The sequence below is a fragment of the Neolewinella litorea genome, from assembly GCF_004803465.1.
Classification (GTDB): domain Bacteria; phylum Bacteroidota; class Bacteroidia; order Chitinophagales; family Saprospiraceae; genus Neolewinella; species Neolewinella litorea.
In genome coordinates this window covers 1-115,343 of record NZ_SRSF01000002.1, presented here as the reverse complement: position 1 = coordinate 115,343, position 115,343 = coordinate 1, and the positions used below count along the sequence as shown (strand labels likewise).

General features: G+C 59.6%; 94 protein-coding genes, 1 tRNA gene and 1 other RNA gene (1 of these 96 running past the window's edge). 66 read left to right on the top strand and 30 right to left on the bottom strand.

The features are described 5' to 3' along the window. The 4 genes from E4021_RS06210 to E4021_RS06195 all read left to right on the top strand — a co-directional run. Positions 1–1,026, top strand: the 3' portion of a protein-coding gene (locus tag E4021_RS06210) for a RagB/SusD family nutrient uptake outer membrane protein (protein ID WP_211096979.1). The gene continues 663 nt to the left of window position 1, outside the view; the window shows 1,026 of its 1,689 coding nt (coding positions 664–1,689); the start codon falls outside the window, past its left edge; it ends in the stop codon at positions 1,024–1,026. 555 nt (positions 1,027–1,581) lie between these two features. Further along, positions 1,582–3,093, top strand: a complete 1,512-nt coding sequence (locus E4021_RS06205) for a DUF1593 domain-containing protein (protein WP_136457479.1) — start codon at positions 1,582–1,584, stop codon at positions 3,091–3,093. A gap of 142 nt (positions 3,094–3,235) precedes the next feature. Continuing rightward, positions 3,236–5,632, top strand: coding sequence for a TonB-dependent receptor (locus tag E4021_RS06200; protein ID WP_246050239.1), 2,397 nt, complete (start codon positions 3,236–3,238; stop codon positions 5,630–5,632). Positions 5,633–5,706: 74 nt separating this feature from the next. Beyond that, positions 5,707–8,325 carry an alpha-L-rhamnosidase-related protein gene (locus tag E4021_RS06195; RefSeq protein ID WP_211096978.1) on the top strand — a complete coding sequence of 873 codons (2,619 nt, stop codon included), beginning with the start codon at positions 5,707–5,709 and terminating at the stop codon, positions 8,323–8,325. A gap of 65 nt (positions 8,326–8,390) precedes the next feature. Here E4021_RS06195 and E4021_RS06190 read toward each other — a convergent pair whose 3' ends face one another. Together E4021_RS06190 and E4021_RS06185 are read right to left on the bottom strand one after the other, a co-directional pair. Continuing rightward, positions 8,391–9,140, bottom strand: coding sequence for a LytR/AlgR family response regulator transcription factor (locus E4021_RS06190; RefSeq protein WP_136457473.1), 750 nt, complete (start codon positions 9,138–9,140; stop codon positions 8,391–8,393). Then, on the bottom strand, positions 9,137–10,177 hold the full coding sequence (locus E4021_RS06185; protein ID WP_136457471.1) for a sensor histidine kinase: 1,041 nt from the start codon (positions 10,175–10,177) through the stop codon (positions 9,137–9,139). The genes E4021_RS06190 and E4021_RS06185 overlap by 4 nt, the downstream gene beginning before the upstream one ends. Before the next feature lie 309 nt (positions 10,178–10,486). On the opposite strand from E4021_RS06185, the gene E4021_RS06180 reads away from it, so the two are divergent. Further along, positions 10,487–11,668, top strand: coding sequence for an outer membrane beta-barrel protein (locus tag E4021_RS06180; RefSeq protein ID WP_168797483.1), 1,182 nt, complete (start codon positions 10,487–10,489; stop codon positions 11,666–11,668). 3 nt (positions 11,669–11,671) lie between these two features. On the opposite strand, the gene dnaE is transcribed toward E4021_RS06180, so the two are convergent. Both dnaE and E4021_RS06170 read right to left on the bottom strand, forming a co-directional pair. Next, positions 11,672–15,217, bottom strand: a complete 3,546-nt coding sequence (gene dnaE / locus E4021_RS06175; RefSeq protein WP_136457467.1) for a DNA polymerase III subunit alpha — start codon at positions 15,215–15,217, stop codon at positions 11,672–11,674. Between the two features lie 350 nt (positions 15,218–15,567). Continuing rightward, entirely contained in the window at positions 15,568–15,837 is a 270-nt protein-coding gene (locus E4021_RS06170; protein WP_136457465.1) for a hypothetical protein, read from the bottom strand. Positions 15,838–16,171: 334 nt separating this feature from the next. Here E4021_RS06170 and E4021_RS06165 point away from each other — a divergent pair, with 334 nt between their 5' ends. The 5 genes from E4021_RS06165 (at position 16,172) to E4021_RS06145 (ending at position 20,539) form a co-directional block, all read left to right on the top strand. Continuing rightward, complete coding sequence (locus E4021_RS06165; RefSeq protein WP_136457463.1) at positions 16,172–17,038, top strand: fumarylacetoacetate hydrolase family protein; 867 nt, start codon at positions 16,172–16,174, stop codon at positions 17,036–17,038. Then, positions 17,039–17,431 (top strand): RidA family protein, encoded by a 393-nt coding sequence (locus tag E4021_RS06160; RefSeq protein WP_136457461.1) that lies wholly within the window; start codon positions 17,039–17,041, stop codon positions 17,429–17,431. Further along, positions 17,428–18,543, top strand: coding sequence for an alanine racemase (locus tag E4021_RS06155; protein ID WP_136457459.1), 1,116 nt, complete (start codon positions 17,428–17,430; stop codon positions 18,541–18,543). The genes E4021_RS06160 and E4021_RS06155 overlap by 4 nt, the downstream gene beginning before the upstream one ends. Before the next feature lie 89 nt (positions 18,544–18,632). After that, on the top strand, positions 18,633–19,754 hold the full coding sequence (locus E4021_RS06150) for a dipeptidase (protein WP_136457457.1): 1,122 nt from the start codon (positions 18,633–18,635) through the stop codon (positions 19,752–19,754). 65 nt (positions 19,755–19,819) lie between these two features. Then, positions 19,820–20,539 (top strand): RluA family pseudouridine synthase, encoded by a 720-nt coding sequence (locus E4021_RS06145; RefSeq protein WP_136457455.1) that lies wholly within the window; start codon positions 19,820–19,822, stop codon positions 20,537–20,539. A 131-nt stretch (positions 20,540–20,670) separates the two neighbouring features. On the opposite strand, the gene E4021_RS06140 is transcribed toward E4021_RS06145, so the two are convergent. Beyond that, on the bottom strand, positions 20,671–21,027 hold the full coding sequence (locus E4021_RS06140; RefSeq protein ID WP_136457453.1) for an MmcQ/YjbR family DNA-binding protein: 357 nt from the start codon (positions 21,025–21,027) through the stop codon (positions 20,671–20,673). A 165-nt stretch (positions 21,028–21,192) separates the two neighbouring features. Here E4021_RS06140 and E4021_RS06135 point away from each other — a divergent pair, with 165 nt between their 5' ends. From E4021_RS06135 to E4021_RS06125, 3 genes are all read left to right on the top strand, one after another. Continuing rightward, on the top strand, positions 21,193–23,598 hold the full coding sequence (locus E4021_RS06135; RefSeq protein WP_246050238.1) for a TonB-dependent receptor: 2,406 nt from the start codon (positions 21,193–21,195) through the stop codon (positions 23,596–23,598). Positions 23,599–23,898: 300 nt separating this feature from the next. After that, positions 23,899–24,390 (top strand): 5-(carboxyamino)imidazole ribonucleotide mutase, encoded by a 492-nt coding sequence (gene purE, locus E4021_RS06130; RefSeq protein WP_136457449.1) that lies wholly within the window; start codon positions 23,899–23,901, stop codon positions 24,388–24,390. Between the two features lie 71 nt (positions 24,391–24,461). After that, positions 24,462–26,126 (top strand): glutamine--tRNA ligase/YqeY domain fusion protein, encoded by a 1,665-nt coding sequence (locus tag E4021_RS06125; protein ID WP_136457447.1) that lies wholly within the window; start codon positions 24,462–24,464, stop codon positions 26,124–26,126. Between the two features lie 2 nt (positions 26,127–26,128). Here the strand turns inward: E4021_RS06125 and E4021_RS06120 are convergent, their stop codons facing one another. Next, on the bottom strand, positions 26,129–26,527 hold the full coding sequence (locus tag E4021_RS06120; protein WP_136457445.1) for a translation initiation factor: 399 nt from the start codon (positions 26,525–26,527) through the stop codon (positions 26,129–26,131). Positions 26,528–26,529: 2 nt separating this feature from the next. Continuing rightward, on the bottom strand, positions 26,530–26,952 hold the full coding sequence (locus tag E4021_RS06115) for a DUF983 domain-containing protein (protein WP_136457443.1): 423 nt from the start codon (positions 26,950–26,952) through the stop codon (positions 26,530–26,532). 213 nt (positions 26,953–27,165) lie between these two features. On the opposite strand from E4021_RS06115, the gene E4021_RS06110 reads away from it, so the two are divergent. The 3 genes from E4021_RS06110 to E4021_RS06100 all read left to right on the top strand — a co-directional run bounded on the left by E4021_RS06110 (position 27,166) and on the right by E4021_RS06100 (position 31,378). Continuing rightward, positions 27,166–28,032 carry a sigma-70 family RNA polymerase sigma factor gene (locus E4021_RS06110; RefSeq protein ID WP_136457441.1) on the top strand — a complete coding sequence of 289 codons (867 nt, stop codon included), beginning with the start codon at positions 27,166–27,168 and terminating at the stop codon, positions 28,030–28,032. A gap of 57 nt (positions 28,033–28,089) precedes the next feature. Next, positions 28,090–28,896 (top strand): UDP-2,3-diacylglucosamine diphosphatase, encoded by an 807-nt coding sequence (locus E4021_RS06105; protein WP_136457439.1) that lies wholly within the window; start codon positions 28,090–28,092, stop codon positions 28,894–28,896. A 109-nt stretch (positions 28,897–29,005) separates the two neighbouring features. Continuing rightward, entirely contained in the window at positions 29,006–31,378 is a 2,373-nt protein-coding gene (locus E4021_RS06100) for an alpha-ketoacid dehydrogenase subunit alpha/beta (RefSeq protein WP_246050237.1), read from the top strand. Here the strand turns inward: E4021_RS06100 and E4021_RS06095 are convergent. Beyond that, entirely contained in the window at positions 31,372–32,430 is a 1,059-nt protein-coding gene (locus E4021_RS06095; RefSeq protein WP_136457437.1) for an App1 family protein, read from the bottom strand. The genes E4021_RS06100 and E4021_RS06095 overlap by 7 nt on opposite strands. A gap of 287 nt (positions 32,431–32,717) precedes the next feature. Between E4021_RS06095 and E4021_RS06090 the strand changes: the two genes are divergently transcribed. The 3 genes from E4021_RS06090 (at position 32,718) to E4021_RS06080 (ending at position 35,338) form a co-directional block, all read left to right on the top strand. Next, positions 32,718–32,975, top strand: coding sequence for a hypothetical protein (locus E4021_RS06090; RefSeq protein ID WP_136457435.1), 258 nt, complete (start codon positions 32,718–32,720; stop codon positions 32,973–32,975). Positions 32,976–33,103: 128 nt separating this feature from the next. After that, a complete protein-coding gene (locus E4021_RS06085) occupies positions 33,104–34,282 on the top strand; it encodes a PAS domain-containing sensor histidine kinase (RefSeq protein ID WP_136457433.1) in 1,179 nt (392 codons plus the stop codon). 6 nt (positions 34,283–34,288) lie between these two features. Continuing rightward, a complete protein-coding gene (locus tag E4021_RS06080) occupies positions 34,289–35,338 on the top strand; it encodes a response regulator (protein WP_136457431.1) in 1,050 nt (349 codons plus the stop codon). A 21-nt stretch (positions 35,339–35,359) separates the two neighbouring features. Here the strand turns inward: E4021_RS06080 and E4021_RS06075 are convergent, their stop codons facing one another. After that, complete coding sequence (locus E4021_RS06075; protein ID WP_168797482.1) at positions 35,360–36,277, bottom strand: universal stress protein; 918 nt, start codon at positions 36,275–36,277, stop codon at positions 35,360–35,362. A gap of 145 nt (positions 36,278–36,422) precedes the next feature. On the opposite strand from E4021_RS06075, the gene E4021_RS06070 reads away from it, so the two are divergent. Next, positions 36,423–37,340, top strand: a complete 918-nt coding sequence (locus tag E4021_RS06070; protein WP_136457427.1) for a universal stress protein — start codon at positions 36,423–36,425, stop codon at positions 37,338–37,340. Between the two features lie 29 nt (positions 37,341–37,369). Here E4021_RS06070 and E4021_RS18545 read toward each other — a convergent pair whose 3' ends face one another. From E4021_RS18545 to E4021_RS06030, 8 genes are all read right to left on the bottom strand, one after another. Continuing rightward, positions 37,370–37,537, bottom strand: coding sequence for a carboxymuconolactone decarboxylase family protein (locus E4021_RS18545; RefSeq protein ID WP_246050236.1), 168 nt, complete (start codon positions 37,535–37,537; stop codon positions 37,370–37,372). 160 nt (positions 37,538–37,697) lie between these two features. Beyond that, positions 37,698–38,567 (bottom strand): universal stress protein, encoded by an 870-nt coding sequence (locus E4021_RS06060; RefSeq protein ID WP_136457425.1) that lies wholly within the window; start codon positions 38,565–38,567, stop codon positions 37,698–37,700. A 343-nt stretch (positions 38,568–38,910) separates the two neighbouring features. Beyond that, positions 38,911–39,330 carry a hypothetical protein gene (locus E4021_RS06055; RefSeq protein WP_136457423.1) on the bottom strand — a complete coding sequence of 140 codons (420 nt, stop codon included), beginning with the start codon at positions 39,328–39,330 and terminating at the stop codon, positions 38,911–38,913. Continuing rightward, positions 39,327–40,151, bottom strand: coding sequence for a universal stress protein (locus E4021_RS06050; RefSeq protein ID WP_136457421.1), 825 nt, complete (start codon positions 40,149–40,151; stop codon positions 39,327–39,329). The genes E4021_RS06055 and E4021_RS06050 overlap by 4 nt, the downstream gene beginning before the upstream one ends. A gap of 133 nt (positions 40,152–40,284) precedes the next feature. Continuing rightward, positions 40,285–40,917, bottom strand: coding sequence for a GTP cyclohydrolase II (gene ribA, locus E4021_RS06045; RefSeq protein ID WP_246050235.1), 633 nt, complete (start codon positions 40,915–40,917; stop codon positions 40,285–40,287). 137 nt (positions 40,918–41,054) lie between these two features. Further along, a complete protein-coding gene (locus tag E4021_RS06040; RefSeq protein WP_136457417.1) occupies positions 41,055–43,457 on the bottom strand; it encodes a zinc-dependent metalloprotease in 2,403 nt (800 codons plus the stop codon). A 257-nt stretch (positions 43,458–43,714) separates the two neighbouring features. Continuing rightward, positions 43,715–44,350, bottom strand: coding sequence for a peroxiredoxin (locus tag E4021_RS06035; RefSeq protein ID WP_136457415.1), 636 nt, complete (start codon positions 44,348–44,350; stop codon positions 43,715–43,717). 65 nt (positions 44,351–44,415) lie between these two features. Further along, positions 44,416–45,486 carry a phosphotriesterase family protein gene (locus E4021_RS06030; protein WP_168797480.1) on the bottom strand — a complete coding sequence of 357 codons (1,071 nt, stop codon included), beginning with the start codon at positions 45,484–45,486 and terminating at the stop codon, positions 44,416–44,418. Between the two features lie 145 nt (positions 45,487–45,631). Between E4021_RS06030 and E4021_RS06025 the strand changes: the two genes are divergently transcribed. After that, a complete protein-coding gene (locus tag E4021_RS06025) occupies positions 45,632–46,432 on the top strand; it encodes a class I SAM-dependent methyltransferase (protein ID WP_136457411.1) in 801 nt (266 codons plus the stop codon). A gap of 41 nt (positions 46,433–46,473) precedes the next feature. Here E4021_RS06025 and E4021_RS06020 read toward each other — a convergent pair. After that, a tRNA-Ala gene (locus E4021_RS06020) sits at positions 46,474–46,547 on the bottom strand. 196 nt (positions 46,548–46,743) lie between these two features. On the opposite strand from E4021_RS06020, the gene E4021_RS06015 reads away from it, so the two are divergent. From E4021_RS06015 to E4021_RS06005, 3 genes are all read left to right on the top strand, one after another. After that, entirely contained in the window at positions 46,744–47,205 is a 462-nt protein-coding gene (locus tag E4021_RS06015) for a DUF1573 domain-containing protein (protein ID WP_136457409.1), read from the top strand. A gap of 88 nt (positions 47,206–47,293) precedes the next feature. Continuing rightward, complete coding sequence (locus E4021_RS06010; RefSeq protein ID WP_136457407.1) at positions 47,294–47,881, top strand: hypothetical protein; 588 nt, start codon at positions 47,294–47,296, stop codon at positions 47,879–47,881. Further along, on the top strand, positions 47,875–48,621 hold the full coding sequence (locus E4021_RS06005) for a LytTR family DNA-binding domain-containing protein (RefSeq protein ID WP_136457405.1): 747 nt from the start codon (positions 47,875–47,877) through the stop codon (positions 48,619–48,621). The genes E4021_RS06010 and E4021_RS06005 overlap by 7 nt, the downstream gene beginning before the upstream one ends. Here the strand turns inward: E4021_RS06005 and E4021_RS06000 are convergent. Continuing rightward, the gene (locus E4021_RS06000) at positions 48,600–48,977 is read right to left on the bottom strand and encodes a transmembrane 220 family protein (protein ID WP_136457403.1); all 378 of its coding nucleotides are present in this window, start codon (positions 48,975–48,977) and stop codon (positions 48,600–48,602) included. The two genes, E4021_RS06005 and E4021_RS06000, sit on opposite strands and share 22 nt — an antisense overlap. A gap of 27 nt (positions 48,978–49,004) precedes the next feature. Between E4021_RS06000 and E4021_RS05995 the strand changes: the two genes are divergently transcribed. Further along, positions 49,005–49,916: an aldo/keto reductase gene (locus E4021_RS05995; RefSeq protein ID WP_136457401.1), complete on the top strand. Its 912-nt coding sequence runs from the start codon at positions 49,005–49,007 to the stop codon at positions 49,914–49,916. 422 nt (positions 49,917–50,338) lie between these two features. Here the strand turns inward: E4021_RS05995 and E4021_RS05990 are convergent, their stop codons facing one another. Beyond that, on the bottom strand, positions 50,339–51,565 hold the full coding sequence (locus E4021_RS05990; protein ID WP_136457399.1) for a metallophosphoesterase: 1,227 nt from the start codon (positions 51,563–51,565) through the stop codon (positions 50,339–50,341). Between the two features lie 93 nt (positions 51,566–51,658). On the opposite strand from E4021_RS05990, the gene E4021_RS05985 reads away from it, so the two are divergent. Then, positions 51,659–52,411: a head GIN domain-containing protein gene (locus tag E4021_RS05985; RefSeq protein WP_168797479.1), complete on the top strand. Its 753-nt coding sequence runs from the start codon at positions 51,659–51,661 to the stop codon at positions 52,409–52,411. A gap of 3 nt (positions 52,412–52,414) precedes the next feature. On the opposite strand, the gene priA is transcribed toward E4021_RS05985, so the two are convergent. Continuing rightward, positions 52,415–54,889, bottom strand: a complete 2,475-nt coding sequence (priA, locus tag E4021_RS05980) for a replication restart helicase PriA (RefSeq protein WP_136457395.1) — start codon at positions 54,887–54,889, stop codon at positions 52,415–52,417. Positions 54,890–55,099: 210 nt separating this feature from the next. On the opposite strand from priA, the gene E4021_RS05975 reads away from it, so the two are divergent. From E4021_RS05975 to E4021_RS05925, 11 genes are all read left to right on the top strand, one after another. Then, complete coding sequence (locus tag E4021_RS05975; protein WP_136457393.1) at positions 55,100–56,209, top strand: DUF4407 domain-containing protein; 1,110 nt, start codon at positions 55,100–55,102, stop codon at positions 56,207–56,209. A 21-nt stretch (positions 56,210–56,230) separates the two neighbouring features. Further along, positions 56,231–56,725, top strand: a complete 495-nt coding sequence (locus E4021_RS05970; protein ID WP_136457391.1) for a dihydrofolate reductase — start codon at positions 56,231–56,233, stop codon at positions 56,723–56,725. Between the two features lie 74 nt (positions 56,726–56,799). Further along, positions 56,800–58,143 carry a DUF2851 family protein gene (locus E4021_RS05965; RefSeq protein ID WP_136457389.1) on the top strand — a complete coding sequence of 448 codons (1,344 nt, stop codon included), beginning with the start codon at positions 56,800–56,802 and terminating at the stop codon, positions 58,141–58,143. A gap of 72 nt (positions 58,144–58,215) precedes the next feature. Further along, a complete protein-coding gene (gene mutS, locus E4021_RS05960) occupies positions 58,216–60,840 on the top strand; it encodes a DNA mismatch repair protein MutS (RefSeq protein WP_136458271.1) in 2,625 nt (874 codons plus the stop codon). A gap of 36 nt (positions 60,841–60,876) precedes the next feature. Beyond that, positions 60,877–62,322 carry a dihydrolipoyl dehydrogenase family protein gene (locus E4021_RS05955; RefSeq protein ID WP_136457387.1) on the top strand — a complete coding sequence of 482 codons (1,446 nt, stop codon included), beginning with the start codon at positions 60,877–60,879 and terminating at the stop codon, positions 62,320–62,322. 4 nt (positions 62,323–62,326) lie between these two features. Beyond that, entirely contained in the window at positions 62,327–64,096 is a 1,770-nt protein-coding gene (treZ, locus tag E4021_RS05950) for a malto-oligosyltrehalose trehalohydrolase (RefSeq protein ID WP_136457385.1), read from the top strand. 5 nt (positions 64,097–64,101) lie between these two features. Further along, positions 64,102–66,378, top strand: a complete 2,277-nt coding sequence (gene treY / locus E4021_RS05945; RefSeq protein WP_136457383.1) for a malto-oligosyltrehalose synthase — start codon at positions 64,102–64,104, stop codon at positions 66,376–66,378. Between the two features lie 154 nt (positions 66,379–66,532). Further along, positions 66,533–67,165, top strand: coding sequence for a porin family protein (locus E4021_RS05940; RefSeq protein ID WP_136457381.1), 633 nt, complete (start codon positions 66,533–66,535; stop codon positions 67,163–67,165). An 81-nt stretch (positions 67,166–67,246) separates the two neighbouring features. Next, positions 67,247–67,804, top strand: coding sequence for an RNA polymerase sigma factor (locus E4021_RS05935; RefSeq protein ID WP_246050233.1), 558 nt, complete (start codon positions 67,247–67,249; stop codon positions 67,802–67,804). After that, positions 67,801–68,403: a hypothetical protein gene (locus tag E4021_RS05930; protein WP_136457377.1), complete on the top strand. Its 603-nt coding sequence runs from the start codon at positions 67,801–67,803 to the stop codon at positions 68,401–68,403. The genes E4021_RS05935 and E4021_RS05930 overlap by 4 nt, the downstream gene beginning before the upstream one ends. Before the next feature lie 6 nt (positions 68,404–68,409). After that, the gene (locus tag E4021_RS05925; protein WP_136457375.1) at positions 68,410–69,306 is read left to right on the top strand and encodes a DUF4097 family beta strand repeat-containing protein; all 897 of its coding nucleotides are present in this window, start codon (positions 68,410–68,412) and stop codon (positions 69,304–69,306) included. Between the two features lie 21 nt (positions 69,307–69,327). On the opposite strand, the gene E4021_RS05920 is transcribed toward E4021_RS05925, so the two are convergent. Further along, positions 69,328–70,077, bottom strand: coding sequence for a DUF697 domain-containing protein (locus E4021_RS05920; protein WP_136457373.1), 750 nt, complete (start codon positions 70,075–70,077; stop codon positions 69,328–69,330). Between the two features lie 133 nt (positions 70,078–70,210). Between E4021_RS05920 and E4021_RS05915 the strand changes: the two genes are divergently transcribed. Next, a complete protein-coding gene (locus E4021_RS05915) occupies positions 70,211–70,504 on the top strand; it encodes a hypothetical protein (protein WP_136457371.1) in 294 nt (97 codons plus the stop codon). Here the strand turns inward: E4021_RS05915 and surE are convergent. Then, entirely contained in the window at positions 70,501–71,349 is an 849-nt protein-coding gene (surE, locus tag E4021_RS05910) for a 5'/3'-nucleotidase SurE (RefSeq protein WP_136457369.1), read from the bottom strand. The genes E4021_RS05915 and surE overlap by 4 nt on opposite strands. Positions 71,350–71,423: 74 nt before the next feature. On the opposite strand from surE, the gene E4021_RS05905 reads away from it, so the two are divergent. Further along, positions 71,424–73,262 (top strand): tetratricopeptide repeat protein, encoded by a 1,839-nt coding sequence (locus tag E4021_RS05905; protein WP_136457367.1) that lies wholly within the window; start codon positions 71,424–71,426, stop codon positions 73,260–73,262. Here E4021_RS05905 and E4021_RS05900 read toward each other — a convergent pair. Both E4021_RS05900 and E4021_RS05895 read right to left on the bottom strand, forming a co-directional pair. Next, positions 73,251–74,138 carry a DMT family transporter gene (locus E4021_RS05900; RefSeq protein ID WP_136457365.1) on the bottom strand — a complete coding sequence of 296 codons (888 nt, stop codon included), beginning with the start codon at positions 74,136–74,138 and terminating at the stop codon, positions 73,251–73,253. The two genes, E4021_RS05905 and E4021_RS05900, sit on opposite strands and share 12 nt — an antisense overlap. Before the next feature lie 27 nt (positions 74,139–74,165). After that, positions 74,166–74,687, bottom strand: a complete 522-nt coding sequence (locus E4021_RS05895; protein ID WP_136457363.1) for a helix-turn-helix domain-containing protein — start codon at positions 74,685–74,687, stop codon at positions 74,166–74,168. 206 nt (positions 74,688–74,893) lie between these two features. On the opposite strand from E4021_RS05895, the gene E4021_RS05890 reads away from it, so the two are divergent. The 10 genes from E4021_RS05890 to rdgB all read left to right on the top strand — a co-directional run bounded on the left by E4021_RS05890 (position 74,894) and on the right by rdgB (position 87,619). After that, a complete protein-coding gene (locus E4021_RS05890; RefSeq protein WP_099107418.1) occupies positions 74,894–75,433 on the top strand; it encodes an RNA polymerase sigma factor in 540 nt (179 codons plus the stop codon). 310 nt (positions 75,434–75,743) lie between these two features. Further along, the gene (locus tag E4021_RS05885; RefSeq protein ID WP_136457361.1) at positions 75,744–77,012 is read left to right on the top strand and encodes an NYN domain-containing protein; all 1,269 of its coding nucleotides are present in this window, start codon (positions 75,744–75,746) and stop codon (positions 77,010–77,012) included. A gap of 132 nt (positions 77,013–77,144) precedes the next feature. After that, positions 77,145–77,888: a pyridoxine 5'-phosphate synthase gene (locus tag E4021_RS05880; protein WP_136457359.1), complete on the top strand. Its 744-nt coding sequence runs from the start codon at positions 77,145–77,147 to the stop codon at positions 77,886–77,888. Between the two features lie 303 nt (positions 77,889–78,191). After that, a complete protein-coding gene (locus E4021_RS05875) occupies positions 78,192–81,359 on the top strand; it encodes a SusC/RagA family TonB-linked outer membrane protein (protein WP_136457357.1) in 3,168 nt (1,055 codons plus the stop codon). A 35-nt stretch (positions 81,360–81,394) separates the two neighbouring features. Further along, positions 81,395–83,110 carry a SusD/RagB family nutrient-binding outer membrane lipoprotein gene (locus tag E4021_RS05870; protein WP_136457355.1) on the top strand — a complete coding sequence of 572 codons (1,716 nt, stop codon included), beginning with the start codon at positions 81,395–81,397 and terminating at the stop codon, positions 83,108–83,110. A gap of 71 nt (positions 83,111–83,181) precedes the next feature. Beyond that, positions 83,182–84,168 carry a hypothetical protein gene (locus E4021_RS05865; protein ID WP_136457353.1) on the top strand — a complete coding sequence of 329 codons (987 nt, stop codon included), beginning with the start codon at positions 83,182–83,184 and terminating at the stop codon, positions 84,166–84,168. A 174-nt stretch (positions 84,169–84,342) separates the two neighbouring features. Continuing rightward, complete coding sequence (locus tag E4021_RS05860) at positions 84,343–86,061, top strand: GMC oxidoreductase (RefSeq protein ID WP_136457351.1); 1,719 nt, start codon at positions 84,343–84,345, stop codon at positions 86,059–86,061. Then, positions 86,061–86,789 (top strand): gluconate 2-dehydrogenase subunit 3 family protein, encoded by a 729-nt coding sequence (locus E4021_RS05855; RefSeq protein ID WP_136457349.1) that lies wholly within the window; start codon positions 86,061–86,063, stop codon positions 86,787–86,789. Before E4021_RS05860 ends, E4021_RS05855 begins: the two co-directional genes overlap by 1 nt. Before the next feature lie 67 nt (positions 86,790–86,856). Beyond that, positions 86,857–86,953, top strand: an RNA gene (gene ffs, locus E4021_RS05850) — signal recognition particle sRNA small type. Between the two features lie 57 nt (positions 86,954–87,010). Further along, entirely contained in the window at positions 87,011–87,619 is a 609-nt protein-coding gene (rdgB, locus tag E4021_RS05845; protein ID WP_136457347.1) for an RdgB/HAM1 family non-canonical purine NTP pyrophosphatase, read from the top strand. On the opposite strand, the gene E4021_RS05840 is transcribed toward rdgB, so the two are convergent. Continuing rightward, entirely contained in the window at positions 87,582–89,225 is a 1,644-nt protein-coding gene (locus E4021_RS05840) for an amidase (protein ID WP_136457345.1), read from the bottom strand. The genes rdgB and E4021_RS05840 overlap by 38 nt on opposite strands. 835 nt (positions 89,226–90,060) lie before the next feature. Here E4021_RS05840 and E4021_RS05835 point away from each other — a divergent pair. Beyond that, complete coding sequence (locus E4021_RS05835; RefSeq protein ID WP_136457343.1) at positions 90,061–90,738, top strand: transposase; 678 nt, start codon at positions 90,061–90,063, stop codon at positions 90,736–90,738. A 529-nt stretch (positions 90,739–91,267) separates the two neighbouring features. On the opposite strand, the gene E4021_RS05830 is transcribed toward E4021_RS05835, so the two are convergent. Further along, on the bottom strand, positions 91,268–91,681 hold the full coding sequence (locus E4021_RS05830; RefSeq protein ID WP_136457341.1) for a hypothetical protein: 414 nt from the start codon (positions 91,679–91,681) through the stop codon (positions 91,268–91,270). A 37-nt stretch (positions 91,682–91,718) separates the two neighbouring features. Between E4021_RS05830 and E4021_RS05825 the strand changes: the two genes are divergently transcribed. Further along, complete coding sequence (locus E4021_RS05825) at positions 91,719–93,110, top strand: M28 family metallopeptidase (RefSeq protein ID WP_136457339.1); 1,392 nt, start codon at positions 91,719–91,721, stop codon at positions 93,108–93,110. Positions 93,111–93,261: 151 nt separating this feature from the next. On the opposite strand, the gene dinB is transcribed toward E4021_RS05825, so the two are convergent. Continuing rightward, on the bottom strand, positions 93,262–94,395 hold the full coding sequence (dinB, locus tag E4021_RS05820) for a DNA polymerase IV (protein WP_136457337.1): 1,134 nt from the start codon (positions 94,393–94,395) through the stop codon (positions 93,262–93,264). Positions 94,396–94,446: 51 nt separating this feature from the next. Beyond that, positions 94,447–97,587: a DNA polymerase III subunit alpha gene (locus E4021_RS05815; RefSeq protein WP_136457335.1), complete on the bottom strand. Its 3,141-nt coding sequence runs from the start codon at positions 97,585–97,587 to the stop codon at positions 94,447–94,449. Positions 97,588–98,021: 434 nt separating this feature from the next. Between E4021_RS05815 and E4021_RS05810 the strand changes: the two genes are divergently transcribed. The 6 genes from E4021_RS05810 (at position 98,022) to E4021_RS05785 (ending at position 103,479) form a co-directional block, all read left to right on the top strand. Further along, the gene (locus E4021_RS05810; protein WP_136457333.1) at positions 98,022–99,044 is read left to right on the top strand and encodes a hypothetical protein; all 1,023 of its coding nucleotides are present in this window, start codon (positions 98,022–98,024) and stop codon (positions 99,042–99,044) included. A 318-nt stretch (positions 99,045–99,362) separates the two neighbouring features. Beyond that, entirely contained in the window at positions 99,363–99,581 is a 219-nt protein-coding gene (locus E4021_RS05805) for a hypothetical protein (RefSeq protein ID WP_136457331.1), read from the top strand. Then, positions 99,568–99,765: a hypothetical protein gene (locus tag E4021_RS05800; protein ID WP_136457329.1), complete on the top strand. Its 198-nt coding sequence runs from the start codon at positions 99,568–99,570 to the stop codon at positions 99,763–99,765. The genes E4021_RS05805 and E4021_RS05800 overlap by 14 nt, the downstream gene beginning before the upstream one ends. A 350-nt stretch (positions 99,766–100,115) precedes the next feature. Next, positions 100,116–101,807, top strand: a complete 1,692-nt coding sequence (locus tag E4021_RS05795) for a GMC oxidoreductase (RefSeq protein ID WP_136457327.1) — start codon at positions 100,116–100,118, stop codon at positions 101,805–101,807. A 15-nt stretch (positions 101,808–101,822) separates the two neighbouring features. Next, positions 101,823–102,902 (top strand): Gfo/Idh/MocA family protein, encoded by a 1,080-nt coding sequence (locus tag E4021_RS05790; RefSeq protein ID WP_136457325.1) that lies wholly within the window; start codon positions 101,823–101,825, stop codon positions 102,900–102,902. A 28-nt stretch (positions 102,903–102,930) separates the two neighbouring features. Next, the gene (locus tag E4021_RS05785; RefSeq protein WP_136457323.1) at positions 102,931–103,479 is read left to right on the top strand and encodes a gluconate 2-dehydrogenase subunit 3 family protein; all 549 of its coding nucleotides are present in this window, start codon (positions 102,931–102,933) and stop codon (positions 103,477–103,479) included. Between the two features lie 801 nt (positions 103,480–104,280). On the opposite strand, the gene E4021_RS05780 is transcribed toward E4021_RS05785, so the two are convergent. Next, on the bottom strand, positions 104,281–105,321 hold the full coding sequence (locus E4021_RS05780; RefSeq protein ID WP_136457321.1) for a TlpA disulfide reductase family protein: 1,041 nt from the start codon (positions 105,319–105,321) through the stop codon (positions 104,281–104,283). A gap of 474 nt (positions 105,322–105,795) precedes the next feature. Between E4021_RS05780 and E4021_RS05775 the strand changes: the two genes are divergently transcribed. The 9 genes from E4021_RS05775 to E4021_RS05735 all read left to right on the top strand — a co-directional run bounded on the left by E4021_RS05775 (position 105,796) and on the right by E4021_RS05735 (position 115,114). Continuing rightward, complete coding sequence (locus tag E4021_RS05775) at positions 105,796–106,068, top strand: DDE-type integrase/transposase/recombinase (protein ID WP_136457319.1); 273 nt, start codon at positions 105,796–105,798, stop codon at positions 106,066–106,068. Between the two features lie 161 nt (positions 106,069–106,229). Next, positions 106,230–106,424, top strand: a complete 195-nt coding sequence (locus tag E4021_RS18670) for a hypothetical protein (RefSeq protein ID WP_136457317.1) — start codon at positions 106,230–106,232, stop codon at positions 106,422–106,424. A 67-nt stretch (positions 106,425–106,491) separates the two neighbouring features. Continuing rightward, entirely contained in the window at positions 106,492–107,301 is an 810-nt protein-coding gene (cas6, locus tag E4021_RS05765; protein WP_136457315.1) for a CRISPR-associated endoribonuclease Cas6, read from the top strand. A gap of 6 nt (positions 107,302–107,307) precedes the next feature. Continuing rightward, the gene (locus E4021_RS05760) at positions 107,308–108,249 is read left to right on the top strand and encodes a helix-turn-helix transcriptional regulator (protein ID WP_136457313.1); all 942 of its coding nucleotides are present in this window, start codon (positions 107,308–107,310) and stop codon (positions 108,247–108,249) included. A gap of 43 nt (positions 108,250–108,292) precedes the next feature. Continuing rightward, complete coding sequence (locus E4021_RS05755) at positions 108,293–110,281, top strand: hypothetical protein (RefSeq protein WP_136457311.1); 1,989 nt, start codon at positions 108,293–108,295, stop codon at positions 110,279–110,281. A gap of 21 nt (positions 110,282–110,302) precedes the next feature. Further along, positions 110,303–111,226, top strand: a complete 924-nt coding sequence (locus tag E4021_RS05750) for a type I CRISPR-associated protein Cas7 (protein WP_136457309.1) — start codon at positions 110,303–110,305, stop codon at positions 111,224–111,226. 2 nt (positions 111,227–111,228) lie between these two features. Then, positions 111,229–112,023: a CRISPR-associated protein Cas5 gene (cas5, locus tag E4021_RS05745; RefSeq protein ID WP_136457307.1), complete on the top strand. Its 795-nt coding sequence runs from the start codon at positions 111,229–111,231 to the stop codon at positions 112,021–112,023. Between the two features lies 1 nt (position 112,024). Next, positions 112,025–114,841: a CRISPR-associated helicase Cas3' gene (gene cas3, locus E4021_RS05740; protein ID WP_136457305.1), complete on the top strand. Its 2,817-nt coding sequence runs from the start codon at positions 112,025–112,027 to the stop codon at positions 114,839–114,841. A 96-nt stretch (positions 114,842–114,937) separates the two neighbouring features. Beyond that, positions 114,938–115,114 carry a Dna2/Cas4 domain-containing protein gene (locus tag E4021_RS05735; RefSeq protein ID WP_136457303.1) on the top strand — a complete coding sequence of 59 codons (177 nt, stop codon included), beginning with the start codon at positions 114,938–114,940 and terminating at the stop codon, positions 115,112–115,114. Positions 115,115–115,343: the final 229 nt, after the last annotated feature.

Below are 115,343 nucleotides of genomic sequence, written 5' to 3'. Positions count from 1 at the left end.
ACCCGCGCCTACACCGGATTTTCCGAAAGCGGCGACGCGGCCCGGGCCGAAAGCCTCATGACCAGCGTAATCGAGAACTACGATTTCGAGCTGCTGGATGACTTCGCCGACCTCTGGGACATCAACAACGAGCAGAACTCCGAAGTCATCTTTACCGTCCAGAACTCCAAGTCGCAAGTCGACGAGGGCATCGACGGAAACGGCCACCGGGGTCACCTCTACTTCCTGATGGAGTACGACAACCTGCCCGGTATGACGCGCGACATCACTAACGGCCGTCCCTGGAAGCGCTTCCGCCCCACGGATTACACCCTGAACCTCTGGGACCGGTCGGTGGACACCCGCTACGATAAGTCGTTCAAGCACGTATGGTACGCCAACAACGAGTCCACCATCCCCACCTGGAGCGCCGAGGAGGCCGCCGCCGGCTACGGTACGGAAGGCCAGCCCAAATTCGGTTTGGGCGATACGGCCGTGTACATCCCCGGTCCGCAGATGAACGACGAATGGCCTCAGTCGCGGCAGGCCCGCACGCCCTATCTGGTCTACACCGACGATGAATACACCGAGCGCAAGTTCCCTTCCCTGAACAAGTGGATCGACCCAACGCGGCCCAACCGGCAGCACACCCAGGGACAGCGTGATTTCATCCTGATGCGCCTGGCCGATGCCTACCTGATCCGCGCGGAAGCCCGCCTGATGCAGGGAGATACGGAGGGGGCGGCCGAAGACATCAACGTGATACGCGTACGCTCCGCCGCCGAAGGCATGGAAGAGGATATCAAAATCGACGCCAGCCAGGTGAACCTGGACTTCCTGCTCGACGAGCGCGCCCGCGAATTGGTGGGCGAAGGACACCGCTGGTTCGACCTGACTCGCACGGGCACCCTGATAGAGCGCGTCCGGCGGTACAATCCGGAAGGAGGACCCAACATTGAGTCCCACCACATCCTGCGGCCGATACCGCAGGATCAGATCGACCGCACATTAGGCGGCTACCCTCAGAACCCTGGGTACAATGTCTAAAACTAGTGGGCGGCCTTTCATCGGAAAGGCCGCCCATTTTTTCTTTTAATTGGGAAATACCGTAAAAAAGGGCTGATTAAGCAAATTAAATGGTGTTCCAACCAAACAATTGTAACTACATAAAACTTAGAGGAAGCAACTAACCGACGCAGGCGGCCCCCAAAAATGCAGTCTGCGCATCGACCGTACGATACTACCCGTACCGCGGGACCACGGACCTCCAGCACATACTATTCTAACCCCAAGCAGCCATTGCAAGAAATTGGCCTATTGTGTTGTTGTGTGCATTTTGTTAGTGAGTGTCAAAGTGAGTCTAGAGAGAGCAAGACAGAGCGAAAGGCTTCCGTCTTGCTCTCCTTTTTTGGGGTATCCCGGAAAAATCGGGGAACAGGCTTGTGGTTAGTGAAGGCGCCAGGAATTCGCACTGGTGATTCGCCGCAGGCATGGCGGAGTCCTGCCGGGCAACGGTTGCGCGGGGGCATTTGCCTATCTTTCTGCTTTGTGCCATGATGGCGCGGCCGCGGGTGCCGTATTCTCTCTCCAATCCTCTCTTCCATGGTTCGCACCCTACTGCCCTTTCTCCTGCTTGTCCTGCCGGTAGCGCAGCCAGCCTATCTGCAGGCCCAGTCTGATAAAGCCCGTACCGTGGTCACGACCGACGGCGAGATCGATGACGTTGATTCGTTCGTCCGCCTGTTGCTATACGCGAATGAACTGGACCTGGAAGGTCTGGTCTACAGCAGCTCTATGTGGCACTACAAGGGGGACGGGAAGGGTACGACCATGGTGTCGGAAATGGACATGACCCGTCGACTGTACGGCGAGCGTGCCGACCTCCGCTGGCCGGGAGAAGAGTGGATGCAGGAACTGATCGGCGCCTACGGTGAGGTGTACAATAACCTGACGCAGCACGCCGAAGGGTACCCACATCCGGATTCCCTGTTGCAACTCGTCAAAGTCGGCAACATCACCTTCGAGGGGGAAATGGAGTTGGATACCGAAGGTTCCGACTTCATTCGCGACCTTCTGCTGGACGAGACCGATCCGCGACCCATTTACCTGCAGGTATGGGGCGGCACGAATACCATCGCGCGTGCCCTGAAGTCGATCGAGGAACGCTACGGAGACACGCCGGAGTGGCCAGAGATCTACCGAAAAGTGGGGGAGAAGGCGATCATCTACACGGTCATGGACCAGGACGTCACCTACCGCAACTACATCAGCAAGCAGTGGCCCAACGTATCCGTGCTCTACAACGCCTGGCAATTCTGGGTACTGGCCTACAACTGGAAAAAGTCGGTGCCGAAGCAACTGCAGTACTGGCTGGGTGGAGCATTTATGGGGGAACACGTCATCCGGAATCACGGGCCGCTGACTGCCAGGTACTACAGCTACGGAGACGGCCAGCAACAGCCTGGCGACCCGGAACACATTCACGGCGATCCCACCCGCCTGGATAGTGCCCAGTGGGGCAGTTTTATTCCCTACGACTTCATCAGCGAGGGAGATTCCCCGGCCTTTCTGCACCTCCTTGACGTGGGCCTGGACAACCGGGAGCACCCCGAATGGGGCGGCTGGGGCGGCCGCCTGGTTCCCTCCGATACGATACCCGGAAGGTGGGAAGACGGCGCAGCTGCCGCGGATTACAACCCCTACACCCAGGCCCCGGATACGGCCTACGCCCAGACCCGGTGGTTACCTGCCCTGCAGCGCGACTTCGCCGCGCGGGCCGACTGGTGCGTTGAATCTTACGAAGTTGCTAACCATCCGCCGCAAGTAGGGCTGGAGGGTGCCGACCGTCGCGTAGTGAAGCCGCGGGAAAAGGTCGTCCTGCAGGCCGTGGCAACCGATCCGGACGGCGACGAACTCAACTACCACTGGTGGCAGTACGGAGAGGTGGATACCTACCGAGGTGAGGCGATGATCATACTGGATGGTCCTAAAGCCACCATTACCGTACCAAACGACATTAAACCCGGCCAGACGCTGCATTTTATTCTGTCGGTCACCGACGGTGGGGCGCCCTCCCTGACACGCTACGCCCGGATTGTATTGACGGCAGAGTAAGCCGCCTGGTCGAGGGACTTCAGTAACCCATTAATCCGGTAAGTGGGCCGAACGGTCTAGGCGTCACCGGAAGGCATCGAGACAAGTGCCGTAAGGGTAGAAAGCGTGCAAATATGTGCGGGAAAGGTCCCAATTTGGAACAATGAACGACCCTGCATCTCTCCTACCCGCCATGCCTTCCTCGCATGTCCGACCGACTATCCTGGCCCTTTTGCTGTTGCTCGGCACCTGCGTGCGCGCCCAGGAAATTGAACTGACGGGACGGGTGGTCGAGAGCGGCGGGGAAATGCCCGTGGAATTTGCTACCGTGAAGGCGGTGGACCCCGCTACCGCCGACATGGTCACGGGCACCACCACCGACCCTGCCGGAAGGTTCACCCTGAGCGTACCCCGCGCCGGACTTACTCTGGAGGTGACCTTCCTTGGCTTTGCGCCCACGCGCATCCTTGACGTGACGACGGCCGAGGTGGGCACTATTGTACTGCGACCCGACGGTGAAACCTTGGCCGAAGTCACCGTGACGGGGGAGCGGTCGACTACCGAATTCCGGCTCGATAAGCGGGTCTTCAACGTAGGAAAAGACCTCAGCAGCAGCGGAGCCAGTGCCCTTGAAGTGCTCAACAACGTACCTTCGGTCACGGTAAGCATAGAAGGGCGGATCAACCTGCGCGGGAGCGGTGGCGTCCAGATCCTGATCGACGGTAAACCCTCCGTGCTCACCAGCGACAACGGCAACGCCCTGGGCACCATCACCGCCGACATGATCGAGAGCGTGGAGGTGATCACCAATCCCTCGGCCAAGTACCAGGCGGAAGGCACGGCGGGCATCATCAACATCGTACTCAAGAAAGAAGAGCAGCGCGGCCTCAACGGGTCGGTCACCGTCAATACGGGCCTGCCGAACAACCACAGCGTGGGCCTGAGCGTAAACCGGCGCACGGAGAAGTTCAACCTCTTCGGGCAGGCCGGGGTAGGGTACCGCACCTTCCCGGAAATCAGCCGGGCGGTCAACCGCGACCTGGCCACCGGTACGGAGGTGCGGAGCGAGGGAGAGTCCGACAAGAACGAGCAGTTCTATAACCTGATCCTCGGCACCGACTACCACATCAACGACCGCAACGTCCTCTCCCTGACGGGGCACTTCGCGTATGAGCTGGAGACCGAGAACGCTGTGACCGACTTCCGAGTCAGCGATCCCGACGGCATGCTCACCGACGCCTGGCGTAGGACCGAGGCTACGGAGGCCGTCAATCCGAAATGGCAGTACGAACTGAACTACAAGCGGGAATTCGATGCCGAAGACAAGGACCACTTGCTGATCGCCAGTGCCCTGGGCAACAGTTTCACGAAGGACCAGTCGTCGGATTTCACGACCAATACAATCGAGGGACAGGCGCTATTTGGTGACCAGCGGACCGCTACCGACTTCGGAGAAACGGAATACACCTTCAAACTCGACTACACCCGGCCGGTGAGCGAGACCGTTACGCTGGAAACCGGAATGCAGTACGAGTTCAACGACGTGGGCAATGACTTTTCGGTCAGCAACCGGGTCGACGACGACTACCTGTTGGTGCCGGAGCTGACCAATCGCTTCGAGTACAAACAGGGCGTGCTGGGCGCCTACGCCACGAGTGCCTACGAAGGGGAACGCTGGGGGGTAAAAGCCGGTCTGCGCGTCGAAAAGACCGACCTCAGTACCCTGCTGGTCACTACCGGCACCGACACCGAGCAGCGCTACCACAACTTATTTCCCACGCTGCACACCTCCTACAAGCTCAGTGAGATAGCCTCCGTGCAGGCCGGCTACTCCCGGCGGATCTTCCGACCGCGGCTGTGGGACCTGAACCCCTTCTTCAACATCCGCGACAACTTCAACGTGCGGGCCGGCAACCCCTACCTCCAGCCGGAGTTCACCGATTCCTACGAACTGACGGCCATCCTGGTAGCGGGGGAACTCAGCCTGAACGCCGGCGTGTACCACCGTTACACCACCGACGTGGTGGAACGGGTTTCCTTCGTCGAGGAAAACGTCAACATCATCCGACCGGTCAACCTGGGCAGCAGCCGCACGAACGGCGCGGAACTGAACGCCAAGTTTCGGCCCGTGGACTGGATGACCCTGAGTGGTGACCTGAACTACAACCATTTCGACCGGACGGCCGCACTGGAGGGCGTGAGCTACGACTTTTCCACCGACCAGCTGAATGGGCGGGCGGTAACCAAGATCCAGCTGCCGCTGGACGTCGAGATCGAGGTGGCCGGTAACCTCCGCTCCGGCTACCGTACCGTGCAGGGCCAGGTGTCGGGTTACGGATTTGTCGACGCTGGGCTGCGGAAGAAAGCCGCCAAGGGCCGTCTGGTGCTTAACGTCAGCGTGCGGGACGCCTTCGCCACGCGGATCGACGAGCAGGAGGCCCGGCAGCCCGATTTCTACCTCTACAATTACCGTAGGCAGGGCCGCTTCGTGATCGTGGGTCTGAGCTACGGCTTCGGGAAGGGGGAGGCCATGGAGTTTGCCGGACAAAAGCAATTCTGACGGCGTGAACCCTGGCGGCCCTGGAGGTTTCCTTAGGCATCCGGCAACCACCGGTTCCCATGAAAGCCCCCGGCATGCGCTCCAGAAAAACCTCCGACGTTCTCTATTCCCACTCCGCTTATACCCTGTACGCCGATCGGGTAGTGCAGGGCGACAACCTGGCCCGCGCCCTGTCGCCCACCCACCTGACCTCGAATTACCGTAGCCCCGCCAGCGCCACCTACTCCCGGCTGGTATACTTCAACGTAAGCATTAACGAAAAGGACAATGAAATGCCGGCGGGCGTTCACCACTGGGTAGTGGTGGGGGAGGGGCAGCACGAATCACCGGTGGTCACCTTCGGCGAGCCGCCGCTTGAGCCGGCCCCCGTGCCGGCGACCTATCTGCCGGTTAATGTCCCGTTCACCTTTCGCGTAGACGTATCCCCGGTGCTCCGTCAATTCCGGGAGCGGGGATACTACGAAGCTTATGATGGCCACCGGATCGCCGCCGAGGATTTTAAGGGCTTCTACCTGGCCGGGGGGTCCGAGCCGCTGACCTGGGACTTCGTCAGTCTGGCGGAGCACGGGCTGCAGTTAATGCCCTCGGACGATCCGGGCATTTATCAGCTGACCGTAGTGCTTAATCCCTACCAGCCCGTGAGGGCCGAGGACCGCGACTGGCACCAGCGCGCCCAACTGAGCGACCGTCCGACCTACCGCTCCGACCAGCCCATTGTGGATGCCTTGTTCAACCTGGCCCGGGAGGAGGCCCGGGCGAATATCGAGCCGGACGGCACCCTCCGCACCGGGGCCGAGTGGGGTGGCGTATGGACGCGCGACATCAGTTACAGCATCCTGCTGGCCTTCGGCTACCTGGAGCCCAAGGTGGCCAAGACCAGTCTGCGCAAGAAAGTGCGCCGCGGCCGAATCGTGCAGGATACCGGATCGGGCGGCGCCTGGCCCGTTTCATCCGACCGCACCACCTGGGTGCTGGCAGCCTGGGAAATCTACCGGGTCACGGGCGAGGACGAATGGCTGCGCGAGATATTTCCGATCGTACGCGATACCCTCGAAGACGACCGAAAAACGCTCCACGATCCCGCTACTGGCCTCTACCGGGGTGAGTCTTCCTTCCTCGACTGGCGGGAGCAGACCTACCCAAAGTGGATGACCAACGCCGACATCTATGCTTCCCTCAACCTCGGCACGAACTGCGTTCATTACCAGGCCCACCGTATCCTGGCCCAGATGGCGCGCCTGTTGGACGAGCCGGCGCAGGTTTACGCCGACTGGGCGGATGAGATCCACCGGGGCATCAATGAGCACCTCTGGGTGCCCGAGCGGGGCTACTACGGACAGTATCTGTACGGGCGGGGCGATCTGTTGCTTTCGCCCCGCTTCGAAGCGCTGGGGGAAGCCCTGTGCGTCCTTTTCGGTGTAGCACCCCCCGAGCGGGCCGCATCAGTGGTGGAACACGCACCGCTCACTTACTACGGCGTGCCCTGCATCTTTCCCCAGATCCCTGGCATACCGCCCTACCACAACAACGGCATCTGGCCTTTCGTACAGGCTTTCTGGAACCTTGCGGCGGCCCGTACGGGTCACGAAGCCGCGCTGAACCACGGACTCGCCGCGATTTACCGACCGGCGGCGCTGTTCTTGTCCAACTACGAGAACATGGTGGCCGATACCGGTGATTTCCGGGGCACGGAAATCAATTCCCGGCGCATGCTCTGGAGCATTGCCGGTAACCTCGCGATGGTCTACCGGGTCTTTTTCGGCCTGCAGTTCGCACCCGAAGGTCTGCGCTTCACCCCCGCCGTGCCGCAGGCCTACGGGGGCCACAAGACGCTCGCCAATTTCCGCTACCGCAGGGCCATACTGAACCTGCACCTGAAAGGGTTCGGCAACCGCATCGCGTCTTTCCTGCTCAACGGAGAGCTTCAAGCCGAGCCGCTGGTACCCGCCGACCTGGAGGGGGAACACCACGTCGAGATCCGTTTGGTTGATGAGCCGTTTGGGGCCACGTCTCACGAGGTCATCCCAAATGCCTTCAGCCTACCCACCCCCCGCCCGAACTTCGTAGGAGATACTTTGCGATGGATGCCGGTAGCCGGAGCCCAAGAGTACCGCATCTACCGCAACGGTGAACCCTGGAAAACGACCAACAAAACCCAACTTCCCTGCACCGGGGAAGGCTACGCCGCCTACCAGTTGGTGGCCTGTGGGGACGAAGGCCGGGACTCTTTTGCCAGCGAACCAGTGGTTCGTGCAGGAGCCGTAGTAACCATACCAATGGAAGCGTGGGCGCCCCCGTCAGAGCTGCCGTATACCGGCTTTACCGGCGGCGGCTTCGTGGAGGTAACCACCGACCGCAACCGGTCGATCGACCTGACGGTAACGGTTCAGGAAGCGGGTACCTATCTGCTGGACGTGCGCTACGCGAACGGCAGCGGCCCAACGAATACCGATAACAAGTGCGCCATTCGCAGTCTCTACGTCAACGATGGCTACGCGGGGGTGCTGGTCTTTCCGCAGCGGGGCGCGGATGAGTGGTCCGACTGGGGCTGGTCGAATACCCTGACCGTGCAACTTCACGCCGGTGAGAACAGGCTGCGCATCCGTTTCGAAGAGTGGAACCACAACATGGACGGCGAGGTCAACACGGCCATGCTGGACGTCTTGCGCCTGGTAAATCATGATGACGGGTAAAAATCCTGGATCAGCGGGGCGGGGTCGCGGGTGCCAGGTTCACACCGTAAAGCCACAGGGGGTGGCTACTTCAGCTGTCGTTCCTCGATGATGCGGCGAAAGTCGCGGCGGTAGGTATCACTGACGGGAACGACGGCTCCGTGGACGTGGACCTCATCTCGGTGTACCTCCTCGATCCACTTCAGGGCGATGATGTAAGAATTATGCACCCGCACGAAGTCACCCGTCGGAAGCACCTCGAGCAGGTTCTTCAGGCTCTGGAGGGTGGTGATCCGCTTGTCAAGGGTGTGGATCTTTACGTAGTCCTTCAACCCTTCGATGTGGGTGATGTCATCGAAATTGATGCGGACGGATTTGGTGCCATCCTTGACGAAAAAGTAGTTGTCTCCGTTGGCGCCACCGGCGGGCGCGGGGGCATTAACTGGCCCGTTATCCGCTTGTGCTGCCGATCCGGATTGTGCCAGGGCGTGGCTGATCCGTTCCACGCACTTCACGAATCGTTCAAAAGTGATGGGCTTCAGCAGATAGTCGGTGACCTCCAGTTCGTAGCCTTCCAATGCGTATTCGGAGTAGGCGGTGGTGAGGACGATCACCGGTTTATTCTTCAGAACTTTCAACAGGGAGATGCCCGTGAGTTCCGGCATCTGCACGTCGAGGAACAGGATATCGGGAGGGGATTCCTGTAGTTGTTTCAGCGCCTGTAGTGGGTTGCCGAGGGAGGCGGCCAGTGACAGGTCGGGCATCCGCTCGATATACTGTTCGAGCAGGCGGCGGGCCATGGGTTCGTCGTCGACAACGAGGCAGATCAACTTCATTTCAGGTCGAGTTTCAGGACCACCTCGTAGCGGTCGTCGTTATCGGTGATGCGCAGGTAATGCCGGTCGGGGTAGGTGAGGGCCAGCCGTCGGCGCACGTTCTGGAGACCGATGCCGGATTTGTCGTGCAGGGTCTTGCTGCCCTCGGCGATCTTCCCGTTCGCCACGCGGTACTCACACTGGTCCTTGGTCACGTCCAGGCGGACGGTGATCCAGGGGGCCTCGGCGGAACTGCTCACCCCGTGCTTGAAGGCGTTTTCCAGGAAGGTGATCAGGATCAGGGGCGCAATACGCACGCCGGTGGTGTTCCCGTTGACCTCAAAGGTGATCGGCACGTCATCTTCCAGGCGAAGCCGCTCCAGGCTGAGGTAGTTCTCGATGTATTCGATCTCCTTGTCCAGCGGCACGCGGGCGTGGTTGCTCTCGTAAATCATGTAGCGCATCATGCCCGATAACTTGGCGATGACCTCCGGGGTGCGCGTACTTTGGTTGACGGCCAGGTAGTAAAGGTTGTTCAGGGTATTAAAGAGGAAATGGGGATTGACCTGAGCCCGGAGGAACTGCAACTCGGAAGTTAGCTGCTGGTTTTCCAGTTCCTTGCGCCGTGCTTCCAGTTCGAAGTAGTCCTCCACGAATTTCAGCAGTCCCACGCAAGAGGCGGCGAAGAATGCGCTCGTTATCACGTTGATCCCGAAGCGCACCGAGTACATCCAACGGTCATCGGGGTAGAAGTGCTGCAGGATGGCCTGCTTGCCCCGCAGCCAGAGAAAGGCCAGGCCGAGGAAAACGGGAACGAAGGTGAGCAGGTACCGGCCTACATTCTGATCCTTGAGCAGACGCGGCAGGAACAGGAAGTAGTTCAGGTAGCTGATGACCATCATTCCGCCCACATGGAAGGTGAGGTCGGCCACGATCCGCTCCCAATCGGGATCTCCCTTCCGACCGAAACTGATGGTGTAGAAGAAGAGGGAGGCGTACACCGTCCAAAAGGCAAAGTGGAGGATGAACTTCTTGTTACGCTGAAAATAATTGGACATAGGAGCGTGACTCGCCGGCTAAGGTAGGGCATAGCACGGGGTAATCCAGCCTCACTCGACCGCTCGGGTTGTTGGTGGGAAGACAGGGAATCGTCGATCCACGGTGTCTATTCGTCGATCGGAAAGGTGCGATCATCGGTCCACGGGGTTTAGGTTACCTCTAATGGACGCCTGATCCGGCAATCTCCAATCCGCTGCGCCGCGGACGCTGGGTATTTTTCGGCGGCGGATGGTTGGCACACGTAACGGTGGTATGTTCGGTTGGTCAAAAGCAAAGTAGCTATGCGGCTGGGGTATGCAATTTTTGTCTTGGGAATAATTTGGGCTTCCAGTGCCGACCTTTTTGCCCAGTCGGAATACCTGCCGGGGTACATAGTGCTGCGGGATGGCGAACGCAGGGAAGTAGAGATTCTGGACCGCGACTGGGTTGATAATCCACGGCAGTTTCGCTACCGTGAGGATGACCGGGAGGTACGCATCGGGGATCTCACGCGGGTCAGGGAATTTGGTTACGCCGAGGGCGGACTGCGGTATCTGCGGGCGGTGGTCGACATCGACCAGTCGAGCGAACGAATGGACAGACTAAGCGAATCGTCCGAACCCGTTTTTGTTACCGACACCGTATTCCTGGAATTCCTTGTCGATGGGGAGGCTGACCTTTTTTACTTCGAGTCGGGTGAAATGAAGCGTTTCTTCTACCGGCAGGGTGAGGATAAGCTCGCACCCCTCATCAACCGCAGTTTTCTGGAGAACGGTTTTCGAGTGGAGCGGCCCACTTTCCGGGGGCAGCTGCGCAGCGCGATCAACTGCTCGACTCCCGAAGTGACGCTGCGAAAGATCGCCTACCGTCGGGCGGATCTTGTCGATTACTTCGTTGATTACAACAGCTGTCGGGGGGCTAGCTATCGGGTGGACCTGCGGCCCACCAACCCCAACCGCTTTCGCGTCAGGCTGCGGCCCGGAGTGGAGTACTACGCCGGACCCGTACTGTTCGACAACGGTTTCGGTGGCCACTCTCGAAGTATGCTGGTTGGCACTGTGGGGCCACGGTTCGGCATCGAAGTAGAGCACATTTTGCCCTACGCGAATGAGCGCTGGGCGTTATTCGTGGAAGTCTACTACCACAGCCTGCGTAGCGAAGTGCAGCAGGAGAACACGCGAAACGCGACGGTCAACTTGCGGTCCGTGAACGTACCGCTGGGATTTCGGCGCTATTTGCACCTGTCGCCCGCCAAAAGCTTCTTTTTTGAGACGGGCGGGGGCTTTCAGTTTCCCTGGGATTCGTTTCTGAGCCAGCGTACCGCCACGCGCGTCCGCGGTTACGAGGTGAGCTGGAACTTCGGACTGTTCGCGGGGGCGGGGATGAACGTGGGCAGGCGCTTTTCGCTACAGTTTCGTTACCTACACAACAGCGACCTACTGCAGACCTACATCACCAACTCTACAAAACTGCGGGGGTATACCCTGGTCGGGGCCTATCGCCTGCGATAGGGCTTACCCGGCCGACACCCGGTACTTGATGCCCAGTCGCTCGATCTCGTTGATGAACTCGGTGTCGGCGTCCACGGTACGCTTGAGGCTGAACATCTTTAGCTTCATGTCCTCTTCCGGATCGTAGAACACCATCCGCAGTTTCTGCCGGCCCTGGTAGCGGTTGCAGAGTTCTTCGAGCGCGACCACGAGGTCGCTGGTGAGGTCGCCGAGCGGCAGTTTGAGGATGATAGCTTCGGTCATTTCGCGTCCCAGTCCTTCCAGTAGTTTTACTTCACTTACGGCAATTTCGACGTCATCGCTGTTCCAACGCTGCCGGTAGGCGGCCTTGACGAATACGGCCTTGCCCTGGTTCAGCACGTGCTTGTACTTTTCGTAGTCCTCGCCGAAGAGGCGGAATTCGATCGTCTCGTCGAAGTCGCTCAATTCAAAGATGCCCCAGCCGTTGCCGTTCTTGCTTACCATGTGGCGGGAACTGCTGATCATGCCGGCCAGCCGCAGGCTCGTCTTGCCGTACCGCTGCGGGTCCAGGTCGGCCAGCGAGCAGGTGACGAAGTTGTCGATCTCCAGTTTGTAACCGTCGAGGGGGTGACCACTGACGTAGATGCCGGTCACTTCCTTTTCGCGACTGAGCTTTTCCGGCAGGGTCCATTCCCGGGCCTGCGGCGGCGTGGGCTCGTCGGGGAGCACCTCGTCCTGGATGGCCCCGAAGAGGGAATTGGCCGCGGAGGCCAGCTGGCTCTGGTAGGCATTAGCGTACTTGGTGACGTGCTCCAGGTAGCTGTCGTACTTCTCGCTGGGGGCGAAGTATTGCGCCCGGTGAACGGACTCGAAGCAGTCAAAGGCCCCAGCATCGACCAGGGCTTCCAGCACCCGCTTGTTCACGCTGCCGGGCTCGACGCGCTGCATGAGGTGGAAGACGGATTCGAAGGGGCCTCCTTCCTTACGGGCCGCGAGGATGGATTCGACCGGACCTTCGCCCACCCCCTTCAGGGCCGTCATGCCGATGCGGATCGCGCCGTCCTGGTTGACCGAGAAGTCGGCCTGGCTCTCGTTGATGTCCGGGCCCAGCACCGGCACGTTCATGCGCTTGCACTCCTTCAGGAAGAAGGTCAGCTTGGTCTGGTCCGTCCGGTTGTGCGTCAGTACCGAGGCCATGTACTCGGCCGGGTAGTGTGCCTTGAGGAAGGCTGTCTGGTAGGCCACGAAGGCGTAGCAGGTGGAGTGCGACTTGTTGAAGGCGTAGGAGGCAAAGGCTTCCCAGTCTTTCCAGATCTTCGCCAGCTTGTCTTCAGGGTGGCCGTTGGCCTTTCCGCCCTCGATGAAGGTGGGAAACATCTTGTCGAGTACCGCCTTCTGCTTCTTGCCCATGGCCTTGCGCAGTACGTCGGCCTGACCTTTGGAGAAGCCGGCGATGGATTGGCTGAGGAGCATGATCTGCTCCTGGTACACGTAGATGCCGAAGGTTTCCTTCAGGTATTTCTCTTCCCCGTCCAGGGTGTATACGATGGGCTTGCGGCCGTGCTTCCGGTCGATGAACTCCGGGATGTACTCCAGCGGTCCGGGGCGGTACAGGGCGTTCATGGCGATCAAGTCGTCGAAGGTCGTCGGCTTGAGGCTCTTCATGTGTTTCTGCATCCCGCCGGATTCGTACTGGAAGATGCCGTTGGTCTCTCCGCGCTGGAACAGCTCGTAGGTTTTCGGATCGTCCAGGGGGATGGCATCGATGTCGATGTCCTTGCCGTGGTTGTCCTTCACCATCACCAGTGCGTCCTTGATGATGCTCAGGGTCTTGAGGCCCAGGAAGTCCATCTTGAGCAGACCGGCGATCTCGGCCACCGAGTTGTCAAACTGGCTGATGTACATGCCGGTGTCCTTGTCCGCCGTCACGGGCACGTGGTCGGTGACCGGGGTAGGGGTGATGACGACTCCGCAGGCGTGTACGCCGGTATTGCGAATGCTGCCTTCGAGTTTTGAGGCGGTGCGGATCATCTCGCCGATCTCGTCCTGGCGGTCGGCCATCTCGCGGAAGCGGTAGGCCTTTTCCGTATCGTCGCCGTTGAGTTTTCCTTTTAGTTTCGGGTGGATGTCCTTGGGGGCCAGTACATCGCGCAGCGTAGCACCGAGTTGAGCGGGAAAGGACTTGGCCACCTTGTCAACCTCACCCAGGGGAACGTCCATGACCCGGCCCACGTCGCGCAGGGAGGAGCGGGCGGCCATGGTGCCGTAGGTGATGATCTGGGCGACCTGCTGCTGCCCGTACTTGTCGATCACGTAGTCGATGACCTTCTGCCGGCCTACGTCGTCGAAGTCGATATCGATATCGGGCATCGATACCCGCTCGGGGTTGAGGAATCGCTCAAACAGCAGGTCGTACTTGATGGGGTCGATATTCGTGATGCCCGTACAGTAGGCTACCGCCGATCCGGCCGCCGAACCCCGGCCGGGGCCTACACTTACGCCCATCTTGCGGGCAGCGGCGGTGAAGTCCTGTACGATCAGGAAGTAACCGGGGTAGCCCGATGCCTTGATGACTTCCAGTTCGAAGTCGAGGCGTTCGGTGACGATCGCCGAGAGTTCGCCGTAGCGTTTCTTGGCTCCCTCGTAGGTGAGGTGGCGCAGGTATTCGTCCTGCGTCTTGAAGCCCGCCGGCATCGGGAAGTTGGGAAGCAGTACGTCGCTGGTCAGCTTCAGGTGGTCGATCTTGTCGTGGATCTCCATCGTGTTGGCTACGCTCTCGGGTACGTCCCCAAAGAGCCGGCTCATCTCCTGCTGCGATTTAAAATAAAAGTCGGAGCTCGGAAACTTGAAGCGGCTCATGTCTTCCATGAGGCTGCCCGTATTCACGCACAGGAGGATGTCGTGCGGCAGGTAGTCCTCCTCTTCCACGTAGTGGCTGTCGTTGGTGCAGATCACCTTGACGTTGTGCTTGCGGGCGAAGCCGAGGAGTTTCTGGTTCACGTCTTCCTGACTGACCCCCAATCCGTCGATGTCCTCCAATCCGCGGTGGCGCTGCAACTCGATGTAGTAGTCGTCGCCAAAAACGTCGAGCCACCACTTCAGGGCCTTTTCCGCTTCTTCGTCCTTGCCCTGCAGCAGCAGCTGGGGAATCTCGGCACCGATGCAGCAGCTCGTGGCGATAATCCCTTCGGAGTGCTGCACCAGAAGTTCCTTATCGATCCGCGGATACTTACCGTATAGCCCCTCGATGTACCCCAGGCTGCAGAGCTTGGAGAGGTTCTGGTAGCCCTGCTTGTTCTTGGCCAGCATCAGCTGGTGGTAGCGCACGTCCTTTTCCCCCCGGGCCCGACTGAACGCCTTGACCCGACGGTCTTCCACGAGGTAGAATTCGCAACCGACCATCGGTTTAAGGCCGCGCTTGTCGGCCTCCGCCACGAACTTGAACGCCCCGAACATATTACCGTGGTCGGTCAATGCCACGCCCTTCTGGCCGTCGGCCTGGGCCTTGTCCATCATGGTACCGATCTCCGAAGCCCCGTCGAGTAAGGAGTACTGGGTATGGCAGTGGAGGTGGCAGAATTCAGGCATAGGGGAGGGCGGTTTCGACCTTGCAAGGTAGCCAGAAAATGCCTTTTTTCAAACAAAAAGTTTTCCACATCAGCAACTTAGTACGGCAGTTCAGCTGTACTATGGGCCCACCCCCCTGAATATGGCTCACGCTGCAATGGGAGTCCGCGATCACGATCTACGGTGACTGTACTTATGTGTTGACCCCACTGAAAAATAGATTCTCCGAAGCACCGCCCGCACTACGGCACCCCCCCCAACAAATTAAGTAGCAGAAAAGCCCCTACCACTCTAAAGCACTAAAGAACTAAAGCACTACAGCCCTACCGCACTAAAGAACTAAAGAACTAAAGCACTAACGAATTAAAGCACTAACGAACCCCTCCAATCCCATCCTGCCGGTCCAGAATATCTTCCAGTTTCTCGATACGGTCGGGGTGTCCGGTGAGATAGTCGTCCAGTCGTTCGCGGACGCGCTCGTCGGATTCATCAGACGAAGGGTCGGCTTTCACTTCCTCGAATTCCTCCTCGTCGGAGAAAGCCGGGCGGAGAAAATTCAGGACGGCTTCGGCGATGCCATTTTTGCGGTTTGCGGGCTGCGCGAGGGCGTCTAGGGTGGAGTTGATCAGGGCTTCTACCATGGTGCGGTGCTGTTTAGTGAAGGCGTTGCCCCTGCGTTACCGCCGCCGGGGGGTAAATGTTTGGGCGCGGCCGCGTGTGCCGGGGCTCTTTCGCCAAAGGCCGGGTTCCGTGGTGACGCATCCAGGGGAGGGTGTCGGTGCCATTTCCGGCGGTCAAGGACAGGCTCTCCGTGAGCGCGGAGAAGGTCGGGCTACGTGCCGGGCCGGCATTTTGGGATGGGCATTGCACCCGCGACCGCGCCCTGATTAGCGCTTGTTTGGGTTTTGCTTTTCTGGCCGAAAGGCCCGATTGCAAGTCACATGGTAATGCGCAAACAAGCTCTATATTCAGCGCATGAAATTGATCCGATTTATTAATTCCTCTGGCCGTACGGTCCCGGGCATCCACCGGGAAGACGGCAGCCGCATCGATGTGTCCGCCTTCGGGGAAGACTACAACGAGGCATTTTTCGGCAGCGATGGTCCCGCGCGCCTCGCGAGGTGGCTGGAGACGCACGCCGCGGAGTGTCCGATGGTGGGCCCCGACGTTAGATTGGCGCCGCCCTGCGCCCGACCCTCAAAGATCATCTGCGTGGGGATGAATTACGCCGCCCACGCCGAGGAAACGGGAGCCCGGCCGCCTTCCGAGCCGGTAATTTTCATGAAGGCCACCACCGCAATTTCCGGCCCGAACGACCCCATCGTGCTGCCCCGCGACAGTACCAAGACGGACTGGGAAGTGGAGCTGGCCCTGGTAATCGGCAAGCGCGCCAGCTACGTCACGGAAGACGAGGCGATGGACTGCGTTGCTGGCTACGTCCTGCACAATGACGTGAGTGAGCGCGCCTTCCAGATGGAGCGCGGCGGACAGTGGGTAAAGGGCAAAAGCGCCGATACCTTCGCACCGCTGGGCCCGTGGATCGCGACGCCCGACGAGATTGGAGATCCCCACCGGCTGCGGCTATGGCTGAAACTGAACGGGGAAACAGTACAGGACAGCAATACCTCCGACTTTATCTTCAATATTCCCACCTGCATCAGTTACATCAGTCGCTTCATGACCCTGCTGCCCGGCGACGTCATTAGTACCGGCACGCCCAGTGGGGTAGGCCTGGGCATGAAACCGAACCGCTACCTCAAAGTCGGCGACGTGGTCGAACTGGGCATCGACGGACTGGGAACCTCCCGGCAGGAAGTAAAAGCCTATCAAGCAACCGCATAAATGAAAAAACAACGCATTACCCACCCAGACCGGGCGACGGACTTCAGCACGGGGGCCTACTCCGACGGCGTCATTGTCGGTGACCTGCTCTTCGTGAGCGGACAGACGCCCATGAACTTTGCTACCTCCACCTACGCTCTTGGTACGATCGAGGAGGAAACCCGGCAGGTGCTAAACAACATCAAGTCCATTTTGGAGGCCGGCGGCGCGAGCATGGACAATGTAGTCAAGTGCACGGTGCACTTGGCGGACAGCGACGACTTCGACCGCTTCAACGCGGAGTACGCGACCTTCTTCTCGGGGGTCCGGCCGGCGCGCACCACCGTACAGTCGGGTCTCAAGAACGGCATCAAAGTGGAGATCGACGTCATTGCCAAAATCGGAACCTCGTGACCTGGAAACCCGACTACCGCTACGCGGTCGAGGGGCTGGAAGACCTGGACTCCCCGGCCCTGCTCGTCTTTCCGGAAGTGATCGCCGAGAACATCGACCGCGCCCTGGCGCTCACCGCCACCCCGGACGGCCACTGCCTGCAACCCCACATCAAGACCGTCAAGTGCCGGGAAGTAGCGGAAATGGCCCGGGGGCGGGGCATCACGCGCTTCAAGTGCAGCACGGTAAGCGAAGGGGAGCTGCTGGGGGAGGCCGGCGCCGGGCAGGTGCTGCTCAGCTACCAGCTGTCGGACGTTAAGGCGCGCCGGTGGCAGGAACTGCGGAGCATGTTCCCCGCGACGGAGTTTTCGAGTCTGGTCGACAACGAGGACACCGCGCGGATGCTTTCCGAACGCTTCGCCGACGACCCCCTGCCCGTATATCTCGACCTGAACCTGGGAATGGACCGCACCGGCGTTCGACCGGCCAAGGCCATGCCCCTGCTGCAGGTAGTGAATAGTTTGCCCGGACTGGCATTGCGTGGTTTTCACGTGTACGACGGACACATCCGCGATGCCGAGGAGTCGGCCCGTCGGCGACAGGCGGAGGCGGTGTTTGAGGAGGTGCAACGATTGCGGGCTTCGGCGGAGGCCCAGATTGGCACTACCCTGGAAATCGTAGTAGCCGGCTCTCCGAACTTTCCCTTTTACGTAGGCAAGCGCAACACGTGGGTGAGTCCCGGTACCTTCTTTCTGTGGGATGCCGGCTACGGAACCTCCTTTGACGAATGGCCCTTCGAGCCGGCCGCCCTGCTGCTTACGCGGGTGCTTTCCATCATCGACGAGCGGACGCTCTGTTTCGATCTCGGCTCCAAGGCCGTAGCCGCAGATCCGCCGCAGCCCCGGGTGTACTTTCCCGGTATTCCCAACTACGAGATCCGCGGACAGTGGGAGGAACACCTGGTCATCACCGTGCCCGACACCAGCCGGTTCCGGGTGGGGCAACCCTACTGGGCCGTGCCCCGTCACGTTTGCCCTACAGTGAACCTCTACGAGGAACTGCTGCCGGTGACCGGGGGGAAAGTAGAAACTGGCTGGCGGGTGACCGCCCGGGACCGCAAGATTACCGTGTGAGGCCCGTGTCTGGCAACTTGCGCTGAACCGGATAAAGGTTCGGTGAGGCACGTCGCTGAGCGAACCAAACAAACATCAGCCTACCGCCAATGCAAGCTACCCAACCCTTGATCGTCGACGCGCACCTGGACCTGGCCACCAACGCCATGGCCTACAACCGCGACCTCACCCGGCCGGTCCATGAGATCCGGCAGCGCGAGCGCTCGCTTAAGTTGACCGATCATCCCGATCGGGGCAGGGGTACGGTAGCACTGCCGGAACTGCGACGGGGTGGGGTAGGACTGGTCTTTGCCACAATGATCGCCCGGGTACAGCCGCCAGGCACCGTGCCCGTTAACGTGCGTCTGCCCGGCTGGCACTCGCCCGCTCAGGCCTGGGCCGATGCCCAGCGCCAGCTGGCCTGGTACCGGGAAATGGAGGAGCAGGGGGAGATGGTGTGCCTGACGGACTGGCCCTCCTCCGCCGCCCACCTGGAGCGCTGGAACGACGGCAACGATAATGATGATAAGCCAATCGGCTACGTGCTGGCGCTGGAAGGCGCCGACTCCATCGTCGATCTGGATCACCTGCACCGCTTTTACGCGCAAGGCCTGCGGTCCATCGGGCCGGCCCACTTCGGCCCCGGGCGCTACGCACCGGGTACGGGTTCCGACGGCGGCGGCCTTACCCCGGCGGGTCGGGAACTGCTCCGGGAGATGGACACGCTCGGCATGATCCTGGACCTTACCCACCTGACCGACCGCGGCTTCCTAGAAGCCCTGGAGCTTTACGGAGGCCCCGTAGTTGCCAGCCACCAGAACTGTCGGGCCTTGGTGCCTGGCGAGCGGCAGTTCAGCGACGAGCAGATCCGCCGGGTTGTCGAACGCGACGGGGTGCTGGGCGGCGCCCTGGACGCCTGGATGCTGCATCCGGGATACATGCGCGGCCGGGACGATCCGCGCGATCTGAATATCCGGCTGGAGCGAGTGATCGACCACTTCGATCACATCTGTCAGTTGGCAGGGAATTGCGACCACATCGGTATTGGGAGTGACCTGGACGGACTTTTCGGCCGGGAGCAGTCGCCCGCGGACCTCGACACCATCGCTGACCTGCAGCGGTTGGAGGACTTGCTGGCGCGCCGGGGGTACACTTCGGCGGATCGGGAGAAGGTACTCAGCGGGAATTGGGTGCGGGTGCTTCGGCGGGCGCTGGGTTCGTCCGCGGGCTAGTGGTCCGACCACTAAACAGCTGACCAACGCCCCCAGCACCCCACGAATGCGTTTTCTTTGCGGTTATGAAGCTCGATATCCTCCACGAAGACGAACACCTGCTGGTGGTCAACAAACCCGCCGACGTCCTTACCGTCCCCGACCGCCACGACCCCGACCTTCCCAACCTGAAACAGTTGCTCGCCGATCGCTACGGCGCGGTCATTCCCGTGCACCGGCTCGATCGGCCCACCACGGGTGCGCTGGTGTTTGCGCGCAACGCGGAAGCCCACCGCGGTCTGAGCATGCAGTTTGAAGCCCGGGAAGTGGAGAAAGTCTACCTGGCCCTGGTAGACGGCGTACCCGAGCAGGAAGAGGGGGAGATCGACGAGCCCATCGCCCCGCACCCTTCCAAGGTGGGCCGGATGATGGTCACCAACCGCAATGGCAAGTTCGCCCGTACCGACTACAAAGTGATGGAAGCACTCGGCAAGTTCAGCCTGCTCGGCGTTCAGATCTTCACGGGGCGCACCCACCAGATCCGGGTACACCTGGCCTATCTCGGTCACCCCCTGATCGTGGATCCCTTCTACGGCAAGCGCACCGAATTCCTGTTGTCCGAGATCAAGGGCCGCCGGTACAACATGGGTAAGCACGAGGTGGAACGCCCCTTACTTGACCGGGTACCCTTGCACGCCTCACGCCTTGGCTTCACCCACCCCGACACGCGGGAGTGGATGCACTTTGAGGTAGACCTGCCTAAGGACATGCGAGCCATGCTCAACCAACTCCGGAAATTGGGGTAGCGCCAGAACTCGATTTGCCATAGATTGATATTGGGTCACGCCCCGATCGGCGCATCCATTCGGGTAGACCAGAGAAAAACTATTGGCGGCAAGCCGACTAAAGGAGGATTTATTTCAAATATTTATATATGTTATAACTCCCACTCGGCGCGCACTTTTTTCGGCAACCCGGCTACCACCAGATCGTAGCTGTGATCGATAAGGGAGGCGACAAAGGCATCGGTAAGCTGTCCCTCCCCCACGCAGACGGTATTCCAGTGGCGTTTATTCATGTGCCAGCCGGGAAGGATCTCCGGGTGGCGTTCGCGCAACTCAATCGCCCGCTGGGGTTCGCATTTCAGGTTGATCCGGAGGTCCGCCTCGTCCAGTCCGGTGAGCGCGAACATCTTTCCCGCCACTTTCAGGACCAGGGTATCGGGACCAAAAGGGAGGCTTTCGGTGGTAGCGGGTTTGGCGAGGCAATAGGTGCGAAACGACTCCAGATTCATAGCCTAAATATAGTGCGGAAGCTGTTTGTTAGACCATACAATAGTGGGCTCTACCATCCGTGGCGTATGGTTGCTGTATCGTGGCAAGCCTTTTGCCATATTACCTTTACGCTTTTATCAGTTCTCGCCCCGACCTATATGAAACGCAACTTTTGTCTGGCTCTCATGACAATGATTAGTACCTGCCTTTTCGCCCAACACCAGGTGACGGCCCGGGTACTGGACGGGGATGGCAACGCGGTGACTTATGCTAACGTGGCTCTCTATGCCAGTGACGATTCTACCCTGGTAAAGGTGGAAACCACGGCCGATGACGGCTTCTTTCGTATCCGCAATCTTGTCCAGGATACCTACTTCCTGGTCATCAGCTACCTCGGGGCCCCTGACCTGAAGGTGGATAACCTTTCGGTAGCCGCCGACCAGGATCTGGGCGTGCTTACCCTGGCCCCCGGCGGGGTGGACCTGGCCCAGGCCACTGTCCGAACCACCCGCGCCCTTGTGGAAGTAAAACCCGACCGTACCGTATTCAACGTCCAGGGAACAATTAATGCCGCCGCTAACGACGGACTAGAACTGCTGCGCAAGGCGCCCGGGGTGGCCATCGACAATAACGACAACATCAGCGTCCTGAGCCGGTCGGGCGTCCTCATATACATCGACGGTCGCCGCATGCCCCTGCAGGGCACCGACCTGAGCAATTACCTGCGCACCCTCACCGCCGAACAGATCGACCGGATCGACATCATCACCAGTCCCGGGGCCCGATACGAAGCCCAGGGAAATGCCGGCATAATCGACATTCGCCTCAAGCGCGCGGAAGACGAGGGGGCCAACGGCAGCTTGGCCCTGTCCGGCAGCCAGGGGCGCTACGCCCAGTACGCCGTCAACCTGGGGGGCAATTACCGCAACGATCGCTTCAACCTCTTTTCTACGCTCACCTACACACGCAATCAGTCGTTCAGCAAGAGCGACTTTATCAGTCGGCAGAACAATTTTCTGCTGGTCGACGACCTGCTCAGCGTGCCCACCCTGCGCACGCCGGGCATCCGGGCGGGGCTCGACGTCTACCTCGGCAAACGGCAAACCCTGGGCGTACTCTTCAACGGCCAATACCAGAACGAATCGCGGGAGGTAGGCAACAGCACGGAAATCTACACGGGCCCCTCCGCCGTCGGACAACCGGTAGCCGGGATGCCCGATAGTATCCTGCGGGCCGAGGTCTTCGACGAAGGAGACCACAACCAGAATACCCTCAACCTCAACTACAATTTCGCCATCGGCAGCGGTCATAACCTGAACGTGGATCTCGATTACGGACGCTTCCGCAACGACAACCAGATCGACCAGCCCAACCGCTACTTTTCTCCGGCGGGGCAGCTGCTTTCCGTGTCCAACAACTCATTCGATACCCCGATCGACATCGACATTTATACCGCCCGTCTGGATTACGAATTCCCAATCGGGGAGGGGGCGGCGAGCGCGGGTGCAAAGTTCTCCCAGGTCAATACCGGCAACACCTTTTTATTCTATGACGGCCTCCACGGCGATCGCCAGTTGGTGGATGACCGCAGCAATTCATTCGCCTACGATGAATCGGTCTACGCCCTCTATTCCAGCTACGACGGTGCCTTCAGCGAGCGGTGGCGGTACAGCATGGGGCTGCGCATGGAGGTGACCGACGCCAGCGGCGTACTGACCACCTTCGGCGGCGCGCCGGAACCTCCGGTGGACTTCAACTACGTGAGCCTGTTCCCCAACCTGGGAATCACGCACACCCTGCCTTCCGGCAACGTATTGAACCTGCGCTATGGCCGCCGCATCAACCGTCCGGACTACAACAGCCTCAACCCCTTCCGCGTGCAGCTAAACGAACTGAGCTACCGCCGCGGCAACCCCTTCTTGCAACCCGAGAAGATCAACAACGTGGAACTCGGATACGTCGTGGGCCGGCGCTACAACTTCAAGCTCGCCTACAGCCGGACCGAAGACCAGGTGGCGCAGTTGTTGAGCCCCGACGACGAGGACCCCCGCGCCGGCTTCGAGACCTATGACAACCTGGCGCAGCAGACCGTCTACAGCTTCACGGCCAGTGCACCCATTCAGATCCTACCCTGGTGGCGTACCTACCTCAACGTCATGGGCGGCTACCTGAGCAACGAGGCCGACTACGAGGAGGGCGGAACGGTGAATATTGAAGTGTTCAATTACCGCTTCTACAACCAGAACACCTTCACCCTGCCCGGGAAATTCACTGCCGAAGTAACCGGACAGTACATCGGGCCCGGAGTGGGCGGCGGAACCTTTGAGTACAACGGTTTCGGTGTTATCAACCTCGGCCTGCAGCGGTCGCTATTCCATAGCCTCGTCAATGCGAAGTTGACCTTCAGCGACATCCTCTACACTTCCATCATCGAGGGCAGCAGCAACTTCAACGGACTGTACGCCGAGGGCCGGGTGGCGCGGGACAGCCGCCGCGTCGGGCTCAGTCTCAGCTATAATTTCGGCAACCAGAAAGTGCGTTCGCGCCGCCGGGATACCGGGCTGGACGCGGAAGCGAGCCGGGTACACTAGGTTGAGGGGATTTTTCAGGAAAGTATGCATTTGACCTTCTCTGCAGGCTTACGGCTCAGGGAATTCCGGGAGTGGTTGCGTCGTATTGGCAGACGTCGGACGTCTTAGACGTCCGACGTCTGCCAGGGCTCCACAGCCCTTCCAACTGACCACTTTCTAGGCCCACCGGTCTGGCCCATCGCCTCTACGTGGCAAGCAAGGGTGATAAACGCACAAAATCAGCATTGCCATTTTGACAGACGTCCGACGTCTGCCACAGTCGCCTCGCCGGCGTACCTTGCCCGCAAACCTCCTCACAGTATGGTATCCATCATTATGGGCTCCGATTCCGATCTGCCGGTCATGCGGGAAGCGGCGGAGATCCTCACCGAATTTGATATTCCCGTGGAAGTCACCGTCGTCAGCGCCCACCGCACGCCGGACCGTCTGTTCGAATACGCCCGGGGGGCGGCGGCGCGCGGGGTGCAAGTCATCGTGGCCGGAGCCGGGGGAGCGGCCCATCTCCCCGGCATGGTAGCCAGCCTGACCCCCCTGCCCGTAATCGGCGTGCCCATCAAAAGCCGCAACAGCATCGACGGTTGGGACTCGGTGCTCTCCATCCTGCAGATGCCCGGAGGGATCCCCGTGGCGACCGTAGCCCTCGACGGAGCCAAGAACGCCGGCCTGCTGGCCGCCCGCATCCTCGGAGCGCAGGACGAAGGCATACGCCGTCGCATGGCCGATTACCAGGAGTCGCTGCGCAAGGCAGTAGAGCAGAAGTACACCCGGCTGGAGCGGGAAGGTTGGCAGTAGCGGTGGCGCGGGGGAGGGGCTTGTCGTAACTTCGCCGATTCTAGCAACGTTACCCCCCAAAGTATATCTGAATGTCAACCGCGGAAAAGAAAGCCGACAATTTTATCGAGGAGATCATCCTGGAAGACCTCGCCAACGGTAAGCACGGCGGACGTATCCACACCCGCTTCCCGCCGGAACCAAACGGCTACCTCCATATCGGGCACGCTAAGGCCATCGTCATCAACTTCGAGACGGCCAAGAAATTCGGCGGCAAGACCAACCTCCGCATGGACGATACCAACCCCAGTACGGAGGAAACGCTGTACGTTGACAATATCCAGAGCGACATCCGCTGGCTCGGCTACGAATGGGAGGGTGATACGCGGTACGCCTCCGATTACTTCGACCATCTGTACCAGTTTGCCCTGCGACTTATCGATAAGGGCCTCGCCTACGTGGATGAATCGTCCGCCGCGGAAATCGAGTCTCAAAAAGGAGACATCGGCGTGCCCGGCACCAACAGTCCCCACCGCGACCGCAGCCCGGCGGAGAACCGCGACCTATTCGAGCGGATGCGCGCCGGAGAGTTCCCGGATGGCAGCAAGGTACTGCGGGCCAAGATCGATATGGCGCACCCCAACCTCCTCCTGCGCGACCCGGTCCTGTACCGGATCAAACACGAAGCCCACCACCGCACGGGCGAAAACTGGTGCATCTACCCCCTCTACGACTTCGCGCACGGCCAGAGCGACTCCCTGGAGGAGATTACGCATTCGTTGTGCAGCCTGGAATTTCGCCACCACCGTGACCTGTACAACTGGCTCATCGAGGCCCTGGAGATCTTCCCCAGCCGGCAGATCGAATTTGCCCGCATGAACGTGGATTATTTCATTACCTCGAAGCGACGGTTGAAACTGCTCGTGGACGAAGGCATCGTCACTGGATGGGACGACGCCCGCATGAGTACGTTGGCTGGACTGCGGCGCAAGGGATACCCGGCAGAGGCCATCCGCAACTTCTGCATGGATACGGGGGTTACGCGTCGCGATAGCCAGCAAACGCTCGACCTGCTGGAGTACAAGGTCAGGGAAGTGCTGAACCGCGACGCCGACCGCTACATGGCGGTCCTCGATCCGGTCAGGCTGGTCATCACCAACTATCCCGAGGGGCAAACCGAAATGCTGGAAACGGAAAACAACCCGGAGAATGAAGAAAGGGGTACCCGCGAACTGCCCTTCAGCCGGGAGATTTACGTGGAGCGCGAGGATTACCGCAAGGAGCCCCAGAACCGCAAATATTTCCGGCTCGCCCCCGAGAAGGACGTACGCCTGAAGAGCGCCTATATCATCCACTGCGAAGGCCACGAGGAGGACGCCGACGGCAACGTCACCCAGATCAACTGCACATACTATCCGGATTCTCGCTCGGGGGAAGACACCAGTGGCGTCAAAGCCAAGGGAACGCTACACTGGGTCAATGCACCTACCGCCGTGGATATTGAAGTGAGGATGTACGAACCCCTGTTCACCGACCCCACGCCCATGGATCACGAAGACCGGGATTTCATGGACTTCCTCAATCCGAACAGCCTGCAGGTCATCACGGCCAAAGGGGAGCCAGCCCTGGCTGAAGGCAAGGTGGGGGAAAGCTTTCAATTTCTTCGCAAGGGCTACTTCACGGTTGATCCCGACAGTCGGGAGGGCAAGCCGGTGGTGAACCTCACCGTCGGCCTGAAGTCGAGCTGGAAAGGGTAGGGTCAGCCCCCGGATTTTTTGGTATTCGGGTAGCCGTTGGCCAGCAGGTACTCCACCACCCGGTCGCGCTGGTCGCCCTGAATGATGATCTCACCGTTCTTGGCCGAGCCGCCTACGCCGCAGGTCGATTTGAGCCGTTTGCTCAGCTCCTGCAGCCCGGCATCCGAGCCCGCATAACCGGTAATGATGGTGGCCGTCTTGCCCCGCCGCTGCTTGCGATCGATGAGCACGCGCAGGGGGTCCTGGTACGTGGCACCCGCGTCCGCGCCCGCCTGATCCTCCGGTTCGTTCCCGGCCGAAGCGTCCGAGGGTCCTGCCGGCAGGTTGCCGAGGGCGGACAAGGCGGCAAAGGGGTTGTCGGTGGCGGATTCCTTCTTGGGCGCGTAGTTCTTTCTGGCCATGGTCAGGTGGATTTAACGGTGGTGGGAGGGGTCACGTTGAGTTGGCCCGAGTCTACGGCGGCGGCTACGTCGGGTTTAAAGCCGTAAACCAGGTTGAGGTAGGCCGACCGCGCCACCCGGAACCACCAGACGAATAGCACCGCGACAATCGCCACCAGGGCCGCGAAAGAGGCGATCATCGACCAGCCGAATACCCAGTGGAGCAGCATGACGACACCCAGGCAGAAAAAGCCCGATCCGATGTAGGATATGAACATGGCCCCGTAATAAAAGCCGGGCTCGGGAAAGTATCGCTGGCCGCAGGCCGGGCAGTGGGTATACTGGGCGAAGGGTTGGCGAAACGAGAAACTGGGGGTGGGAAAGAGATCACCCCGATGACAGGTGGGGCATTTCAGGGAAAAGATACTGTACAGTTTGCTGGCCATCGGGGGGAGGGGTTATCGACGCCGGAAAATTCCGATTGGCAGACGCTTAAGGTAAGCAGGACCGCCGTTTTTGGTGGTTCGTCGAAGAAATGGGAATCGAAAGTAACTTTCGGTGGGTTGAAGAGTATAAATGGGAAAGGCTCAGGTAAAGTTTTCTATATTAGGACTGGATTTCGAGCACGAAACGCCCATGATTTGAAAAGGTAATCCCGAATGCGTCAATTAAAGATCAGTAATAAAATTACCAGCCGCGAAAGTATCGCCCTGGAAAAGTACCTGACCGACATCGGCAAGATCGATCTGTTGACCCCGGAGGACGAAGCCCATCTGGCCGCCCGCATTCGGGAAGGAGACCAGGCCGCGTTGGAGCGCCTCACCAAGGCTAATTTGCGTTTCGTGGTATCGGTGGCCAAGCAATATCAGAATCAGGGCCTCAGCCTGTCCGACCTCATTAACGAGGGCAACGTGGGCCTGATCAAGGCCGCCAAACGATTCGATGAGACACGGGGCTTTAAGTTCATTTCCTACGCCGTATGGTGGATCCGCCAAAGCATCATGCAGGCCATCGTGGAGTACAGCCGACTGGTCAGGATGCCCAACAACAAAGCCGCCGGCTATACCAAGATCACGGAGGCCATCGCCAGCTTTCAGCAGGAGTTCGAGCGCGAACCCGAGCCGGAGGAACTGGCAGAGGTACTGAAGATCTCCGTGGCCGACGTGGACCGCGCCCTACGCGGGCGCATGCGACACCTCTCGTTCGACGCCCCGGTGGCCGGCGACGACAGCGACATCACCATGCTGGATACCCTGCCCAATGACGAAGATTCCAACCCGGACCTCAAGGTGATGGGCGAATCCCTCAGCAAGGAGATCATCGCCAACCTGAACCTGCTGGCCCCCCGCGAGCGGGCCGTACTGGCCGCTTACTTCGGACTTGACGGCGAGGAGCAACTCAACCTGGAAGAGATTGGCGACCGCTTCGACCTCACGCGGGAACGCGTCCGGCAGATCAAGGAACGCGCCATCCGCCGGCTGCGCCGCAGCCGCAACAAAAACCTGCTGCGCAGTTACCTCGGGTAGATCCTCCGTGCGCGATCCCCCAGGTCCGTACCGCCGCCTTCTTTCTATCTTTCGGCCATGCCGATTTTCTTCGCCTCCGACTTTCACCTGGGGACCGACGCCCGCACCAGCAGTCGGGAAAGAGAGCGCGAGGTGGTGCGCTGGCTCGACCACTGCGTGAGCGAGGGAGCCGACGCGATTTACCTGGTCGGCGACCTATTCGATTTCTGGTTCGAATGGCGCCACGCCGTACCCCGCGGCCATGTGCGTTTCCTCGGCAAACTGGCCGAGATCACCGACGGGGGTACACCGATTCACGTCTTCACCGGTAACCACGACCTGTGGATGCAGGATTACCTGCCACGGGAGACTGGAGTCACCCTTCACTACCAACCCGTAGTACATGAGCTGCAGGGCAGGAAACTGCTGATCGGCCACGGTGACGGTTTGGGACCCGGCGACTACGGCTACAAGCGAATGAAGAAAGTGATGGATGCACCCTGGGCCAAATGGCTTTACGCCCGCCTGCACCCCAACCTGGCCATGCGCCTGGCGCTCTTCTTCAGTCACAAAAGTCGGGAAGGGCAACCCTCCGAAGCCGAGTTCAATGGCCCGGACCGGGAATGGCTCGTGGCCTACAGCGAGCGCCGCGTGGCGCAGGACCCGAGCATCGACTATTGCATCTTCGGCCACCGGCACCTGCCCATCGACTACCGACTTTCGAACGGAAACAGCCGCTACATCAACCTCGGCGAGTGGCTTAACTACTGCACTTACCTGCGTCTGGAGAACGGTGAAGCCAGTCTGCTGCGGTGGGACGATACAGTGGCGGTACCCCTTTACCGCGGCGGAGCCGCCAACCTGGCGATCAACCGGGAATCGTAATTTTCTGTTACCTTCGCAATGCTCGGGGCATCCGCGTCCCGACCTCGTTTTGACATGTTACCCTGACCAAATCCAGCGGCTGACCACCGCGAAATAAAACCTCAATGTTTTGCCCCTGAAAGATCCCGAGCTAACCACCGCGGACTTCCGGAAACTGCCGGAATCGGACTTTGAGCGCGCGCTGAATGACTACTACGTCTGTCGCGTGAGCCGAGAACTCAGCAACATCATCAGAAAGGACGTCCTGACCGGTCGGGCCAAATTCGGGGTGAGCGACGACGGCAAAGAACTTTACCAGGTAGCCATGGCCCGGGCCATTGAAAAAGGCGACTGGCGGGCCGACTACTACCGCGGCCACACCCTGCTGCTCACCCTCGGCATGACCACCCCGGAGCAGTTGCTTGCCCAGCTCTACTCCGACGACCAACACGACCCCTTCAGCAGCGGCCGGCAGATGGGAGGGCACTACGCCAACCAGACCATCGACGAAGACGGCAACTGGCTTGACAATACCCAAAGCTTCAACCTCAGCAGCGCCACCAGCCCTACGGCCGGTCAAATGGCGCGCGGCTTCGGACTCGCTTTTGCCTCCAAGGTGTACCGCATGGACAGCGAGCTGCCCGGAGAACTGCATTCCAAGGACGGCAACGAGATTTCCTGGACCGAGATTGGCGATGCCTCCACCAGTGAGGGCGTATTCTGGGAAACCATGAACGCCGCCGGAGTGACCGGCGTCCCGATGGTTTGCACGGTGGTCGACGACGGATTCGGCATCAGTGTACCCGTGGAACTGCAAACCACCAAGGGCAGCATCAGTGAGGCCCTGGCCGGACTGCAGCAGGAAGGCGACAGCAACGGTATCGACATCTACACCGTCAAGGGCTGGGATTATCCGGCCCTGGTGGAACTGTATCCGAAAGTGGCCCGACGCGTGCGCACCAACCACCGCGCGGCACTCATCCACGTACAGGAGCTTACCCAGCCCAACGGTCACAGTACCAGCGGAAGTCACGAGCGCTACAAATCCGAAGAGCGCCTGCAGTGGGAAAAAACCTGGGACTGCCTCTCGCAGTTCCGCCATTACCTCCTGGCAACTGGAGTAGCTGAAGTGGCCGACCTCGACGAACTGGACCGTCGCGCCAAGAAAGAAGTAGCCGCCGCACGCAAGCGTGCCTGGGAGAACCTCACCGGACCCCGCAAGGAACGCCGGGACGAACTACTCCAGCAGCTCCCCACCGAAGCACTGCGCGGCCCTGCCCTCCAGGCCTTCGCCAAGCAGGTACAGGGAATGAATTTTCCCCTTCTTTCGGAACTCATCGACGCCGTGCGTCGCCTCCGCTTCCAGATGGGTGAAACCGGCCTGCCCCGCGGACTGAGCGACTGGCTCCGGGATGCGACTTACGAGCTCCGTGAGGCGAAAGGGGCGAACCTCCTCAGCAATACCCCGCAGTCGCCCCTGCGTATCGGAGGCACCCCGGCCACTTACGAGGAGGGCGGGAAGCAACTGCCCGGCTACGAGATCCTGCAACACTACTTTACCGCCAAATTCGAAGAACGGCCGGAACTCTTCGCCTTCGGAGAGGATGTTGGCGAGATCGGCGACGTGAACCAGGGCTTTGCCGGACTACAGGAACGATTCGGTAAGCACCGGGTCTTCGATACCGGTATCCGGGAATGGACCATACTCGGTCAGGCCATGGGAATGGCCATGCGCGGCCTGCGCCCCATTGCCGAGATCCAGTACCTGGACTACATGTACTACGGACTGCCGATCCTGACCGACGATGTAGCCACCCTGCGCTGGCGTACCAACGGTATGCAGGCCTGCCCGCTCATTGTCCGCACCCGCGGGCATCGCCTGGAAGGCATCTGGCACAGCGGCTCGTATCTGGCACCGCTCATCGGTAGCCTGCGCGGTATGCACCTTTGCGTTCCCCGCAATATGGTACAGGCCGTAGGCCTCTACAATACCCTTCTGGACGGTGACGATCCTGCCCTCGTGATCGAGGTGCTCAATGGTTACCGGCTGCGGGAACCCGAGCCGAGTAATCTCCTGGAATTCCGGGTGCCGCTCGGTGTCCCCGAAAGACTTACCCGGGGCGACGATCTGACCATTGTTACCTACGGGGCTTGTGTCCGGCACTGCGTTGAAGCGGCCGGTATTCTGGCTGAGCGCGGCATCGGGGTAGAAGTGGTTGACGTACAGACCCTGCTTCCTTTCGACCTGGAGCACCGCATCACCGGCTACCTGGCCCATACCAACCGACTGCTCATCGTTGATGAAGACATGCCCGGAGGAACTACGGCATACATCGAACGGGAGATCATCGAGGGACAGGACGCGTTCCGCCTGCTCGACGCCCCGGTGCGGACGCTAACGGCTGCCGTACACCGCCCCGCCTACGCCGACGATGGAAACTACGCCAGCAAACCGCAGACGATGGATATCGTCGAAGCCGCTGTGGAGCTCGTCGCCTACTGAATCCAACCCATGGTACGGGCGTGAGCGGCCGCTTCCTCGTAGGAGCCGACCAGCCGTACGTTGATTGTACTGATGTCTTCTATCAGGTCTTCGATCCGGCGAGCGCGTTCTTCGTGCTGCACGTCGCGAATGTAAATGCACAGGATGCGCTCGGGATTGTTGCGCGCGGCTTCGAGGTAGATGTCCGTGTCGGCCTCCCCGCTGTCTCCGAGCATGATAAAGGGTAGGTCGGGGTAGGTGGTCAGGATCTTGTCCACCATATCCGCCTTGTGGGTTTTAAAGGACTGGACCGTGTCTTCTGCGGGCAATCCGAAATCCCGCAGCAGGATGGGGCCGCGGGGCAGGTGGTTCAGGTGAAGGAAATCGAGCAGGAGATCGTAGAGGTTCCAGGGGCTGTTTGAAACGTAGAAAAAGGGATTGAACCCCTTGGCGTCCGGCCCGCCCTGCAGTGCCTCATAAAAGTCGGACACCCCCTCGAATGCCCGGCGGTTGCCGGCGTTCTTGAGCAGGGTATGCATCATGGTCTTCAACTTGAACCGGCTGGTCACATCGGTTTGCAAGATGGTATCGTCGATGTCACTGATAATGCCGAACTCGGCTTCCTGGGGCATCACCACGTCGGAATGCGATACGTGGTTTACGACTCCGTCCAGGGGGGTGCTCACCACGCGTATGGTGGCCTCCTGCCAGAGCTGGTCCCCGGAGTGGGGGGCTTCCTCCGGTTTGCAGTGGTGCTCGACCTGGAAGTATCCCTCGCTGTCGGTTACCCGCTTGAAGGTGTGCTCGCCCCAGGTGATCTCCACCTCCGCATGGTCGATCTCCCGGCTGTTGAACCGCTTGAAGTTATTGACCAGATTATGCCACAGGTGGTCGCGTTCGTTGCGGCTGATGCCCCGGTCGCGCAGCACCCGCCCGGTGAGGTAGAGGTAGTCGGGCCGGGCGAATCCGATGTAGTTGGCCACATCCACGGGTTTGTCCTGTCCCCACTTGAGGCGGTCCACAAGGTTGTCCCATTCGCGGTGAATACCATAGGCTAGGGCGGTCAGCGGCATACTGGCTTGGTTTTTGGTTTCTGTTCCGGTGTACGAAGTTTTGCTAGGAGCCTTTGTTCACTGGGCGGCGGTGCGCAGGTGCTGGGGCGGGTGCCGACCTGGCCAGCATTCGTGGTTATCACACTGGACCCGCGCGCCGGCGCCAGCTGGATAACGGGAGGGCGGGGCCAAAGCGGATACGAGCGAGGCACTTCCCCGGGTAAGATATATCAATGTGGTCGATGATACGGATCAATCTCCCACAGGCCGCCCACCGGCAACTTTGTGGGGCAACAAACTCACCTGTCATGCGCTTTTACGCTATCACGGTCGACCAGATCGTATACCGCTTTTACCTTATGATGGCCATTGTCCTTATCGCGCTGTTTAGTGGCTGGACCTCCTTCGCCTTGCTTTCGCTTCCCATCTTCCTCAGCGCTATCTTGGGCATTCGCTTTCGTACACCTGCACCCCGGAAGGTTATCCCGATACGCCAGGTAACCTCCTCCGGAAAGGTGGTGGAGCTTTCCTCCGCCAATGCCGTCGAGGGCGATAAAGTAGCGTGATTCGGGCCGGCGGTCGGGCGGTCTGCTTATTTAATTGTGGACCACCGGCGGCCGGTGCAGGAGGCTTCCCGTAATCGCCGTTTCCCCCGAAATTGCCCGGGGTACCGGCGGGGAGTAAATGAAATTATATGAGCCAGGATGATGGACGGCGACTCAAGGCCCTTTTTGAAATGGCCACCGACGGTATCATCACGATGAACGACCGTGGCATAATGGAGAACGTGAACCGGGCCGCCTGTGAACTATTCGGATATACTGCGGAAGAACTCCGGGGACAGAAGGTCAATATGCTGATGTCTTCCCACGACCGCACCCACCACGACGAATACCTGGAGCGTTACCAGCGCACGCGCGTTCCCCACATCATCGGCATCGGTCGCGAAGTGACGGGTCGCTGCAAGGACGGGCGTGAATTCCCCCTCCGCTTGGCCGTCAGTGAGGTCACCCTGGCGGAGGGTACCGTCTACACGGGAATCCTCCACGATCTGAGCGAGTTCCACCTGGCCAAGAAGCGGGTGGACGATCTCAACAGGAGCCTGGAAAGCAAGGTGATCGAGCGCACCGCCGCGCTGCGGGCGCGGGAGGCCGAGCTCCAACGGGCCCTGGGCAAGGAACGGGAACTCAATGAGCTGAAAAGCCGGTTCCTCACCCTGGCCAGCCACGAGTTCAAGACCCCGCTGAGTACTGTGCTCAGCTCCGCCGAACTGATCGAACTGTACACTGACACCGGGCAACAACCCAAACGACAAGGGCACCTGAACCGCATCAAGGAGGCAGTAGGCCAGCTTACGGAGATCCTCAACGATTTCCTCTCCCTGAGCCAGCTGGAACAGGGAGTCATCCGGCCGGAGGTACGCAAGGTGCACCTGGACTCGGTGCTGTCCACCGCCATAGAAGCCAGCGAGGGGCAGCTGAAGCCAGGGCAGGTGATAGAAGTGACCGGACTGGACGGGGATACCCTAATCACGACGGATCCCAAGTTGCTGCGCCGCATCTTAATCAACCTCTTGTCCAACGCCGCCAAGTACTCACCGCCCGATTCACCCCTGTATGTACGTGCCTCGCTCCTCGAGGGTGAACTGCTGCTGGAGGTAGAGGATCACGGTATCGGAATTCCCCTGGAGGATCAGGTGCACCTCTTCGACCGCTTTTTCCGCGCCCGCAACGTCGAGAACATCAAGGGCACCGGACTGGGACTGAATATCGTGGCCCAGTACGTTGAATTGCTGGGCGGCAGTCTCAACTATACCAGCCGGGAGGGGGAGGGGACCACTTTTAGTATACGGCTGCCGAATACGGATAACTGACCACCGATGGAAAAACCCAACACCACCATTCTGATCATCGAGGACAACGCCGCGGTCCGGGAGAACCTGGCCGAGATTCTCGAGCTGTACGGCTACCGGACTTCCACGGCCCCCAACGGACTGGCAGGGGCCAAACTCGCCATCGAGGAACTGCCGGACCTGATCCTTTGCGACGTGATGATGCCGGAATTGGATGGGTTTGGGGTGCTGAACCTGCTTTCGGACAACGAGCGGACCGCCGCCATTCCGTTCGTTTTCATCACCGCGCGTACGGAGGCGGAAGACGTCCGGCACGGCATGAACCTGGGCGCCGATGATTACATCACCAAACCGTTCTATAAGGATGAACTCCTCCGGGTGATCCAGACCCGCCTCCGCAAGGCAGCCCTCCGCGGAAAGGATGCGGTGGCCCCGGCGCAATTGGCGGGTGCCGAACGGGGCATGGCACGGCTGGAAGAAGCTTTCGCCGCTTCGGGGCGGCGGACCACCATTGAGGCAGGTGCCGTGGTAGTGCGCGAGGGCGAACACCCTCGTTTTCTGTATCGAATCGACAAGGGTCGGATCCATCTCCGCCGGACCCACGAATACGGGCGCGACTATATCCTGGCGGAACTGGGTCCGGGCGACATCTTCGGGGTATCCTGCGTCCTGGAGCGAACGCCCTATCATTATACGGCCCGGGCGGCGGCCGAGCCGGCCGGTTGTCAGCTGTTGCCCACGGATCAGTTGATGGCCCTGCTCAATACGGAGCGATCGGTTGCTTCAGCCATCATCCACCTGCTTGCGGGCCGGGTAATGCAGAACCAGGAGCAGCTGGTGCACCAGGCTTACGACAGCGTTCGCCGCCGCACGGCGCTCGTGCTCTGCGATCTGCACGACCGGCCCAACCAGGAAACCATTTCACTCTCCCGGGAAGAACTGGCGCAGATGGTCGGCTCCACGAAGGAGAGCGTGACCCGGGCCCTGTCGGATTTCAAACAGGACAGCCTGGTGGAAACCGACGGTCGCCTAATCAGGATATTGAAACCCGAGGTACTACGCAACCTGCTGCTTTGAGGTATGGTCCGTTGGCTTGCCCTATCCGGCTTCCCCATCGGCGAATTCCTGGGCCACGACCTGGCGCGCCAGGCTGATAGTGGCCGTATGCAGCACCAGCACCGGAAGGTGGGAACGCAGTGCCAGGTCCTGGGTCAGGGTAGCGCGCAGGAGGGCTTGCCAACGGCTGCGTGTTTGGTTCACGATGACGATCAGGTTCGCGGCTACCTGGTCGGCGTAATCGATCAGGCCGCGTGCAATATCCTTATCCCGTACCGTTACTGCTTCGAAGGGGTAATTGGCCGCCGGGGTGCGGTCCAACAGTTCTTCCATCAACTTCCACGGCAGAAAGCGCGGTGCGCCCATCCCCTTGGCGGTATCCACGTGGGTGAAGTGCACCTTGGCTTTGAAAAGATCGGCCAATCCCTCCAGTTGCCACAGGGGATAAGGATCGGCGGTATTGTAATTGTTGGCCACCACGATCTCACGGAACGGCTGGAAACTGGCCGCCTCCGGTACCAGAAAAACGGGTCGGGTGCAGGCTTCGCTGACGGTCGTGGACGTGCTGCCGAGCCATTTTCCAAGCAGGGGCGGCGAGCTGCGGGACGCCATGACCACCAGAATGATGTCTGACCGGTGCGCCCGTTTGATGATGGCCGCAGAAGGACTGAAACTCACGTCGGCCTCGTAAGCGACTTCCACGCTGCAAGGGAGTTCTACCAGCGGCGGAGAGGCATAAGCGCAGGTGGAATAAGCAAACTGGCGGAGGTGTTCCAGGTGGCTACCCTGGATGGTTCCGTCGCCGGTGAACTGCAGGGGAATCCGGGGATCGATCGATCCGCTATAGTAATGCGCCAAAACTACGTTCAGGCCCATTTCCTCGGCGAGGTGAAGTCCGAATCGGTAGGCGTTGTGTGATGCCACGGTATAGTCTACGGGGATCAGGATGCTGGCAGGCATGGGAGGTAGGGAATTGATGAGTCTCAAAGTTCCGGTGAGCCGCAACCGCGGGGTATGTCCGACATCATCGGCGACAGTGATTTGTATCACCGCGGTCGTGTAGGGCGGGGGTGAATTTTGTAGCACACAACAGCCTCTGCTTCCCATGGAAAAGATCTCATCCATTCTGGTACCCACGGATTTTTCACCCCTTGCCTACGGTGCCTATCACTACGCCTTGCACCTGGCGGAAAAACTCGACGCTAGCATCGATTTGCTGTACGTCATTCCACCAACGCCGTCTAATCCCAACTATGGAACTTTTGTAGACAACCTCACGGCTTCCCTCCAAAAAGAAGCACGTACCGAACTGGTGGAATTCTCGCAACGGGGCATCTCCGGCGCTGCGGGATCCGTAGCCAGAATGCCGGGGGTACGCACCTTCGTCCGGGTGGGGGAACTGCGTTTTTGTCTGCGGCAGCACGTCGAGCGGGAAGGAAATCAACTTATTATCATGGGTACAGCCGGAAGGCAGTGGGCCGTGGACGACTGGTGGGGGACCAATGCTTCCGCAGTGGCGAGCCGGCCACCCTGTCCGGTCCTGGTCATTCCCGATAAGGTGAAGTTCAAACCGTTTGATTCCATCTGTTTCGCCACCGATCTGCACAGCGCGGGCATATTTCAGGCGCGGACTGTGCTGAAGGCCCTTGGGGTGAGCCGCTCCAACGTGCACTTTCTGCACGTCCGTACGCGGGAGGGTGAGGTTACGGACTTCGATCTTAGGGTATTGCAGGAGGTATTCGACCGTCCGGAGGATGATTTTCGGGCACGTTTCTCGGAGCGAATAGCGGGTGATACCATCGGTGCGATATTCGCCTACGCATTCGAGCAGCGCTGCGGCCTTGTGGTCATGCATCGTCCCGATCGCCCCTGGTTCCAGCGGCTGTTACACAAGAGCGCTACCCGGGAGGCTGTATTGCGCGCACGGCTGCCCCTGCTGATCCTTACCGCTGGGGTGGGCAAGTCATCCGCGCCCAATATTGAGTCCAGTGCCCGGACCGGACACCAGTTCTCCCGGGGTTAGCTAGTGAATCCGCACCGCAGGCTAGGATTTCACAATTGCCCGAGCGCCTTCAGGGCTTCACAGCCGTACACCACGGAGGGGCCTCCCCCCATCAGCACGGCCACGCCGATGGCTTCAGTGATTTCGTCGCGGTCCGCACCCGCCGCAATGGCGTCGTGCAGGTGGAATGCGATGCAACCATCACAGCGGACGGTCACGGCGATGGCCAAAGCCTTTATTTCCTTTATTTTCCTGGATAAAGCACATCCTGCAGACTGCCACGGTGCAAATGGCCAAAGGCTTGCATGCTGTCCGGGATGTCGCGTGCCAGCTGCCTCATGTCGGCACTGAGTTCCTGGTGTCGGGAAACGTAATATTTCATAGGGCATACGACTGAAAAGGGATGATAAGAACGGGTACCGTGCAGCGATGCACGAGGGGGCGCAGGTGCGCCGGAATGAGTAGTCGCTCCAGAAAGCCGCGGCGCTCCCCGCCCAGGATTAGCAGGTCTATTTCTTCCTCCTCGGTGTACGTCAGCAACTGTTTGACCACCGGGCCAGGTCCCAGGAAATCCAACTGGTAGGTACGGCTCGGGAAACCGGGTTCATCAGCCAGCTTACGGAATTCCTCCTGCTGTTCAGGCGTACCCGCCTTGGATCCTGCGTTGACGTGCACGAACCTGACCTCCGGGTGAAGCGCACGAACGATTTTTTGGGTAAAGCCCCGCATATACCGCACGTCATTCACCGAATTGAAGGCAAGGGCCAGACGCTCCACGGGGGGGGCTCCGTAGTCTTTGGGGATCAGGATGACGGGGCACCCACCCCGCAGGGCCACCCGGCTGGCCACGCTTCCGAACGCGCCGGGGGGGTGTAGGCCGGCACCGGCGCCTACGCCCCCCATCACGATCAACCCAACGTCCGCTGCTTTGGAAATTCGCAGGATCTTGCGGGCTGCACGCCCCTCCAGGGCCATGGATTTTACGGCTGGCAAAACGTCCAGCCTTCCTTGGAAGGTGGCCAGTACCGGCTCTACGTTCCGCCGCGTGAATTTGTCCAGTTGATCTTCCATCCGTTCTTGCTCGCGAGCCTTGGCCCGGGTCGAGATGGTCTGGGAAGTACTCAGCCGGGTATCGTAGACATGTAGGACGGTGAGGTCCATTTTCATGGTTTCCGCCAGATGCGTACCGAAGCGGGTGGCCGCGGCGGAGGTGGGGGAAAAATCGACGGGGACAATAATGCGTTTCATATTCCGGGATTTATCGGGCCCCGACCGCTGGGGGATAGTCCGCCGCTACCTTGAGAAAGCCGAAGTACCGGGCGTGAACGGTAGCTGCGGCAGCCGCCATCGGACCCTGGTTCGCCCCATCCAGCAGCCGTTCGAAATCATTCAGGGACTGTGTCAGGCGAAGGGCGGCAAAGGCAGCTTCGGTGCTTCGATTTACTTGTCCGCGGAGAATCTCTTCTGCGTAAAAGGAAGGGAGAGATTGAAAGCGATCCCAGCTTTTTCGCGCCGTGCGGTAGGCTGTTTCGTATTCTCCCCATTCCAGCAGGCACAGGAGCCGATCGTTACTGACTTCACTTACCCACAATCACTGTCTGTAGAAGGCGTAAAGCAAATCCACGGGGTGGTCTGTCCCGTAGCGTGGCCGCAGGCCGGTGATCCGGTCCTGAAGTTGCTCCAGGTGCATGAGGGTCCGGTGTGGGGGGGCGTCCCGCACCGCATTGCGCAGGCCTGCCATCCAGAGGTCGGTCAATCGCAGCATGTCCTCCTCCGCGCGGGTCACGCCCTCCCCGGCATATGTCGTCCGGAGCGCGGACCACTGGCGAGAGGCGGCGGAAGTTGCGGTCAGCGCGGTGGCGGGGTCGTCGGTCTCGGTAGCGATCCAAACGATGAGGAGCTGTCGCTCCAATTCATCGGTATCGAGATAACGGTTGGCACTGCAGCTCGTAAAAAGGGTGCCGGCCGGCCACAGGAGGGCCATCAGGAACAGTCGAAGGGAAATCATCATTTGGAGACGCTTGAAAAACTGTGAACTTCCTGCAAGATGAGGACGGGAACCGGAGTACGCCATACGATACTCCGGGTGTAAGAACCGGTGATCAGGCGGCTGAGCCAGGAGGACTGTCGGTGCAATACCGTTATGAGGTCGACGCCCGTCATGCGGACGAATTTCCGGATGGCTCCTTCCACGGTGTCGCCGTCGGCCAGTTGGACGAAGTAGTCGTGGCGCACCTCGGCCAGCAGTTCTTTGAAACGATCGTCCGGCAGGGCATTCTCTCCGGCTTCCTGGTAGTGGAAGACCCGCAATTCGGTGGTGGCCCGGTCCACGAGTTGGTAGAGTGGCTCCAGCGTTTTGGTGCTGCGGACGGGCCGGCGGTCGGTGGCCCACATCGGGTTGCGCGGAAAGGATGGCGCGAACCCCACGGGAACGGCCAGGATGGGGGTATTTACCTCATCCATCAGGGCCGTGGTGGTACTGCCGAAGAACTTGGCGGACAGGTAATGCTCGCCCTGGCACCCCATCACGATCAGGTCGATCGCCTCACGGTGGACGATGCGTTTCAACCGGCTCACGGCATTGCCAAATTGCAGGATCACATCAACGTCCAGACCGGTCGACCGCAGCCACCCGGCGTGCTGCTCAAGGATTGCCTCCTGCTCTTCGTAGGATTCTTTCTTCCACTCGCCGATGCGCAGCGGGTCCTGGGGGATCGGGTGTACGTGGGCCAGCGCGATGCGGGCCGAAAATTCGGACGCCAGCAGGCGGGCGTAGGCGACCGCATTGTCGGCGGAAGCGCTGAAGTCGGTGGGTACTAGGATGTGTCGCATGCCACAAAAGTGGGCTGCGGAATTCCCCCCGGCGATGACTCAGGTCAATGCCAGGATTGATCTGACGCAATGGGCTGTACGGAATTGCCCGGCACCCGCGCGCCGCCGCCCCCGTTACCGGGAAAGCTAGGCACTACTTAAGCCAGTGGCCCATGTCGAGTTGCTTGGTGCGCAGGTAGCTGCGATTGGCCTCTCCGGGCGAAACGATGATGGGCAGCCGGCGGACCACCTCGATGGGGCCGTCGCCGAAGGAATCCACCTTGAGGGGGTTGTTGGTGAGCAGCTGGATGCGGTTAATGCCGAGGTCTTGCAAGATGCCCTGGGCCACGCCGTAATGACGCGCGTCGATCTCCAGTCCGAGGTGGAGGTTGGCCTGGATGGTGTCGAGGCCCTGATCCTGTAGCTGGTAGGCCTTCAATTTGTTGATGATGCCAATACCGCGGCCCTCCTGCCGAAGGTAAATCACCACGCCCTTGCCGGCGGAGACCATGCGCAGGGCGCGGTCGAGTTGCTCGCCGCAATCGCACCGCTTGGATCCGAACAGGTCGCCGGTGATGCACTCGGAATGCAGGCGAACGATGACCTCGCCTTTGGGGTCCATGTCCGGGTGGACAAGCGCCAGGTGGGGAGTATAATCCTCGGCTTCCCCCGCGTAGGCGATCATGCGGAAATCGCCGTAGGGGGTGGGGATCAGGGCTTCGGCGCGACGGGTAGCGTCGGTAAGATCAGCGGGGGGCAGTAGGATGGGGTCGCCTTGCTGGGGCATGGGGGGCATCGGGGTTATTCGTGCAAGGGTAACGCTTCTAAGGTCGGGGGGTTGCATTTTAGCGTCGCCCGTAAACTCGGCCGCCCGCCTCCGAAGGTCGGAGGCGGGCGGCCGGTAAACGGACGTGCGTGAGGCGGCTACTTGCCGGTCATGGCTTCGAGGCCGGTCAGGGCTACCTGGATGTTCTGCGACAGCTCGTCGCGGTGGCCCTGCACAAGGGCGTCGCCACTACGGTTACCGCTTGAGAGCTGGCTACGGATCTGAGTCAGATTCGCCCGGGCGGCGGCCTTTACGTCGGCGGCTACCTCTTCGTTTTTCAGCAGTTCGGTCACTGATTTCACGTAGGCGGCCTGCAGGTTGCGGCCGTAGCTGCTGTTCGTGTTTTCCGCGGTGAAGACGCCGCTGCGGGTATCTTCCATCAGGTCCATCACCCCGTACGTTTGGGTATTGCGGGCCCTCTCCTCCACCAGGCGGTTGAGGCGCTCCTCGTTGAACAGGGTACGGATGGCGTATTCCTGTAGGGAGGCGATCTTCTCGGATACCCCGGTAGCGGAGATGCGCTGAAGGATGTCTTCATTGACCAACCACATGGGGGTTTTAAAGATCTGCTCGTTGATGAACTGCACGGCGGCCTCCTGCTTTTCGCGGGGCACGGTCTCGTAGACGATCTTGTTCTCGTCGCTGCTGCGCTGCCATTCATATACGCTGCCCACGTTGTTGGCCACGTGGCCCGTGTAGCGCCGGAGCTGTCCGATCACGTTGTCGTACACCTCTTCCAGGTTGTCGAAGTACTTGCCGTCCTCGGCCATCCAGCCCTGGAGTTGCGGTACGATGCGCTTCAGGTTGGCGATACCGAGAGTGGAGGCCAGCACGGCGTCGTCACCGATGTCTTCCGTCTGGGCGCTGGCGTCGTAGCCGTTGCGGGTTTGGCGGCCGTAGCGGTAGATCGGGTCGTCGGCCTTTTCCTTGATCATTTCGTTAAGCACCTGCTCCTCATTGCCCTCGGGGATGGGCAGGTAGCCGTAGCGGATGGCGTAGTAATCATAGGGACCGATCTTGGGGTGCAGGCCCACGCCTTCGTCTTCGGGCTGCGCTACGTAGTTGAAGCGGGCGTAGTCCATGATACTCGGCGACACGCCGTTCTCCTGCACGAAGCCGGGCGTACGCAGTTGCTCCACTGAGTAGGCGGGGCTACTTCCCATGTTGTGTGGCAGACCTAGCGTGTGCCCTACCTCGTGGGCGGACACAAACCGGATGAGCTTGCCCATCACTTCCTGGTCGAATTTGGGGCTGCGCGCGTCGGGGTTCACTGCGGCGGTCTGGATCAGGTACCAGTTACGCAGCAGGTTCATTACGTTGTGGTACCAGATGATGTCGCTCTCCAGGATCTCACCCGTGCGGGGGTCGTGAACGTGGGGGCCCTGGGCATTCTGGATCTCGGTGGTCACGTAGCGGATCACGCTGTAGCGAACGTCTTCCGGGCTCCAGTCGGGGTCTTCCGCCTTGGTGGGCGCGTCCTTGGCCATGATGGCATTTTTCAGACCGATGGCTTCGAAAGCTTTCTGCCAGTCGTCGACGCCTTGCTTGATGTAGGGGGCCCACTCGGCGGGGGTGGCCGGGTCGATATAGTACACGATCGGTTTCTTCACGTCCACGAGTTCACCGCGTTCCCAGGCTTCCATATCTACGGGTTCGAGGCGCCAGCGGGTGATGAAGCGTTGCTTCTCGGCGCGCTGGGCGTCCAGTCCGTAATTGGTCTGCTCGATGCTGAAGTAGCCTACCCGGGGGTCGTACTTGCGGGGCTTCATGGGGTCGGCGGGCAGCAGGATGAAGCTTTGGTTCATCTCTACGGAAAGGGTGCCGGTCACCTTGTTGTCGGGCAGGTCGTCGCCCTTGTAGGTGAGTACGTGGCGCACCTCTACGTTGCTGGGGAAAGCCTTCACGTTCATGATCAGGCTGCGGTCCTTGTCCAGCCCCTTGATGCCGAAGCGCTTGCGCTCGTCGTCGTCGAGGGCGCCGATCATGGGCTCGTCGTTGGTGAAGAAGGGGGTCACGTCGGCTACCACGGAGGCGCTGTCGGGACCGTACGCCTTGATGTCGAAGGCCGCCACGATGGGCTCGAAGTTGTTGTTCTTCACCGACTGGTATACCGGCAGTTCCTCGCTGGCCACGCTGTTGTAGCTCACGCTGCGCAGCAGCACTTTCTCACCGTGTTTTTGCCAGCGGACCACCTGCTGCGGGCGGCTCTTCATACCGGCACCGCCGAAGTTGAGTCCCTTCACGTGCCCGCTAATACGGCTCACGACCAGAATCTCCTCGTCGAGTAATTCGGTAGGCAGCTGAAAATAGGTCTTACCGTCTTTGGAAATAACGTCAAACAGCCCTTCCTGTACGGTGGCATCCTTGATCAGGTCCTTGTAGGCGTTCTTGTCTTTTTTCTCAGTTTTTTCGCTGTCCTCATTGTCCTGTGCACGCAGGGTATTCAGGGCGGGTGCGCAGGTGCAAAGGAATAGGGTTAAAAGCAGGGTGATTTGGTTCATACGGATTTGGTTGGGGGAAATAGTCTTTTAGTTGGTTAGTCTTTTAGTTGGTTAGTCCTTTAGTGCGTTGGTCTTTTAGTGCGTTAGTCCTTTAGTTGATTAGCACAGCAGAGCGGTAGTCGGGAGTTCAAAAAGAACATGCTAAAGCCCTAACAGACTTAATCCCTAACGGACTAAAGCACTAATAAACTAAAGCCCTAACAGACTAAAGCACTAATAAACTAAAGCCCTAACAGACTAAAGCACTACCTACCTTCTTAACGATTGGGTTGCGGAGTGGTACGCAGGTACGGACGTATCTCCTTGTGTCCTTTCGGGAATTTGTCGGGGATATCTTCGGTAGCGATGCTGGGGCTGACTACTACGTCGTCGCCGTCTTTCCAGTCGACTGGCGTGGCCACGCTGTAGTTGTCCGTGAGTTGCAGGCTGTCGAGTACGCGCAGGATTTCCTGAAAGTTTCGGCCGGTGGAGGGCGGGTAGGTCAGCGTGAGGCGCACCTTGCGCTTGGGGTCAATGATGAATACGGATCGCACGGTAGCCTTATCATCGGCCTGGGGGTGGATCATGTCGTAGGCCTCGGCCACTTTGCGGTCGTGGTCGGCGATGATGGGGAAGTTCATCTTCACGTTCTGCGTGTCTTCGATGTCCTTCACCCAGCCTTTGTGGCTTTCCAGGTCGTCGACGCTCAGGGCGATGACCTTGGCGTGGCGCTGCTCGAAGTCTTCCTTCAAAGATGCGGTGCGCCCCAGTTCGGTGGTGCAGACGGGCGTATAATCGCTCGGGTGGCTATAGAGCACGACCCAGTGGTCGCCGGCCCAATCGTAAAAATTGATGTCTCCTTCGGTGGTCTGGGCATCGAAGTTGGGGGCGGTGTCTCCTAATCGTAATGGCATGGTGGGTAATTTTGGTATAGAAAATGGTAACACGACAGCCGCCGCCAGGTTGAGGAGCCTGATCGTTACTGCAGGCGCAGCTGCACGGTAAAGTAGCGGGTGGGGTTGCCCACGGTAAGCTGCTCGATCTCCGCCTCGCTCAGGCCGCCCGCGCGCAGCATGGGCAAAAAGGTATTCGGGATGATGTCCATGGGGCGTCGTGCAGTAAGGTCAGGTGGGTAAGTGCTGCCGTCGTGACTGAGCAATACCCGGTCAAGTAGGCCCGCCCCCCGCAGCGCCATAAGGTGACGGAAGTGGCGGTCGAGGGTGTCACCTCCCTGCCGGCGCCCGTCCTGGAAATAAGGGGTATTCACACCATCCAGGCTAATCCAGGCACCCCGGCCGGCGGCGTCGATCAGGGGGGCGGGGTCAGAGACGTTCTGCGCGTGCGTCCACGTCCAGGCCTCCGGTGAAACGCCCTCTTCGGCCAGGATGTCAAGCTGCTGCCGGGCGGCTCCGGGGTTATCTCCGGTGTGGATGGCCAGGCTGAGTCCGGTTGCCCGGTGCGTCAGGGCAGCAGCGCGTACCAGTTTGGCGTCGATGGGGGAGAGGGGGCCCGCATCCACGGCCGTTTTGACGAAGCCCGGGCGAATGCCGGTGCCGCCGATGCCGGCGTTGAACTCCGCGATCCAGCGACTGGCGATCTCCCCGGCCTCCAGTTGGTAGGCTTCCGCGGGCACGTAGCGATCATCCGCCGCTCCGTAGTAGCCGGTGTTCGTGATCAGGTGAAGGCCGGATGCATCGGACAGCTGGCGCAGCAATTCCGGCGCCCGCCCGAAGGAGTAGGCGGTGCAGTCGGCCACCGCGCCGATGCCCAGTTCCCGCAGGTATTCGAGATAAGGCACCACCTCGCGCTGTACGGTCTCGGAATCAAAATCGGCCGGCTCCTCTGGTGGCGCTCCGAAGCGCGACAGTACGTGTTCGTGGGGCAGACAAAAGCCAAGGTCTTGCGGCGCGATCGGCCCACCAACCGTCATGATCGTACCCTCCGCCGCTTCCCGCGTGCCCGCCAATAGCGATTGGGCGGGCAGGCAGGTCCCGGCCAATAAAGTGGTAACCGTTTGTAGAAAAGCGCGGCGGGGAACTATGGTCAGCATAGGAAGGAAAAGCTTTTTTCGGCACCTTAATGTACGACGAAACAACAAGGGAAGACCGCGGCCATTCCCGGTAGAAAGCCACATACTATTGCATTGCCGCCGGCCTGGCACCCGCGCTCCGGCGCCCGCTTTGTAAACTTGTAGTATGGACGACTACCTCGACATCAACCGGGCCCACTGGAATGACCGTACGCCGGCCCACCTGGGAAGCAAGTTTTACGACGTAGCCGGTTGGCTGGCCGGCCAGGACAGCCTGCGGGAAATTGAAGCCGGAATGCTCCCCGATGACCTCACTGGCCAGAGGCTGTTGCACCTCCAATGCCACTTCGGCCAGGACAGCCTATCGCTGGCCCGCCGAGGCGCGGATGTTACGGGCGTGGACCTCAGCGACCGGGCCATCGAAGCAGCTCGTGATCTGGCAACGCGCGCCGGACTGACGGCGCGGTTCATCAACTGCGATCTATACAGCCTGCCGGACCACCTCGATGAAGCGGGACGTTTCGACTACGTCTTTACCAGCTACGGTACTATAGGGTGGTTGCCCGACATGGACCGGTGGGCGGCGGTAGTCGCGCGCTACCTGCGCCCGGGCGGTCGGTTCGTGTTCGTGGAATTTCACCCGCTGGCCTGGCTGTGGAACGAGGAGCGCACGGGGCTGGAGTATTCCTACTTCGGCGGGGTGCCTATTGTGGAAGAGGCCGAGGGCAGCTATACCGACGGCAGTGAGGGGGTGAAGGGCAAAAACGTCAGCTGGGACCACCCGGTCAGTAAAGTGATCACGGCGCTCCTTGACCAGGGGCTCAGATTACGGGCCTTCAGGGAGTACGACTTTTCACCCTACGACTGCTTTCCGGATACGGTTCAGGTGGGGGCGCAGCGCTGGCAGCTGCGGGGGCTCGAAGGTAAAATTCCGCTGACCTACGCTCTGGATATGGTTCGGGAATAAACACGAACGCCCCCGACAGCGGACTGTCGGAGGCGTTGTAGTGGAGAATACCGGAGTCGAACCGGTGACCTCTTGCATGCCATGCAAGCGCTCTAGCCAGCTGAGCTAATCCCCCATAGCGGTTAAGCGGTGGCAAAGATAAGCGCCCTGCTTTTACATTTCAAAACAATTGGTAGAAGTTTTTGCAGGCCCTTAACACGGAAACGGCGGTGACCGTATCATCTTTTGTACTCCCCCGACGTTGTAAGACCGGATAGTGGCATACTAAGCGTGCCCACCGTACCTTTACACCCGAAGAAAAACAATCTGATATGCAGCGCATTTTCTCCCTTCTCCTTCTGCTCGGCGGTCTATCCGTCAGTCTGCAGGCCCAGGCACCCGCGACCGAGCAGACCGCCGCCGCCACCGCCGGTATGACCTTTGAGCAGACCGAGATCGACTACGGCACCATCCAGCAGAACGCTGATCCCTACCGGACCTTCACCTTCACGAATACCGGCACCCAGCCGCTCATCATCACCAATGCCGTGGGTTCTTGCGGATGTACGGTGCCCAGCTACAGCAAGGCTCCCGTGGCTCCCGGTGAATCCGGAGAGATCAAGGTGCGCTACGCTACCGATCGCCTTGGCAAGTTTCGCAAGCGCGTAACCCTCACGACCAACCTGAGCGAAGAGCCCATCGTACTCACCATCATGGGAGAGGTACTCGATAAGCCCGCCCAGCCCGAAGCCGTCCCCGCCGGCGGTGCCGGAATGTTTAACAACGGCAACTAGGCAGACAACCTGGTCCTCCGCGGCCCGACCGTTCTTCCCGAAAATGCCCGTATCCCCCGCTGGATACGGGCATTTTTTATCTTTGGGTATGGAGTACCGCGCAGAGCGTCTTTGGCAGTTGGCCGACCGGTTAGGCTTCACCTTCAGCAAGGGTGACGAATACGGACTGCAGCGCTGGCTCGAAGACTTTCGGCTCACCTCACGCGGTCGCGACCGGACCATCGCCAACGTACTGCGCGAGCAGCAGGGGCTTCACGAGTACGATGCCTATCTCTTCGACTTCAGCTACCGGGAATTCGGTGCCAAGCAGTCCGTCCACCAAACCGTTTTTTTTCTGCACAGTCAGCGGCTGGTCTTACCGGAACTGTGCCTGCAGCCCGAATCCCTGTTGCACAAGATGGGCCAGCTCTTCGGCTGGGACGACATCGACTTTGTTCGGTTTCCGAAGTTCAGTCGGCAGTACCGCCTCACCGGGGAGGATGAAGGCTACATCCGCCATCACTTCACCGAGGATGTCTTGAATTACTTTACCCTGCACAAGGGGTGGTCGGTGGAGGGTATTGGCTACTATCTGCTGGTGTACAAAAAGGGAGTGTTGCTTCCACCGGAGGAGGTAGAGCAGTTGTACCGCCGCGGGCTGGAAGTCTACGCCCTGTTCTCCAACCAACCATGCTGAGCCGTAATCCCTTCCGGCGGCCCTTTCCCGAGCGCCCCTTCGGCCGAGGCGTGATGATCGGCCACGCCCGCACGGCGCTGTTCGTATTCTTGGCCCTGCTCTTTCTCTTTTCTCCCTTATTGGCCCTGGCTTACGGTCTGACCACGCTGGTGGTAGCCCTGGCCTACCATTACCTGACGGAGCGCCTGGGGGTGCGGCGCACAGGTCGAAAATGGACGATGTTCCGCTGGACGCTGGATCAGGCCACGTTGCTGCTGCTGGTATCGGTGGCCTGCTTTATTCTATATAATGCCACGGTAGGGTGGACGGTCCTGAACGTCAGGGTGCTGCTCTACATCACAGTCCCTACGGTACTGGTGGGCCTGCTGCCGATCATAGTGAGCGGCGTAGCCGTCCAGCTGCGGGCGGAGGGCGAGCACCAGCGGGTAGCCGGTCGCGTCCAGCTGGCGAGTCTGGGTGGGAGCCCGGCCGCCGGGCAAGTGGTATTCGGAGAGAAGGCTTCGACCGAAACCAATACCGTGCATTATCGCAACGGAGTAAGCGAAGAAGTAATCCATTCCCTGCAATCACTGGCCGATCGCTACCGCCGGGAAGGCATCGTGCGGTGCCACCGGGATTACGTGGTCAACAAGAACTGCATCGTAGGGGTATCGGCAGATGCTCAGGGTCTGCGCTTGCGTCTGGTATCGACGGAGCAGCAGGTGCCCGTCAGCCCCGACTACTTTCCGGCGATCGGCTGAACGCGGTCTCTGGATACGACGACGTAACCAATCAGCGCGAGGGTACAGATCAGCAAGCCGAAGAACTCGCGCGTAAGCTCGATGTATGGCGATTCGGCCTTCATCTGCCCGGCTATGGTGGGCATACCGTCATTAATCCATTCAATTAGGTCCGGGATCAGGCTACCCATCCATAGGGCCGAGGCGGTCAACGCAACAAAGATCAGCAGCCGAGGCGGCTGCGCCACGGCGCTCCAGCCGGCGATTACGGCTACGGAGCCGTACATGAGCACCCATAATGGCCAGTCCGGATCATTAAGCTGCCAATAGGCGAACAAAAGGAAAAGTACGGCGACTAAGAGATGGAAATATTTCATATCAGTACGTTAGCGTAAAATTACACCATGAACGCAGCCCAACGAAAATTAAGTCCCGAGGGACCCCAGTTATCCGAGATCGTCGCCGGCACCATGACCTGGGGGGTCTGGGGCAGCGATTACGATGCTGTCACGATGGCCGACCTGATCGGGCATTGCGTCGATCTCGGCATCACTACCTTTGATCATGCCGACATCTACGGCCATTATACCACCGAGGAAGCGTTCGGCACCGCCCTTAAGCAGCACAGCAGCAGCGTGCGGGGACAGATCCAGCTGGTCACCAAATGCGGCATCCAGTTGGTCACCGGCAACCGACCCAAGAACCGGCTACCACACTACAACAGCAGCAAAAAGCACATCATCGCCTCGGCGGAACGCAGTCTGGAAAAATTGCGGACCGACTACCTGGACCTGCTGCTCATCCACCGCCCGGATCCCCTGATGGAGCCCGAGGAGATCGCCGCGGCCTTCGATTCCCTGCGGCAGTCCGGCAAGGTGCTCCATTTCGGTGTGAGCAACTTCACGCCCAGCCAGTTTTCTCTACTGAACGCCCATACCCACCTGGTCACCAACCAGGTGGAATGCCACCCCCTGCACACCGAGCCACTCTTCGACGGTACCTACGACCAGTGCCAGTCGCACAGTCTGCGCCCCATGGTGTGGAGCCCGCTGGGCGGCACGGAATACTTTAAGGGAGAGGGCACCAAACTGCTCCGCCTGCGCGAAAAGGTGCGGGAGATCGGCGAAAAGTACGGAGTGGAGGAAGACGTCATCCTGCTGGCCTGGTGCCGTAAGCACCCCACGCGACCCGTACCCGTCATCGGCACCACCAAAAAGAATCGGATCACCCGCTCGCTGAAAGCCCTCAGCATCGACCTGGAGCGGCAGGAGTGGTACGAGATACTGGAAGCCGGCCGAGGCCACGAAGTGGCGTAGGAACAAACGGTCGAGGGCTTTCAGCCCGAGCCATCATACCCGCTACCGGCCATAATCGGGCCTGGAGCCCCTCAACCCGCTTCCGAAAACGATCGAGGGCTCATTGCCTATGGTCGGGGGCTTCCAGCCCGAGTGATAGATCGGCCGAGGGCTTTCAGCCCGAGCCATCATACCAGCTACCGGCCATAATCGGGCCTGGAGCCCCTCAACCCGCTTCCGAAAACGGGTGGAGGGCTTTCCAGCCCGAGTTATAGAAGACACTTAAATCCATAATCGGGCCTGGAGTCCCTCAACCCGCTACCGAAAACGGGTGAAGGAATTTCCAGCCCGAGTTATAGAAGACACTTCAATCCATAATCGGGCCTAGAGCCCCTCAACCCGCTAATCAAAACGGGTGGACGGCTTTCAAGCCCGATCCATCCTCAAGCCCGCCGCAGGGTAAGCACCGTGACCTCCGGTAAAATTCCCACCCGCCCGGGGTAGCCCAGGAAGCCCAGGCCACGGTTAACGTACAGGCTTTGCCGGCCCTGCCGGTACAGTCCGGCCCACTGCTCGTAGATGTACTGGGAGGGCGACCAGCGGAAGCCTGGGATTTCGACCCCGAACTGAAAGCCGTGGGTATGACCGCTGAGCGTCAGGTCAATGTCGGGAAAGCCGGGGCGCACCAGGGCATCCCAACTGGTGGGGTCGTGGCTGAGGAGCACCTTGCAGTCGCAGTCTTCGGTACCCGTGGCGGCCTTTTCCAGGTTACCGTATTTGGGGAAGCGCATCACGGCTGACCAGTTCTCGATGCCGATCAGCCCGAGGCGGTGGCCGTTGATGTCGATCTTGCGGTGCTCGTCGCGCAGGAGTTCCCAACCCAGCCGGGCGTGGATGTCGTAGAGTTGCTCCATGTTGGCGGCCCGGGCAGCGTCGCTTTCCCAGTCTACATAGTCGCCGTAATCGTGGTTGCCCAGGATGCTGTACACCCCGTATTTGCCTCGTACCTCCTTGAAAATGTCGACGTAGGGCAGCATCTCCTCGGCCCGATTGTTTACCAGGTCGCCGGTGAAGACCACCAGGTCGCCCTCCTCGCGGTTTATCATCTCTACGGCATCGTACAGGGGCGTCTTGCGGGTCCAGCTGCCGGAGTGCATATCGCTGATCTGTACGATCCGCAGGCCCTCCAGTCCGGCGGGCAGGTTCTCGACCGGCACTTCGGCGGCGAACCGTCGGTAGCGGTAGGCATTGCGCACCATTCCGTAGGTGAGGGTGACCAGGGGTACGCCGCCGGCCACCAGGGCGGCCTGGCTGAGGAATCGGGACCGACTGGTGTCGCGGGGTGTGACCGGACTCAGCCGGTTGACCACCCACCCGAAGCCGCGGCGCAGCTCATCAAACAGCAGGAATACCACCACCGGCACCTTGCTGAAATACAGCACGAATACGGCCGCACGACCGTAGGTCTGCAGGTTCTTCGACCAGTTGTCGTTCCAGTCGAAAACGTTCAACAAGGTGTAGGCCAGGGCTCCCGCCGTAAGCAACCAATATAGGCTGTAACCGGTGTACCGCACGCTGCGCGAGTAGCGGCTGAGCCACGACCGCAATGCCAGAAAAGCGTACCCATCCAAAAACAGCATCAGGGCCAGTAGAAAAACGAGTCTAGACATGCTGCCCTTAACGTTCCCCCGCTAAAAAAGATGTTGACCGGTGCAACCCACTGCCCGTACATTCGTCCCTACGGTGCCAAGCAAAACAAGACTATGAAAATCATCATCACATCGCTGTTTATCCTCCTGCTTACCCCCCTGGCCGCCCAGATGGAAGTGAACAACGGGAGTTGGTTCAACAAGCGCGACCGGGTACAGGGAAACGGTGACCTGGTCACGCAATCCCGAAACCTCGACGGCTTTACCGGCGTGAGCGCCTGCTGCTCCTTCCGCGTCGAACTGACGGAGAGCGGCTCCTTCGACGTTCGCGTCGAGGCGGAAAGCAACCTCCAGGATTTTATCGAAACAAAAGTCATCAACGGAACCCTGCACATCAAATTCTCGGACGACGCCAACTTCAAATCCACGGAAGACATCCGGGTCTTCGTATCCCTGCCGCGCCTCGAGTCCATCGACGCCTCCAGCAGTTCGCGTGTAATCGGCAAGACACCTTTCAGCGGCGAGGATTTATCGCTTGACGTGAGCAGCTCCGCCCTGATCGATCTGCAGTTTACCGGAAAACGGGTAGACCTGGACGCCAGCAGCTCGGGACAGATTATGGTCAAGGGGTCCGCCAGCCGGGTGACCGCCGACGCCAGCAGCGCCAGCAGCATCGATGCGGGTGGGCTGGAAGCCGACGACGCCGTGGCCAACGTCAGCAGCGCGGCCAGCGTGGCCGTACACGCGCGCAATACCCTGCGCGCCGACGCCAGCAGTGCCGGCGTGGTGCGCTACTCGGGCAACCCCTCCGACGTGGTGTCGGATACCAGCAGCGCCGGACGGGTCAGAAGTGCCCACGAACAGTAAGGATCAGTACGGGTCTACGTCAACCACTACCCGGACGCCACTCAGACCTTTCTCCGTAGCGAGTTTGCCCGTAGCCCGGCGAATAAGGTCCTTGACCCGTTGCCCTTCCGCCGGGGCGGGGGAAAGACGGATCACCATGTCCTGCAAGTAATAGGTGCGCAGGCGGGCCACGCTGGGCTCGAAGGGGCCCTCCAGCCGCTCACCGAGCGAGTGGGCCAGCCACTTACCCAGAAGTTTGGCGCCCTCCTCTACGGTGGTGCGCCGTGGGTGCCGCAGTTGGATGCGGATCATGCGCCCGTAGGGCGGGAAACGGTGCTGCTGCCGGTTGCCGGCCTCCCGGCGGATGAAGTTGTCGTAGTCGGCCGCCAGTACGTCGGTAAGCACGGGGTGGCTTCCCTCGTGGGCCTGGATCACCACCTGCCCCCGGCGGTCGCGCCGCCCGGCTCGTCCGGCCACCTGCAGCATCAGTTGAAAGGCGCGCTCGTCGGCCCGGAAATCCGGAAACCGCAGCAACTGGTCGGCACTGATGACGCCCACCAATCCTACCCGCGCGAAATCCAGGCCCTTGGTCACCATCTGCGTCCCCACCAGTACGTCGAGCTCGCCGACCTCAAACTGGTCGATGAGCTTACCCAGCGCATTCTTGCCACGGGTAGTGTCGAGGTCCATGCGGGCGATCCGCGCTTCGGGTAAAAAGATCTTCAGCTCGTCCTCGATCTTCTCCGTTCCAGTACCGCTCAGCTTTAGTTGTACCTCCCCGCAGGCCGGGCAGTGTTCCGGCGGGGGAGTGGCGTAGCCACAGCAGTGGCAGCGCAGGCGGTGCTGGTATTTGTGGTAGGTAAGGCTAACGTCGCAGTTGACGCACTCCACCGTCCACTCGCAGGTCGGACAGAAGTACACGGGCGCAAAGCCGCGGCGGTTCTGGAACAGGATCACCTGCTCCCCCCGCTCGATGGTCCGCCGCATGGCCGCCAGCAGGGTAGGGGTGAAGAAGGGGTGGTGGGCACCTTTCTCGTCGGTCTCCCGGCTATCGGCCACGACGATCTCGGGGTGTGCCGTGCCGCCGAAGCGTTCGGTCATCGTCACCAGGCCGTACTTGCCGCTGCGGGCGTTTTCCCAGCTCTCCAGACTGGGCGTGGCACTGCCGAGCACGGCCCGCGCGCCGTGTTGGCGGGCCAGGTACAGGGCCACGTCACGGCCGTTGTAGCGCGGATTGGGGTCGTGCTGCTTGAAGGAGGGGTCGTGCTCCTCATCCACCACCACCAGCCCGAGTTGGGTGAAGGGAAGGAAAAGCGCCGAGCGCGGTCCCACCACGGAGGTCTTGCCCGAGAGCACCGCCTTCCAGATCTCCACCCGTTCCATATTGTTGAGGCGGCTGTGGTACACCATGATCCGGTCGCCAAGTACCCGCTGCAGCCGCTTGATAATCTGCCCCGTCAGGGCGATTTCGGGCAGGAGGTACAGCACCTGCTCCCCGCGCTCGATGACCTCCTGCATGAGCTCCAGGTAGACCCTGGTCTTGCCCGATCCGGTGACCCCGTGCAGCAGGGCGGTCTTCCCCTCGGCATGGCACCCGCGCACCGCGCCCAGAGCTTCCACCTGATGGGGGCTCAGCGCACCGGGTTCGGCCACGGCTTCTTCCCCACCGATGCGGCTGATCTCGCGGTCGTAAAATTCGAAGATGTCCTTCTTGACCATGGCCTTGATTACCGCGTCGGAGGCCCCGGTGCGCTTGGAAAGGTCGGCCCGCCGGACGTAGGGCTGGGTGCGACTGTACTGGATGTATTCCAGGAGCACGGCCGTTTGCTTCTCGGAGCGCGCCACTTTGTCGAAGGCGGCAATCTGCTCGGCTTCGGTGCGGCAGGACGGGCCAAAGCGTACGCACTTGATCTCCAGGGGCTTATAGGGATCTACGAAGTGTTCCTTGGGCAGGATGACGTGGCGGTCCAGCAGGCTGCGGATGACGGGGTAGACGGTCTTGCGCTGGAGGATGTCACGGATGTCCTTGAGCGAGAGCTCCGACTGTAGCGTCAGGGCCTCCACCACGAGGTACTCGTCTTCGTTCAGTTCGGTTATGTCGTCGCTGAACAGGGGCCCGAGCGTGATGATGGTCTCGCTGGCCATCTTCAGGTGGCTGGGCAGGCCGGCGGTCATCACCTCGCCGAGGGTACAGCAGTAGTAGTCGGCGATCCAGTCCCAAAGTTCCAGTTGCCGGCGGGTAAGGAGGGGCTCCACGTCAATGACGCTCAGGATCGGGCGGGTCTTGAAGCCGGGGGCCGTGCCGTGCAGCTTTCTCACGATCCCCGCGTAGTGCTTGTTGCGGCTGAACTGCACTTCCACGCGCTGCCCTTCCCGCAGTATGCCGACGTATTCTTCCGGGACGGTATAGGTGTAGGTCTGGGCCAGCGACAGCGGCAGCACCACGTCGGCGTACACCGTTCCACTTTCCACCCTGTGCGTATCTGCGCTGCGCGTCACTGAGGTAAATTAAAATAATTTGTTGCAAATATAAGCAGCGCAAACCGGGGCGGCGGCGCGCGGGTGCCGGGAATTTTTCCGGAATGCCCGCCGGGTGGTGTGGTTGCGGCTGGTCAGACTTCTTCCTTGGTTGATCCAATAAAGTCGGGGCTCCACCGGCGGATGCCTATTTTAATGATCCATTCGTTCATTCCCTCAATCCTTCAGCTCGTGAACCAACTCAAATCCTTTTTTCTCTTTTGCTCCGGTGTTGACCGTGATATGCTCGACCGCGTCCCGACCGAGGAAAACAAATATTTGGGCATCGGCGGCACCATTTTCTTTACGGGCGTCATGGCATTTCTGTCGGCCGGATACGCGATGTATACGATCTTCGATAGCTACTGGCTGGCGGTGGTCTTCGGCATCATCTGGGGCCTGATGATCTTTAATCTGGACCGCTACATCGTCTCCAGCATGAAGCGGACGCGGGGCTTCTTTTCCAACCTGGCCGTTGCCCTGCCACGGCTCGGTATGGCGGTGCTGCTGGCGGTGGTCATCGCCAAACCCCTGGAGCTCAAGATTTTTGGTAAGGAGATTGAAGCCGAGCTCATTGTCATGGAGCAGGAGGTCTTTCAGGAGCAGGAAGCCGTGATCCGTGATCGCTACGCCGACCGGATGACCGCTTACGCCGGGGAACTCGCGTCGCTGCGCGCTGACCTGGAGGAGAAGACCGCCGCCCGCGACGCTGCCCAGGCCGCCGCCCTCGCCGAAGCCGACGGCAGTGGTGGATCACGCATCCGTAATATGGGACCCATTTACCGGGCCAAGCAACAGGCCGCCGCCGACGCCCAGGCGGAACTCGACGCCACGCGAGCTACCCATGAGCCCCTCATCGAGGAAAAACAATCGCAGGTAGCGGTGCTGCGGTCGGCCGTTGACCGCGAAATCGCGGAACTCGAGCGCGGCGACTACGGGGGCATTGCCGCCCGCATCAGCGCCCTGGACCGGCTCAGCCAGAGCAGCCGCGCCGTGGCCCTGGCCGTACTGTTCGTGACGCTGCTGTTCATCGCCATCGAGACGGCGCCGATCTTCACCAAACTCATTGCGCCGGCGGGGCCCTACGACCACCTCCTGGCGGAGTACGAGCACGGGTTCGCCGCGGAAGCCGAGGATACCATTGCCGTGCGTTCCGCCCGCCTCCGGAACCGGATCCGCTACCATACCGAGGTAGGGGTGTACGAGACCACCGCCGACATCGCCGAGAAAAAGGCCGAAATCGACGCCCGCCTGCGGCAACGACGGCAAGAACTGGGCGAGCAGGATTTTGGCCTCGGCTAATTTGCGGCGTACCTTTCCCGCATGCAACTTTCCGCCATTGTAGCCACCGACCGCCTGGGCACCATCGGCAAGGACGGTGAAATTCCGTGGTACCTGCCGGCCGACCTGAAGTACTTCAAACGGATGACCAGCGGCCACCCCGTCATCATGGGCCGCAAGACATTCCGCAGTATCGGCCGCCCCCTGCCCAACCGCACGAACATCGTGCTGACGCGCGACCCCTTCTTCACGGCTACCGGAACGGTGGTCGTCCACAGCTTGCGGGAAGCCCTCGGCCACCCCGCCGTAACTGAAGCGGAAGAATCGTTCATCGTCGGCGGCGGAGAACTGTACCGCGCGGCCCTGCCCGTGACCACCACCGTGTACCAGACCATAGTGGGTACGGAAGTGGAAGGTGGCGATGCTTTCTTCCCGACCCTGCCGGCCGACGAATGGTGTGAGGTGTGGAGCGAAGCTCACCGGCCAGACCCGAAGAATGAATACGCCTATCGATTCAGCCGCTGGGTGAGAAAATAGAAACAAAAAGTTGCGTAACTTTGAAAAAGCGGTTATTTATGTCAAATTGTTTGACGTTTTAACCACTTTGAGAAATGCGAGAAGATTTCCTCCACTACCTCTGGCGGCTGGCGCGCTTTGAACTGCGCGACCTGCGGACCACCGAGGGCCAGCCCCTGACCATCCAGCAGTTTGGAATTCACAATATCCACGCCGGCCCCGATTTCGACGATGCCCGTATTCAGCTCGATGGCCTGCACTGGGCCGGAAAGGTGGAAATGCACCTGCGCAGCAGTGAGTGGTACGATCACGGCCACCACGAGGACCCGGCCTATGACGGCGTAATCCTCCACGTCGTGCTGGAAGAAGACCGCCCCGTGTATCGTCGCGACGGCAGCCGCATCCCCTGTCTGGAGCTGCGCCACCGCATTCCCGCCGGCGCGCGAAACCGGTACTGGCGCCTGTTGCACAACGAATACTGGGTGCCGTGCCAGACGCAGTTATCCGCCGTACCCGAGCCGGTCCGCACCCTCTGGTTGCAGCGCGTGCTCGCCGAGCGGCTTATCCGACGGTCGGAACGCTTCGCCCAGCGCCTGGAAGCAACGGGCCGCGACTGGGAAGCGGCCTTCTACCACGCCGTAGCCCGCGTGATGGGCGGCAAGGTGAACGGAGAAGCCATGGAGATGCTCGCCGGTTCGCTGCCACTGCGCATTCTGCAGAAACACAAGCATAGCCTTTTGCAGTTGGAGGCCTTGCTTTTCGGGCAATCTGGCCTGCTACCCGAACCCGCCCCGGAAGAGGCCCCCTACGTCGGTCAACTGCGCCGGGAATACCAGTTGCTCCGGACAAAATATCAACTCACCCCCCTGCCTGCCACCGCCTGGCGTTTTCTGCGGATGCGACCCAACAACTTCCCGACGGTGCGCATCGCCCAACTGGCGTGTCTTTACCACCGCAGCGGACAACTTTTCGGAAAGGCGCTGGCGGCCGCCGACGAGCGGGAACTGGAGAATATGTTCTGCGTCAGCCTGAGCAATTACTGGCGCGAACACTTTCGTTTCGGCGCGACCGCCGACCGACGTACGGGCCGGTTGGGGGCGGCGGCCGTGCGTTCGCTACTCATCAACGCGGTAGCGCCGGCCTACTTCACCTACGCGCGCCTGCGCACCGATGACCGGTACCACGACCGGGCCCTGGCCTTGCTGGAGGCCCTGCCCCCCGAAAACAACGCCGTGATCACCCGCTGGAACCGCCTGGGGTGGCCGGCGCGGTCGGCGGCCGAAACCCAGGCCCTGCTGGAACTGAAGTCGAGTTACTGCGAAGCCACCCGATGCACGACATGCGCGGTCGGTTGCGCCATCCTGAATCGCCCGGAAGCAGACGGCGCACCCCGGCTTACCCTTAACGAAGCGGCACGCGCCTACCGGCTGGTGGGGTAGGTTTGTTACCTTCGCCCTCCCGAAAACCCCCTCCCCGTGGCCAACAGCAAGTCGAAGAAAGTCACCCCACTGATGGCGCAGTACAACAAGGTGAAGGCCAAGCACCCCGAGGCCTTGCTCCTGTTTCGCGTGGGCGACTTCTACGAAACCTTCGGCGAAGACGCGGTAAAGGCCGCCCAGGTGCTCGGGATCACCCTGACCAGCCGCAACAACGGCGGCAGCGACGTGGAACTGGCCGGCTTTCCCTACCACAGCGTGGACCTTTACCTGCCCCGACTGGTACGGGCGGGTTACCGGGTGGCCATCTGCGAGCAGCTGGAGAAGCCCTCCAAGGACAAGAAGATCGTCAAGCGGGGGGTTACCGAAATCGTGACTCCGGGCCTGGCCGTCGACGACCAATTGCTGGAGCACAACAGCAACAATTTTCTGGCCAGCGTGGCCCCGGGGCGGAGCCGGAAGGACCCATGCGGACTAAGTCTGCTCGACCTGAGTACGGGTGAATTCCTGGTCGCCGAGGGCAGTACCGACTACATCGACAAGCTGCTGCAGAGCTTCCAGCCCAAGGAAGTGCTCCTGAGCAAGGACCGGCGCAAGGACTTCGAGCAGCTCTTCGGCGATCGCTTTTACCTCTCGCCGCTCGACGAATGGGTCTTTACGCCCGACTATACCACGGAGAAGCTGCTTAAACAGTTCCAGGCCATAAGCCTCAAGGGATTCGGGATAGAGGAGCTGGAGCGGGCCAAGATCGCCGCCGGAGCTACCCTGCACTATCTGGAGACCACCGAGAACCGCAACCTGAAGCACATCAACCGGATCGGCCGCCTGGCGAACGACCGCTACGTATGGCTGGATCGCTTTACGATCCGAAACCTGGAACTGATCTACAGTCCCCACGACCACGGTGTACCACTGGTAAACATCATCGACCGGACGGTCACGCCCATGGGTGGTCGCCTGCTGCGGAAGTGGGTAGTCCTGCCCCTCAAGGACATGAAGGCTATCCGGGAGCGGCACGAGGCTGTCCGGACATTCGTGCAGTCGCCGCCGCTGTTGCAGGACCTGGACACTTCGCTGAAGCAGATCGGCGACGTAGAGCGGCTGATTTCCAAGGTCCCCTTGGGGAAGGTCAACCCCCGCGAAATCCGTGCCCTGAGCCGTGCCCTCTGCGCCATGGAACCCATTCGCGAACTGTTGCTGGAGGCGGGCAGCGACGTGCTGGCCGCCATGGGGGAAAAACTGGATCCCCTGCCCGACGTATGTGACGCCATCGATCGACAGTTACGGGAGGAGCCGGCCGTGAACCTTAGCAAGGGCGGCGTCATCGCCGATGGCTTTGACGAGCTGCTGGACGAGCTGCGCGACGTGACCCGCAACGGCAAAAGCCGCCTGGCCGCCATCCAGCAACGGGAATCGGAGCGCACGGGCATCAGCAGCCTGAAAATCGGCTTCAACAACGTCTTCGGCTACTACCTGGAGGTAACCAATAAGTACAAGAAAGCCGTGCCGCCGGAATGGACGCGCAAGCAAACCCTGACCAGTGCCGAGCGCTACATCACCGAGGAACTGAAGGTGCTGGAAGACAAGATTCTCCACGCCGAGGAAAAGATCCTGCAGCGGGAGGAAGAACTCTACGAAGAACTCGTAGCCTGGCTGCACCAGTACATCGGACCGGTGCAACGCAACGCCGGTGTACTCGCGCAGGTGGATTGCCTGCTAGGTTTTGCCAAGGTGGCCAACCGCGACCGCTACGTGGAACCGGAAATGCACGCTGAGCGCGACCTCGAGATCGAAGCCGGGCGGCACCCGGTCATCGAGCGGCAGCTGGAAGTGGGGGAGCAGTACGTACCCAACGACGTGCGGCTCGACCCCGACGACCAGCAGATCATTATGATCACCGGGCCCAATATGGCGGGTAAATCGGCCTTGCTCCGGCAGACCGCCCTCATCTGCCTGCTGGCCCAGATGGGCAGCTTCGTTCCTGCCAAACGCGCGCGCCTCGGTATCGTGGACCGCGTCTTTACGCGGGTGGGGGCCAGCGACAACATCAGCAGCGGGGAATCCACCTTCATGGTGGAGATGAACGAGACGGCCTCGATCATGAACAACATCACCGACCGCAGCCTCATCCTCCTGGACGAGATCGGCCGCGGCACGAGCACCTTCGACGGTATCTCCATAGCCTGGGCCATCGCCGAATACCTGCACAACAACGGGCGCGCCCGGCCGAAGGTCCTGTTCGCTACCCACTACCACGAACTCAACGAACTGGCCGCAAGCCTGCCCCGGGTGCACAACTACTCGATCGCCATCAAGGAGCACGGCAACCGGATCATCTTCCTGCGCAAACTGGTCCCCGGGGGCAGTCAGCACAGCTTCGGTATCCACGTCGCCCGCATGGCCGGCATGCCGGCAGAAATCGTTGCCCGCGCCGGAAATATCCTCACCCAGCTGGAACAGCAGCACATCACCGGAGAGGTAGACCCCCACGAGGGAGAGACCGGACAGCCCACCGCACCCCACGTAACGCCGAATACCCTCAGCGCCGATGCGATGCAACTGAGCATCTTTGAAACCGCCGATCCGACCGCGGGCCGCCTGCGGGAGCTGCTCGACCAGGTAAGCATCAATAATATGACGCCGATCGAGTGCATGATGAAGTTGCAGGAACTGAAGGACCTGGTGCGCGCCGCCGATTAAAGCAAACAATACACCCGGTGTCGGTCTTGTGAGGGTATGGCAGATTATACCCACGACCTGATCGTGATTGGCGCCGGCTCCGGTGGACTCGGAGCGGCCGGATTCGGCGGCGCTATCGGACTCAAGGTCGCCCTCATCGACAAGACCGTTAAAGACTACGGCGGCGAATGCCTCAACTACGGCTGCGTGCCCAGCAAGGCCCTCCTGCACGTGGCGGCCCAGTTCGCCGGTGCACGCAAGGCGAGCCGCTTCGGGCTGGAGGTTTCCGGCAAGGCGGATTTCAGCCGGGTGATGACCTATATCCACGAGCGGCAGGATATCATCCGCAAGCACGAATCGCCCGACTACCTGCAGCAGGAATACGGGCTGGACTGCATCGTCGGGGAAGCAATGCTCACCGGCCGCCACGAAGTAAGCGTGAACGGCAAGCGGCTCACCGCGCCCCGGATCGTACTGGCCACCGGTTCCCGGCCCCGCCACCTTGCAGTGCCCGGCGCGGATCTGGTGAAGCAATACGACAACGAATCCATGTTCTCGGAACTCGATGAATTGCCCGACCACCTGGTGATCGTCGGCGGCGGACCGAACGCCTGTGAAATAGCCCAGGCCTTCCGGCGCCTTGGCAGCGCCGTCACTATGCTGAACCGGGGCGACCGCCTGCTGGACAACGACCCCGCCGCCGCCGCCGCGGTGCTGGAAAGCAGACTGAGGGACGAAGGGGTGGCGATCCGACACCATACCGAAATAAAACGGTTCCGGGATGCGCACATCGCCGAGCTGGTTACGGAGGGGGTACCGGAAGGTACTCTGACCTTCAGCCATTTGGCCGTGGCCATCGGCCGGCAGGTGCGCACGGCCGGCCTCGGCCTGGAACTCGCGGGCGTCTACACCAAAGACGGCGACATTATTACCGACGCCTATTACCGCACCACTAATAAGGATATCTTCACGGTGGGCGATGCTTACGGCCGGGAGATGTTCAGCCACGGAGCGGAGAAGCACAACACCGACCTCTGGACGAACCTGCTCAGCCCGGTCGACCGCAAGCACCAGTTAAAGAACTTCAGTTGGGTCACCTTCACCGACCCCGAAGTAGCCACTTTTGGCCTCACCCCCGGGCAGTTGCAAGAGGCCGGTACCGCTTACGAGACCATCGAGCAAACCTTCGCGCACGACGATCGCGCCGTGGCCGCCGACTACCGGGAAGGCATCCTTATACTGTACCTCAGCAAGCCCGCATTTGGAAGCGCCAAGGTGCTCGGGGGAACCATGGTCGCACCCGGTGCCGGGGAGATGATCCAGGAACTGCTATTGCTCCACCAACTCGATCTCGATTACGGTAAACTGACGAACAAAATCTACGCTTACCCGGTAGGAAGTCGCATCAACCAGAAGCCCGCCCGCGACCGCGCACAAAAGCGATTGCTCTCCAAATGGACCAAAAAAGCGCTTCAGTTCGCCTACCGTCTCCAAAACCGCTGATTCCATGACCGATACCTTCCCCTACCTCCCCCTGGGCGCCCTTGCCCCGGAGCAGGACGGAAAACGACGCTTCCGACTCTGGGCTCCGCTCCCCAAGAAAATAGAGCTCGTGCTGTTCCGCGACGGGCAACCCACCCTGTTCCCGATGCAGCCCGAAACGAACGGATATCTGATTTCGGATGCCGTTGAGGCCCCGGCGGGAACCGCCTATGGTTTTTACCATAATGGCAAACGCGACAAACTTTATCCCGATCCCGCCAGCCGTTACCAACCCGACGGCGTACACGGTAAGAGCGAGGTCGTCGATCTACCCCCCGTGGAGCCGGGCAACTGGCGCGGCCGACCGCTCTCCGAAGCCGTGATCTACGAATTACACATCGGCACTTTTACTGAAGAAGGAACCTTCGCGGCCGCTACCGAGCGACTGGATTACGTGCGTGACCTGGGCGTCACCATGCTGGAAATTATGCCCCTGAACCAGACCAGCGGGGAACGCAACTGGGGGTACGACGGCGTCCTGCCCTTCGCCCTTTTCCAGGCCTACGGGCGACCGGAAGATTTTCGTCGCTTCGTAGATGCCGCCCACGAACGGGGCATCGCGGTGCTCGTCGACGTGATCTACAACCACCTCGGCCCGGAAGGCAACTACCTGCCCGCATTCTTTCCCATATTCACGGAAAAGCACCACACCCCCTGGGGCGCGGCCATAAACTTCGACGACGCCCACGCCGACGGCGTACGCAACTACTGGCTGCAGAACGTGCGGCTGTGGTTGGAAGCGTACGGTGCCGACGGACTGCGGATTGACGCGGTACACGCCATCAAGGATTACTCCGCCAAACATTTCCTGGAAGAGGTTTCCGAATTGGCCGATCGCATCGGAAAAGAGCAAGACCGCACCCTGGTCACCATTGCCGAATGCGACCTGAACGCACCCCGCTACCTGCAAAGCCGGAAACGTGGCGGTTACGGGATGTCCGGACAGTGGGTCGACGAGTTCCACCACGCCATCCATGGTCTGCTGACCGGCGAAGCCCGGGGTTATTACGAAGATTTCGGCCACGTGGAGCAGCTGGCCAAAGCCCTGAAAGACGGTTACGTGTACACCGGACAATACTCCCCCCACCGCAAGCGCAATTTCGGGCGCAGACCCGCCAATGATATCCGCCCGGCGCAGATGGTAGTCTTTCTCCAGAACCACGACCAGGTGGGCAACCGCATGGAAGGTGACCGGCTGATCTCCACCATCGGCCCCGACAAGTACCTCCTTGGGGCCGCTACCTACCTGTTGTCGCCCTTCACGCCCCTGATCTTCATGGGGGAGGAGTACGGCGAGGAGCGGCCATTTCCCTACTTCGTACACCACGGCGACCCCGAGCTCATCCAGGCGGTGCGCAAGGGGCGGGCCGCTGAGTTCGCGGCGTTTCAGACCGAAGGCCACCACGTACCCGACCCCCAGGCCACCGAAACTTTCGCGTCGGCCAAACTGAGCTGGCAACCCGATGAACGGATCGCCAGCTTCTACCGGGAAGCCCTGCAGCTGCGGTCCGCCGGAGGGGGAGACCATTCCTTTGCCGACATCTCCGTTGACCGCGCCGGCAACCTGATCACCTGGAACATCCGCGGCGGCGCCTTCACCGCCTGCGGAAATTACGGAGACGAACCCCTGTCCATCGAGGTAGACAGCACCGAACTGTTGCTGGCCTCCAACGGGGCGACGCTGGAGAACAATCATCTGGAACTCCCCGCCTGGGGGTTTGCCGCTATTGCCTGAGCACTATGACGACCTACCGCATACAATTCCACGCCGGATTTACGGTCAATGACCTGATCGGTATCTTGGACTATCTGCACGATCTCGGTATCGATACCGTATACGGAAGCCCCATCCTGACGGCCACCACCGGCAGCACCCACGGATACGACGTTACCGACCCCGAGCACCTTAACCCGGAGATCACCACCGAGGCGGAATGGGAGGAGCTGCACAGCCAGCTACGACGCCGCGGGATGTCCTACATGCAGGACATCGTTCCGAACCATACCGCCCTGACCCACGAGAACGTGTGGTTCAAGACCGTGATAGGCGAGGGGCCGAAAGGCAAGTACGCCGGTCACTTCGACATCGATTGGGAGCACCCCCGGCTGCCCGGCCGCATGATGCTCCCCGTACTGGGCGATGAGCCCGAAGCGGTGGAAAAGGAGGGTCAACTTTCCTACTACCAGGGTGGGGTGAAAGTCTACGACGATCACTGGGAAGCCGTCGACGCCGATCGCGCCTCGACCGCCGATGGAGCACTACCCGTGCAGCCCGTCCATTGGCAGCGGGTGAATGATTTCATCAACTACCGCCGCTTCTTCACGGTCAACCAGCTCATCGGCATGCGCACGGAGGAGGAACAGGTGTACCAGGATCTGCACCGCCGGACCTTTGCTGACGTCAGGGCCGGCCGCATACAACACTTGCGCGTTGACCACGTAGATGGCTTGCTGGACCCGACTGCCTACCTGCAGCGACTGCGTAAATCCGTGGGGCCCGACATTGGTATCTACGTGGAGAAGATTCTCGAACCCGGCGAGCAACTGCCCGCCGACTGGCCCGTAGAGGGCACCACGGGTTACGACTTCCTGGCCGCCGTGAACCGCCTGTTGACCGACGACGAGACCGGCAACAGCTTCAGCGACCTCTACGAGGAACTGACCAGGGAGCCGCTGCCTTCCTATCCCGAACTGGTGTTCCGGAACAAACTGATGCTGGTGCGCGAGCACTTCAACGGCGAACTCGATAACCTCGTGCGCCGCTGGAATCCCCTGCTGACGGATGAATTGCGGACCGACTTCCGCGATACGCTGGCCCACTGGCTGGCGGCCTTCCCGGTGTACCGAATTTATCCCCACGGCGGTCGACTTACCGACCACGAACTGGCCGTCTGTATGGAGGCGGCCACGGCGGTCTCGCTGTACGCCCCGGAGCAGGGCCGCGCGGTGCTCACCTGGGTCAACTGGTTGGCGCACCAGGATTTCTCGGGCGAAAGCCTGGAATACCTGCAACGCACCCAGCAGCTTAGCGGCCCCCTGATGGCCAAGGGCGTGGAAGACACCACCTTCTATCAATTCTGGCGGCAGGCCCACCTCAACGAAGTGGGCGGCTCGGCCGATCCGGGCGACCGGCTCTCGGTGCGAGCCTTCCACCAGTTCATCAAGGACCGGCCCGCCACCACCATGAACGCCACGGCCACGCACGACACGAAACGCGGGGAGGACGGTCGGGCGTTCCTTCAGGCCCTCACTTTCTATCCAGGGGAATGGCGCTCGTTCGTATTGCTGGCCCACAAACGCCTGGATCTCGGGCCAGTACGCCCGCGCGGCCTATACCTCGTGCTGCAAAGCCTCGTGGCGGGGTATCCCCTGCACGAATCAATCGAGGAGGCAGATCTGCGCGACCGCCTGCACCGCTACCTGGAAAAGGCCGTGCGGGAAGGCAAGGAAATGAGCGACTGGGCCGAGCCCAACCTGGAATACGAGCAGGGGCTGAAGGATCTCGCCGACCGACTGCTCGACGATAACGACCTGCGCACCCACCTGGAAAACCTGCTGAAGACCATCTGGCCCCAGACGCGGCACAACAGTTTCGCCCAGGTGATCCTCAAGTGTACCGCCCCCGGCAACCCGGACGTGTACCAGGGTACCGAAAGCTGGGACCTGAGTTTCGTGGACCCGGACAACCGCCGCCCGGTGGATTACACCCTCCGCCGGCAGTGGCTGAAGGAGAAAGCCAGGGACAAGTACGCCCCCGCCCAGAAAGCACGGCTGTTGCGCCTGTTAATCCAACTGCGGCGCGACCACCCCGACTTCTTCAGCGCGGCCAGCTACGAACCGCTTTCGGAGGGCGACGCGATGCTGGCTTTCCGTAGGGTGTACGGCGAACAGCAACTGGTCGTCAAAATCGCCAAGCGGGCGGATACGCGGGTGCAGCGCCCGGCCGAGGTGCAATTACACCGGGTAGTGACCGATGAATACGGTGAAGGTCTCGGCGTCTGGTTCAGCAACTCGTAACGCCAGGTCGGGAACGCAAAACAATGAGCAATTGAGCGGATACATTTGTTAAGGAGGTAAGCCGTCCGAACCACGGATTAAGGGCGTCTTAACGCTTGACGTACAATTCCATGGGCGGGTTTTGCGCTTAATCACCAACCAAAGCAACCCTGATATGAGAAACCGCATTGCCCTGCTTTTGCCGCTGCTGCTACTGAGCGGCCTTTCGTTTGCCCAGATTGAGTTGGGCTTGAAAGCCGGCCTCACCACCCAGTCCCTGCAAGGGGAATCTTTCAGTGTTGACCGTGAAGGCCGCCAGGATCTGATGTTCGCCCTGGAAGACGCCGACTACGGGTTTCAGTTCGGCGCCCTCCTGCGCATCCCCCTCGGGGAAAAGCTTTCGCTGCAACCGGAGGTTACCTTCAACAGCGCCAAGAACAACTACCGGATCGACGACCCGGAGGATAACTCTTCCGTCATCTTTGACGAGCGCTACAACGACGTGAATGTGCCGGTACTGCTGAGCTACAAGCTGGCCTTCCTGCGCCTGAATGCCGGACCGGTGGGCCATTTCTTTCTCTCCAGCACCAGCGATCTGTCGGACCAGGAGGGCATCGACCGTACTTTCGAGACCTTCAATATGGGCTACGCGCTCGGCGGTTCCATCGACATCGGCCCACTGACCTTCGACGTACGCTACGACGGAAACCTGGGCAAGTACGGTGAGACCTTCACCGTGGACGGTAGTTCCTTCCGTATCGACCAGGCCCCGAAGCGCTGGATTGGAACCGTGGCCTACCGTTTCTAGGAGATTTTCATATCCCCGAACCAACCCCGAGCGCTCTGCCCCCCTCCCTGGGAGCAGAGCGCTCTCTGTATGATACGTGATTTGACCAACCGTAAACTTATCCCCAACCCAACCCCCGCCCGGATGACGGAAGCCGAACTCATCGAGGCCTGTCGCCGCCAGGACCGTCGGGCCCAGAAAGAATTGTACGACCGGTACAATCGGGCGATGTATACGGCTTGCTACCGAATTTGCGGTGACTTCGACCTGGCCAACGACGCACTGCAGGAAGGCTTCCTGAAGGTATTTCAGAAGCTGCATACCTTCCGGGGCGAGAGTACGATCGGTGCCTGGATGAAGGTGGTCATCGTCCGCACGGCCCTCAATCGGCTTCGGCGACAGCCCCAGCACGATGAGCTGCCGCTGAACTACGCCGACGAGGAAGTGGACTGGGGCCACACCGCCCTGGACGTGGAATACCTCGAACGGGCCATTCAGCGCCTGCCCGACGGCTACCGCGCCGTTTTTGTCCTCGTCGAAGTGGAAGGGTATAAACACCAGGAGGTTGCCGATATGCTGGGCATTACGGTAGGAACCAGCAAAAGTCAGCTCTTCTACGCCAAGAAAAAATTACGCGAATTCCTAAAGGCTTACGTGTGAAAGAGAAGAACTACGACCGACTGCGTTGGGCACTGGACCAGCTGCCCGAATACCGTCCCGGCGACGAATGCTGGGATGCCATCCACGACGGCCTGGACAGGTCCGCCGGAGCATCGGAACGCCCCCTGGCCGACCGCCTGCCCACCTACGCCCCGCCGGCGCAGGTATGGAACGCGCTGAGCCGCGACCTGGAACGGCCGCCCCGGCTTCCGCACGCCGTGATCCGCACCACGGGCCTGCGGCTTGCCGCTTTGGCCGCCGCGGTCGTGGTAGTGCTGCTCGCCGTGGTGGGGCTCTACCTCGGTAACCAGGGTCCCGAGGTCTCGTATGCCTACCACCAGGAGGCAGCGCCGGTGCCGGTAGTGGCCGACTGGGACGACGATGAATCCAGCTTCAACCGCGCACGCGAAGTGGTGCGCGCCCGCAACGAACCCCACCTGAACAACCTGGGGCAAGAACTCGATGAACTCACCTCCGCACGGGAAGAAGTGAAAGCCATGCTGGTGGCCTACGGCGAAGACGCCACGATCGTGCGCCAGCTGGCCGAGATCGAACGGGAGAGGGACGACGTGTATCGCCGCATCATCGTAGAACTGTAACCGTATATGCGTACCAGCCTGATCCTACTGCTCCTGGCACTGTTGCCCTGCACCTGCGTCCGCGCCCAAAATGAAGTTCGCGAGGTGGTGACCAAGACCATCGAGGATACCTACGCCTACTCGACCGGCAGCGAACTGGCCGTGGAGGGGGAAAAGGCGGAGATCTACGTCGAGACCTGGACCAAGCAGAAGATCAGTGTACGCGTGGTGCTGACCGCCCGCCACGCCCGACTGGAGCAGGCAAAGAGCGATCTGGAGAACCTGGAATTCCTCACCGAGGTAGCCGGCCAGAAAATCTTCCTGAAGAACCGCCGGAAGGACCAACAGCGGCAGCCGGCCAGCGAACTGACCGTGGAGTACTACATCATCCTCCCGGAGGAATGCCCGGTGTACCTCAAGAGCCACTTCGGGGGAGCCACCATCAGTAACCTGCGGAACCGGCTCCGGATCAACGGTGAGTTCTCGGCCATCAACATCGACAACGTGCAGGGGCTGCTGGACATCCGCACCCGCTTCGGAGATATCGTGGGGGAGAAGATCGACGGCAACGTGGTCATCAATGCCCGGCGCTCGGATATCAGCCTGCTCGACGTCGGCGGCACCTTTACCATCAACGCCCAGTACGGCGAGCTGCTACTCAGTCCGAACGTAAACATGCGCGACATGCGGGTGAACGCCGACAAGAGCAACGTGACGATCTACGAGCCCGTAGGCGGGGAGGGGCTGGCGTACGAACTGTCGAGCAACAACGGTGAGCTGCGCGTGCCGGACAACCGGCAACTCATCGAACTCGACCGCACCAGTGAATGGCGCCGGGTACAGATCGGTCCGAACAGCGAACGCAGCGGCACCATAACGGCGAGCGTCACCTTTGGCAACCTCACCCTGGGCAAGCAGCGGTAACGCGAAGACTTTTCCTATTTCCTATCCGATGATGCGCTTTTTCATCGCCTGGAATTCTTCTTCGGTGATGATGTTCTGGGCGCGCATTTCGGCCAGTTCCCGAATCTTGCGAATATTGTCTTCCGCCTCGTGGGCCTTGGCCGCGGGAGGTGGCGGTGGAGTGGGCGCCGCCGTAGCGGTCGGCGGCTGGGGACGTTCGGGCGTGTGCGGGGCGGGGGCCGGCGGTGGGGGAGGGGGTACAATGTCCTGGGCCTGTTCCTGTTTCCACTGGCGGGCAACGTCCTTCCCCTTTTCGAACTTCTCGTTGTACATCTTCTTCAGCCGGTCGGTGTCGAAGTCCAGGAAGGTGCCGCCAGAACCGAAGTGCTTGCGGAAGACCTCGCCCAGGGCGTAGGTGCTGGCCCCGTTAAGTACGGCTGTCGTGACCCCGCCGATGACGGTACCAATACCGGGAATCAGCTTGATGAGGCTGCGCGCGCCGGCTTTGGTCATCGCACTGGTGGTGAGGGAGGTGACGAGGGCCTTGCCCTGGGTTTCGGCGAAGTCGATATGGTAGACGCGGCAGAGTTGCCGGATCATGTCGAGTTGCAGGGCGGAAACCGCGAAGACGTCGGCCACCGGCAGGGGGATCACGTAGCTGGCGCCCATGCTCCAGATGACGTGGTTGCGGATTATGGTGCCGGCGTGAGCGTCTTTATCGCTCTTCTGATCGGGAGTCATGATGGAATCTTTGAGGGTCTTCTTGGCGTAGTCGGATAGCTTCTTGCGCATGGTCGGTGAACACGTGTTGAGAGTCTAAGTTACGCTGGCCGAAAGATAAGGTGGTCGGGTATCGACCGGCGGGCGCGCGGGCCGGATGAACGGTAGCGCCGGCTGGGTCGTTACCAAGCAAAAGATTTTCTGCATGGTCCCCCGTAATGATCACCTCTGGATCGGCCTGGCCGTCTCCATTTTCGTTTCCGTCGTCGCTTATGGCCTTTTCCTGCAGCTGGGCGAGTGGCTGACGGCGGGCGCCGGCCGGGAAATCGTATTCCGCCCGCGGACCCTGGCGCTGATGGCCATCTGTCTGAACATCCTCCCCATGAACGTATTTCGCCGCACCTACCGCACCCGCAGCCTGAAGGGACTGGTCATCGGCGTGATGATCCTGGCTGCGGCATGGTTCTTCTACTATGGTCGGGAATTACTTAACGGCTAGAATTGCTCGAGTTGCTGGTGGGGGGCTTCTCCGTTGTCGGATGCCGCCGTCGTTTCCAGCCCCTGCGGCTGCAGGCTGGCCTCGATCGTTTGCAGACTGGTGAGGGCCCGGTGGTTCGTCAGGTCGTGCAGGCTGGGCACCAGTGACACGTAGCCGTGCTGCAGGGCGTAGGCATCGGTGTCCGTGCGCTCGTCTTCGTTGACGAAGCGGCCGGTGAGCCAGTAGTAGGGGCGGCCGCGGGGGTCTTCCGAGCGGGTATATTCTTCCACCCAGCGGGCTTCGGCCTGCCGGCATACTTTCAGTCCGCGGATCTGGTCGGCGGGCAGGTCGGGAATGTTGACGTTGAAGAGGCTGCCCTCGGCCATGCCGTTGGTGAGTACGAAATCGACCAGGTGGCGCACGTAGGGCAGGCAGGGGGTGAAGTCGGCGTCGGCCCGGTAGTTCAGGAAACTGAATCCGATACTCGGGATGCCTTCCAGGCTGGCTTCCATCGCGGCGGAGAGGGTGCCGCTGTACAGGATATTGATGGCGGCGTTGCTGCCGTGGTTGATGCCGGACAGGCACAGGTCCGGGGTGCGGCCGTTGAGCAATACGCTTTTGGCCAGTTTCACGCAGTCGACCGGTGTGCCGCTGCACTCGTAGGCTTCCACGTCTTCGCCGAGGGCGTCGCTTTCCCGTACGAATACCGGTACACTGATGGTGATCGCGTGGCCCTGGGCCGATTGGGGGCTGTCGGGTGCCACGACGAGCACGTCGCCGAATTCTTTGGCTACGCTGACCAGCGCCGCGATGCCGCCGGCGGTAATGCCGTCGTCGTTGGTTACCAGGATGAGGGGTCGGGACATAGGGTAGTGTTGTAGACCGTTCCAACGACGGGGCCCGCGCTTGGGTTGCCGTGACGGGCCGCTATCTTCGCCACATGCCGACCGAATTGCCCTGGTACCGTCGTCCGGCGGTGCAGGCCGCCGCCCTGTTCCTGTTCAGTTGCCTGCTCTACGTCAATACGCTGGGCCACGACTTCGTACTCGACGACGCGATCGTGATCACCGACAACACCGTAGTGCAACGGGGCGTGGCCGGATGGGCCGATCTGTTTACGCACGACACCTTTTACGGATTCTTCGGAGAGCGCGATCGGGAAGCCCTCGTGGCCGGTGGGCGCTACCGCCCCCTCACGCCGGCCCTCTTCGCGCTGGAGGGGGAATGGGCGCCTGGCCCCTTCCTGTATCACCTGCTAAACGTATTGTGGTACGGTCTGCTCTCCGTGGTGCTGCTGGGCATGGTGCGGGAGCTGCAGCGGGGGTACCCAGTGCCTTGGTGGACGGCCTTCGCCGCCGCCGCCCTTTTCGCCGCCCACCCCGTTCACACCGAAGCCGTGGCCAACATCAAGGGCCGGGACGAAATCCTGGCGTTGGCCGGCGCGGCGGGCAGCGCGTGGCTGGTGCTGCGCATGGCGCGTGTCGGAGCCAACTGGTGGCAGGGTGCGCTGGCCTTTTTGTTGTTTTTTCTGGGATGTCTGGCGAAGGAAAACGCCATCACCTTTCTGGCGGTCATATCCCTGATGCTTTACGCCCGGGGGCGGGGTGGGTACCGTCACCTTATTCCCGTGGCAGTGGCGGCCGTAGCCTATCTCGCGCTGCGCTTTGCCGTGATTGGCATCTCACTGGGCGACCCCGCCCTGGAACTTATGAATAATCCTTTCCTGCGGGAAGACAATGGGCAGCTGGTCGCGCTGTCTTTTCTCGAGCGGATGCCCACGGTATTGTTCACCGCGCTCTTGTACCTCAAACTGCTCTTTTTCCCCACGAACCTCGTGCACGACTATTATCCAGCCGCCATTGAAATCAAGGAGTGGCTCGACCCGCTTGTCTGGATAAGTTTGCTGTGCCACCTGGCCCTGCTCTTCTGGTCGGCCCGGAACCTGCGTTCGCGCCATAGCCTCATCGCGGTGGGGGTACTATTGTATATGCTTACGCTGTCGATCGTGAGCAACCTGTTCTTCAGCGTGGGGACATTCCTGAGCGAGCGCTTCCTGTTCATGCCCTCGCTGGGTTTCGTACTGGCATTGACGGCGGGACTGTGTCGCTGGCCGCCCGGTCGCTGGCTGTTGCCGGCGGTGGTGGTGATCTGGTCGGTCCTGACCGTGCAGCGCAACCCCGCGTGGCAGGATAACTACACCCTCTTCACCACCGACCTGAAACGGCAACCGCGCAGCGCCAAGTTGCTGAACGCCGCGGCGGGTGCCCGGCTCGACCGTTACCAGTCTGTGCCCGAAGAAAGGCGCGCCGCGCAAACCACCCTGTTGAGCACCGCCGAAGACCACCTCAACGACGCACTGGCCATCCACCCACGGTACGGTAATGCCTATTTGCTGCGGGGGAACGCGCGGCTGCTGCAGGACCGGTATGATGAAGCCATAGCCGACTACCACGCCGCCGCCACCTGGGGAGTAGATCGGGCCACGGTGGACCAAAATCTGGTGATCGCCCTGCAACGCGCGGGCCGTGTAGCCGGAGAAGAACGTAACGACCTGAACGCCGCGCTCGGCTACCTGCAACAGGCGGAAACGCTGGATCGCGACAACTATGAGACCGTACGCCTGCTTGGGCTGGTGCACGGGATGAGCGGACGCACGGAAATGGCGGTCGACTATTTTTCCCGGGCGCTGCGCCTGGACCCTGATAACGAAGGCGCACAACGCAACCTGGAGATTGCGCGGCAACAGCTACGGCAACAGCGGTCGGATTCAGGTGAGTAATTGCCGCCGCCGCAATTGACGCATCACGGCGGTATAGCCGAAAACGGAGGCCATGATCAGCAGTGCGCCCCAGTAGAAGGTGGGGCTGAGTTCCTGGGCGTCGTCGAGCAGAAAGTAAGCCAGGAATATGCCGTACACCGGTTCGAGGTTGACCGTCAGGTTGGAGGCGAAGGCAGATAGCTTACTGAGGGAGCGCAGTGAGAGAAAAAAGGTCAGCGTAGTGCAGAGCAGCGACAGCACCAGCAGGTAGAACCAGTCGAGCGGTGCCGGCCAGAAATGTTCCCCGCCGAAGGGGATGAGGAATGGCGTCAGGAAGAGGGTAGCGGCCCCCAGTTCGATAAAGGTGATGCGCTGCGGATTGCTGCTGCCGATGTACTTTTTGTTGAGGGAAGTGAAGACGGATACCAGGGCGGCCGACAGCAGTCCGACGCCGATGCCTATGTTCATGGCGGTGTCGACGCCGTCGACCACCAACCAGATACCGGGCAGGATGAACAGTCCGAGCAGGAGCTCAAACCAGCGAAAGGGCCGACCGACGATGAGGGGCTCGAGGAGGCTCGAGAACAGGGAAGTGGTGGCCATGCAGATGAGCGCGATGCTGGCGTTGGCCAGTTTAATGGCTCCATAGAAGGTGACCCAGTGGAGGGCGACGATAACGCCGATACCCGCCAGGAGTCCGAAACGTCGCCAGCCCAGTTCATCGATCACGCGGTGGATGCGCACGAAAAAAATGAGGCTCAGGGAGGTAAGTAACACCCGCCACCAGACGAGGGTAAGGGCGGAGAGTTGGATCAGGTCGCCGAGGATGGCGGTAAAACCCCACAGGAAAACGGCCAGGTGGAGCTCGAGGTAAGCCCGCTCTTCGGTATACGCCATAGTGTCAGGAAGGTACTGTCAGCGTGTCTAATGCTCCTGACAGCCCAGTTCGCCCAGCAGGCTTTCGTGCTCTTTCAGTAACTGTCGACTCAGTTCGAGCAACTGAAGGTAATGTCCGGCGAAAAGTTCAGCCTCCTTACAGGGCTTGTCAAGCGATTCCCGTTTGTAACGGAAGAGGTCATAGGAAGAACTGATGAGGTGGTCTAGTTCGGCCTTGCGCTTGCGGTAGGCGTCGAAACGCTCCACCTGTTCGGCCTGCCGTTTGCTGCGGGCCAAGGCCAGTTCGGCGGAATCACTGAGGTCCAGACGGGTAAAATCCCGGGTGGAGATGTCGAACAGGTTGCTGATACGCAGCAATTTGCAGATGCTGGGCTCGGCGGAACCACTCTCGTAACTGGCGATGTTGCCGCGGTTCAGGCCCACCTTTTCGGCCAGTTCCGTCTGCGACCAACCCGCCTGTTTTCGGAGCAGGCGCAGGTTTGAAGCAATGAAATTGGGTAACTGAGCCTCCTCGGAGAGGGTAGTGAGAGCAGAGTCCTTGTTTTTCATTTGTTCCGTGAGCTGGTACGCCTAGTTTACACTTTGATGACGATGATAGTTGCTCTATGTCAAATTTTTTTACTGTAGCTACGTTTTATGAGGCTTTTGGTACGAAATTTGCAGAATTTCAGGGTACAACCGCCCGTCATTATTTGCAAATCGACGCTGGGAAGATTAGTTTTGTAAAAAAATTTGACAGGCACAAGATGAAGAAGATGACTGCAACTAAGCAACAACAGAAAGATATTCAAGATTTATTATCCACCATCACCAATAGCCTGCGCGCCTTCAGCCTCAAGCTGACCGGCAATATGAACGACGCCGAAGACCTCTATCAGGATACCGCCCTGCGCATCATGACCAATGCGGAGAAGTATAACCCCGGCACCAACTTCAAGGCCTGGGCCGTCACTATTATGCGGAATATATTCATCAATAATTACCGCAAGAAGGTCCGGCGCAACCTGATCATCGATCAGACTCCCAACAACTACTATATCAACAGCGGAAACAAGACCGTCCTCAACGACGGCGAAAGCGAGGTGACCTTCAACGAACTCCAGGAGCTCGTCGATCGCCTGCCCGACGATTTCCGCGTGCCTTTCCTGATGGCCTACCAGGGCTACAAGTACGACGAGATCGCCGAGCAACTCGGCAGCCCACTGGGTACAATCAAGTCGCGCATTTTCTTCGCCCGCAAGAAATTGCAGAAGATGTACGAGGAAATTATGCGCGAACGAAGCAGCGTCGCTTAAATTTCCGGCGTTGTACGGTAATTATTGTATTTTTGCCACTAAGTGTGTGGTACAGTTGTTATAGGTTGTAACTTACACTGAGTTATTTTATACACTAAGAACGACTAAGATCCAGTAACTTTTGCTTTTGCTTTTGGTTTGGCTGCACCCTGGCAGGGCTTTATGCCCCGTATCCGTGCAGCAGTCTGAGGCGTAATCGCCGGGCATCCGCCTGGCCGAGCAAACGCCCCTGTGGCCCCCGGCCTTCCATTTAGCGGGACCGCCAGCAAGCACTGCCATTTAGGTGTTGGATCCAACATTTCCATCGTACATGCCTGACAGCATAGCCATATTCTGGGATTTTACCCAGCTGCACGAGACCCTGCTCACTGCGGCCAACGACGGCAACCCGTACCGTGTTTCACCGACGGTCGATCAGCCGGAAGTGGTGGACGTGGAATGCCTGCTGTCGTACGCCGATGAAGTTGGCCAGGTGGTGCTCAATCGCCTGTACGCCGACTGGCGACCCTTCACCGGCTACGCCGAGGTGCTCAGCGAAGCACCGGTAGAACTGATCCAACTCTTCCCCAACAAGCTTGGCAATACCTCCATCAACCGCCAGCTGACGGTCGACGTCACCTCCCACCTGCAATCGCCCGAGCGCGCGGACCTGATCCTCATCATCGGTGGCGGTAGCGAATACCGCCAACTGCGGCAGATTATCCACGACCAGGGGTCACGCCTCATCGGCGTCGGGGTGGAAGACGTCACGGACAACTTCTGGATCGAGAGCTGCGACGACTTCAAGTTCTACCACCGCCTCGGGTGCCGTAAACTTTACACCGGCCCCCTCGACAGTGTTTCTTTGGACGCGGAACGCGCCCGCACCCTCCTCACCGCCGCCATGAACCAGTTGGCACACTACTACGGTACGGAGTGGATCCAGCAGGTGCGCATCAAACCCGCCATTATCCGGCAGGATCCGGATTTCGACGAGGGACTTATCGGCTACGAGGCCTTCAGCCACTTTCTGCGTGACCAGTCCGACTTGCTCGAACGGCGCCACCGGGAAGGCGAACAGGAGCCGGAATACCGTCTGCTGACGGGTACCACCCAACCCGCCGCCACTACGACCGATCGCGACCGCAATCCCGAACAACTGGCGGCCTACTACCTGCGGGTGGCCGGTCAGCAGGGCATCCGCATGCCCGATCCAGTGATCATGTGGGAGGGCATTGACGTCTACGCCAGTTTCCTTGTCGACAACATCACCTTTCACTCTTTCTCCGAGATCGACCAGGAGTGCCTGCGTCTGCTGCGGGAAGATTTCCCGACGCTGTCCATGACCGAGGTGAAGAAGGTGCGGCAGGTACTCTTCAAATGCTTTCTGTTCCGCCCCTCCGTCGATGACACCATCGGCTTCCACGACGAGATTACCGGGCTGGCCGATATTGAAGACCGCTACTTCGAGCTTATGCTGGCCCGCATTGGTAACAATCTCGAGGAGCCCCTGGACTATACGGCCCTTTCACTGGCCCTGACCGGCAATCCCGACCAGGCCGACCGACTCATGGCCCTAGACGAAGGGGAAGAGGAGTAGGGCAGGGGGGCGCCGGCGCGCGGGTGCCGGCTAGAGAGAAATGAAGCGAGCCGGTCCGGTTTCTATCCCCGTCTATCGTGGCCGCAGACTGCGGGTCAGGTGCTACATTAGCGACTACCCTAAACCAATTATATGGTCCGTCTTTCCGTCAACCTTAATAAAGTAGCCCTCATCCGCAACAGCCGCGGGGCCAATTACCCCGACCTTGTCCGCGTAGCCACCGACTGCGAGCGCTTCGGGGCGCAGGGCATTACCATTCACCCCCGGCCGGACCAGCGTCACGCCCGTTACGACGACGTAGCCGCACTGAAAGAGGCCGTGACCACGGAGCTCAACATCGAGGGCTACCCCTCAGAGAAGTTTTTGCGGGTCGTGCTGGCCGCGCAACCCGATCAGGTTACCCTCGTACCCGACGAACCCGGACAACTCACCAGCGACCACGGATGGGATACCATTGGTCGGAAGAATGAACTGCGCGACATAATCACACGGCTGCGGGAGGGTGGTATCCGAACGTCGATTTTCGTAGACCCGGATCCCGCCATCCTCGAGGGGGCGGCTGCCATTGAAACCGATCGCATAGAATTTTATACAGGTCCGTACGCCAACGGCTACGGAAGCGACCGCGCGGCCGCCGTCGCGCCTTTTGCCGCCGCCAGCCGGCGGGCCGCAGAACTCGGACTCGGCATCAATGCCGGCCACGACCTGAACCTTGATAACCTGGCCTACTTTTCCCAGCAACTACCTGATTTACAGGAAGTAAGCATCGGTCATGCCCTCATCAGCGACGCCCTTTACTACGGTTTGTCCAACACGATTCAGCTGTACCTGCAGCGGCTGAGTCGGGGGGCTGAAAAAATCGATGAAGTGAAGTAGGGAATTGACCAAATAAAGGGTAAGTCCGACGGGAAAGGAGCAAGAAATTAAATTAATGGTTGTTCAGGCAGCGAAATAATTTAACTTTGCGTTCATCTTTCGGGGAATTGTTCCCGTCACCGTAGGTTGAATTCGCATGACGTGCATGCCTTACTAGTATAAAAATCCACCGCTGCCTACGTAATCAACTCAGCAGTACTCCATCCACCTATCCCTTCGAATCACTGCGGGCCTTTGCCCCCTTGTCGCTAACCATATTTTGTAACCATTGAGACTAAGTAATCAACTAAAACTTCAACTAGCATGAGAAGACTTTCACTAGTGATTGCCTTCGTCTGTTTCGCCTTTGGCATAGCCATGGCCCAACGGACGATCAGCGGTACGGTGACGGATAAATCCGGCCAGCCCCTGATTGGCGCTTCTATTTTAGTCAAGGGTACCACTTCCGGTACCGTAACTGACATCGACGGCAAGTTTGCCCTCGAAGTGCCCACGCCGGCCGAATTCCTTATCGTAAGCTACACCGGCTTTTCCACCCTCGAATACCCTGTAGATGGTATCTCCAGCGAGGTAACCATCGAACTCAGCGAGTCGGCCAGCCAGCTCAATGAGGTGGTCGTAACCGCCCTGGGTATCCGTAAGGAGAAAAAAGCCCTGGGCTACTCCGTCGCCACCATCGGCTCTGGCCAGGTGGAGAACCGCGTCGAATCGGACGTGGGACGTATCCTCCGCGGCAAGGCAGCAGGCGTAGACATCACCCAGACTTCTGGTATCGCCGGATCGGGTACGAACATCATCATCCGGGGTTACAGCTCGATCAACGGCACCAACCAGCCGCTGTTCGTAGTGGATGGTGTACCGTTCAACTCCAACACCAACTCCGACCTCGGTTCCCGTCAGGGGGGAGCAACGGCCTCCAGCCGCTTCCTCGACCTTGACCCGAACAACATCGCCGAGATCAACGTCCTTAAAGGCCTCTCCGCTACCGTACTCTACGGTGAGCAGGGTGCCAACGGCGTTATCCTGGTGACGACCAAGAACGGTCAGGGTGGATCCGAAGCCCAGAAAGGCTTCGAGGTTAGCGTAACCCAGGGCGTCGCCCGTACCGAGGTAGCCAACCTTCCCGATTACCAGAACACCTACGGTAACGGATTCTCCGGCAACTTCGGATGGTTCTTCTCCAACTGGGGACCCGCCTTCGACGTACGCGGACAGAACGGCATCGCCGAAGACGGAACTGTAGAGCACCCCCTCGACCAGGACCGCTACAACGAAGCGTTTCCCGAGTATGAAGGTGCCCGCTACGACTACAAGCCGTACGATAACGTAACCGAGTTCTTCAACACCGGAACGGTGCTCAACACCAGCGTCAGCGTCGACCGTAACTTCGGTAACGGCATCAGCTTCAACGCCAACTACAGCCACCTGGACGATACCGGCTTTACGCCCAACAACTTCTACCAGAAGCACAACGCCGGCGTAGGTGGTAAGGTCACCCTGGACAACGGACTCCGCATCCAGACCAGCCTGAACATCGTGAGCAGCGACCGTCAGGCACCCCCCGCCTCGTTCAACTACGGATCCAACCCCTCCGGTGGTGACGCTTCCGTATTTGCCAACGTTCTGTACACGCCGCGCTCGATCGACCTAGTCGGCCTGCCATTCCAGAACCCCATCGACGGAAGCCAGGTGTACTACCGCCGCGGCTCCGCCATCCAGAACCCGCTCTGGGGTGTCAACAACATGTTTGACAAGGAAGTCGTCAACCGCTACTTCGGTAACGTAGGCCTTCAGTACGACCTGACCGACTGGCTCACTGCCCAGTACCGGATCGGCGTCGACGCCTACACTCAGGAGAACCGCCGCGAGATCAACCGTGGTGGTAGCCAGATCCCCGACGGTGTACTGCTCAGCACCACCCGGCGGAATACCATCGTCGACCACGTTTTCAACGTCAGTTTCGATACCGACCTGAGCGATGCCTTCAACCTGAGTGGTGTGGTTGGCTACAACGAACGGATCGACAAATTCGATCTGGTCGGCGTAAACAGCACCAATCAATTCATCTTTGACCTGTTCACCCAGGACAACTTCATCGAGCACAACGGTTTCCAGTCTATCCAGGATGAAGCCTACCGCGGTGTATACGCCAGCCTTACCGCCGGATTCAACCGCTACCTCTACCTGACGGCTCAGGCCCGTAACGACTGGAGCTCCACCCTGGAGGCCGACCAGCGTTCCATCCTGTACCCCTCGGTCAGCGTCAGCTTCGTGCCTACCGATGCATTCGAAAGCCTGCAGGGCAGCCGGGTACTGAACTACCTGAAGCTGCGTGCCGGCTACGGTTCTTCGGCCCGTTTCCCCGACCCCTACACCACGCGTGCCATCCTCGGCTCGGGAACCAACGTTTCCCAGACCCCCGGCGGCACCCCGCTGAACATCAACGCCGTAAGCAACCGCCTCGGCAACCGCCTGCTGGAGCCCGAACTCATCGGCGAACTTGAATTCGGCGTGGAAGGTCGTTTCTTCAACAACCGCGTGGGAATCGACGTAAGTCTCTACGACAAGCAGTCGAGCGACCTGCTGGTCGACCTGCCGCTTGACCCCGCCAGCGGTTACACCACCACCCAGATCAACGCCGCCGAGGTATCCAACAAGGGTATCGAAGCACAGCTGAACCTCGTTCCCTTCAAGGGCGACTTCACCTGGGACGCTACGCTGAACTTTACGAGAAACAAGAACATTGTAGAAAGCCTGACCGACGGCGTGGAAGAAATTGCCTTTGCGGGTTTCTCCAACCTGGGCAACTTCGCCATCCCCGGCCAGCCCTTCGGCGTCATCCAGGGTATTCCCTACCAGCGCGGCCCCAATGGTGGACTGCTGGTGAACAACTCCGGTTCGTACGAGCCCGGTAACGACATCGACATCATCGGTGATCCGAACCCGAACTACACCATGAACTGGTTGAACACCATCAGCTACAAGGGCTTGAGCTTCTTCTTCCAGTGGAGCTACACCGACGGTGGTGATATCTACTCCGTAACGACCGCCACCATGCTGGCGCGTGGTCTGACCACCGATACCGAATTTGACCGCTTCCTCCCGCTGATCCTCGAAGGAGAAGACAGTGAAGGCAACCCCAACAACATCCAGGGTTACGCCGGTGACTACTTCTTCGATGCCTACTTCAATGCCGATGAAGGCTCGATCTTTGACGGAACCGTTGTTCGTTTGCGCGAAGTAGCCCTGAGCTACGCACTACCCGCCAGCTTGCTTGAGCGTACCCCCTTCGGATCGATCAGCCTGCGGGTTTCCGGTGAGAACCTGTTTTACAACGCCCCCAACTTCCCCGAAGGCGTAAACTTCGACCCCGAAGTGCTTTCCCTGGGCGTTGGAAACGGACGTGGCTTCGACTTCCTGACCGGTCCTACCGCCAAGAAGTACGGTGCTAACCTGACCCTCACCTTCTAATCAAACCAAACGAAAACGAAAACAAGCAACTGAATATGAACTTGTTTAAAAAATGTTTACTGGTAGTCTCGGTACTGTCGGTTGCAGCCTGCACCGACCTGGACGAACTACTGGTCAACCCCAACGGAGTTTCGCCCGACCAGGCCGATGCCTCCTCGCTGTACAACAGCATTCAACTGACCTTCAACGACGTCCAGAACGACCCGTACTTCTTTGCTGCCGGACTGGCCCGCATGGACGCTGAAACCGGAGGTTTTACCTATACCGCCACCCATCAGCCGACGGAGTTCGACGGAATGTGGGAAGCCTTCTACGCTGGCTTCCTTCCGGACGCCGACGCCTTCATCGCACTGGCTGAGCCCCTGGGGCAGGACGCCGCCGCCGCTTCGGTCAAAATCATGAAAGCCTACGGCTACATGCAGTTTGCCGACCTCTTCGGCGACGTTCCCTTCGACGAAGCCGGACAGGGCAACAGCGAAAACCAGATCACCAACCCGACCCGGACCCCCGGAGCGGAAGTGTACGCCAGTGCCAACGCGCTGCTGGACGAAGCTATCGCTCAGCTGGAAGGTGCTGATGATTTCGAGCTTGCTTTCGACAACTTCTACGGAGGCAGTGCTGAAGACTGGGCTACCCTGGCCCGGACGCTGAAGTTGCGCAACGCCGTTACCACCCGCCTCGTAGGCGGAGGAAGCGCCGTACAAAGTATCGTTGACGCCGGTGACATCATCGACGAGAACAACGAGAACTTCGAATGGCACTACGGCAGCAACCGTAACAACCCCAACAACCGTCACCCCTTCTACAACAACAGTTACGAGGACGACGACGGGGTGTACCAATCCAATTGGTACATGTGGTTGATGGCCGAATCGAAGGGCTTCATTGATCCCCGCACGCGTTACTACTTCTTCCGTCAGGACAAGAACATCTTCCCCGACGCCGTAGAAGACGACCCCAACGCTTTCGACTGCATCTTCACCGCCGTTCCGAACCCCGACGTTATCCCACCCTGGTACGAAGCCGTAAGTGAGGATATGCCCTACTGCCTCGGCAGCTACAGCCTGGGTTACTTCGGACGCGATCACCTGAATGGTTCCGGTATTCCGCCAGACGGACAGTACCGTACGGTCTTCGGACTCTACCCTGCAGGCGGACGCTACGACGACGGTCAGACCAACGAGACCGTACAGAACGGTGGTACCGACGGCGCCCTGGGTGCCGGCATCGAGCCGATCTGGCAGGCATCGTTCACCCACTTCATCCTGGCCGAGGCCGCGCTGACGGGCAACTACGACGGCGACGCCGGGGAGTTGCTGAAGGAAGCTATCCAGCTGTCGTTCGACCGCGTGACTTCTTTCGAAAGCCTGGTTGACGGAGGTACCGTTATCGCCACCACTCCGGTGACCGTAACGATTGCCGACACCTACGCCGGTGACGAAAGCGTCGAAGAGTACATCGAGTACGTCATGGAGGAATACGAGGATGCCGACGATACCGGCAAACTCGCCATCGTGGCCCGTGAGTATCTCATCGCCCTGTACGGCAACGGACTGGAAGCGTACAACCTGTACCGCCGGACCTGTCTGCCCATGGACGTTCAGCCGGGAATCGATCCTAACCCGGGCAGCTTCATCCGTTCGGCCCTGTACCCCTCGGTACACATCAACCGCAACCTGAACGCTACCCAGAAGGCATCCTTCACCGAACCCGTTTTCTGGGATACCAACGATGCCAGCTGTAACTACTAGTAGTAGCGCTAACCTAACTTAATCTGCTGCCTTCCCGGCTCTGCCGGGCCGGGAAGGCTAAAACATAAAATATGTTCCATAAATCATTGCTTTTCCTGGCCCTGATCGCGCTCGTGGTAGCCGGTTGTGCCGACCCGGAAAAGACTCCAATTGTGACCCAGGACACCCTTCTGTTCGGTGCCTTCCCCCGCCTTGTAGAGTTGCGGGCCGGTGAATTTGACCTGGCTAATCTCGCCACCTCCGCCTACGAAATGGAAGTCGACTTCGTCGACAACGCCGGCGGCGAGGACGTTGCCCAATACAACATCTACGTGGCTTTTGACGACAACAGCACCGCGGGTGGCCGTCAGGATTACTCCACGGAATCGAAGTTGTTCAAGACGTACGAGCCCTCCGATTTCCGCGCCGGACCCAACGGTAACCTCGGCGTAGACGTTTCCATCCCCTTCTCGGAAGTCGCCGCCTTCGTGGGCGTGCCCATCGATTCGGTACTTTCCGGTGATCGCTTCCAGGTGAAAACGGAGGTGGTCAAGGAGGACGGCCGCGTGTTCGGCTCGGCCAACTCGACTTCGGCCGTCACCAGCGCCTTCGGTGGCATCTTTGACTTCAACATCAATGCTACCTGCCCGCTGCCCGACGACCGGTTCTCCGGTGAGTACACCATCACCTACGGTTACGTATACGATGAGTTCGCGCTATTCGGCGCACCCGTGCAGGCCCTCGGTAACGAGCCCTTCTCGCGCACCGTCACCTTGAGCACGGTGGCCGGATCTACTACCCGCCGGACGTTTGACGTTGGCGTCTACGTGGCCCCCGGTTACAACTTCAATGGAGGAACCGTAACGCTCGACTTCGCCTGTAATGAAGTCCGCTCTACCGCCATCGACTCCGGTGCCGGTTGCGGATCAGGATCGATCGCCGCCACCCAGAAAGGTACGGCTCCCTTCTCCCTGACCGATGACTCCAGCTTCACCATCGAGTACACCGACTTCGGTGCCACCGATGGAGGTTGTGGCGTTGCGGGTCGTGACTTCAGCCTCGTATTTACCAAGAACTAACCGGCACTCCCGGTATAGCTTACGCCATGGGGCACCTTCCGTCGGAAGGTGCCCCATTTTGCTTTTATCGCTTTCGGTAACGGCCGGCCGACGAAGGTTTTTGCCGGGAATGGCCGCAACGTCATGGATATCTGCAACCGATTCCTATCTTACCTTTTCATCTAACCACGATCCGTGCAAATCAAGAAGAACGATAAGGAATACGACGTCGTCATCGTCGGTTCCGGCGCCGGTGGGGGTATGTCCGCCAAAATCCTTTCCGAAAATGGCCTGAAGGTGGCCATTATCGAGGCCGGACCCTACTTTGATCCGGCCGACAAAGACATGAAGACCCAGCTGCGGTGGCCCTGGGAAAGCCCGCGACGCGGCGCTTCCACGACCCGGCCCTTCGGCGATTACAACGCCGCCTTCGGCGGCTGGGAACTGCCCAACGAACCCTACGCTACGGTCGGGGATACCCGCTTCGAATGGTTCCGCTCCCGCATGCTCGGCGGGCGTACCAACCACTGGGGGCGCATCAGCCTGCGCTTCGGCCCCGATGACTTTCACCGCAAGGATCTCGACGGCCTCGGCGCCAACTGGCCCATCACCTACGAGGAGATCAAACCCTACTACGACCGGGTCGATAAACTCATCGGTGTCACCGGTACCAACGAAGGCCTCCACAACGACCCCGACGGCTACTTTCTGCCGCCGCCCAAACCGCGCCTTTCGGAACTCCTCTACACCAAGGCCGCTCGGGCCAACGGCGTACCGGTGTACCCCTCGCGGATGTCGATGCTCACCAAGAAGCTCAATGAGGACCGCGGCGTATGCTTCTACTGCGCCCAGTGCAGTCGATCCTGTGCGGTGTACGCCGACTTCAGCGCCGGCAGCTGCCTGATCTTTCCGGCCATGAAACACGGCGGGCAGATCGACCTGCTCGTGAACTGCATGGCCCGTGAGGTCATGACCGACGATACCGGCAAGGCCACCGCGGTCAGCTACGTCAGCAAGGACGACCGTCGTGAGTACGAGGTAAAGGGTAAGGTGATCGTCCTGGCCGCCTCGGCCTGTGAAACCGCTCGCCTGCTACTCAATTCCCGGATGAAGGGACAAACGAACGGGCTCGGCAACAGCAGCGGTACCGTGGGGCGCTACCTCCACGACAGCACCGGTGCCGGCATCTCGGGCTTTATCCCCAGCCTGATGAACCGGACGCGCTACAACGAAGACGGAATGGGTGGCATGCACGTCTACTCTCCATGGTGGGGCGACAACAAGAAACTCGACTTCCCGCGGGGCTACCACATCGAAATGGGCGGGTCCATGGGTATGCCGATGTACGGTTTCGGCGGCGGCCACAAGGAGATCCAGAAACTCCTCAACTACAAGGTTGGTGGCTACGGCAATCCACTGCTCAAGGAGATGAAGGAAGTCTACGGCGCCTACTTCTACATGGCCGGACGCGGGGAATCCGTGGCCCTCTACGACAACTACTGCGAGATCGACCCCACCGGCGTCGACGAGTGGGGCATTCCAACCCTGCGTTTCCACTACAAATGGACCGATCACGAGCGTCTGCAGGCCAAGCACATGCAGGAAACCTTCCGGTCCATCATGACCGATATGGGCGGCACGGTCCTGACCCCGGAGCGCACCTATGAGGAAGATTACGGCCTGCTCGCACCGGGCGCCATCATCCACGAAGTAGGTACGACGCGGATGGGCGACGACCCGCGCGACAGTGTGACCAACAAGTACGGCCGTCTGCACGACGTGCCCAACGTATTTGTCAATGACGCCGGCACCTTCGCCTCGCAGGCCGACAAGAACCCTACCTGGACCATCCTGGCACTGGCCATGCGCAACAGTGAGCACATCGTGTCCGAACTCAAAAAAATGAATATCTGATGGATCGCCGCAAAACACTAAAAACACTGCTGGGCGGCGCCGTTGGCACCGCGATCTTCACCCAGACCGGCTGCCGCAACGACGACCCGGTACCCGCCTCCGCCGTAGAACCCGAAAACACGGGATACGGCCTGCGCACCGCCTGGGAAGCCGAGCGGGAAGAGCTCCTCCGCGATCAGCGATTCTTCAGCGACTTTGAACTGGAGACGATCGGGGTGCTCGCGGATATTATCGTTCCCGCCGGTGAGGATCACCCGAAAGCCACCGATACCGGGGTGGTGGACTTCATCGAGTTCATGGCCAAGGACCAGCCCACCGTCCACCAGACGCGGCTGCGCGGCGGCCTGGCCTGGCTGAACGCCGAGAGCAGCAAACGCTACGACGGCAAGGCCTTCATCGAAGCCAGTCCCGAAGAGCAGATCGCCCTTGTCGACGATATCGCCTATCCCGAAGTGATCGAAGACGAGCCCCTGCACCCCATGGCGCCCGGCGTCCGCTTCTTCGACCATATGCGCTTCATGGTCATCACCGGCTTCTTTACCAGCAAGCCGGGGATCGACTATCTCGGCTACGTCGGCAACCAGCCGAACGTCTGGGACGGGGTGCCGCAGGAGGTCCTGGACAAGCACGGCCTAGCCTACGATGAGGAACTGTTGCCGAAGTACGTGGACCAGTCCCGCCGTACCATCACCGCCGAGTGGGACGACGACGGCAACCTGATCAGCTAGGGTATAATCCACTAGATAAAATGTACTTCGGAAATTGTAATTCTTACCATCCGAATGTACCTTTGTGGCTTGGGCGGCACACGGTCAGCTCCTTCTGAATCCCCCCAGGGCAGAAATGCAGCAAGGGTAGGAGGTTGAGCGACTGGTGTGCTTGCCCATTTTTTTTGCCCTTTCGGCAAATTCGCAGCACCTGCGCGCCGCCGCAACGTTTATGTTGCCGTATGAAGCAACAACTCGTTTTCGCGACCAACAATCCCCACAAGATCGCCGAGGTCAAACGCCAGCTGGGCGACCGCTACGCCTTTCTCAGCCTGCAGGAGATCGGCTGTACCGAAGAGATCTCCGAAACGGCGGATACGCTGGAAGGTAACGCCCGCCTGAAGGCACGGCACGTGAAAAGCCGCTACGGCCACGACTGCTTCAGCGAAGACACCGGACTGGAAGTCTACGCGCTGGACCACGCGCCCGGCGTCGATACTGCCCACTACGCCGGCCCCCAACGCAGCGCCGACGACAACAACCAGAAATTACTGTCCGAACTGGCCGACCGCAAGGATCGACTAGCCCGCTTCCGCACCGTCATCTGCCTGATAGAAGGGGATGCGGAGCACCTGTTTGAAGGGGAGTGCGAAGGCCGGATCGCGACGGCTCCCATCGGCCACGACGGTTTTGGCTACGACCCCATTTTCGTTCCCGCGGAAGGGGACGGACGCACTTTCGCCCAGATGACGCAAGACGAAAAGGTGCGCTTCAGTCACCGCGCCCGTGCCATGGCCAAGCTGGAGGATTACCTTAAAAAGCCTCAGGGTGAAGTTCATCCCACCGCGTAGCGCGCTGGTACGCCCGGCCCACGTTGATCAGATCCTGCTCGTGGAATAGCCGACCGGTAAAAGTGATGCTCGTGGGCGTGCCCTCGTGCATGCCGTTGGGAACCGTCAGCGAGGGGTGACCCGTCATATTGGTAATGAAGAGGCTGCTTGAGTTCCAGCTCGGATTGACGTAGACGTCGATTTCGTGCTCGGTGAAGAGCCGGTCCATCTCCTGCATCAGTTCGCGCCGCAGGCGGTTGGCCTGTACGTAGGCCACGGCGGGCACGAAATGGGCGGTCCGGAAGCTGTTGGGCCAGGCGTTGCGCACTTGCCGCGTGAGGAGGTCGTCGTCGCCGCTGCGGGTCAGCGATTCAAAGGCGGCCGCCGCTTCCACGTTGAGGATGAAGCCAATGTCGGGGGCGTCCGGCAGTTCTATCTCTACCAGTTCGTAACCGAGTTTGCGCAGCTCGTTGAGGGCTATGGAGTCATTGGCGGCAAAATCGTAATCACCGGCAAAGCTGCCCTTCAGGTAGCCGATCCGCTTGGTCGTAGGTGCGTTGTCGGGCAGCGTAAACTGGAAGCCGGCCGGGATGGCGTGGGCGTCCCGCGGGTCGTAATGTGCAATGGCGGCCAGTACCAGTCCGGCGTCGGTAGCCGAGCGCGTGATGGGGCCGATCTTGTCCATCGACCAGCTCAGTGCCATGGCTCCGTGGCGAGAGACGCGCCCGAAGGTGGGCCGCAGGCCGGTGGTGCCGCAGACCGTGCTGGGGCTCACGATGCTGCCCAGGGTCTCGGTGCCGATGGCGAAAGGTACCAGTCCGGCGGCCACGGCGCTGGCCGATCCGGCCGAGGAACCGCTGCTGCCTTTCCCCACATTCCAGGGGTTGCGGGTCATTTCACCGAACCACACGTCGCCCCAGGCCAGGGCGCCCATGCTGAGTTTGGCACAGAGTACGGCGCCGGCCGCGTCGAGTTGCTGGATCACGGCGGCGTCTTCGTCGATCGTTTGTCCCTCGTAGGGCTTGGCGCCCCAGGTGGTGCGGTAGCCGCGGGCGGCGAGCAGGTCCTTGGCGCCGTATGGGATGCCGTGCAGGTAGCCGCGGTATTTGCCGGCGGCGAGTTCGGCGTCCATCGCGTCGGCCTTGGCCAGGGCGCGTTCCTCGGTGAGGGTGATGACGCAATGCAGGGCGGGGTCGTGCTTCTTTAGGCGATCCAGGAAGAATTCCGTGAGGGCGCGGCTGCTGATCTGGCGGGTGTAGATCAGGGTGGCCAGTTCTTCCACCGTGGCCCATTCCAGGTTCAACAGGGGGTTTTCTCCCGTTAACAATTCGGGCGGGGTCGCGGGTGCCGTAACGGTGGTATCCGTAGGCAGCTGACCCGGGCGCAGGACGGGACTAAAGACCAGGGCGGGGGAGAGGCTGTTCGGAATCTCCGTCTTGCCGATCGTGTCGAAGGCGGCGAGGTTCTCCTCCAGGTCGGGCAGCATCAGTTCGATCTCCTCATCGTCGAGGAAGTCGATGCCGAGCACGGCGGCGGCGGCTTTCACCTGGTCGGCGGAAATGGCCGCAACCGTGGCCGCGGTGGCCGTCAGGAGCAGGAGTGCGAGGGGGAAGAGGTAGCGCTTCATGTGGTTCGGGGGTAAGTAAGGGAGTAAGGTAAGCGGTAAAGTGATTTTGAACCTCCTCCCCGGGCCTTCGGGCTTGCAGCCCGACGTTAAAATTTGCCGCGCGGCCTACGCCCCAGCAGCCCAACGCCAACATTTCCCACTGCTTCTTTTCCTCGGCCGGCGCACAGCGCCGGCGGGCCGTCGGGCCTGTGGCCCGGCGGTAAAACCTATCGCGCGGCCTTTCATCCCAACAGCCCAATGCCAACATTTCTTACTGCTGCTTTCCCCGGCCGGCGCACAGCGCCGACTACCCGTTCGGCGGGCCGTCGGGCCTGTGGCCTGGCGGTAAAACCTGTCGCGCGGTCTTTCATCCCGGCCGCATAATGCCAACGTTTCTCACTGCTTCTTTTTCCGGCCGGCGCACAGTGCCGACTACCCGGGCCGTCGGGCCTGTGGCCTGGCGGTAAAACCTGTCGCGCGGTCTTTCATCCCGGCCGCCCAATGCCAACGTTTCTCACTGCTTCTTTTCCTCGGCCGGCGCACAGCGCCGACTACCCGGGCCGTCGGGCCTGTGGCCTGACGGTAAAACCTGTCGCGCGGTCTTTCATCCCGGCCGCATAATGCCAACGTTTCTCACTGCTTCTTTTCCTCGGCCGGCGCATAGCGCCGACTACCCGGGCCGTCGGGCCTGTGGCCCGCCAGTAAAACATGTCACGCGCCCATGGGGATAACGCAATACAATACCTTTCTCAACCGGCAGGCAGCGCTGACCGCCCGGAGCATCTCGGCGGACAAACCATAAAGCAACCCAGTAATTTGGAAAAACAAACAAAAAGTTTAAAATTACGGGTAAATTATGTTTGCCATGCCCAACTGGTTGCCCCACGATTGTCTCGGGTTCGATCCTATACATCTTACTTACCGCTTGGCGGGAAGCATTCCGCAGAAAAGGGTAGAGGAATTGGTAACCTGGCGACGACGTAAACTCGCGGCCCTGGAGGCGGACTTGATCGAGTTGCCGCCCGCCGTGCGCTCGTCGGTCGAGCGCGACCGGCAAAATGGGATAAATGCCAAGTACGAACGCCAACTGGATCGGGCCCTTCACGAAACAAGCCACGGGCCTTTTCATCTTATGGATGGTAGGGTGGCCCGCATCGTTTTGGATTCCTGGGAGTATCTGGCGATTGCGGGAGATGTATTTCCCTATGCGGTTTGCGTCATGGGAAACCATGTCCACGCGGTGATCCGCGCAGACCATTGTGATACTGAAACCATGGACCTTGGCCGGCTTGTGGGTCGTCATAAAAGTCATACCGCCAGGTTGGCAAACCAGTTGCTTGGGCGTACCGGTCATCCCTTTTGGGAAGCTGATTTTTTCGACCGGCGCATCAGGGACGGGAAATTCATGCGGGTGATGTGGTATGTCCTGCGTAACCCTGTAGCCGCGGGCCTAGTATGGGATTGGGAGGAGTGGCCACACACCTTTGTGCATCCGGAATTGCTAGAGATGTTTACTGGGCGGCTGTCGAGCTAGAGATGGTAACTGCCTCTAGTTTTTGCCACATGCTATCGGGCGTGTGGCCCGGCGTGAAGATTTGCCGCGCGTCCTACGCCACGGCCGCCCAATGCCAACTTTTCTCACTGCTTCTTTTCCTCGGCCGGCGCACAGCGCCGACTACCCGTTCGGCGGGCCGTTGGGCCTGTGGCCTGACGTGAAGACCTTTCGCGCGGCCTTTCATCCCGGCCGCCCAATGCCAACGTTTCTCACTACTTCTTTCCTCGGCCGGCGCACAGCGCCGACTACCCGGGCCGCCCGGGCCGTCGGGCCTGTGGCCCGGCGGTAAAACCTATCGCGCGGCCTTTCATCCCGGCCGCCCAATGCCAACGTTTCTCACTGCTTCTTTTCCTCGGCCGGCGCATAGCGCCGACTACGCGGGCCGTCGGGCCTGTGGCCTGATGGTAAAACCTATCGCGCGGCCTTTACATCCCGGTAGCTCAATGCCAACATTTCTTACTGCTGCTTTCCCCGGCCGGCGCACAGCGCCGACTACCCGGGCCATCACCTACCCAAACCAGGTGTACGCCAAGTGAAAACCGGCGGCCTGCACCACCCAAATCAGTGCGTAAAGCCCCGCGTACGCCCACCCGCCCCGCCACCCCAGGAGGGGCACCGCCAGCAGGCAAACGGCCAGCCGGATACAGGCGTACTGCAGACTCTGGCTCAGGTGCCAGGCGTCGGTGGTAGCCACAAAGAGGGTAGTGGAGCCGGGAAATTTCTCTCGCAGCGGGCGCAGCGGTTCTCCGGTAGGATCGGAGGCGTATTTGGCTTTCCACGACTGCTCCGGGTTCCAGAAGGACGTGTTGCCCAGGTCGGCGTAGGGCGAACTTTCGTAGTGGAACTGCAGGGTATCTCCGACCCCCTTGAGCACGTGGGCCAGGAAGAGCAACAGCAGCACGACGGAGAGGCGGTATTTCATGGGTTAGCTATCTTGACGGCCCCCTCAAGTTAAACCAATGCGCCACTACCTCCTTTCCCTTCTGCTTTTGCCCGCCGCTTACGCCGGCGCCCAATCCGCCCAACCCGTGAGCCCCCCGCCGGCCACCGATCCGCGGATGTACGACATCGCCGACGCCCCCGATCCCGCCCGCATCGAGCAGGACATCACCACGCTGGTCAACTTCGGCACCCGCCATACCCTCAGCGATACCACCAGCGACACCCGCGGCATCGGCGCCGCCCGCCGCTGGATCTACGACGAATTCCAGCGCATCAGCGCCGCCTGCGGCGGCTGCCTGGAAGTGATGTACCAGCGCAACCTCGTCGAAGGCGACCCCGATAGCCGGATCAAGGAAGATACCTGGGTGGTCAACGTCATCGCCGTGCAGCGCGGCACCCGCGACCCCAACCGCTTCATCATGATGAGCGGCGATATCGACAGCCGCGTCAGCGACCCCCTCGACGGCACCAGCGACAGCCCGGGAGCCAACGACAACGCCAGTGGTATGGCCGGAGCCCTGGAAGCGGCCCGCGTACTGACGCAGTATGAATTCCCCGGATCTATCCTCTACGTAGGACTGAGCGGCGAAGAGCAGGGCCTCTTCGGCGGCAAGGGCATGGCCGACTGGGTAAAGGAAAAGGGCTGGAACCTGATGGGCACCCTCAACAACGACATGATCGGCAACATCACCGGCGTCGACGGCGTCACCGATAATACCAGTTTCCGCATCTTCTCCGAGCCCTACTACCCGGATGACGTCAACGACGAGCGCAAGAACATCTACCGCCGCTTCTTCGGCGGGGAGGTCGACGGCCCCAGTCGCCAGCTCGCCCGCTACATCGACGCGCAGACGCGGCAGTACACCACCAACCTCGAACCCATGATGGTCTACCGCCTCGACCGCTTCGGCCGCGGCGGCCACCACCGGCCCTTCAACGACGCGGGCATCCCCGGCGTCCGCATCATGGAAACCCACGAAAACTATACCCAGCAACACCAGGATATCCGCACAGAAGACGGTATTGAATACGGCGACAAGCTCGAGCACGTCAATTTCCCCTACGCCGCCAAGCTCACCGGCGTGAATGCTATCTCCCTGGCCGGACTGGCCGCCGCACCCCCGCCCCCGCCCCTGGTCATGATCGGCGGCGCCGTGGAACCCAGCACCCGCCTACGCTGGGAGAAGCCCGAAACCAACACCCCCATTGCGGGATATTACGTCCACTGGCGGCTAACCACCTCGCCGCGCTGGGAGCATAAGGTGTTCGTACCGGCCGGGCAGCTCCGACATACGCTGGAGAACGTGGTGGTGGATAATTACTTTTTTGGGGTGTCTTCCGTCGGGGAAGATGGTAATGAGAGCGTGGTGGTGTTTCCTTCTACTTTGATTCCTCGGGGGACTGAGTGATTGGGAAGGTTTGGATGGGGGGCGCGGCCGGAGGCCGCGTTTTGCTTTCGCGGTCTGAGACCGCATTTTACTTTCGCGGCCTGAGGCCGCTTCTTGCTTTCGCGGCCGGAGGCCGCATTTTGCTCTCGCGGCCGGAGGCCGCTTTGTACGGTCAGCCGACCGCTACTGCGTCTTTTCCGAAGCGGGTGCGCACCTTGTCCAGGGCCAGCAGCAGGCGGCTGTTTTCCTGGGTGTCGGTGAAGAGGTCTAGCTGGGTGTGGCCGCTGGCCAGCAGGTCAAAGCGTACGCCAATGAGCCGGATGCACTGCCGGCGGGTGAAGAGTTCGCGGAAGAGGGTTTCGGCCACCGGGACGAGCTGCTGGTCGTGGGCCGTGTAGTCGATGCGGCGGGCGCGGGTGTAGGTGTTGAAGTCGGTATAGCGGATCTTGACCGTCACGCGGGCGGTGAGCCGACCGGCCCGGCGCAGGTCGAAGGCCAGCTGAGCCGTGAGGTGGCGGAGCTTGCGCAGCAAGAACTCCACGTCAATGGTGTCGGTCTGGAAGGTGCATTCCGAGGAGAAGGACTTCCGCTCGCTGTAGGGCACTACCGGACGGTGATCGATGCCGTTGGCGCGGCGGTGAAACTCGCGGCCCATACTGCCGAACTCCCGTTCCAGGAGGCCCACCGGTACCTGGCTCAGGGTGCCCGCCTTGCGGATGCCCATCAGGCTCAGCTTGCGGGCCGTCACCGCGCCGATGCTGGGGATCTTGCGCACCGGCAGGGGAGACAGGAAGGCCCGCTCGGCACCCTGCGCCACCCAGCCCGAGCCGTTGGGCTTGGCCTCGCCGGCCCGCACCTTCGATACGAGCTTGTTGACCGACAGTCCGGCCGACAGCGGCAGCCCCGTCTCCCGGATGATGCGCTGCCGCAGTTCCCCGCTCCACTTCACGCAGCCGACGTGGCGGTCCATACCCGTCATGTCCACGTAGAACTCGTCGATGGAGGCCTTCTCAAATACCGGTCCCTCCTCAGCGATAATTTCGGTCACGATGGCCGAGTGCTGCTCGTAGCTCTCGTAGTCGCCCCGGATGGTGCGCGCATCGGGGCAACGCCGCAGGGCCACGGCCATGGGCATGCCCGAGTGGATGCCGTAGCGCCGCGCCTCGTAACTGCAGGAGGTGACCACGCCACGACCGCCCACGCCGCCCACCAAAAGGGGAAGGCCGGCCAGGGCACTGTTCTTTTTGATCTCCACGGAGGCGAAGAAGGCATCCATATCCAGGTGTAGAATGGCTCTTTGGTACATTAGTCAAGGGGTCAAGGGGTCAAGGGGTCAATTAGTCAAGGGGTCAAGGGGTCAATGGGGCTGGGGGCTCAATTTCTCCCGGCGGCTGGGGGGCGGCGGGTCCGGGGGTGGGGAGCGGTCGTCGGTGAAGCGGAGGTCGCGCAAGTAGGGGAGGCGTTCCATGCGGCTCACTTCCAGGCTGGGGAAGGAGAACTCGCGGGTCACCTTGCCGGCCAGCCGGTAGACGCCCGCTCCGCGGAAGGGGTAGCGCAGGTAGGCATCGGGGAAGTGTACGCTGTCGAAGTACTGTCCCTGCTCGCTCAACCAGCAACCGAAACTCATGCGTTCGCCCTTTACGGTGGGCACCACCTTGTCGCAGACGAAGTAGCCGAGCAACTCCGTGGTGCCGTGGTCGGGTACGTGCTGCAGGGGATGGGGCGGCGGCTCCGTGCAGGTGCGGGGCAGGCCCCAGGAATTCGCGTGCGGGCGGTCGGCTGCCTCGTCGTGGCACGGCGCGGGCACATTGTCCGAGGGGTCGTTGTCGTCGGGTACCGCCAGCCAGAAGGGGGAGCAGAGGGGGAAGCCCAGCAGTTCCAGCTCGTCGAAGGCCTGGTCCAGTTCGTGGCCGCTCAGGGGGTGGTTCGGCCGGTGATTGGGAGCCGCGTCGAGGTAGAAGTCGGGTTCGGGCGCCACGGTAACGAAGAGATCCAGAGAGGATTCGCGGCGCAGGCGGGGGTTGAAGACGGCGTTCTTCTCCCACAGCAGCTCCGATTTGCGCTTGCCGGTAAAGCGGAAGGCCCCGATGCGGATCAGCAGTTCCAACTGACTGCTTTCCACGTCGACGCGGGCGCAGAAGTCGGCCAGGTCCTGGAACGCCCCCGCCCGGTGGCGCTCCAGGACGGTGCGGTGGATCAGTTGCTCGGATACGCCCTTGAGGTGGATGAAGCCCAGGTAGAGATCGGTACCCCGCAGGTCGGTCAGGTAGCCGCTGGCGTTGATGCAGGGCGCGTGGATGGCGGCCCCCGCCAGGCGGGCCTCGTGAACGTAGAATTCGGTCTTGTAGAAGCCGCCGAAGTTGTTGATCACGCCCACAATGAATTCCAGGGGGTAATACGCCTTCAGGTAGAGGCTCTGGAAGCTTTCCACCGCGAAGCTGGCCGAGTGGGCCTTGCAAAAGGAGTAACCGGAAAAGCTTTCTACCTGGCGCCATACCTCCGCGGCCTTCTCCGGTGAGTGGCCCCGCACCCGCGCGCCCGCAAAAAACTTCTCCTGCAGCTTTTCCAGGGTGTCGCCGTTGTGCTTTTTGCCCGACATGATGCGGCGCAGCACGTCGCTCTCGTCGAGGTCGAGGCCGGCGAAGTGGTGGACGATCTTCATCACGTCCTCCTGGTACACCATGATGCCGAAGGTCTCGCCGAGGTGCTCGGCGAAGACGGGGTCGAGGTACTCGAAGCTGTGGGGGTGGTGGTAGCGGCGGATGTACTCCTTCATCATGCCCGACTTGGCCACGCCCGGCCGGATGATGCTGCTGGCGGCCACGAGGTGGACGTAGTTGTCGCAGCCCAGCTTGGTGAGCAGGCCACGCATGGCCGGCGACTCGATGTAGAAGCAGCCCAGGGCACGGCCGCTGCGGAGCATGTTGCGCACCAGGGGGTCCTGCTTGATGGCGTCCAGCGCCTGCAGGTCGACCGTCTTGCCGTGGTTGCGGTACACGAGGTCGGCGGCGGAGCGCAGGTGCCCGAGTCCGCGCTGGCTCAGTACGTCGTACTTGTGCAGGCCCATATCCTCGGCGTGGTACATATCACAGTGGGCTACCGGAAAGCCCTTGGGCATGAGCCGCTGGGCGGTGTGGTAGTAGATGGGGCGCTCGGTGATGAGCACCCCGCCGGCGTGGATGCCGAGGTGATTGGGCAGGCCCACGAGGCGGCGGGCGATGTCGACCACGGTGCGGGCCTTCGGATCTTCGGCGGCGCGGCCGTGGGGGTCGCGGACGAGGGCGTCGATCTCCTCCTTGGGCAGGCCGTGCACCTTGGCCGTCTCGCGCAGGGCCGCCCGCCCCTGGAAGGTGGAGTAGGTGGCCAGCAGGGCGGTGTACTCGCGACCGTAGCGCTTGAAGATGTAATCGGTGACGTCGTCGCGCTCGTCCCAGCTGAAGTCGATGTCGAAATCGGGCGGACTGGCGCGGTACGGATTGATGAAGCGCTCGAAGTAGAGGTCGAGCTCCAGGGGGTCGACGTCGCTGATGCCGATGCAGTAGGCCACGATGCTGTTGGCGCCGGAGCCGCGGCCCACGTGCTGGTAGCCGGCCGAGCGGGCGTAGCGGACGATGTCGTAGGTGATGAGGAAATAGGGGCAGAAGTCCTGCTTGCGGATCACCGCCAGTTCGCGTTCGGTACGCAGGCGCGCGCGCTGGAAGCGGGGGCCGGGCGGGTAGCGGCGGGCCACGCCCGAGAGGGCCAGTTTCTCGAGGAGCTGGTAGTCGCCTTCCTTGGAGCCGGTGAAGGTCTGCCGGTTGATCTGCAGGCCGGTCTCCAGTTCGGCGGTGCAGGAGTCGATGATGCGCTGGGTGTTGCGCAGGATGGCGGGGTAGGGGCGGTAGAATTGCCGCAGGGTATCGGGGGGCAGCAGGCGGTCGCCGCGCTTGGCCAGGTCGCGGGGGGTGAGCTTGGTATGGACGGTATTCAGGTCGATCGCCCGCAGCGTCCGGTGGAGCTCGTAATCTTCCTCGGTGATGGCCACTACGGGGGCCAGTACGACGAGTTTGTGCTGGTGGTGGCGCAGCTCGTGGCTGAACAGCCGGTTGACGTGCTGGGGCCGGATGCCGAGCAGTTCGTTGTCGCGAAAGTCGCGGATGGGCTTACAGAGGCGGGGATAGATGATCCAGACGTCGTCCATCCGCGGCGGCACGGTGGGCAGGGGCCGCTCCGCCAGGGAGTGTTCGCTGAGGAAGCGGCAGAGCTGGTACCAGCCCGTGGCGTTGCGGGCCAGGCCCGTGTAGAGCCACTGCCCGTCTTCACTGCGGAAGCCGATGCCGAGGATGGGCTTGATGCCGAACTCCCGGCAGCAGTTGACAAACTCCACCGCGCAGCTGGTGCTGTTGTTGTCGGCCAGGGCCAGGCATTCGACGCCCCAGGCGGCGGCCTTCTCGACCAGCTGACGGGGCCCAAGTACGCCGTAGCGAAAGCTGAAGGAGGTATGACAACTGAGGTGCATGCCGACTCAGTTGGGTAGGGGGGCGGATGCCGGAGAACCGGCGCAAGGGGCATGCGGGGAGCGGGCCGGCCCAGAAGAGGACACCCCGCCCCCCCCGTCCGGGTGGGGTAGAAAGTACATGTTTCGTGAGTATGAGTTAAAACAAAAAGACGGTTCCGGGGGGCCGCGGCAAAAAATAAAGCTGTTAAAGCGGGCCCGGGCCATATCCTGATGACCTGGGCATTCGTAACAAATTCAAGGCTTCAGCAGCAAAGTAACGTGAGGATCAACGATAAAACAAATAATTTGTTTTAAAATTATACAAAAACAACAGTTCGCTTCGTGGCAATGCCCTAACTTGACGTATAGCGTAAAGGTTATTGCAGTATTGGTCTTTTCTTATTGGGCGGGCTTTTTGGCTCGCCCCGGCTTTACTATGAACAGCGAACAAAAAAATGAACGAGGCGAACCAGAGTTATCAACACCAGTTTTTTGAGCGTCTTTCCGAACGATTTTCCTCCCGCAGCGCCCTGGTGGCCGCGGTGGCGGAGGATTTGCACGTAGGGCGCGACGCGGTGTACCGCAGGCTGCGGGGCGATACGGCCCTGACGGCCGATGAGATGATGCGTTTGGCGGAGATCTACCACCTCCGCACGGACCTCAGCAGCCGGCCGGAGGGTCGGATACCGAGTTTGCGTTACCCCGACGACCGCCGGCCGATCGAGAATGAGTTCGACTACTTCGTTCAACTGCACAACCGCTGGGAGCAATTGAAGCGGCTGCCGGGGGCAAGTTTCGATTTCGCCTCGCCGGAACTGCCGATGTACTACGAGCTTTCCACTCCCGTGCTGCGCAGCTTCAAGATCTTCATGTTCGGCATCACCACCTGGAACCTGAGCAAGTGGAAGAACCTCAGTTTCTCGACCGAACTGATCGCCGAACCGCTGCACCGGCTGGTCGAGGATACGATCCGCGACCACTACAGCCTCCCGTCGCGCGAGCTCTGGTCGATCGGCGTGCTGGACGTCACCCTGCGGCAGGTCAACTACATGGCCCAGATCGGGAAGTTTGCCGACGCGCGGGACCCGGAGCGCATTTTTATGGAATTGTATAAAATCGTGGATCACCTGGAAGCGATGGTGCGTACCGGCAAGCGCTTTCCCCTGGGCGGCGCGCCCAGTCTCAACAGTTCCGACTTCCGGGTGTACCACAACGAGCTTTCCAACACCAGCAACGTGGTCCTGGTGAAGTCCAATATCCGCCCCTTCCTCTTCACCACCCTGGTCAACCCCAACTACGTGGCCACTTCCGACCGGGAACTGTGCGAGGAGGTGCAGCACTGGTTCGACAACCTGGTAGAACACGGGAACGCCCTCCACGCGGAGTCCGGCAAGTACGCGGCCCAATACTTTGGTTACCTTCGCGGCCTGATCCGCCAGCACGAACAGCGAATCAAGGTGGGGCAATCGGTATTCTGAGCTTAGCGGAAACGATAAATGTGTTAAAAAAAATAAATTCGACCCCCCGATCAAACATTTGATGACCCCCGGGCGTCTATTCTACCAAACGGCCGAAAACGACAGCCTTATTGATATTCGATAATCTGGCATGTATGCTGTAGCATAAAATGCCAAATACGATAAAAAGAAAAGACCGTATCTTAGCGGTAGTTCTAAGCCCCACAGGCGCAAGGAACAAAGAATTAGGTTTATTTTTCATGAGAGACGCTGTGGACAACACAGTCGTATAACTAAGGACCCGGGCAATTTGCCTGGGTCTCTTTATTTTTGCCCCCCATGGAAGACAACCGCCAGCGCCACAGGAGCAAATTTCACGCCGCCCTGGCCTGGGTGCCCGTTCTGGTCTACTTCGTGGTAAAGTACCTCGTCTTCGGCAACGAGATGAGCCAGCAGCAGTGGGTCGCGCTCATTGTCGCGGTGATCCTGGCCGAGGTGGCCCTGTGGCAGTATCGCCGCCGCGACCTCAAAAAATACCCCCCGCATGGAACCGATTAGAAAGGACAAGCCCGGCATCGGTCTCTTCCTACTCATGAGCCTCGTCTACTTCGGCAGCTACTTTGGCCTCAAGTACGGCGTGTTCGGGGGCAACATGCCCTGGTACTACAACGTGGTGCTGATCGTGGTCTGCCTGGGGCTGGCCCTCGGATTACGCGGCCGGTTCGCCAAAAAAGAAGGATAGGGGGCGGCGGAGCGCGGGTGCCGGGGCGTGGTAAAACATCCCCCTACAACCGTGATCCGCACCATTCCGCTCAAGATTGGGCAGCAAGGCAGCGGATCGGGGCACCATCCGACTGGTCACGGTACCGGACACCTACGCCATCCGGTGGCATCGAGTCCGTGGTGGCGGGTTCCGATTCCGAGAATTTTTAAGCCTTTAGCTGGAAACGGAAGACGAGAGCGCCACCAACAGGTACGGGCCGATCGACAGCGGAAAAGGGCAATAAAGCGGACTTTACTTACGGAAAAAGCTTAGCTTAAAGCCCGAAGTTCCGGCATGGGAAGAATGCGGCAGACGTAAGGGAAAGGCTTATGAGAACTGAATTTGATGCGATTGTCGTCGGTTCGGGCATAGCGGGCGGCTGGGCGGCCAAGGAGCTGTGCGAGCAGGGGTTAGAAACCCTGGTGCTGGAGAGGGGAAGGGATGTACGGCACATTAAGGACTATCCGACAATGACAATGAACCCCTGGGAATTCGAGCACCGGGGGCAGATGACGAAGGCGTTCTACGAAGAGAATCCCTTGATCTCCAAAGCCGCGGGGTTCGGAGAGGATACGGCACACTTTTTCATCAGGGACGCCGATCACCCCTACATCCAGGAAAAGCCCTTCGACTGGATCCGCGGCTACCAGGTAGGCGGAAAGTCGCTTACGTGGGGACGGGCTTGTCAGCGGTGGAGCGCGTACGAATTTCAGGCCCCGAAAAAGCACGGTTACGGAATAGAATGGCCCATCGGCTACGAAGACGTGGCCCCCTGGTATGCCCACGTCGAGCGCTTTATTGGCGTGTGCGGCAACGACGACGGCCTGGAAGCCATGCCGGACGGAGAATTTCTGCCGCCCTTCGAACTGAACTGCGTAGAGGAACACATGCGTGATACCCTCCGCGACCATTTTCCGGGCCGGCACCTGGTTCAGGGCCGGTGGGCGCAGGTGACCGTTCCGCAGGAAATCCATCTTCAGCAGGGGCGTGGGCAGTGCCAGTGCCGCAACCTGTGCATGCGGGGCTGCCCGTACGGGGGGTACTTCAGTACCAATGCCTCGACCCTGCCCTGGGCGGAGAAGACCGGCAACCTGACCTTGCGGCCGTTTTCCGTAGTCCACTCCATTCTATACGACGAGGCCACGGGCAAAGCCTCGGGGGTCAAGGTCATTGACACGAATACGAAGGAGGAAATTACCTTCCGGGCGCGGATCATCTTCGTGACGGCATCCGCCCTGAATACCAACCTGATCCTGCTCAACTCCCGGTCTGACCGCTTCCCCGACGGCCTGGGCAACGATCACGATCTACTGGGCAGGTACGTTGCTTTCCATAACTACCGGGCGGGGGCGGGCGGTACCATGCCCGGGTATCGGGATAAGTATTATTACGGGTCGCGGCCTACGGAATGCATCATCGCTAACTACCGGAACCTGGGGGAGAGAGATGCCGACTTTATGGGCGGCTATACGATCTTCACCGGCGCCTACCGCAACCGGGCGGAAAAGGTTGCAGACGGACTCCCGCAACTTGGGGCGGACTTCAAGCACCGGCTCAGCAAACCCGGCGACTGGCGGATCTACATGTACATGCAGGGGGAAACCATCCCCAAAGCGTCGAACCGGGTATACCTGAGTAAGGAGCAGACCGACGATTGGGGCATTCCCCTGCTGGTCACGGAAGTGGGGTACGACGAGAACGACGAAAAGATGATTGCCGATTTCCTGGAGGAAAGCCGCAAGATGCTGGAGAAGATGGGCTGTACGGATCTGTATTCCTACGACAACGAGCAGGCACCCGGCCTGGATATTCACGAAATGGGAGGCGTAAGAATGGGCAAGGACCCGCGCACCTCCCTCCTCAACGAACACAACCAGTTACACGAATGCCGGAACGTCTTCGTGACCGACGGGGCCTGTATGACGAGTACGGGAAATCAGAGCCCGTCCATTTTGTATATGGCGCTCACGGCCCGCGCCGCGACGTATGCGGCCGATCAATTCAGACGCGGAATCTTGTAACCCATCCCCTTCACTATGAACGACAAGGTAAAGGTGGGCCTGGTAGGCTCGCAGTTCATATCGACCATCCACGCCGAAGCGCTGGGCAGGGTAGCGGATGCGGAGATCGTGGCGGTGATGTCGCCCACCGAGGGCCACGCCAGGGCGTTCGCGGAGAAATTCAACATCCCCCGCAGTTTCACCGACCTGGACCGGATGCTGGCGCTGCCCGACCTGGATATGGTAGTAATCGGGGCCCCGAATCACCTGCATTGCGACATTACCCTTAAAGCGGCCAAAGCAGGCAAGCACGTGGTAGTGGAAAAGCCGCTTTGTCTGAACTTGCAAGAGGCGGATCGGATGATCGAAGCGTGCCATAGGGCGAACGTCAAGCTGATGTACGCGGAAGAACTCTGCTTTACCCCCAAGTACGTTCGCCTGAAGGGACTGCTGGACGAGGGAGCCCTGGGGCGGCCGGTACTCTTCAAGCAATCCGAAAAACACGACGGTCCCCACGCGGATCATTTTTGGGACGTAAATCTTTCCGGGGGTGGGGTTACTATGGACATGGGGTGTCATGCCGTACAGTTCTTCCGGTGGCTGCACCCCGGCAAGGCCATCAAGTCCGTCTACGCCCAAATGATGACGAGCGTACACCAGGATAAGACCCTCGGTGACGACAATGCTATCGTAATCCTCGAATTCGAGGACGGCGTGGTAGCGGTAATGGAAGAAAGCTGGACGAAACCGGGCGGTATGGACGACCGGGCGGAAATACACGGGTCAGGGGGAGTAGCTTACGCCGACGTTCTCCAGGGCAATTCTATAAAGACCTACAGCAGTACCGGAGTAGGCTACGCGGTAGAAAAAGCGGGGCATACCGTGGGCTGGAGCTATACGATGTACGAAGAGATCTGGAACTACGGCTTCCCCCAGGAATTTGAGCATTTCGTCGATTGCGTGAAGAACGACCGGAAGCCCCTCGTGACCGGAGAAGATGGAAAGGCCGTACTGGAAGTGATCTTCGCCGCGTATGCATCAGCGGGTACGGGGAGAAAGGTGATGCTACCGTTCACCACCGAGGTAGACCGACCGTACAAACTTTGGAAACAATAATTGCCGGCCCTGCGCAAAGAACGAACCCATGGACAGAAGAGAAGCACTGGCACTTACGGCAACGATACTGGGGGGGACCCTCATCGGCAGCCAGGTATTTCTGTCGGGATGTGCGCGGGAGAACGAAGGACAAAGCGCATTGACCGCGAAGGATGCCGCCCTGCTGGACGAGATCGGGGAAACCATCCTGCCGGATACGGAGCAGTCGCCGGGTGCGAAAGCCGCCGGGGTAGGGAGTTTTATGGTGACCATCGTCAACGATTGTTACGACGAGCGGGAGACCGAAATCTTCGTAGCCGGCCTGTCCACCCTCAACGAAGCGGCCAGTAAGACCTTCGGACGAGGGTTCGCCGCATTGACGGCAACCCAAAAAACAGATCTACTGAAGGGGTTCGATGCCGAGGCACGGCGGGGGAAGGGGCAGGGGGAGCCGCACTTCTTCACCATGATGAAGGAGCTGACGATTTGGGGTTACTTTACTTCGGAGGCGGGCGTTACCGAAACCCTCCGCTTCAACCCCGTCCCGGGCCGCTACGAAGGATGTATTCCTTACGACGGTGAAAACGCCTGGGCCTGAATGCCGCGAAACACAAGGCAGCAGGTCCAGCTCAGTCCGCAGTACCTACGGGCGGCCCTGCCAAGCGACCATCATCAACCGACACCGGGGCGTCGGCGCGCAGGTGCCGGGCAAGGTGGATGGTGGCCGTACGCGTCGCGGGCCGTCGGGCTTGCAGCCCGGCAGGAATGGGGAGAAGAGCGGGAATAGACGTGGATTGTGTTAGTTAATTCAACAAAGAATATGCGAACCTACCCCGCCCTAATGTCATGGGTGGCGGAGGGGGGAAACTGCGGCACCCAGCACGATAAACAATTGGCAGTAGTACCCCGGTAGCAGCTTCCTGCCGCTGGGTGGCGGTTAGTAAGGCGCGGCGGTCCTTGCGATCGAGGTCTTGCGCTCGCCATTTATTGGGCCCTTGAGTTCAGCAGAAAGGGGGCGTTTTTTCATTTCCAATTACAAAACACGAAACCAACTCCGTCGAAACAAGCCAATCTGTACCGAGAAGTGATCATTTTGGGCGGGGGTAGAGGGGAGTTGATTTCCGCTTTTGTTGTACAGAAGCGGAAAGAGTGCCCTGGTTGCGGGCACTAAGCCTTGTCGCGGTGTCGGATGCGCATGGGGAACACTTCATTAGTAGTGTTTCAGATTCTTCGGATAGTATAATGTACTGACGGGGAGTTTGCTAGGTCTTGGGGGTAGGGGAGGGGCGAATCCTGCAACACTTATGGTAATAGTGTTGCAGCAATTTTTCTGCTTGGCAGTTTGTTGACGCACATCAAGGCAAATGGTGAAAACGATAGTAGGTCAAGTGATACGCTATCACAGACCAGTCCACCCGTGATAATCTTCAATTTCCGGATCAATCGCCACGATTATACCGTACTCGTTCAGTACATAGGACTTCGGGATTGCCTTGATTATCATATCCTCCTCTAGGCGATGTTCAGCGTCCCAGTAGCTGGACCAGCTTACGTTATCTTCCTCCGAAGCACGAAGCCATTTCTCCCGGTCCTGATCGATGGAGATACTCACGATCGCCAAACTGCTATTCGCTATTTTATCCGCGATCTCCCACAATCGGGGGTGCTGCTGCCGGCATGGCGTGCACCAGGAAGCCCAGAAGTCTACATAAACGTGCAATCCACGAAGCTCGGAAAGATAGGCTGGCGTGCCGTCGGGACGTTGGATGGGTATATCCGGGAAAGTGTCCCCGATTGTGTAGCGGATACGATTGGCCATCCCAACTGCGTACACCTGTTTGGCCTGCGCATCCATGCGCGTCGTGTCAAATCGGGTGTACAGGGAGTCGAGGTGAGCCGCCGTCAGCCCATCGGGAGAGATGGCCGCCGAAGCTAACTGAGTACCAACCGCCGGATGGGAACCAGTCGAATCGATCAGATGGGCCATGAGTTCGTACACTTGTTGCCCGGTACTATCGGCTTTTGATAGCTCGATGTAGCGCGTCCGCATCGAAGTATAAAGATTCTGTGATGCGGAGCCGGAGATGATTACGTTCTGCAGGGTATTGACCGTACTAGGTTCCTCGCCCTGCAGTTGATAATCGGCTGTGACCTCAACTTTGTCCCCCCCATCCAGGTAGATCCGGGTCAAGGTGGAGGTGCCCGCTAGAACGATGGAGGCCTGTACCGGATGGTCGAGCTTGCCCGTGAAGAAAAACTGGCCGTCTTTCACGCGAATGCTATCCTTGACATCTTCATAAAACAAATAGATCCAGTCGGAGTAGCTACCGGAGACCTCTCCGTTTATGTAAAAGCTCTTGTTGGTATACTCCTCACCTTCAGTGGAAATACAGCTGGTGATGGGGAGCGCTAGCAGAGATATAAAAATTGGCGCACGCATGGAAGGTGAGAGAGGGTGAGAATACAAGATAGGGTATGCCTGTGGAGATGCCCTATAGTAGGTTGCTCTTCGTGTAGAAGTATAACCTAGCAAAATCACTTACTTTACTGGTGATCAGATAGTTAAGCGAAACAGTGTCCGGCTGTTTGATTTTTAGGTTACGTTTCCATGCCTGACCGGCGGTTTCTGTAACCTCCCGGCCTTCCCTTAAGAGGATGGCAAAACCGAGACGCAAAAGCGCCACCGCCCCCCTCCGGTGGACCCAGGCCAACACCCTCATAAAGGGCCTGATGGCCGACCGCCGCTACAACACCGCCCTGTTGATCGGCGCCGGGATTTACTTCGGCCTCCGGATGGGGACAATCTTCAGCTGCGGTGGGGCCGGATCCAGGTCGACCACTTCGTCATCCGGGGGCAAGACCGGGAAAAAAAGAATGGTCGAAGTGCACGGTAACTTCCTGAACCTGGCCAGGACTGACGGCCATTATCGACGTGAATTTGCGCTATATCGTGATCTGGGGATTGGCGAACAACCTGGCGGCGGAAGCAAGCCTGTGGGTGATCCGCCAGACGGTAGCCGAGCACGGCACCCCCGAGATCCTGAACTACGAACAGGGCAGCCAGTTTACCTGTACAGAATACGTCAATTATCTTAAAGAGCAGGGCATCGCCATCAGCATGTACGGAAAGGGGAGAGCGCTGGACAAGGTCTATATCGAGCGCTTCTGGGGTGCAATTAATTATTAACATATCTTCCTGAATCCGGCCGACGCCGGCCGCCAGCTTTACCAGTGAATCGAGGAGTGGCTGCATCGCTTCCACCACCGGGATCACCAGGGGATCGACCGAGTAAAACCTATCCAGCGGTACCGAAACGCCGCCTAACTTTGAATTAACTAACTTGGCCCATGGTAGGAAAACCCGAGGCACTATATTCTCTTTTCGGTGATGGTGTGTTGATTGTAGGCAACAAACTGGCGTCCGGAGTCCTTGCACTTGTGATTCTGTTTGCCGTAATAGGTTTTGCCGTTCTTGACTATGTTACCGGTAGCGCAGTCGGGGTAGATGAGCGTGTTTTGGAAGTTTGGTCGCTATTAAAATAGCGCTTCTGTTCAACTGCCCTTTTTAACTTAGTCCATCCTTATCTGATACACCGCCACACACACTAGTATGCGTTTAAAAATCACCTGTGATGTACTTCGACCTGGTCAGTATATTTCTCTCAATCATCAATATGAGCTGAGTAGCTATATCTACCATAGACTAGCGGATGCTGACCCTGAATTTGCGCAAATGCTTCATGAGCGGGGATTTTCCTTTGATGGTGAACCTAATAAAGTATTCCGATTCTTCTGCTTTTCTAATCTGTACGTTCCAAAGAAGTGGTCGAAATTCTCAGGCCACCGTATTCAGGTATTTGCCCGCAAAGTAAGTTTTGAAGTATCATTCCTACTTGATCGTGCGGCACAGTACTTTATAGTTGGTGCCTTCATGAACAGTCAGTTCGGCATAGGTAATGAAGATGGTGTATTAGACTTGAAAGTAACGGGTGTGGAGGTGCTTCCAGAAGTTAATTTTGACAGTCCCAGTGCTAGGTTCAGATTGATCACACCTGTCTATGTCAGTAAACCCGTAGAAGGGGGGGATGAGCGATTATCTAGTGACCACTTGTCACCCACTCATGAAGAATATACCCATTACTTTATCAAAAATCTGAAACGTAAGTACCGAGCGGCAACTGAACACGGATTGGTCGATGACATAGGTGATTCACAAATAGCTTTTCGTCTATTAACACCACCTTCCAATGTACGGCGTAAACCCCGAATCATTAAGAAGGGGCGCCCCGGCGAGACACGTATTATTGGTTACCAATATGACTTCGAACTTACCGCGCCTCCTACTATTCAGTATTTAGGGTATACCGTAGGCTGGGGCGGGCAGAATGCGCAGGGGTTTGGGTTAGGCAAGAAAATTTGAGTAATTATGAACGTCCCTCACGACCATGGTACGCGCTTGCGTATCCTCAGGATGCTCGTCGCGCTGCTGGACCGCCCTCACGGACTGACCAAGCGTCAATTGGCGGGGCAGTTTGACGTGTCCGAGGACACCATCAAACGCGACGTAATCGCCATTCGCAATGCCGGGTTCATCCTCGAACAGGACAATCGCTACCGTTACCACTTTCGGATTAATCAGCCTTACCGCCAACTGCGCGACCTGCTGCACTTCGGGCCGGAGGACCAGCAGCTACTCTACGCCGCCATCGACCAGATCGACCGTAACGGGAAGCGGGCGGAGCGCCTGAAGAAGAAGCTTGCGTCGCTGTACGACTACCGCAAACTAGGCCACGCCTACCTGGGCGCCCCCTACCTTACCAAGGTCGAGGCCTTAAAAACGGCGATTGTCGACGAGCGCGTTGTCATCCTGCGGGATTACCGTTCCAGTAACTCCGACCAAGTTATGGACCGCAGCGTCGAACCCTTTCACCTGGAACCCTCGGAAGATTTACTGCACGCCTACGACCTGGACCGGAACGCCATCCGGCACTTCAAGATGACCCGCTTCGCCCGCGTTGAGACTACCGACCGGGCCTGGGCGAACGCCGGTAAGCACCACGTACACACCAGCGACGTGTTCCGGGTGGTGGATAACCGGACCGTTCCGGTGTACCTGCGCCTGAAAGTAGGTGGCTACAATGCTTTAGTGGAGCAGTTCCCCCTGTCCAAAGCCTACCTCACGCCCAGCGGGGATACCGCGGACGAATACGTGTTCGAGGCTCGCGTCAACCACCGCTTTATCGGGTTAACGAACTTCGTGATGGGCAATTACCACCAGGTTACCGAGGTCGTTGAGCCCCAGGAATTGGTGGAGCATTTGCGGTTGGCGGGGGAGAAATTTTTGGGGAATTTAGGGGGAGGGCAGTAGTTGCGTGCCCTTTGCCGCCACCTTTGGACCAACAAAATGAACCATGATAGAGCAACTAACTAGATTTACAAGACGACAACTGGGTAGTCCAGATATAAAGACCCTAGGTATAAAACCAAAACCCGGATTGCACATCAAACTGCCTCTAGTCAGGAATTCTGAAGGAAGATCACCATTTAAAAAGTGGCGTCGAGATGAAGTTGAGTTTGAGTTGTATCGCTCCGGCACGAAGGTTTCGGACTTCATGCAGGACTGCGAGATAAGAAGACAGCTTTCTTGGTTTCCAGACCTGGGCAAGAAGAATGATATGAATAAATCATATGACTGTCCAACAAAGGGGGTGTCTTCAATATCCCCTTACACACTTGCAGTCAAGCGAAAATCGCTACCGTGTAAAAAACCTTCGGGCAGAGGGAAAACGAAAATTTCAGGCTACAAGTACGAAAAAAGCAAGCGCACTATTTTTGATAGATTTGACAACTTTTTTTCAGCCGCTAAAACACATATGTCCCATGTGTTGAAACAAGAAGTTGAAGTTTTTGAGAATTTTTTAAAAGATGAAAAAAACTTAATTGACTTCCTTGAAAGTTTGGATGCATATCAATCTGTATACGATGAAGACTATGTTATATTTTATTTAGGTGTTGAGTTATCCGATTTGGAAGAATCGTACCTGTCATATATCTCTATAAAAGGTTTTGTTGCTGACCATTTGGTGGAGACTGTCACGGACAATCTAATGAATAACATCGGACCGCCAGCGCTATATAACTCCTATAACGATAACAAAGCCTTCTTGAAGCACATCACGGCACCCATGACTTTAGGGAAAAAAGTGGATGTATATGATGCGGTGCTTTTGATTCAGTTTAAAGAGTTGATGAATCGAGGAATTTTTCCTAATCCGCTGCCAGTCTTCGTTGGCCCTCAGGCCGAAACGCTGAACCGGAAGTTTGATGAGCTCGTCCAACGCGAGTACGGTAAGAAAAGCGACGACCGACACCGGGACGTCATTAAATCCATCCTCAAACTCGGGGCGGAGCGGCGTGCGCAGTTTGTCTTGTTTTACTACGTTGGGGGAATGATCCTCGACTGGGGTCGGGTGGCGCGCTACTCCCACGAGCTGACCACGGATTCCCATTCCGGTTGGCGTATCGAGCCCCTGCTGCCCGAGACGCAAACCGGAGAGGGAGGAACGGGCTTCCGCTACGGCCCGCTGAATAACGTTTTTGATCTGGAGGACAATTTATTGCCGGTCATTTTTGACAATGAATTAATCGTAAAGATTACCCCCGGCAAAGGCAAGGAGGCCTTTCGCAAGATCGTCGACCGCCGGTGGTTTTCGGAACTCAGTAATAAGGCGGGGAAAGACGGCGTGATGGCCTCCGTGGCGGCCTACCGGCAGGGTTTTTACGACTTCATCTATAAAGGGCAGCGGGGGCAGATCTCCGCAGCGGCTTTCCGGAAGATCATGCAAGCGAGTATTCGGTATTCGATTAACCAACATGGTTCGGCTTCATATCCTACAATAGTAGAAGCTGAAATTCGTCTCAAACTAAACATTTTAATTAGTCTCTTTTCGCATTTTGATGGAGACTACCAAACATCCAATACTATGAAGCAAACAATCCGCGAGCTACCTGATCGGCTTCGGCGCGTTGTCGATCGATCGAATGACCACGAGCCGGTTCATCTGGAAAATACTGATGAGTTTTCCTATTTGGTGGGGCAAGCTATCCGGTACATCTTTGGCAAAATGCAGACGGATAATATTCCGCACAGCGAGTTCGTACGGTTTACTCGAATAAGAACAGCGGAGAAACTTGCCAAAGCACTTTTTGAACTCGTGAACCAATATGGTCACATTCATAAAAGTAATCGTTTCAAGGTTGCGGTAGGTGAAATAACTGCCTTTGGAAATGCTAACGATGATGAAGTAAATCAATTGCTGCTAATGTCCGGTTACTTCAACTATGCCCGTAAACAAGACCGACTACTAAACGCAAGCGATACCTTGACTACCGAAGTATAAACCCATTCATACCCAAGAAAAATGAACCAATATTCCCAACGCGCCTATGGCTGCGCCATTATCAAAGCCGTCAACTCCAATTACAATGCCGACTTCAGTCACCGACCGCGCACTCTCCCCGATGGCACGGCTTACGCGACAGACAAGGCACTGAAGTATCTGATCCGCAACCACTGGGTGCAACATCTAACCGGTGAGCGCGACTATGTGCTATACTGGAAGCGTTACGATGACAATCTCAAACCTTTTGGATTAGACGATAGCTATGAACATAAATTCTCAAAAATTGAGAAGAAGACTTCTAAAACCGAGGTTATCAAAAATCTTCTAGACTGCCTCGATGTCAGAACGTTCGGAGCAACATTTGCGAGTAAGAACGGGGTGAGCATGAGCCTGCATGGGCCATTGCAAATAAGTCATGGGCTAAACCGCTACCCAGTTAGTGAGGTGTATGCGGAACAAATTGGCTCGCCATTTGCAAATAACGAAGAAGGTAAGAATAAGAAGGAACAAACAACCCTCGGCACCCAATACAAAATCGACCGCGCCTACTACGCCCACCACCTCAGTCTGAACCCCAGCAACCTTACGGCGCACTACCAACTTGACGGCATCGGCGCGACCGGGCTGACCGGGGAGGACGTCGAAAAGATCAAGGAAGGCGTTCGTAAGGGGCCGACTTATTACGACAGCACGGCGAAGAGCGGTACGGAAACGGCGCTGTTGCTCTGGGTAACCCTGAAGGACAAATCCCAACTCGTCCTACCCAGCTTCGTCGAGCTCGTGCAAGTAAGCGATGACGAGACGATCGACCTACAACTGGTAACGGACCTCCTGGCGCGGGAAGGCATTAAGGACGCCATCGAGCGTGTGGAGGTTTACCATGAGCCCAGCACTGCGGTCATCAACCTACCGGCCGGGGCGGAGCTAAAGAACCTGATTTAAGCATGGCCCGCTCGATTATTGAATTCACCCTGCGGGCCGACTTTGGCTTCTTCCGTAAACCGGATACGAACGATGGGATCGTCTTCGGCTACGGGATGCTGCACCGGCCCGCTCTACTCGGTATCCTGGGGGCTATCCTAGGCCTGGATGGATTTCGGAAGAAGGGACGGCGCCCGGAGTACTTGGACAAGCTCGGCTCCTTACCTATCGGCATTGCACCCGCGTCCGCGCCCCATCCCGTCACGCAAGCACCGGCCGACCCCAATCCCGCCGCCTGGGCTACGGCCACCGTCGAGTACAACAACGGCGTCGGCTACGCCAGCCAGGAACAGGGCGGCAACTGGATTCTGAAGGAGCAGATGACAGTCGGACCCGCCTTTACCTGCTACGTGCTGATTGATGACGAAGACGGGTTGCAAGCCGAACTTGGCGAACGGCTCATGACGGGCCGGGCCGAATTTTTGCCCTACTTCGGTAAGAATGAATTCGCCGCCGGGTGGCTGGCGGAGGAGACGGTGCGGCACGCCGCTACAGCGTTTACCGCGACGGAACCTTACCGGGTAGCCACGCTGGTGCGCGAACCGGATGGTGGCTTTCCTCGGCTGGACTCCGGGGATGACTTTTTCAGTGACGAAATACCGTTTTATTATGTCGAAGAGTTGCCGACCGAATATCGCGAAGATCTTTGGCAGTACCGGCTACGGCAACACGTTTACACCAGCTTCACCTGGGGCTCAGATGCGCACTTGATGAACCTGTTTCATCTCAGCGACGGACGGATCGTACAACTAAACTAGTATGATAACTTTTGTGGAAATTATTCCCGAGTTGGAAGACTTGCTTCCAGCTACGGCGGCTACCCCTACGTACCTGGGTCATACTTCGCAGCGCGCAAACGTCAAGGACGAAACGCTGACCGACCATGTGCGTCTGGTCCATAAATACTTTGGCCACTTGGCAAAGGCGCACGATCTGGAAGCGGTTGTGGACAACTTGATCACCACACTTTTAGCCTCCTATGGTTTATCGCCCGAGCGGTTCACTGAAGTGGGTTCACACATTAAGAAACTCTTCGTCGCCGCCCTCGCATTTCACGACTTCGGTAAGACGAATCCCAATTATCAGAGGCAGTCGCTCAGCAACTTGGAATGGCCCGGTGGGGAGCATCCCGTGCCTTTCTACCCTTCGAAGGGACACAGCGAACTGGGTGCGTTTCTGTACGTCCACTATTTTTTGCCGCACGCCTTTGGACAACCGGAACGGGAGGTGAAAAGCCTATTGATGCAGCTGACTTTTGGGCTGTCGTATTCCATCTGCCAGCATCACGCAAAAGGACAGTTTGAGCTGGCTGATTATGGGAAGCGTAAGATGCAGGAGTGGTACCAACCGCAATGGTTTAACCAGGTAAAGTACTTTATTGAGTTGTACGGTTTTGATCCCACACCATTGCCAGTAAATCGCTGGGATAAATGGACAGGAACAGTACTTAAGCTAGTTGAATTGGCCAACCCCGCCCCCTATGCCCTCCACTCCCTTATCAAGCTCAATTTCAGTCTGCTGACGGCCTCGGATTACCTGGCGACCAGCGATTACATGAACCAAACACCGCTCGACGACTTCGGCGTCATCGGTGACACGCTGCGGCAAAAAATCGTGGACAAGGCCAAATCTTCCGTCGACTACAACGCCGCCATCTTCGCCGCAGCGGCGGACCTAGATTTCGAGTTGACCTTCCCCACCGCACGGACGAACGACAACCTGAACCTGCTGCGCAAGGAAATGGCCGTCGAGGCACTACGGACACTCGACCGCTACCCCGACGATCGTATCTACTACCTCGAAGCCCCGACGGGCGGGGGCAAGACGAACATCTCCATGCTCGTGGCCGCCCGGCTACTCGAACGGGATCCTACCCTGAACAAATTACTCTACGTTTTTCCCTTCACGACTTTGGCCACCCAAACCCTGGGGGCACTCAAAGAGGTCTACGGTCTGGAAGCCCACGAAGTAGCTGAGATTCACGGAAAGGCCTCCTACCAAAGTGTGAAAGAGGAACGCGAGCGCACGGAGGTGGACGCCACCTACGGCAGCGAGCGGGAAGATCACCTGCGCTATCTGTTCTTCCACTTCCCGGTCGCGCTGGTTACACACGTCCGTTTTTTTAACTGGCTGACGACCCACTGGAAGGAGCCGAACTACGTCTACCACCGGTTGGCCGGTTCGGTCGTGATTCTGGACGAACTACAGGCTTACGACCCGAAGCACTGGGCGAAGGTGGCACGCTACCTGGACCACCTCGGCCGGCACTTCAACTGCCGCTTCGTCATCATGAGCGCAACGTTACCGAAGTTGGATGCCTTACTGCCCCGCGAGGTCCGAGGAACGTATAGTTTCCGCGAACTGATCTCGGATGCTCAGCGCTACCTGCGCAACCCGAATTTTGCCGGGCGGGTGCAATTTGAGTTTGATCTACTGTACGATGAGCGGGGTAACCGGCGGACGATCAGTTTGGAGGACCTCAGCGGCCACGTGCGGGAGCAGGCCGAGAATTACCGGCGGGGTACGAACCAAAGAGGGGTATTCGTCATCGTCGAGTTCATCTTTAAGCTGTCGGCAGCGCAATTCCAGCGCCTGTTTGCCCAGGATGATTATTTTGATGAAGTACACCTGCTTTCCGGGACGATCTTGGAACCGCAGCGGCGGCTGATCATTAACCGCTTGAAGCGGGCCGAGACGCGGTTGTGTAGGGTGCTACTCATCACCACGCAGGTCGTCGAGGCGGGTGTCGATTTAGATATGGACATCGGCTTTAAGCACGTCAGTTTGCCGGACAGCGACGAGCAGCTGGCAGGGCGCGTCAACCGCAACGTGAAAAAGGAGGGCTGTCGCTTGTGGCTTTTTTATAGCGGTGACGATCCAAAAGTGATCTATGGTAATGACTTTCGATACCAACACCTTGCTAAGAAGCGGAACCAGGACTCTTTGAACCACCAGGAGTTGCACAAGTCGCTACTACGAGATAAGTCATTTAATGAATTGTACAAGCACGTTTTTGGCTTCATCAACGGCCTCGAAGACACACCCGGGCTGAAGGACATCATCACCTACGAACGGCACTTGCAGGAATTGGATTTTGTGAAGGCGCACGAAGAGTTCCAGCTCATCGAGGGCCGTAACGAGACGGTGTTCGTGCCGTTGCGGATTCCATTTGCGGTGCCAGGCAGTACGGCGGATTCCATCGATCTATTGTTCACCCCCGATGAGCTCAGTTTTCTCGGTGGGCTCGGGGTGGATGTAACGGGCGATACTCTGGACGGGGGGGAGGTGTTTACAGCCTACTTGAACGTCATTCACCCCCCCGAAGTGGAAGACGAAAAGCGCAAGCGGGACTTCATCCGCGACCAGAATAACTACCGCCGAATGGCCGCTATCCTGAGCCGCTTCAGCTTCAGCCTGATGAGTACTAAGGAGTTGCTATTTCATCTAGTTCAGTTCTGCGACACTGACAAAAGCGCTTACGGCTACCATTATCTACAACACTTCCGAGAAGTTTATAGCCTCACCGATGGGCTGGATCAGGATAAGTTCGACCGAGGAATCAACAATATTATGTAATCAATTTTGCGCGACCGCAGGTGCAGTGAAAGGAAGGAAGAGCAGAGCTGAAGCATTTCTCCGTCCGTCTACCCCTGCGCCTATAACCCGCAACAAATGCGACCGATCAACGCGACGCTAATTAATCTCTACCACGTCTGTCACCGGCAGTTGTGGCTGCACGCCCACGAACTCCGGATGGAACACGAGAGCGACGCGGTGTACGCTGGATATTCCGATCGGTCTGACCCCCCTATTCCGAAAACCTTTGACCCCCTGATTCCGGAGCTTTGACCCCCCAGAATGTGGAAAACATTCCGGAGGTCTGACCCCCTGGCGGATAGCCGCGCGCTTTGCCACCTTGAGCGATCACCAACCGCTCCCGTCGTGGCTACAATCAAGCGCATGGACCAGATCAGACGCATTCTCCAGACCCTGCACCAGCTGGGTTCTATCAAGGCCACCGCCGCCCGCCTGGGCGTGTCCAAAAACACGGTGCGCGAGTACAAACGGCGGGCCGAAG

Bases quoted from the DNA above. Each gene is read 5' to 3' on its own strand.
- E4021_RS05870 (WP_136457355.1), top strand. From the start codon at position 81,395: ATGAACTTGTTTAAAAAATGTTTACTGGTAGTCTCGGTACTGTCGGTT.
- E4021_RS06055 (WP_136457423.1), bottom strand. From the start codon at position 39,330: ATGATGATTTCCCTTCGACTGTTCCTGATGGCCCTCCTGTGGCCGGCC.
- E4021_RS05825 (WP_136457339.1), top strand. From the start codon at position 91,719: ATGCGCCACTACCTCCTTTCCCTTCTGCTTTTGCCCGCCGCTTACGCC.
- E4021_RS05970 (WP_136457391.1), top strand. From the start codon at position 56,231: ATGCAACTTTCCGCCATTGTAGCCACCGACCGCCTGGGCACCATCGGC.
- E4021_RS06195 (WP_211096978.1), top strand. From the start codon at position 5,707: ATGCGCTCCAGAAAAACCTCCGACGTTCTCTATTCCCACTCCGCTTAT.
- E4021_RS05890 (WP_099107418.1), top strand. From the start codon at position 74,894: ATGACTGCAACTAAGCAACAACAGAAAGATATTCAAGATTTATTATCC.
- treY (WP_136457383.1), top strand. From the start codon at position 64,102: ATGACGACCTACCGCATACAATTCCACGCCGGATTTACGGTCAATGAC.
- E4021_RS06070 (WP_136457427.1), top strand. From the start codon at position 36,423: ATGGAAAAGATCTCATCCATTCTGGTACCCACGGATTTTTCACCCCTT.
- E4021_RS05735 (WP_136457303.1), top strand. From the start codon at position 114,938: ATGCGACCGATCAACGCGACGCTAATTAATCTCTACCACGTCTGTCAC.
- E4021_RS05805 (WP_136457331.1), top strand. From the start codon at position 99,363: ATGGAAGACAACCGCCAGCGCCACAGGAGCAAATTTCACGCCGCCCTG.
- E4021_RS06160 (WP_136457461.1), top strand. From the start codon at position 17,039: ATGAAAAAACAACGCATTACCCACCCAGACCGGGCGACGGACTTCAGC.
- E4021_RS06145 (WP_136457455.1), top strand. From the start codon at position 19,820: ATGAAGCTCGATATCCTCCACGAAGACGAACACCTGCTGGTGGTCAAC.
- E4021_RS05755 (WP_136457311.1), top strand. From the start codon at position 108,293: ATGATAGAGCAACTAACTAGATTTACAAGACGACAACTGGGTAGTCCA.
- rdgB (WP_136457347.1), top strand. From the start codon at position 87,011: ATGAAGCAACAACTCGTTTTCGCGACCAACAATCCCCACAAGATCGCC.
- E4021_RS06095 (WP_136457437.1), bottom strand. From the start codon at position 32,430: ATGCCGCTGACCGCCCTAGCCTATGGTATTCACCGCGAATGGGACAAC.
- E4021_RS05895 (WP_136457363.1), bottom strand. From the start codon at position 74,687: ATGAAAAACAAGGACTCTGCTCTCACTACCCTCTCCGAGGAGGCTCAG.
- E4021_RS06165 (WP_136457463.1), top strand. From the start codon at position 16,172: ATGAAATTGATCCGATTTATTAATTCCTCTGGCCGTACGGTCCCGGGC.
- E4021_RS06080 (WP_136457431.1), top strand. From the start codon at position 34,289: ATGGAAAAACCCAACACCACCATTCTGATCATCGAGGACAACGCCGCG.
- E4021_RS05750 (WP_136457309.1), top strand. From the start codon at position 110,303: ATGAACCAATATTCCCAACGCGCCTATGGCTGCGCCATTATCAAAGCC.
- cas6 (WP_136457315.1), top strand. From the start codon at position 106,492: ATGCGTTTAAAAATCACCTGTGATGTACTTCGACCTGGTCAGTATATT.
- E4021_RS05785 (WP_136457323.1), top strand. From the start codon at position 102,931: ATGGACAGAAGAGAAGCACTGGCACTTACGGCAACGATACTGGGGGGG.
- ribA (WP_246050235.1), bottom strand. From the start codon at position 40,917: ATGCCCCAGCAAGGCGACCCCATCCTACTGCCCCCCGCTGATCTTACC.
- E4021_RS05915 (WP_136457371.1), top strand. From the start codon at position 70,211: ATGGTCCCCCGTAATGATCACCTCTGGATCGGCCTGGCCGTCTCCATT.
- E4021_RS05925 (WP_136457375.1), top strand. From the start codon at position 68,410: ATGCGTACCAGCCTGATCCTACTGCTCCTGGCACTGTTGCCCTGCACC.
- purE (WP_136457449.1), top strand. From the start codon at position 23,899: ATGGTATCCATCATTATGGGCTCCGATTCCGATCTGCCGGTCATGCGG.
- mutS (WP_136458271.1), top strand. From the start codon at position 58,216: ATGGCGCAGTACAACAAGGTGAAGGCCAAGCACCCCGAGGCCTTGCTC.
- dinB (WP_136457337.1), bottom strand. From the start codon at position 94,395: ATGTACCAAAGAGCCATTCTACACCTGGATATGGATGCCTTCTTCGCC.
- E4021_RS05800 (WP_136457329.1), top strand. From the start codon at position 99,568: ATGGAACCGATTAGAAAGGACAAGCCCGGCATCGGTCTCTTCCTACTC.
- E4021_RS06060 (WP_136457425.1), bottom strand. From the start codon at position 38,567: ATGAAACGCATTATTGTCCCCGTCGATTTTTCCCCCACCTCCGCCGCG.
- E4021_RS06075 (WP_168797482.1), bottom strand. From the start codon at position 36,277: ATGCCTGCCAGCATCCTGATCCCCGTAGACTATACCGTGGCATCACAC.
- E4021_RS05830 (WP_136457341.1), bottom strand. From the start codon at position 91,681: ATGAAATACCGCCTCTCCGTCGTGCTGCTGTTGCTCTTCCTGGCCCAC.
- E4021_RS05880 (WP_136457359.1), top strand. From the start codon at position 77,145: ATGGTCCGTCTTTCCGTCAACCTTAATAAAGTAGCCCTCATCCGCAAC.
- E4021_RS05990 (WP_136457399.1), bottom strand. From the start codon at position 51,565: ATGTCTAGACTCGTTTTTCTACTGGCCCTGATGCTGTTTTTGGATGGG.
- E4021_RS06120 (WP_136457445.1), bottom strand. From the start codon at position 26,527: ATGGCCAGAAAGAACTACGCGCCCAAGAAGGAATCCGCCACCGACAAC.
- E4021_RS05940 (WP_136457381.1), top strand. From the start codon at position 66,533: ATGAGAAACCGCATTGCCCTGCTTTTGCCGCTGCTGCTACTGAGCGGC.
- E4021_RS05985 (WP_168797479.1), top strand. From the start codon at position 51,659: ATGAAAATCATCATCACATCGCTGTTTATCCTCCTGCTTACCCCCCTG.
- E4021_RS06135 (WP_246050238.1), top strand. From the start codon at position 21,193: ATGACAATGATTAGTACCTGCCTTTTCGCCCAACACCAGGTGACGGCC.
- E4021_RS06050 (WP_136457421.1), bottom strand. From the start codon at position 40,151: ATGCGACACATCCTAGTACCCACCGACTTCAGCGCTTCCGCCGACAAT.
- E4021_RS06005 (WP_136457405.1), top strand. From the start codon at position 47,875: ATGCTGAGCCGTAATCCCTTCCGGCGGCCCTTTCCCGAGCGCCCCTTC.
- E4021_RS06125 (WP_136457447.1), top strand. From the start codon at position 24,462: ATGTCAACCGCGGAAAAGAAAGCCGACAATTTTATCGAGGAGATCATC.
- E4021_RS06035 (WP_136457415.1), bottom strand. From the start codon at position 44,350: ATGCCATTACGATTAGGAGACACCGCCCCCAACTTCGATGCCCAGACC.
- E4021_RS06170 (WP_136457465.1), bottom strand. From the start codon at position 15,837: ATGGTAGAAGCCCTGATCAACTCCACCCTAGACGCCCTCGCGCAGCCC.
- E4021_RS18670 (WP_136457317.1), top strand. From the start codon at position 106,230: ATGGTAGGAAAACCCGAGGCACTATATTCTCTTTTCGGTGATGGTGTG.
- E4021_RS06150 (WP_136457457.1), top strand. From the start codon at position 18,633: ATGCAAGCTACCCAACCCTTGATCGTCGACGCGCACCTGGACCTGGCC.
- E4021_RS06085 (WP_136457433.1), top strand. From the start codon at position 33,104: ATGAGCCAGGATGATGGACGGCGACTCAAGGCCCTTTTTGAAATGGCC.
- E4021_RS06010 (WP_136457407.1), top strand. From the start codon at position 47,294: ATGGAGTACCGCGCAGAGCGTCTTTGGCAGTTGGCCGACCGGTTAGGC.
- E4021_RS05790 (WP_136457325.1), top strand. From the start codon at position 101,823: ATGAACGACAAGGTAAAGGTGGGCCTGGTAGGCTCGCAGTTCATATCG.
- E4021_RS05905 (WP_136457367.1), top strand. From the start codon at position 71,424: ATGCCGACCGAATTGCCCTGGTACCGTCGTCCGGCGGTGCAGGCCGCC.
- E4021_RS06090 (WP_136457435.1), top strand. From the start codon at position 32,718: ATGCGCTTTTACGCTATCACGGTCGACCAGATCGTATACCGCTTTTAC.
- E4021_RS05865 (WP_136457353.1), top strand. From the start codon at position 83,182: ATGTTCCATAAATCATTGCTTTTCCTGGCCCTGATCGCGCTCGTGGTA.
- E4021_RS05840 (WP_136457345.1), bottom strand. From the start codon at position 89,225: ATGAAGCGCTACCTCTTCCCCCTCGCACTCCTGCTCCTGACGGCCACC.
- E4021_RS05885 (WP_136457361.1), top strand. From the start codon at position 75,744: ATGCCTGACAGCATAGCCATATTCTGGGATTTTACCCAGCTGCACGAG.
- dnaE (WP_136457467.1), bottom strand. From the start codon at position 15,217: ATGCCTGAATTCTGCCACCTCCACTGCCATACCCAGTACTCCTTACTC.
- E4021_RS06000 (WP_136457403.1), bottom strand. From the start codon at position 48,977: ATGAAATATTTCCATCTCTTAGTCGCCGTACTTTTCCTTTTGTTCGCC.
- E4021_RS05835 (WP_136457343.1), top strand. From the start codon at position 90,061: ATGTTTGCCATGCCCAACTGGTTGCCCCACGATTGTCTCGGGTTCGAT.
- cas5 (WP_136457307.1), top strand. From the start codon at position 111,229: ATGGCCCGCTCGATTATTGAATTCACCCTGCGGGCCGACTTTGGCTTC.
- E4021_RS06140 (WP_136457453.1), bottom strand. From the start codon at position 21,027: ATGAATCTGGAGTCGTTTCGCACCTATTGCCTCGCCAAACCCGCTACC.
- E4021_RS05965 (WP_136457389.1), top strand. From the start codon at position 56,800: ATGCGAGAAGATTTCCTCCACTACCTCTGGCGGCTGGCGCGCTTTGAA.
- E4021_RS05955 (WP_136457387.1), top strand. From the start codon at position 60,877: ATGGCAGATTATACCCACGACCTGATCGTGATTGGCGCCGGCTCCGGT.
- E4021_RS06185 (WP_136457471.1), bottom strand. From the start codon at position 10,177: ATGTCCAATTATTTTCAGCGTAACAAGAAGTTCATCCTCCACTTTGCC.
- E4021_RS06105 (WP_136457439.1), top strand. From the start codon at position 28,090: ATGCCGATTTTCTTCGCCTCCGACTTTCACCTGGGGACCGACGCCCGC.
- E4021_RS05760 (WP_136457313.1), top strand. From the start codon at position 107,308: ATGAACGTCCCTCACGACCATGGTACGCGCTTGCGTATCCTCAGGATG.
- cas3 (WP_136457305.1), top strand. From the start codon at position 112,025: ATGATAACTTTTGTGGAAATTATTCCCGAGTTGGAAGACTTGCTTCCA.
- E4021_RS05900 (WP_136457365.1), bottom strand. From the start codon at position 74,138: ATGGCGTATACCGAAGAGCGGGCTTACCTCGAGCTCCACCTGGCCGTT.
- E4021_RS06030 (WP_168797480.1), bottom strand. From the start codon at position 45,486: ATGCTGACCATAGTTCCCCGCCGCGCTTTTCTACAAACGGTTACCACT.
- E4021_RS06110 (WP_136457441.1), top strand. From the start codon at position 27,166: ATGCGTCAATTAAAGATCAGTAATAAAATTACCAGCCGCGAAAGTATC.
- E4021_RS05920 (WP_136457373.1), bottom strand. From the start codon at position 70,077: ATGCGCAAGAAGCTATCCGACTACGCCAAGAAGACCCTCAAAGATTCC.
- E4021_RS05855 (WP_136457349.1), top strand. From the start codon at position 86,061: ATGGATCGCCGCAAAACACTAAAAACACTGCTGGGCGGCGCCGTTGGC.
- E4021_RS05795 (WP_136457327.1), top strand. From the start codon at position 100,116: ATGAGAACTGAATTTGATGCGATTGTCGTCGGTTCGGGCATAGCGGGC.
- E4021_RS06200 (WP_246050239.1), top strand. From the start codon at position 3,236: ATGAACGACCCTGCATCTCTCCTACCCGCCATGCCTTCCTCGCATGTC.
- E4021_RS06115 (WP_136457443.1), bottom strand. From the start codon at position 26,952: ATGGCCAGCAAACTGTACAGTATCTTTTCCCTGAAATGCCCCACCTGT.
- E4021_RS06190 (WP_136457473.1), bottom strand. From the start codon at position 9,140: ATGAAGTTGATCTGCCTCGTTGTCGACGACGAACCCATGGCCCGCCGC.
- E4021_RS05810 (WP_136457333.1), top strand. From the start codon at position 98,022: ATGAACGAGGCGAACCAGAGTTATCAACACCAGTTTTTTGAGCGTCTT.
- E4021_RS05780 (WP_136457321.1), bottom strand. From the start codon at position 105,321: ATGCGTGCGCCAATTTTTATATCTCTGCTAGCGCTCCCCATCACCAGC.
- treZ (WP_136457385.1), top strand. From the start codon at position 62,327: ATGACCGATACCTTCCCCTACCTCCCCCTGGGCGCCCTTGCCCCGGAG.
- E4021_RS06040 (WP_136457417.1), bottom strand. From the start codon at position 43,457: ATGAACCAAATCACCCTGCTTTTAACCCTATTCCTTTGCACCTGCGCA.
- E4021_RS06015 (WP_136457409.1), top strand. From the start codon at position 46,744: ATGCAGCGCATTTTCTCCCTTCTCCTTCTGCTCGGCGGTCTATCCGTC.
- E4021_RS06025 (WP_136457411.1), top strand. From the start codon at position 45,632: ATGGACGACTACCTCGACATCAACCGGGCCCACTGGAATGACCGTACG.
- surE (WP_136457369.1), bottom strand. From the start codon at position 71,349: ATGTCCCGACCCCTCATCCTGGTAACCAACGACGACGGCATTACCGCC.
- E4021_RS06205 (WP_136457479.1), top strand. From the start codon at position 1,582: ATGGTTCGCACCCTACTGCCCTTTCTCCTGCTTGTCCTGCCGGTAGCG.
- E4021_RS05815 (WP_136457335.1), bottom strand. From the start codon at position 97,587: ATGCACCTCAGTTGTCATACCTCCTTCAGCTTTCGCTACGGCGTACTT.
- E4021_RS05995 (WP_136457401.1), top strand. From the start codon at position 49,005: ATGAACGCAGCCCAACGAAAATTAAGTCCCGAGGGACCCCAGTTATCC.
- E4021_RS05875 (WP_136457357.1), top strand. From the start codon at position 78,192: ATGAGAAGACTTTCACTAGTGATTGCCTTCGTCTGTTTCGCCTTTGGC.